General features: G+C 34.0%; 97 protein-coding genes, 3 tRNA genes, 1 pseudogene and 1 riboswitch. Of the genes and pseudogenes, 55 read left to right on the forward strand and 46 right to left on the reverse strand.

Annotation, left to right across the window (positions count from 1 at the left end; translation table 11 throughout):
* Nucleotides 1-2: 2 nt before the first annotated feature.
* The 7 genes from AC1Q7L_RS15040 (at nucleotide 3) to AC1Q7L_RS15070 (ending at nucleotide 8885) form a co-directional block, all read left to right on the forward strand.
* Nucleotides 3-75, forward strand: a tRNA-Gly gene (locus tag AC1Q7L_RS15040).
* 43 nt (nucleotides 76-118) lie between these two features.
* Nucleotides 119-190 (forward strand) — tRNA-Thr (locus AC1Q7L_RS15045).
* 603 nt (nucleotides 191-793) lie between these two features.
* Nucleotides 794-1474, forward strand: a complete 681-nt coding sequence (locus AC1Q7L_RS15050) for a response regulator transcription factor (protein ID WP_410693166.1) — start codon at nucleotides 794-796, stop codon at nucleotides 1472-1474.
* Nucleotides 1475-2839, forward strand: a complete 1365-nt coding sequence (locus tag AC1Q7L_RS15055; protein ID WP_492306901.1) for an ATP-binding protein — start codon at nucleotides 1475-1477, stop codon at nucleotides 2837-2839.
* Nucleotides 2840-3114: 275 nt separating this feature from the next.
* The gene (locus AC1Q7L_RS15060) at nucleotides 3115-4356 is read left to right on the forward strand and encodes a TolC family protein (protein ID WP_492306900.1); all 1242 of its coding nucleotides are present in this window, start codon (nucleotides 3115-3117) and stop codon (nucleotides 4354-4356) included.
* Between the two features lies 1 nt (nucleotide 4357).
* Nucleotides 4358-5443, forward strand: a complete 1086-nt coding sequence (locus AC1Q7L_RS15065; RefSeq protein WP_492306899.1) for an efflux RND transporter periplasmic adaptor subunit — start codon at nucleotides 4358-4360, stop codon at nucleotides 5441-5443.
* A 343-nt stretch (nucleotides 5444-5786) separates the two neighbouring features.
* The gene (locus AC1Q7L_RS15070) at nucleotides 5787-8885 is read left to right on the forward strand and encodes an efflux RND transporter permease subunit (protein WP_492306898.1); all 3099 of its coding nucleotides are present in this window, start codon (nucleotides 5787-5789) and stop codon (nucleotides 8883-8885) included.
* 84 nt (nucleotides 8886-8969) lie between these two features.
* On the opposite strand, the gene AC1Q7L_RS15075 is transcribed toward AC1Q7L_RS15070, so the two are convergent.
* Complete coding sequence (locus AC1Q7L_RS15075) at nucleotides 8970-10472, reverse strand: DUF4394 domain-containing protein (RefSeq protein ID WP_492306897.1); 1503 nt, start codon at nucleotides 10470-10472, stop codon at nucleotides 8970-8972.
* A 330-nt stretch (nucleotides 10473-10802) separates the two neighbouring features.
* On the opposite strand from AC1Q7L_RS15075, the gene tuf reads away from it, so the two are divergent.
* The 29 genes and pseudogenes from tuf (at nucleotide 10803) to AC1Q7L_RS15220 (ending at nucleotide 45499) form a co-directional block, all read left to right on the forward strand.
* Nucleotides 10803-12014 carry an elongation factor Tu gene (gene tuf / locus AC1Q7L_RS15080; RefSeq protein ID WP_410693158.1) on the forward strand — a complete coding sequence of 404 codons (1212 nt, stop codon included), beginning with the start codon at nucleotides 10803-10805 and terminating at the stop codon, nucleotides 12012-12014.
* A 54-nt stretch (nucleotides 12015-12068) separates the two neighbouring features.
* Nucleotides 12069-12139, forward strand: a tRNA-Trp gene (locus AC1Q7L_RS15085).
* Nucleotides 12140-12151: 12 nt separating this feature from the next.
* Nucleotides 12152-12358 (forward strand): preprotein translocase subunit SecE, encoded by a 207-nt coding sequence (secE, locus tag AC1Q7L_RS15090; RefSeq protein ID WP_072412212.1) that lies wholly within the window; start codon nucleotides 12152-12154, stop codon nucleotides 12356-12358.
* A gap of 17 nt (nucleotides 12359-12375) precedes the next feature.
* Entirely contained in the window at nucleotides 12376-12918 is a 543-nt protein-coding gene (gene nusG, locus AC1Q7L_RS15095) for a transcription termination/antitermination protein NusG (protein WP_066754960.1), read from the forward strand.
* A gap of 208 nt (nucleotides 12919-13126) precedes the next feature.
* Nucleotides 13127-14689 (forward strand): BspA family leucine-rich repeat surface protein, encoded by a 1563-nt coding sequence (locus AC1Q7L_RS15100; RefSeq protein ID WP_492306896.1) that lies wholly within the window; start codon nucleotides 13127-13129, stop codon nucleotides 14687-14689.
* Between the two features lie 58 nt (nucleotides 14690-14747).
* On the forward strand, nucleotides 14748-15590 hold the full coding sequence (locus AC1Q7L_RS15105) for a T9SS type A sorting domain-containing protein (RefSeq protein WP_492306895.1): 843 nt from the start codon (nucleotides 14748-14750) through the stop codon (nucleotides 15588-15590).
* Nucleotides 15591-15772: 182 nt separating this feature from the next.
* Entirely contained in the window at nucleotides 15773-17491 is a 1719-nt protein-coding gene (locus AC1Q7L_RS15110; RefSeq protein ID WP_492306894.1) for a BspA family leucine-rich repeat surface protein, read from the forward strand.
* Nucleotides 17492-17548: 57 nt separating this feature from the next.
* Nucleotides 17549-17706, forward strand: a pseudogene (gene nusG / locus AC1Q7L_RS15115) (transcription termination/antitermination protein NusG); the annotation flags it as partial.
* 388 nt (nucleotides 17707-18094) lie between these two features.
* On the forward strand, nucleotides 18095-18967 hold the full coding sequence (locus tag AC1Q7L_RS15120) for a hypothetical protein (protein WP_492306893.1): 873 nt from the start codon (nucleotides 18095-18097) through the stop codon (nucleotides 18965-18967).
* 279 nt (nucleotides 18968-19246) lie between these two features.
* Entirely contained in the window at nucleotides 19247-19690 is a 444-nt protein-coding gene (gene rplK, locus AC1Q7L_RS15125; protein ID WP_034760648.1) for a 50S ribosomal protein L11, read from the forward strand.
* An 11-nt stretch (nucleotides 19691-19701) separates the two neighbouring features.
* Nucleotides 19702-20394, forward strand: a complete 693-nt coding sequence (gene rplA / locus AC1Q7L_RS15130; protein WP_073291433.1) for a 50S ribosomal protein L1 — start codon at nucleotides 19702-19704, stop codon at nucleotides 20392-20394.
* A gap of 17 nt (nucleotides 20395-20411) precedes the next feature.
* Nucleotides 20412-21008 (forward strand): 50S ribosomal protein L10, encoded by a 597-nt coding sequence (rplJ, locus tag AC1Q7L_RS15135; protein ID WP_410693154.1) that lies wholly within the window; start codon nucleotides 20412-20414, stop codon nucleotides 21006-21008.
* Nucleotides 21009-21055: 47 nt separating this feature from the next.
* Entirely contained in the window at nucleotides 21056-21421 is a 366-nt protein-coding gene (gene rplL / locus AC1Q7L_RS15140) for a 50S ribosomal protein L7/L12 (protein WP_066754968.1), read from the forward strand.
* A gap of 279 nt (nucleotides 21422-21700) precedes the next feature.
* Complete coding sequence (locus AC1Q7L_RS15145) at nucleotides 21701-22258, forward strand: hypothetical protein (RefSeq protein WP_492306892.1); 558 nt, start codon at nucleotides 21701-21703, stop codon at nucleotides 22256-22258.
* A 113-nt stretch (nucleotides 22259-22371) separates the two neighbouring features.
* Nucleotides 22372-23895: a beta strand repeat-containing protein gene (locus AC1Q7L_RS15150; RefSeq protein WP_492306891.1), complete on the forward strand. Its 1524-nt coding sequence runs from the start codon at nucleotides 22372-22374 to the stop codon at nucleotides 23893-23895.
* Between the two features lie 38 nt (nucleotides 23896-23933).
* Complete coding sequence (locus AC1Q7L_RS15155; RefSeq protein ID WP_492306890.1) at nucleotides 23934-26528, forward strand: T9SS type A sorting domain-containing protein; 2595 nt, start codon at nucleotides 23934-23936, stop codon at nucleotides 26526-26528.
* Between the two features lie 162 nt (nucleotides 26529-26690).
* Nucleotides 26691-29324, forward strand: coding sequence for a T9SS type A sorting domain-containing protein (locus AC1Q7L_RS15160; RefSeq protein WP_492306889.1), 2634 nt, complete (start codon nucleotides 26691-26693; stop codon nucleotides 29322-29324).
* Nucleotides 29325-29789: 465 nt separating this feature from the next.
* Nucleotides 29790-33611, forward strand: coding sequence for a DNA-directed RNA polymerase subunit beta (gene rpoB / locus AC1Q7L_RS15165; RefSeq protein ID WP_410693145.1), 3822 nt, complete (start codon nucleotides 29790-29792; stop codon nucleotides 33609-33611).
* An 82-nt stretch (nucleotides 33612-33693) separates the two neighbouring features.
* On the forward strand, nucleotides 33694-37959 hold the full coding sequence (gene rpoC, locus AC1Q7L_RS15170) for a DNA-directed RNA polymerase subunit beta' (protein WP_123980849.1): 4266 nt from the start codon (nucleotides 33694-33696) through the stop codon (nucleotides 37957-37959).
* An 86-nt stretch (nucleotides 37960-38045) separates the two neighbouring features.
* Nucleotides 38046-38354: a DUF3467 domain-containing protein gene (locus AC1Q7L_RS15175; protein WP_054511586.1), complete on the forward strand. Its 309-nt coding sequence runs from the start codon at nucleotides 38046-38048 to the stop codon at nucleotides 38352-38354.
* A gap of 199 nt (nucleotides 38355-38553) precedes the next feature.
* Nucleotides 38554-39210 (forward strand): Crp/Fnr family transcriptional regulator, encoded by a 657-nt coding sequence (locus AC1Q7L_RS15180; RefSeq protein WP_492306888.1) that lies wholly within the window; start codon nucleotides 38554-38556, stop codon nucleotides 39208-39210.
* 121 nt (nucleotides 39211-39331) lie between these two features.
* Nucleotides 39332-40174 carry a DUF5777 family beta-barrel protein gene (locus tag AC1Q7L_RS15185; RefSeq protein ID WP_410693141.1) on the forward strand — a complete coding sequence of 281 codons (843 nt, stop codon included), beginning with the start codon at nucleotides 39332-39334 and terminating at the stop codon, nucleotides 40172-40174.
* 1 nt (nucleotide 40175) lies between these two features.
* Nucleotides 40176-40526 carry a c-type cytochrome gene (locus tag AC1Q7L_RS15190; protein ID WP_492306887.1) on the forward strand — a complete coding sequence of 117 codons (351 nt, stop codon included), beginning with the start codon at nucleotides 40176-40178 and terminating at the stop codon, nucleotides 40524-40526.
* Nucleotides 40527-40538: 12 nt separating this feature from the next.
* A complete protein-coding gene (locus AC1Q7L_RS15195; RefSeq protein WP_492306886.1) occupies nucleotides 40539-41084 on the forward strand; it encodes a YceI family protein in 546 nt (181 codons plus the stop codon).
* The gene (locus AC1Q7L_RS15200) at nucleotides 41081-41608 is read left to right on the forward strand and encodes an ankyrin repeat domain-containing protein (RefSeq protein ID WP_492306885.1); all 528 of its coding nucleotides are present in this window, start codon (nucleotides 41081-41083) and stop codon (nucleotides 41606-41608) included. The genes AC1Q7L_RS15195 and AC1Q7L_RS15200 overlap by 4 nt, the downstream gene beginning before the upstream one ends.
* 3 nt (nucleotides 41609-41611) lie before the next feature.
* Nucleotides 41612-42370 carry a DOMON domain-containing protein gene (locus AC1Q7L_RS15205; protein ID WP_492306884.1) on the forward strand — a complete coding sequence of 253 codons (759 nt, stop codon included), beginning with the start codon at nucleotides 41612-41614 and terminating at the stop codon, nucleotides 42368-42370.
* 269 nt (nucleotides 42371-42639) lie between these two features.
* Nucleotides 42640-43494: a helix-turn-helix domain-containing protein gene (locus AC1Q7L_RS15210; RefSeq protein ID WP_410693133.1), complete on the forward strand. Its 855-nt coding sequence runs from the start codon at nucleotides 42640-42642 to the stop codon at nucleotides 43492-43494.
* Between the two features lie 103 nt (nucleotides 43495-43597).
* Nucleotides 43598-44104, forward strand: coding sequence for a hypothetical protein (locus AC1Q7L_RS15215; protein WP_410693132.1), 507 nt, complete (start codon nucleotides 43598-43600; stop codon nucleotides 44102-44104).
* A 111-nt stretch (nucleotides 44105-44215) separates the two neighbouring features.
* On the forward strand, nucleotides 44216-45499 hold the full coding sequence (locus tag AC1Q7L_RS15220) for an alkaline phosphatase family protein (RefSeq protein WP_492306883.1): 1284 nt from the start codon (nucleotides 44216-44218) through the stop codon (nucleotides 45497-45499).
* Nucleotides 45500-45791: 292 nt separating this feature from the next.
* Here the strand turns inward: AC1Q7L_RS15220 and AC1Q7L_RS15225 are convergent, their stop codons facing one another.
* The gene (locus tag AC1Q7L_RS15225; protein WP_492306882.1) at nucleotides 45792-46670 is read right to left on the reverse strand and encodes an NmrA family NAD(P)-binding protein; all 879 of its coding nucleotides are present in this window, start codon (nucleotides 46668-46670) and stop codon (nucleotides 45792-45794) included.
* A gap of 81 nt (nucleotides 46671-46751) precedes the next feature.
* Here AC1Q7L_RS15225 and AC1Q7L_RS15230 point away from each other — a divergent pair, with 81 nt between their 5' ends.
* Nucleotides 46752-47120 (forward strand): winged helix-turn-helix transcriptional regulator, encoded by a 369-nt coding sequence (locus tag AC1Q7L_RS15230; RefSeq protein WP_492306881.1) that lies wholly within the window; start codon nucleotides 46752-46754, stop codon nucleotides 47118-47120.
* A 149-nt stretch (nucleotides 47121-47269) separates the two neighbouring features.
* On the opposite strand, the gene AC1Q7L_RS15235 is transcribed toward AC1Q7L_RS15230, so the two are convergent.
* The gene (locus AC1Q7L_RS15235; RefSeq protein WP_492306880.1) at nucleotides 47270-48322 is read right to left on the reverse strand and encodes an NAD(P)-dependent alcohol dehydrogenase; all 1053 of its coding nucleotides are present in this window, start codon (nucleotides 48320-48322) and stop codon (nucleotides 47270-47272) included.
* Nucleotides 48323-48346: 24 nt separating this feature from the next.
* Nucleotides 48347-48751 carry a cupin domain-containing protein gene (locus tag AC1Q7L_RS15240; protein ID WP_492306879.1) on the reverse strand — a complete coding sequence of 135 codons (405 nt, stop codon included), beginning with the start codon at nucleotides 48749-48751 and terminating at the stop codon, nucleotides 48347-48349.
* A 131-nt stretch (nucleotides 48752-48882) separates the two neighbouring features.
* On the opposite strand from AC1Q7L_RS15240, the gene AC1Q7L_RS15245 reads away from it, so the two are divergent.
* Both AC1Q7L_RS15245 and AC1Q7L_RS15250 read left to right on the forward strand, forming a co-directional pair.
* Entirely contained in the window at nucleotides 48883-49785 is a 903-nt protein-coding gene (locus AC1Q7L_RS15245; RefSeq protein WP_410693123.1) for a helix-turn-helix domain-containing protein, read from the forward strand.
* Between the two features lie 182 nt (nucleotides 49786-49967).
* The gene (locus AC1Q7L_RS15250) at nucleotides 49968-51308 is read left to right on the forward strand and encodes a carboxylesterase family protein (protein ID WP_492306878.1); all 1341 of its coding nucleotides are present in this window, start codon (nucleotides 49968-49970) and stop codon (nucleotides 51306-51308) included.
* Between the two features lie 105 nt (nucleotides 51309-51413).
* Here AC1Q7L_RS15250 and AC1Q7L_RS15255 read toward each other — a convergent pair whose 3' ends face one another.
* The 6 genes from AC1Q7L_RS15255 to lpxK form a co-directional block, all read right to left on the reverse strand.
* A complete protein-coding gene (locus AC1Q7L_RS15255; RefSeq protein ID WP_492306877.1) occupies nucleotides 51414-52886 on the reverse strand; it encodes an alpha-amylase in 1473 nt (490 codons plus the stop codon).
* A 42-nt stretch (nucleotides 52887-52928) separates the two neighbouring features.
* Nucleotides 52929-54026: a DNA polymerase IV gene (gene dinB / locus AC1Q7L_RS15260; RefSeq protein ID WP_492307019.1), complete on the reverse strand. Its 1098-nt coding sequence runs from the start codon at nucleotides 54024-54026 to the stop codon at nucleotides 52929-52931.
* 42 nt (nucleotides 54027-54068) lie between these two features.
* Complete coding sequence (locus AC1Q7L_RS15265) at nucleotides 54069-54524, reverse strand: GNAT family N-acetyltransferase (RefSeq protein WP_492306876.1); 456 nt, start codon at nucleotides 54522-54524, stop codon at nucleotides 54069-54071.
* 3 nt (nucleotides 54525-54527) lie between these two features.
* Nucleotides 54528-55046, reverse strand: a complete 519-nt coding sequence (locus AC1Q7L_RS15270) for a TlpA family protein disulfide reductase (RefSeq protein WP_492306875.1) — start codon at nucleotides 55044-55046, stop codon at nucleotides 54528-54530.
* Between the two features lie 94 nt (nucleotides 55047-55140).
* Entirely contained in the window at nucleotides 55141-55956 is an 816-nt protein-coding gene (locus tag AC1Q7L_RS15275) for a purine-nucleoside phosphorylase (RefSeq protein ID WP_492306874.1), read from the reverse strand.
* Nucleotides 55943-56965 carry a tetraacyldisaccharide 4'-kinase gene (gene lpxK / locus AC1Q7L_RS15280; RefSeq protein WP_492306873.1) on the reverse strand — a complete coding sequence of 341 codons (1023 nt, stop codon included), beginning with the start codon at nucleotides 56963-56965 and terminating at the stop codon, nucleotides 55943-55945. The genes AC1Q7L_RS15275 and lpxK overlap by 14 nt, the downstream gene beginning before the upstream one ends.
* A 131-nt stretch (nucleotides 56966-57096) precedes the next feature.
* On the opposite strand from lpxK, the gene truA reads away from it, so the two are divergent.
* The 5 genes from truA to AC1Q7L_RS15305 all read left to right on the forward strand — a co-directional run bounded on the left by truA (nucleotide 57097) and on the right by AC1Q7L_RS15305 (nucleotide 62062).
* Nucleotides 57097-57831, forward strand: a complete 735-nt coding sequence (gene truA, locus AC1Q7L_RS15285) for a tRNA pseudouridine(38-40) synthase TruA (protein ID WP_492306872.1) — start codon at nucleotides 57097-57099, stop codon at nucleotides 57829-57831.
* Nucleotides 57832-57859: 28 nt separating this feature from the next.
* Nucleotides 57860-58198, forward strand: coding sequence for a hypothetical protein (locus AC1Q7L_RS15290; RefSeq protein ID WP_410693114.1), 339 nt, complete (start codon nucleotides 57860-57862; stop codon nucleotides 58196-58198).
* A 55-nt stretch (nucleotides 58199-58253) separates the two neighbouring features.
* Nucleotides 58254-58841, forward strand: a complete 588-nt coding sequence (locus AC1Q7L_RS15295; RefSeq protein WP_123980799.1) for a Crp/Fnr family transcriptional regulator — start codon at nucleotides 58254-58256, stop codon at nucleotides 58839-58841.
* A gap of 85 nt (nucleotides 58842-58926) precedes the next feature.
* On the forward strand, nucleotides 58927-59697 hold the full coding sequence (locus tag AC1Q7L_RS15300) for an alpha/beta hydrolase (protein ID WP_492306871.1): 771 nt from the start codon (nucleotides 58927-58929) through the stop codon (nucleotides 59695-59697).
* A gap of 604 nt (nucleotides 59698-60301) precedes the next feature.
* Nucleotides 60302-62062: an ABC transporter ATP-binding protein gene (locus AC1Q7L_RS15305; RefSeq protein ID WP_492306870.1), complete on the forward strand. Its 1761-nt coding sequence runs from the start codon at nucleotides 60302-60304 to the stop codon at nucleotides 62060-62062.
* Between the two features lie 88 nt (nucleotides 62063-62150).
* On the opposite strand, the gene AC1Q7L_RS15310 is transcribed toward AC1Q7L_RS15305, so the two are convergent.
* Nucleotides 62151-62489, reverse strand: coding sequence for an FEKKY domain-containing protein (locus AC1Q7L_RS15310; protein WP_492306869.1), 339 nt, complete (start codon nucleotides 62487-62489; stop codon nucleotides 62151-62153).
* 374 nt (nucleotides 62490-62863) lie between these two features.
* Here AC1Q7L_RS15310 and AC1Q7L_RS15315 point away from each other — a divergent pair, with 374 nt between their 5' ends.
* Complete coding sequence (locus AC1Q7L_RS15315; protein ID WP_066755020.1) at nucleotides 62864-63076, forward strand: hypothetical protein; 213 nt, start codon at nucleotides 62864-62866, stop codon at nucleotides 63074-63076.
* A gap of 61 nt (nucleotides 63077-63137) precedes the next feature.
* On the opposite strand, the gene AC1Q7L_RS15320 is transcribed toward AC1Q7L_RS15315, so the two are convergent.
* The 24 genes from AC1Q7L_RS15320 to AC1Q7L_RS15435 all read right to left on the reverse strand — a co-directional run bounded on the left by AC1Q7L_RS15320 (nucleotide 63138) and on the right by AC1Q7L_RS15435 (nucleotide 86664).
* Nucleotides 63138-64436: an MFS transporter gene (locus tag AC1Q7L_RS15320; protein ID WP_492306868.1), complete on the reverse strand. Its 1299-nt coding sequence runs from the start codon at nucleotides 64434-64436 to the stop codon at nucleotides 63138-63140.
* Nucleotides 64437-64457: 21 nt separating this feature from the next.
* Complete coding sequence (locus tag AC1Q7L_RS15325; RefSeq protein ID WP_492306867.1) at nucleotides 64458-65873, reverse strand: porin; 1416 nt, start codon at nucleotides 65871-65873, stop codon at nucleotides 64458-64460.
* Nucleotides 65874-65975: 102 nt separating this feature from the next.
* Nucleotides 65976-67244 carry a sensor histidine kinase gene (locus AC1Q7L_RS15330; protein WP_492306866.1) on the reverse strand — a complete coding sequence of 423 codons (1269 nt, stop codon included), beginning with the start codon at nucleotides 67242-67244 and terminating at the stop codon, nucleotides 65976-65978.
* A gap of 111 nt (nucleotides 67245-67355) precedes the next feature.
* The gene (locus AC1Q7L_RS15335; protein ID WP_492306865.1) at nucleotides 67356-68033 is read right to left on the reverse strand and encodes a response regulator transcription factor; all 678 of its coding nucleotides are present in this window, start codon (nucleotides 68031-68033) and stop codon (nucleotides 67356-67358) included.
* Between the two features lie 317 nt (nucleotides 68034-68350).
* Nucleotides 68351-69103 carry a DUF3575 domain-containing protein gene (locus tag AC1Q7L_RS15340; protein WP_492306864.1) on the reverse strand — a complete coding sequence of 251 codons (753 nt, stop codon included), beginning with the start codon at nucleotides 69101-69103 and terminating at the stop codon, nucleotides 68351-68353.
* Between the two features lie 277 nt (nucleotides 69104-69380).
* Complete coding sequence (locus tag AC1Q7L_RS15345; protein ID WP_492306863.1) at nucleotides 69381-69614, reverse strand: hypothetical protein; 234 nt, start codon at nucleotides 69612-69614, stop codon at nucleotides 69381-69383.
* Between the two features lie 2 nt (nucleotides 69615-69616).
* Entirely contained in the window at nucleotides 69617-71170 is a 1554-nt protein-coding gene (locus AC1Q7L_RS15350) for an anti-phage dCTP deaminase (protein ID WP_492306862.1), read from the reverse strand.
* 112 nt (nucleotides 71171-71282) lie between these two features.
* Nucleotides 71283-72281: a T9SS type A sorting domain-containing protein gene (locus AC1Q7L_RS15355; RefSeq protein ID WP_492306861.1), complete on the reverse strand. Its 999-nt coding sequence runs from the start codon at nucleotides 72279-72281 to the stop codon at nucleotides 71283-71285.
* A gap of 145 nt (nucleotides 72282-72426) precedes the next feature.
* Nucleotides 72427-73077: a 3,4-dihydroxy-2-butanone-4-phosphate synthase gene (gene ribB / locus AC1Q7L_RS15360; protein ID WP_492306860.1), complete on the reverse strand. Its 651-nt coding sequence runs from the start codon at nucleotides 73075-73077 to the stop codon at nucleotides 72427-72429.
* Nucleotides 73078-73166: 89 nt separating this feature from the next.
* A riboswitch (FMN riboswitch) is annotated at nucleotides 73167-73292 on the reverse strand.
* Nucleotides 73293-73430: 138 nt separating this feature from the next.
* Entirely contained in the window at nucleotides 73431-73871 is a 441-nt protein-coding gene (locus AC1Q7L_RS15365; protein ID WP_492306859.1) for a DUF1801 domain-containing protein, read from the reverse strand.
* Between the two features lie 2 nt (nucleotides 73872-73873).
* Nucleotides 73874-74629 carry an SMI1/KNR4 family protein gene (locus AC1Q7L_RS15370; protein ID WP_492306858.1) on the reverse strand — a complete coding sequence of 252 codons (756 nt, stop codon included), beginning with the start codon at nucleotides 74627-74629 and terminating at the stop codon, nucleotides 73874-73876.
* A 13-nt stretch (nucleotides 74630-74642) separates the two neighbouring features.
* A complete protein-coding gene (locus AC1Q7L_RS15375) occupies nucleotides 74643-75311 on the reverse strand; it encodes a DUF4272 domain-containing protein (RefSeq protein WP_492306857.1) in 669 nt (222 codons plus the stop codon).
* A gap of 132 nt (nucleotides 75312-75443) precedes the next feature.
* Entirely contained in the window at nucleotides 75444-75974 is a 531-nt protein-coding gene (locus AC1Q7L_RS15380) for a GNAT family N-acetyltransferase (protein ID WP_492306856.1), read from the reverse strand.
* A 34-nt stretch (nucleotides 75975-76008) separates the two neighbouring features.
* Entirely contained in the window at nucleotides 76009-76413 is a 405-nt protein-coding gene (arr, locus tag AC1Q7L_RS15385) for an NAD(+)--rifampin ADP-ribosyltransferase (protein WP_492306855.1), read from the reverse strand.
* A gap of 8 nt (nucleotides 76414-76421) precedes the next feature.
* Nucleotides 76422-77006: a hypothetical protein gene (locus AC1Q7L_RS15390; protein ID WP_492306854.1), complete on the reverse strand. Its 585-nt coding sequence runs from the start codon at nucleotides 77004-77006 to the stop codon at nucleotides 76422-76424.
* A gap of 174 nt (nucleotides 77007-77180) precedes the next feature.
* A complete protein-coding gene (locus tag AC1Q7L_RS15395; protein WP_492306853.1) occupies nucleotides 77181-78338 on the reverse strand; it encodes a Kelch repeat-containing protein in 1158 nt (385 codons plus the stop codon).
* Nucleotides 78339-78597: 259 nt separating this feature from the next.
* On the reverse strand, nucleotides 78598-79452 hold the full coding sequence (locus AC1Q7L_RS15400) for a Kelch repeat-containing protein (protein ID WP_492306852.1): 855 nt from the start codon (nucleotides 79450-79452) through the stop codon (nucleotides 78598-78600).
* A gap of 379 nt (nucleotides 79453-79831) precedes the next feature.
* Nucleotides 79832-80452: a hypothetical protein gene (locus AC1Q7L_RS15405; protein WP_492306851.1), complete on the reverse strand. Its 621-nt coding sequence runs from the start codon at nucleotides 80450-80452 to the stop codon at nucleotides 79832-79834.
* A 108-nt stretch (nucleotides 80453-80560) separates the two neighbouring features.
* Complete coding sequence (locus tag AC1Q7L_RS15410) at nucleotides 80561-80968, reverse strand: hypothetical protein (protein WP_492306850.1); 408 nt, start codon at nucleotides 80966-80968, stop codon at nucleotides 80561-80563.
* A gap of 165 nt (nucleotides 80969-81133) precedes the next feature.
* Nucleotides 81134-82759: a chaperonin GroEL gene (groL, locus tag AC1Q7L_RS15415; RefSeq protein ID WP_072410754.1), complete on the reverse strand. Its 1626-nt coding sequence runs from the start codon at nucleotides 82757-82759 to the stop codon at nucleotides 81134-81136.
* Between the two features lie 98 nt (nucleotides 82760-82857).
* Nucleotides 82858-83196 (reverse strand): hypothetical protein, encoded by a 339-nt coding sequence (locus AC1Q7L_RS15420; protein WP_492306849.1) that lies wholly within the window; start codon nucleotides 83194-83196, stop codon nucleotides 82858-82860.
* A gap of 11 nt (nucleotides 83197-83207) precedes the next feature.
* On the reverse strand, nucleotides 83208-83486 hold the full coding sequence (locus tag AC1Q7L_RS15425; RefSeq protein WP_066755045.1) for a co-chaperone GroES: 279 nt from the start codon (nucleotides 83484-83486) through the stop codon (nucleotides 83208-83210).
* Nucleotides 83487-83639: 153 nt separating this feature from the next.
* A complete protein-coding gene (locus tag AC1Q7L_RS15430) occupies nucleotides 83640-86018 on the reverse strand; it encodes a M1 family metallopeptidase (RefSeq protein ID WP_492306848.1) in 2379 nt (792 codons plus the stop codon).
* 67 nt (nucleotides 86019-86085) lie between these two features.
* Nucleotides 86086-86664, reverse strand: a complete 579-nt coding sequence (locus AC1Q7L_RS15435; protein ID WP_492306847.1) for a HupE/UreJ family protein — start codon at nucleotides 86662-86664, stop codon at nucleotides 86086-86088.
* A gap of 119 nt (nucleotides 86665-86783) precedes the next feature.
* On the opposite strand from AC1Q7L_RS15435, the gene AC1Q7L_RS15440 reads away from it, so the two are divergent.
* Complete coding sequence (locus AC1Q7L_RS15440) at nucleotides 86784-90011, forward strand: S8/S53 family peptidase (RefSeq protein WP_492306846.1); 3228 nt, start codon at nucleotides 86784-86786, stop codon at nucleotides 90009-90011.
* A 148-nt stretch (nucleotides 90012-90159) separates the two neighbouring features.
* A complete protein-coding gene (locus AC1Q7L_RS15445) occupies nucleotides 90160-90618 on the forward strand; it encodes a DUF6702 family protein (RefSeq protein WP_492306845.1) in 459 nt (152 codons plus the stop codon).
* A gap of 589 nt (nucleotides 90619-91207) precedes the next feature.
* Here the strand turns inward: AC1Q7L_RS15445 and AC1Q7L_RS15450 are convergent.
* The 3 genes from AC1Q7L_RS15450 to radA all read right to left on the reverse strand — a co-directional run bounded on the left by AC1Q7L_RS15450 (nucleotide 91208) and on the right by radA (nucleotide 94875).
* A complete protein-coding gene (locus AC1Q7L_RS15450) occupies nucleotides 91208-91807 on the reverse strand; it encodes an acyl carrier protein phosphodiesterase (protein WP_492306844.1) in 600 nt (199 codons plus the stop codon).
* Nucleotides 91808-91891: 84 nt separating this feature from the next.
* Complete coding sequence (locus AC1Q7L_RS15455; protein WP_492306843.1) at nucleotides 91892-93439, reverse strand: zinc-dependent metalloprotease; 1548 nt, start codon at nucleotides 93437-93439, stop codon at nucleotides 91892-91894.
* A gap of 86 nt (nucleotides 93440-93525) precedes the next feature.
* Nucleotides 93526-94875 carry a DNA repair protein RadA gene (radA, locus tag AC1Q7L_RS15460; protein ID WP_066755071.1) on the reverse strand — a complete coding sequence of 450 codons (1350 nt, stop codon included), beginning with the start codon at nucleotides 94873-94875 and terminating at the stop codon, nucleotides 93526-93528.
* Nucleotides 94876-94936: 61 nt separating this feature from the next.
* On the opposite strand from radA, the gene AC1Q7L_RS15465 reads away from it, so the two are divergent.
* Nucleotides 94937-95344: a hypothetical protein gene (locus AC1Q7L_RS15465; RefSeq protein ID WP_492306842.1), complete on the forward strand. Its 408-nt coding sequence runs from the start codon at nucleotides 94937-94939 to the stop codon at nucleotides 95342-95344.
* Between the two features lie 68 nt (nucleotides 95345-95412).
* The gene (locus AC1Q7L_RS15470; RefSeq protein WP_410693063.1) at nucleotides 95413-95985 is read left to right on the forward strand and encodes a YceI family protein; all 573 of its coding nucleotides are present in this window, start codon (nucleotides 95413-95415) and stop codon (nucleotides 95983-95985) included.
* Between the two features lie 139 nt (nucleotides 95986-96124).
* On the opposite strand, the gene AC1Q7L_RS15475 is transcribed toward AC1Q7L_RS15470, so the two are convergent.
* From AC1Q7L_RS15475 to AC1Q7L_RS15500, 6 genes are all read right to left on the reverse strand, one after another.
* Nucleotides 96125-97819 (reverse strand): bifunctional alpha/beta hydrolase/class I SAM-dependent methyltransferase, encoded by a 1695-nt coding sequence (locus AC1Q7L_RS15475; protein ID WP_492306841.1) that lies wholly within the window; start codon nucleotides 97817-97819, stop codon nucleotides 96125-96127.
* Nucleotides 97820-97821: 2 nt separating this feature from the next.
* Nucleotides 97822-99123, reverse strand: coding sequence for a phosphatase PAP2 family protein (locus AC1Q7L_RS15480; protein WP_492329388.1), 1302 nt, complete (start codon nucleotides 99121-99123; stop codon nucleotides 97822-97824).
* A complete protein-coding gene (locus tag AC1Q7L_RS15485; protein WP_492306839.1) occupies nucleotides 99099-99857 on the reverse strand; it encodes an SDR family NAD(P)-dependent oxidoreductase in 759 nt (252 codons plus the stop codon). The genes AC1Q7L_RS15480 and AC1Q7L_RS15485 overlap by 25 nt, the downstream gene beginning before the upstream one ends.
* Nucleotides 99858-99934: 77 nt before the next feature.
* Complete coding sequence (locus AC1Q7L_RS15490; RefSeq protein WP_492306838.1) at nucleotides 99935-100972, reverse strand: patatin-like phospholipase family protein; 1038 nt, start codon at nucleotides 100970-100972, stop codon at nucleotides 99935-99937.
* A gap of 3 nt (nucleotides 100973-100975) precedes the next feature.
* On the reverse strand, nucleotides 100976-101779 hold the full coding sequence (locus AC1Q7L_RS15495) for a phosphatidate cytidylyltransferase (RefSeq protein WP_492306837.1): 804 nt from the start codon (nucleotides 101777-101779) through the stop codon (nucleotides 100976-100978).
* Nucleotides 101769-102371, reverse strand: coding sequence for a CDP-alcohol phosphatidyltransferase family protein (locus tag AC1Q7L_RS15500; protein ID WP_492306836.1), 603 nt, complete (start codon nucleotides 102369-102371; stop codon nucleotides 101769-101771). Before AC1Q7L_RS15500 ends, AC1Q7L_RS15495 begins: the two co-directional genes overlap by 11 nt.
* 152 nt (nucleotides 102372-102523) lie before the next feature.
* Here AC1Q7L_RS15500 and pyrG point away from each other — a divergent pair, with 152 nt between their 5' ends.
* Nucleotides 102524-104131, forward strand: a complete 1608-nt coding sequence (gene pyrG / locus AC1Q7L_RS15505) for a CTP synthase (protein WP_410693055.1) — start codon at nucleotides 102524-102526, stop codon at nucleotides 104129-104131.
* Between the two features lie 233 nt (nucleotides 104132-104364).
* On the forward strand, nucleotides 104365-106161 hold the full coding sequence (gene yidC / locus AC1Q7L_RS15510; RefSeq protein ID WP_492306835.1) for a membrane protein insertase YidC: 1797 nt from the start codon (nucleotides 104365-104367) through the stop codon (nucleotides 106159-106161).
* A gap of 116 nt (nucleotides 106162-106277) precedes the next feature.
* Here yidC and rnhB read toward each other — a convergent pair whose 3' ends face one another.
* The gene (gene rnhB, locus AC1Q7L_RS15515; RefSeq protein WP_492306834.1) at nucleotides 106278-106862 is read right to left on the reverse strand and encodes a ribonuclease HII; all 585 of its coding nucleotides are present in this window, start codon (nucleotides 106860-106862) and stop codon (nucleotides 106278-106280) included.
* Nucleotides 106863-106997: 135 nt separating this feature from the next.
* Between rnhB and AC1Q7L_RS15520 the strand changes: the two genes are divergently transcribed.
* From AC1Q7L_RS15520 to argS, 4 genes are all read left to right on the forward strand, one after another.
* Nucleotides 106998-109922, forward strand: coding sequence for a SusC/RagA family TonB-linked outer membrane protein (locus AC1Q7L_RS15520; RefSeq protein WP_492306833.1), 2925 nt, complete (start codon nucleotides 106998-107000; stop codon nucleotides 109920-109922).
* 5 nt (nucleotides 109923-109927) lie between these two features.
* Entirely contained in the window at nucleotides 109928-111490 is a 1563-nt protein-coding gene (locus tag AC1Q7L_RS15525) for a SusD/RagB family nutrient-binding outer membrane lipoprotein (RefSeq protein ID WP_492306832.1), read from the forward strand.
* Between the two features lie 137 nt (nucleotides 111491-111627).
* A complete protein-coding gene (locus AC1Q7L_RS15530; RefSeq protein ID WP_492306831.1) occupies nucleotides 111628-111762 on the forward strand; it encodes a hypothetical protein in 135 nt (44 codons plus the stop codon).
* Between the two features lie 114 nt (nucleotides 111763-111876).
* A complete protein-coding gene (argS, locus tag AC1Q7L_RS15535; RefSeq protein WP_492306830.1) occupies nucleotides 111877-113637 on the forward strand; it encodes an arginine--tRNA ligase in 1761 nt (586 codons plus the stop codon).
* Between the two features lie 65 nt (nucleotides 113638-113702).
* Here the strand turns inward: argS and AC1Q7L_RS15540 are convergent, their stop codons facing one another.
* Nucleotides 113703-115277 (reverse strand): discoidin domain-containing protein, encoded by a 1575-nt coding sequence (locus AC1Q7L_RS15540; protein WP_492306829.1) that lies wholly within the window; start codon nucleotides 115275-115277, stop codon nucleotides 113703-113705.
* Between the last annotated feature and the right edge of the window lie 66 nt (nucleotides 115278-115343).

The following is a 115343-nucleotide window of genomic DNA, read 5'->3' on the forward strand; positions in this document are numbered from 1 at the left end:
TTGCGAAAGTAGCTCAGTTGGTAGAGCGTCAGCCTTCCAAGCTGAATGTCGCGAGTTCGACCCTCGTCTTTCGCTCAAAAAAAATCACTCTATCTTTAGCGTGATTTTTTTGTTTAAGGCCGACTTAGCTCAGCGGTAGAGTGCTTCCTTGGTAAGGAAGAGGTCACGGGTTCAAGTCCCGTAGTTGGCTCTCGTTACATCCCGAATTCGCTTCGGGATTTTTTTTGCTTAAAACTTTTCTATAACTCATATAATTTAAATGAAGTAATATTATTATTATTGAAGAAAATTATGATAAAGCATTCTATTTTTTTACCATTAAGATTTAATTAAGTTATTAAGAATATTAAGTTTTGCTTCGCTTAAGTCTTCAAATATTTTGCTTAAAAAAAATCAAACTGATTTTAATCTTAATTAAACTTAACTCCTTCAATATTCTTAATGGTTCAAATCAAATTATAATAAAGCTATTTACACATGAAGTTCTATCAATAGGAATGGGCTTTAGCCCGTTTAACAAATTAAAATCTTCCAATTTGGTTTTAACCAAAACTTATTACATTATTTTCACATTAAAATATATCCATTTTACCTTCATTGAGTGAAACGCCCTTGCGAACGAAAAATCAACAATATTTAAATTCAAAAAAACTTAGCGAACCTTGCGTCAAAAAAATATTGAAGCTTTCAATCCAAATGCCCAACCTTAAAATTTAATTAAAGTATTTCCCAATCTCTGCTGCCACTTCAATATCATAAAAATTTTCGTTAAATTCGTGTAAAATATATATTGATGAATATTCTTTTATTGGAAGACGACCTTATTCTCTCTGCAGAACTTTGTAAGTTTTTAGAATCAAACAATTTTACGTGTGATAAAATTTATGATGGCGAAACTTTTCTCCGTCAGATCAAAAACAATACATATGATCTGTATCTGTTGGATATCAATGTTCCGAAGATAAACGGACTGGATGTTTGTCAGACGATTCGTTCTTTCGATAAAAATACCCCGATTATCATCATTTCTGCTTACGGAGATCTTTCCGATAAAAAAGATGCGTTTACGAGGCTTGCAGATGATTATTTAGTAAAACCTTTTCAGTTTGAGGAATTGCTTCTTCGTATGAATTCTTTATTGAGAAGAAAAACACCTTCAGATAATATAGATCAGGATATTATTAGAATAGATGATTTAATTATCAATAAAACCGAACAGAAAGTTTTCCGCGCCGGAAATGAAATTGCACTTACCTTAAAAGAATTTCAATTATTAGCTTATCTGGCAGAAGCGCAGGGAAGAACGGTTTCCAAGCAACAGATCACAGAAAATGTTTGGGAACATAATTTCAATACAAATACAAACACGGTAGAGGTTTATATTAATTTTTTAAGAAAGAAAATTGATAAAGATTTTAAAGTTAAATTAATTCATACACGTTCCGGATTCGGATATTATCTAAGTTCACTGTAAATGTCTTTAAAAAGAAAGATCGCCCTCAATCTCAGCATTGCTTTTTCATTACTTTTTGGTATTGTGATGGTGGTGATTTATATGTCTTTTAATGATTTCAGGAGAGATGAATTCAAGGAAAGATTCAGGCAGAGATTAGAGTTTACTTCGCATTTTATTTCAAAGTCTAAAGATTTTGAAGAAGAAGCGCCTGTCTTTTTTAATGAAAACTCGGATAATATTCTTTTAAATGAAACAATTCTGATCTTTAACGGCCAAAAAGAGTTGATCTACAGCACGATAAAAGATAGAAATGTCACTTGGGACAATGCCTTACTGAAAGAATTAGATCAGAGAAAAACTATTTACACCGAAAAAACGCAGCCTGAAATATATGCAGCGTTGAAAAGTATTAATGGTGAAAATTATTATATTCTTACAAGTGCTTTCGATACCAACGGAAAATCAAAACTGGAATATCTGAAATACCTTTTGATCGCGGCTTATGTGATGAGTACTTTGCTCATCGGCTTTTTTAGTTATTATTTTATGGGGCAGTTTCTTCGTCCGTTGGAAGACCTTAATAAAGAGATTTCGGAGGTTACGGCACATAAATTAACGACACAGATTCCCGTTCAGCCATCAAATGACGAAATAAGCATTCTCGCAAAGTCATTTAATACGATGATTGCAAGGTTGGATGATGTTTTTCAGTCTCAGAGAGATTTTACTGCAAGTGCTTCGCATGAAATCAGAACGCCGATTACCAGAATGGCTTTTCAGCTGGAAAATTTAATTAAACTACAACAGCATTCTCCCGAAACGCTGTCTTCTTTAAAACAGATCCAAAAAGATGTTTACCAGCTGTCGGATCTTACAAATTCATTGTTGATTTTAACTAAATTCGATAAAGAAAATATTCAGACTTTGTATGAAGAAGTAAGGATTGATGAAGTTATATTTGAATCCTATGAAGCGGTAGAAAAAAGCTATCCCAACCTTAAAATGGATTTTTTAATTTCTGAAAATACTTCCGAAAATGCACTTCTTACCATTCCCGGAATTCAATCTTTATTAGATATTGTATTTATCAATTTGTTTAAAAATGCAGCGGTCTATTCCGACAATATGGAAGTGGATGTTTTAATTACTGAAACCAATTCTGATCTTACGGTTGATGTAGTTTCGAGTGGAAATATTATCGAGGAACAGGATCGCGCAAAGCTATTCGAAGCTTTTATGAGAGGAAATAATTCTCAAAATATTTCCGGTTCCGGCCTCGGACTTCGTATCGTAAAAAGAATTGTTGAATACCACGGCGCCGAAATTCTTTATTCTGCACCTTCTGAAAAGACAAATCAATTCAGTGTAATTTTCAAAAAATAGTTTTTATTTAAACACTAAAAAAATGTTAGTATTAGCGATGTCATCCTGAGCCAGTCGAAGGATCTTACTTTGACATTTACTAATAACTACGTTTTTAATTTAGATGAAATAATTTTTAGTCTAAATCTTTCAAAAACAAAGAATATTTTCCATCAATTCTTTCATAATTCATTGTGAAAAGTCATCCCTTAAAACCAAATTTAATTTTTTTTTAAGGCTCCTTTAAGGTCGTTTTAATCGAGCAAGGGCATTTTTGTGGCATGAAAACTGAGAGAATGAACAAAATTGCAGGGCTGTTTGTGGTCATTTCTTCCCTAATGACGGCACAACAGCAAATGTCTCTTCTGGATTGTGAAAATGCTTTTCAGACGAATAATCTTCAGCTGCTCGCCGAACAATACAGCATCAACATGGCCGACGCAGATATTTTGCAGGCCAAAATCTGGGAACTTCCACAACTAAGCGGATACATCAATGCTTACAATCCTGAAGATAAAAGAGCCTTTAATGTTAGTAAGGCAAAAGGCGCAGAAGTAACCCAGTTGATCTACATGGGCGGTAAAAAGAAAAACGAAATTGCTTTTGCAAAATCTAATAAAGAGCTTGCCCAACTTCAGTTTTCTCAATTGTTGGTCGAGTTGAAAACGCAACTTCACACAACCTACTACAATCTCTACTATGAACAATTAAAACTAGAGAATACCAATAAGCAATTAGGATATATGAATGATTTGCTGAGTGCTTATAAAGTACAGTCGGCAAAAGGAAATGTATCATTAAAAGATGAGGTGAGATTGCAGAGCATCGTTATTCAATTAAATAATGATAAGATCGGGATCAATAAAAATATTCTTGAATTTGAACAAAATCTAAAAGTCTTAACCGGAGTCACGGAAGATATCGAACCACAACTTTCGGAATCGGAAGCTAAAGAAGCTTTAGCTGCCCAACCTTTCGGGGATGAAGCTGAACTAAAGCGAAAAGCGGTAGAAAATAATGCAGATTATCTATATAATTTAAAACTGATCGACAATAGCAAACTCTATTCTCAATGGCAAAAATCCTTAAATGTACCTGATTTAAATGTCGGAGCGCAGTGGGATCAAAACAGCGGAACTTTTAGAAATGAAGTTAATCTGATGGTCGGAATTCCTTTGCCTTTGTGGAAAAGCAATCAGGGAAATATAGAGAAAGCAAATTATGCAATTAAGCAAAATCAGAAAAATGCAGAATATCAGAAATTAAATCTTGAAACTAAAGTTCAGTCTGCTTATAAAACCTGGAAAGGTCAATATGACCAATTGGCAGAAATCAAAACAACGGACCTCAATAATCTCGAGCTTGTCTACAACGGAATGCTAAAAAACTTTAGAAACGGAAATGTAAGTCTCATAGAATTCACAGATTTCATGGAAAGCTACAGACAGACCGCGCTTCAGATCTACGATATGAAAAACGAGATCATACAATCCGCAGAACAATTGAATCAATTAGTACAAACGAAAATCTTCTATTAAAATGAAAAAATATATAATTGCTGTATTTGTGGCTTTTTCACTGTTATCTTGTTCTAAAAAAGAGGAAGAAAAAACACCACAGGCCAAAAAAGGATTTGAACTGAGCAACACCATGCTGAAATCTATTTCTTTAGCAAAAGTTGAGAAAAAATACATAGAAGATAACTACAGTTTTTACGGAAAAATATCTGCAGACAAGAATAGTTACATCGACGTTTATCCTTTAGTTGGAGGAAATGTTATGAGCGTAAATGTTGAATTGGGAGATTATGTGAGAAAAGGACAGGTACTGGCAACCATCAGAAGTACAGAATTGGCGGATGTTCAGAAAGATGTCAGCGATGCAAAGACTGATTTAGTTGTTGCTCAAAATAACCTTCGCGTTGCAAAAGAAATGTATGAAGGAAAGCTGACGACCGAAAGAGAAGTTCTGGAAGCAAAAAGTCAGCTTCAAAAAGCACAGGATCAAATGCAGAGATCAAATGCCGTAAGTACAGTTTATAATGTTAAAAAAGGAAATCTTTACAGTGTAACTGCGCCAATTAGCGGATATATTGTTCAAAAAAATATCAATAAAGATATGCAGTTGAGAAGCGACAGAAGCGAAAATATTTTCGATGTTGCCAATACAACCAATGTTTGGGCAATCATGAATGTTAATGAATCTGATATTGATAAAATCAACCTTGGTATGCCGGCTCAGGTCTCTACATTATCTTATCCCGATAAAATTTTTGACGGAAAAATCGATAAAATATTCAAAATTATAGATCCTCAGACCAATACAATGCAGGCAAGAGTTGTTTTGGATAACGCCAACGGATTACTGATTCCTGAAAGTAAAGCAACCATAAAAATTTCAAGTTCAGAAAACAGTATGGCGCTTACAGTTCCTTCCAAAGCGGTAATTTTTGATGATAACAGAAGTTTTGTGGTGATCTATAAATCCAGAACGGATTTAAAAGTGAAAGAAGTAAAAGTTTTAAAACAGGTTGGCGACGTTACCTATATTTCCGAGGGCTTGTCTGAGGGTGAAGAAGTAATTACCAATAACCAATTATTGATTTACCGCTCTTTGAATAATTAAAATTTATTTTGAGTTTTAATTTGAAACATTAAGAATTATAATTATGTAGAGTTAAGAGGTTAAGTTTAATTAAGAAAAATATCTAAAGATATTTTTAAACATTGAATCTTATCCAATTCGCTTGCGAATTACTTAATAACTCTTAACTCCTTAAATAACAACCCTTAATGGTTAAAAAAATAGATCTTAAAAATAAGATAATACATCTTTGCTGAGTGAAACGCCCTTGCGAACGAAAATATACAGAACAATTGTTGAAAAAACTTTGCGAACCTTGCGTTAAAAATAAAAAGAAAAACCAAAATTTCTTTCAACGACTTTTTTAGGTCACAATAAATCTATCATGAATAAATTCATAAAAAATATAATTGCTTTTTCATTAAAAAATAAAGCATTTACCTTTATTTGGGTTGCTATTTTAGCGATTTCGGGATTTATAAGTTTCAAAAATATGCCGATTGAAGCTTTCCCAGACGTTACAAATACCCAAATTGTAATCATCACCCAATGGAATGGTCGAAGTGCAGAAGAGGTAGAACGCTTCGTCACAACGCCTATCGAGTTGGCGATGAGCCCGGTTCAGAAGAAGACAAGTGTGAGGAGTACAACGATGTTTGGGCTTTCCATTGTTAAAATTCTGTTTGATGATGGGGTGGATGATACTTTTGCCAGAAATCAGGTCAATAACCAATTAAGAACAATCAGCCTTCCTGATGAGGTAGATCCAGAAGTTCAGCCACCCTACGGGCCAACCGGAGAGATTTTCCGATATACATTGGAGAGTAAAACGAAAGATTCAAGAGAATTATTAACCTTACAAAACTGGGTGATCGACCGTGCGTTGAGAGGCGTTCCCGGAGTTGCGGATATCAATGTTTTTGGAGGTCAGGATAAAGTCTTTGAACTAAGTATTGATCCGAGAGCGTTGGATAAATACAATCTGACACCGTCTCAGGTCTATGATGCAGTTACCCGAAGCAATTTAAATGTCGGAGGTGATGTTATCGAAAAAAACGGACAAGCCTATGTTGTAAGAGGAATCGGATTGGTAAAATCTGTTGCCGATATCGGAAATATTACCATCCAAAATGACAGCGGAAACCCTGTTTTAGTTAAAAATGTAGCTGAAGTTCATGAAAGTTCAATGCCTAGAGTAGGACAGGCCGGATTAAATAATCACGAAGACACCGTTGAAGGAATTGTCGTGATGAGAAAAGGCGAGAATCCGCGCGAAGTTTTGGTTGGAGTTAAAGCTAAAATTAAAGAATTAAACGAAAAAATTCTTCCAAAAGATGTAAAAATGGTCACTTTCTACGACCGTGATAATTTGATGGATTTTACCACTGAGACCGTAATGCACAACTTATTGGAAGGGATTGTACTGGTAACAGTAATCGTTTTAATTTTCATGGCAGATTGGAGAACTACTTTAATTGTTTCCATCATCATTCCTTTATCCTTATTGTTTGCATTTTTATGTTTAAAACTGGCGGGAATGAGTGCCAACTTACTTTCGCTGGGAGCCGTTGACTTTGGAATCATCATTGACGGAGCCGTAGTCATGGTGGAAGGAATCTTTGTAATGCTCGACCATAAAGCAAAAAAATACGGTCCTGAAAAGTTCAATAAAATGGCAAAAGCAGGCTGGATCAAACAAACCGGGACAGGCTTAGGAAAAGCAATTTTCTTTTCAAAATTAATTATCATTACTTCATTAATTCCCATCTTCTCATTCCAGAAAGTGGAAGGTAAAATGTTCTCACCGCTAGCCTTTACATTAGGTTTTGCATTAATTGGAGCTTTGATTTTTACCCTGACTTTAGTTCCTGTACTTTCACATATTCTATTAAATAAAAATGTTAGAGAAAAGAATAATCCTTTCGTTAATTTCTGGGATAGAATTGTTTTAAAAGGTTTCAGTTTTACATTTAAACATAAAAAAATGAGTTTAATTGTTGCCATTTCATTTTTGGCGGTGACTCTATTCTCAGGAAAATTTTTAGGAACAGAATTTTTGCCTCAGTTAAATGAAGGTTCATTGTGGATCACTGCAGAAATGCCGATGAGTTCATCATTAAAAGAGTCATTGAAAACAGCCGATCTTTTAAAGAAAGACATTATGAGCTTCCCGGAAGTGACGGATGTTCTGGCGCAGACGGGTAGAAGTAACGACGGAACAGACCCCAACGGATTTGGTTTTGTACAATTTGCTGTCAACTTAAAACCTAAAGAAGAATGGAAACGAAACATCAGTTATGAAGAATTAATTGAAGGAATCGACAAAAAATTGAGAAATTATCAGGGAATCACTTTTAATTATTCTCAACCCATTTCTGATAACGTTGCAGAAGCAGTTGCCGGTTTTAAAGCCGAAAATGGAATTAAAATTTACGGAGATAATTTACAGACATTGGATCGATTGGCTGATGAGGTTTTAAAACAAATCAAAGATGTTGACGGCGTAAAAGATCCCGGAATTATTAAAAATATCGGTCAGCCCGAAGTAAGTGTTGTACTTGATAGAGATAAAATGGCCGCTTACGGAGTAATGCCAGCCGACGCACAAGCTGTCCTGGAAATGGCTTTTGGAGGAAAAACGGCATCAGAAATGTTTGATGGCGAAAGAAAATTCCCGATAAGACTTCGTTATTCTCAGGAATACAGAAAAGATGAAAATGACATCGCTGCATTGATGGTTCCTACGCAGGATGGAGCAAAAATTCCTTTAAAAGAGATCAGTAATATTGTTAAAGATAATGGAGCCGCATTTATTTACAGAGATGATATTAAACGTTATATCGGAGTAAAATTCTCGATTCGTGATCGAGATTTAGGAAGTACGATTGCAGATGCTCAGAAAAAAGTAGCCAATATTGAACTTCCAGACGGATATTCTGTAGGTTGGACTGGTCAGTTTGAAAATCAACAAAGAGCTTCACACAGACTCGCACAGGTTGTTCCTGTAAGTATTGTGATGATTTTCTTCCTTTTATTTATCCTTTTTGGAAACATGAAAGATTCTCTTCTGGTATTGGCGAATGTTCCTTTTGCATTGATTGGCGGAATTATCGCGCTTCACGTTACAAGAATGAATTTCGGAATTTCAGCCGGAGTTGGGATGATTGCTCTTTTGGGAATCTGTATTCAAAACGGGGTTATTTTGATTTCGGAATTTCATCAGAACGTCAAGAACGGATTAAATTTAGATACAGCCATATTTAGTGGAGTAAAATCCAGAACAAGACCTGTAATTATGACTGCGTTAATGGCATCGATCGGACTTTTACCTGCTGCATTGTCTACAGGAATTGGTTCAGAATCTCAAAAACCTTTAGCCATCGTAATTATTGGAGGATTAATAACCGCAACAGTACTTACATTATTGATATTCCCGATTATTTTCTGGATTTTCAACAGAACAAAAAAATCGGAACAGATTTAATTCTTCTATCATTATATATATTAATTGAAGCGCGGAAAACTTTGTTTTCCGCGCTTCTTAGTATCAAAATAATTTGTTATGAATTTAAAATCCTAGCCCAACTGCAAAAGCTTTTACAGCATTTGGGTAATCAGAAACTGAAGTTGCAGCTCCTGTTGTTGTATTCACCGAATAGATTTTTGTTGATGAACCTACTGAAGCCATTAAATAAGCTTTCTGACTCATACTTCCGATATCAAAACCGTTAGCACTCGTAATATTAATTCCTAAAGCACCTGTTTCAACTAAAGTTCCGTTGTTTGGAGGGTTTTGTTGATATAATTTATCCGTATTATGATCAATAACAAATAGGGTAGTAGCGGTTGCTCCTGCAAAATTATTAGTGTAAGCAGCTGCACTTATCATTGCTCCAACAGGATTAATTGCTGTATCTACTGCTGTAATTCCTCCGGTAACCGGATCTAAACGAAGATTTTGTCCTGTGTTGCTTACTACTCGTATCTTATCTACTAATGGATTAAAATCAAATCCAAAATCAGTTCCTGCAAGTAAAGTGGCAAAAGGAGAACTTCCAACTGCTGTTGCAGCGCCTGTTCCTAAATTAATAGTGTAAATTCTGCTTGAGCTTCCTAATGCATATAATTGTCCGTTCAGAGGACGGAAATCAATTCCTAAAATATTTTCTCCACTTTGTAATCCTGCAACCGCTTTTGAAACCGGCATCGGACTGTTAGGATTAAATATTTGAAGATTATTAGTATTGTCAATAGCATAGGCCACTGCTTCTGTTGGGATCGCAAGATCAATGATAGGTTGTTGCAATACTCCTATATTGGTGGTTTTCCCGTTGTTTAAGTCTAATAAATGAAGGTTGTTATTTAAAGCTAATAAAGCAACGCTGTTATCATATTTAATATCGAAAGCAGCCTGTCCTGTAAACGTAGTTCCCAAACTTCCCACTTCTACCAATGTTCCGTTGTTGGGAGGATCTTGTTTAAATAATTTCCCTGACGTAACATCAATATCATATAAAACGGTAGAAGAAGCGCCGGCTTTACTGTTGGTATAAGCAACTCCCGTAATTGATGGAGAGCCAGATCCGCTGATATTGGTATCTGAAGCAGCAAGTGCTCCTGTTTCCGGATGCAGACGCAGATTTTGTCCTGTACTGCTCACCAAACGGATACGGTCAACGGTCGGGTTAAAATCAATCGAAGCAATAGGCCCTGAAATTGCAGGACTAAATGCTGTTGAGCTCACCACTCTTGCTGATGCATTAGAAGTATTAATAATGTATAATTTGCTTGCATTTGATAATGCATATAATTCGCCTGTTGCAGGTCTGAAATCTATACTTAATAATTTTTCTCCAGCAACAATTCCCGCCACAGCTGTTTTGGAAGTGAACATTTTAGGATTGTTAGAATTAAAAGCAACAAGTTCATTTGTACCTGTTAATCCGTAAACCATGACATCCGGTCCTTTTACATTTTCTTCGGCCATCATCATATTATCATCAGAATCGTCACATGAAAATATTGTCGTGACAGTAAATAGAGCCAGACAAAGGTGTATTAGTTTTTTCATAATATTAATTTTTATGGGTTTATATTATCTACGAGAAAAGATTTAATATGGTTTTTTTACGATAAAATTTTAACGTTATGATTTTTTAACTTCTCATAAATTATTCAGAATTAGCCAGATACTTCAGATTTCTTAGAAATCGGTTGTTAGGATTTTTTCAATCGAGAAATTTGTGTAAATTTGCAGTCTCAATACATAGAAATATAGGGTTTGTAATTCTTTGAATTTGAATGTTTAAATTTTTTTAAATAAAAAGGTTTTGATATTTAAAAATTCATTATATTTGCACACCGAAAATTTGAATAAACAATAAATAAATAATTTTACATCATGGCAAAGGAAACGTTTAATCGTAACAAACCACACTTGAACATTGGTACTATTGGTCACGTTGACCATGGTAAAACTACACTTACTGCAGCAATTTCTGCTGTATTAGCGAGCAAAGGTCTTGCTGAGAAAAAAGATTTCTCTGCTATTGACTCTGCTCCAGAAGAAAAAGAAAGAGGTATTACTATCAATACGGCTCACATCGAGTACGAAACTGAAAATAGACATTACGCTCACGTTGACTGTCCAGGTCACGCGGATTATGTAAAGAACATGGTAACTGGTGCTGCTCAGATGGACGGTGCAATCGTAGTATGTGCTGCAACTGACGGACCAATGCCTCAAACTAGAGAGCACATCTTGCTTTGTCGTCAGGTAAATGTACCTAGAATCGTTGTTTTCATGAACAAAGTTGACATGGTAGATGATCCAGAATTGTTAGAGCTTGTTGAAATGGAACTTAGAGACTTATTGTCTACTTACGATTTCGACGGAGATAACTCTCCAGTAATTCAAGGTTCTGCACTAGGAGCACTTACTGCAGCTACTGCTACTCCTGTTAACACAGAAGACAAGTGGTTTAAAAGTGTTGAAGAATTAATGAATGCTGTTGATACTTGGATCGAGCAACCACCAAGAGATACTGATAAGCCATTCTTGATGCCAATCGAAGACGTATTCTCTATTACAGGTAGAGGTACTGTTGCAACTGGTAGAATCGAAGCTGGTATTATCAATACAGGTGATCCTGTTGATATCATCGGTATGGGTGAAGAAAAATTAACTTCTACTATTACAGGAGTTGAAATGTTCAGAAAAATCCTAGACAGAGGTGAAGCTGGAGATAACGTAGGTCTATTGTTGAGAGGTATTGAAAAAACTGACATCAAGAGAGGTATGGTAATCGCTAAGAAAGATTCTGTTAAACCACACAAAAAATTCAAAGCTTCTGTTTATATCCTTTCTAAGGAAGAAGGTGGACGTCACACTCCATTCCACAACAAGTACCGTCCTCAGTTCTACGTAAGAACTACTGACGTTACAGGTGAGATCTTCTTACCAGAAGGAGTAGAAATGGTAATGCCTGGTGATAACTTAGAGATCACTGTAGAATTGTTACAGCCAATCGCTCTTAACGTAGGTCTTAGATTTGCGATCAGAGAAGGAGGTAGAACAGTTGGTTCAGGTCAGGTTACTGAAATCTTAGACTAATCATCTTAAAATAAATAAAGCTTCCGAAAGGAAACTCTCGGAAGCTTTTTATCTACGGGCATCGTCCAATGGTAGGATACCGGTCTCCAAAACCGTTGATCAGGGTTCGAATCCTTGTGCCCGTGCAAATATAAATTATGAGTTCATTTATCGATTTTTTAAAAGGTTCTTATATCGAATTCAGACATAAAGTTGAATGGCCAAAATGGTCTGACTTGCAGTCGTCTACAATTGTCGTAACTATTGCAACAGTAATCTTGGCATTATTTACCTTTGGGGTTGACGAATTGTTTTCTAAATCAATTAGCAACATAATAGGAATGCTAATTAACGTGTTCAACTAAAAAAGTATTTTCCCATAATGAGCGAATTGAAATGGTATGTGCTGAAAGCAATCAGCGGACAGGAAAATAAAGTGAAAAACTATATTGAGACAGAAATCAAACGTTTAGGGTTTGAGCAGTACGTTACTCAAGTGGTTATTCCTATGGAAAAGGTTATTCAAATTAGAAACGGAAAAAAAGTTCCTAAAGAGAAACCTTATTATCCTGGGTACTTGATGGTTGAAGCTGATCTAATGGGTGAAATTCCTCACGCTATTAAGAACATTCCCGGAGTTATTTCTTTCTTAAGTTTAACGAAAGGAGGAGATCCTGTTCCAATGAGAAAATCTGAGGTTAACAGAATGTTAGGCAGAATGGATGAGCTTTCAGAATTTGCAAGCGATGTTGAAATTCCTTATATTGTAGGTGAAAACGTTAAAGTAATTGACGGACCTTTCAACGGATTCAATGGAACAGTTGAGAAAATTCTTGAAGATAAAAAGAAAATCGAAGTTTCTGTATTGATCTTCGGAAGAAAAACTCCAATGGAGTTAAGTTTTATGCAAGTAGAAAAAGTGTAATAATTGCTTTTATAATAAAATTTAAAGACTGCTGAAAAGCGGTCTTTTTTTATTTTAAACTGAAAAAAATCAATTAATATGCTAAGATTACTCTAATTAAATATAATTAAAATTGCTATAAACCAATTATTTAAAAGATTTTTAATATAAATGTTTACATAATTTGTTATAATTTAAGGATATCTTTGTAACCTTAGAACTTTAATAGATGAATCCGAAATTTTTACTTTTTGCTTTTATGATATTTTTTTCATTAGTAAAAGCACAAAACGAATTTATTACAATATGGAAACCAAGTAATCCTACAATTGGTAATCTAAATACAACTTCTACACAGATTAAATTTCCGGGAATAGGAACCAATTATACTATTTACTGGGAAGAAGTAGGGTATTTGTCACATAATGGAACATTAAGTAATATTACTTCAACAGCAGGGAATCCTGTATTGATTAATTTTGGAACTCCGCAAAATCCTACTGCTTCTAATGCAACATACCGAGTTAAAGTTAGCAATGGAAGTGGAATTTTTTCACAAATTAAATTTTATAATAATGCTTTTGTTGGTGATACTAATAAAATAATCAATTTAGTACAATGGGGAAATATAACGTGGACAAGCATGGCAAATGCTTTTTACACATGTGGTAATTTAGATGTTACTGCTACAGATATTCCAAATTTATCTGGTGTTTCTGACTTTTCACAAATGTTTAGAGGTTGTGATAGCCTTATTGGAAATATAAGTTTTAATCAATGGGATATGAGTTCTGCAACTAATCTGAGTTATATGTTTCTTTTTGCAAAATTTAATCAGCCCATAGGAAACTGGAATACCAGTAATGTTACGAATATGGAAGGAATCTTCAATTTTGGATTAAAATTTAATCAGCCTATAGGAAATTGGAATACGGGAAATGTTACTAATATGAGCTATATGTTTAAAGGTGCCGCTGCATTTAATCAACCTATAGGAAACTGGAATACAAGCAAAGTTACCAATATGTATTATATGTTTGGAGGTGCTACAGTTTTTAATCAACCTATAGGAAATTGGAATACAGGGAATGTTACAAATATGAGTTATATGTTTTCTGATGCTACAGTCTTTAATCAGCCTATTGGAAGTTGGAACACAGAGAATGTTACTAATACGGATTCCATGTTTAATTATGCTAGTTCTTTTGATCAAAATCTTGATACTTGGAATACAGGGAATATGACTAATATGGGTGCAATGTTTTATAAAACCAGCTCTTTTAATAAACCGATGGGTAGTTGGAATTTAATACACTTAACTTCTGCTTCTAGTATGCTTTATTTAACGGCTCTTTCTTGTATTAATTATGATAAAACTCTAATGGGATGGGCAAATAATCCAAATACTCCAAGTAATATCAATTTAGGAAATGCTGCTTCGTTAAAGTATTCTGCTAATTCAGTGACAGCCCGAAATATCTTAGTCAATTCCAAAGGATGGACTATCACTGGTGATGTTTATGATGCAACTTGTGCTCCTCCGTTAGCAACTTCCGAGACAACTGCAAAAGAAGACTTTATACTTTATCCGAATCCTGTGAAAAATGTACTTTATTTAAAGTCAGAAAAGAAAATGTATGATATCAAGATCTATACAATGGATGGCAGAATGGTAAAAGATATTAAACATGCTAATACATCCATTGATGTAGGTGATCTGGCTAAAGGAAATTATATCATTAAAATGATGATAGAAAAAGAAATAAGAACTGAAAAGTTTATTAAAGAATAACAGATAAGCTATTTATTTTATTTTTTTCCTATATATTTGGTCTACTGAATATTCTATTATGAAAAAGACACTTTATTTTTTTTCTTTCTATACACTGTTGCTCTTTGGTACCCTGAAAGCTCAAACTATTGCAGTAAGTACAAGCTGCGGACCACAAAATATTAATTTTAGTGGAATTCAAAATTCAAAAAATGCATACAGTGGATCTACCCCTGGAAATGGTTTCAATCTACAAATTTTTTGGGATGCCACTACTTCAAGATGGGTTACGCAAGGTTGGCAAGGTGCTTATGACATAAATTATACCAGTTCATTGAATACAAGTCCAAATCCCCCATCATTTTCAACTGGAAATTGGATTTCGTATGGATTTAGCGGTTTTTGTCCATTGACTGGATTAAGCGGTAATGGTACTACCTCAATAAATGCAGCAATTGTAGTAACAAATGCCACATGTGGTAATTGTAATGATGGTATAGCATCAGTAACACCAAGTGGTAGCGTAGCACCATACATATTCTCATGGTCACCAAGTGGTGGTAATGCAGCAACAGCAAATAATCTTTCACAAGGTAATTATGTAGTTACAATAACAGGAGCTGACAATAACTCAATTCAAAAAAATATTACTATTGGTAATGCACTTGCTACTAGTGAATCTCAGCTACAAAACAAAGTTGATGTTTTCCCAACATTAGCAAAGGATTTTATTATAATAAATTCTGATCTTAATTCACTATCTAAAGCTGAATTGTATGATTTTGCAGGAAAAAAAGTAATGGATATCTTATTAAAAGACTCTACTACTAAAGTAGATGTTTCAGGACTTTCTGCTAGTGTATATTTTTTAAGGTTACAAACAAAAGAAGGAATAAAGATTCAGAAAATAATTAAACAGTAGGTTTAATTATGATTAATTTGTATTTACTTCTACCAGAAAATTATTAAAGAATAGACAGAAGCTGCTTAATTTTTGCTCATGAAAGTAGTCTTTAGGATAAAATAGAAAGTTTATTTTATTCGATATATTCTCATAATCAGTGATTTCCATTTTTTTATGTACCTTAGTTGTATATATTTCTAATGGAAGCAAGATTTTTACTTTTTGCTTTTTTGATGTTTTTTTCATCATTAAAAGCTCAGAATGAATTTGTTACTGTCTGGAAACCTGCTAATCCTACAATGGGTAGCCTGAATACAACTTCCACTCAGATTAAATTTCCAGGAAAGGGAACCGATTATACTATTTACTGGGAAGAAGTTGGATATCCAGTGCACTCTGGAAACTTGAACCACATTACTTCAACAATTGGAAATCCTGTACTGATCGATTTTGGAGCACCTAATAATCCCGTTCTTGCTGATGCAACATATATTGTAAAAATAAGCAATGGTAACGGCAGCTTTTCTCAAATTAAATTTTTTGATAATGGCTATGTAGGTGACATTAAAAAAATTATTCAGGTATCTCAATGGGGTAATATCGCCTGGACAAGTATGGCCAGTGCATTTTTCTATTGTTCGGAATTAGACGTCACTGCTACGGATATTCCCAATCTCACCAATGTTTCAGATTGTTCTCAAATATTTCGAGATTGTAGTAGTCTTGTTGGAAATGCAAGTTTTAATGCATGGGATACGAGCTCAATAACAAATATGAACCATATGTTTTGTTTTGATCCTCTTTTTAATCAACCTGTAGGAAATTGGGATACAAGCAATGTTACTACTATGAATAGTATGTTTACTGGCGCTGCTGCTTTTAATCAGCCCATAGGAAACTGGGATACAAGCAATGTTACCAATATGACTGGAATGTTTTATAATGCAATATCATTTAATCAGCCCATAGGAAACTGGAATGTAGGCAATGTTTTGTATATGAACGGATTATTTTTAAATGCCATTTCCTTTAATCAGCCCTTAGGAAACTGGAATATAGGAAATGTCTATTTATTGAACGATATGTTTTCTAATGCCGTGTCATTTAACCAGCCCATAGGAAACTGGAATACAAGCCACGTTACTATTATGAATCACATGTTTGCTAATGCTACATCTTTTAATCAGCCCTTAGGAAACTGGAATACAGTAAATGTTACGGTTATGAGCAGTATGTTTAACAATGCCACTTCTTTTAATCAACCGATAGGAAACTGGAATACGGCGAATGTGTCAAATATGAACAGTATGTTTAACAACGCTACTTCTTTTAATCAGTATATAGGAAACTGGGATACAGCAAATGTCTTAAATATGGGATATATGTTTTCTAATGCTACCGTTTTTAATCAATCTTTAGAAAATTGGAATTTATCAAAACTAAACGCATTTAATGCAGCTAATGATATATTTTCTTTATCAGGGCTTTCATGTGTTAATTATGACAATACATTAATAGGCTGGGCAAATAATCCCAATACGCCTATTAACATCAATTTAGGTAATGCTGCTCCATTAAAATATTCTTCTAATTCAATCGCATCGAGAAATATTTTAATAAATTCAAAAGGCTGGAATATTGTTGGGGATATATATATTCCCAATTGTAATTCATTGGGGACTTCTGACGCAAAAACTGAAGATGATTTTATAATTTATCCCAATCCTGTAAAAACAATATTGTATTTAAATTTGGGAAAAAAAGTTTTTGATATTAAAATATATACCTCGGAAGGTAGAATGATAAAAAGTATTAAGCATATTAATACAGCTATTGACGTAAGTGACCTTCCAAAAGGAAATTATATTATAAAAGTGATGGGAGAAGAAATGAGAATTGAAAAGTTTATTAAAGAATAAATATGACTGTTCATTTTTTTATTTAAGAAACATATAGATGGCATTGATGTTTAAACTCCTTACAGTATAGGTGAAAAGTTAAAGTAATTGATGAACCTTTCAATGGAACAGTTGAGAAAATTCTTGAAGATAAAAAGAAAATTGAAGTTTCTGTATTGATCTTCGGAAGAAAAACTCCAATGGAGTTAAGTTTTATGCAAGTAGAAAAAGTATAATTAAATAGTACTTTTTATATTATAAATTAAATACCACCAAGAGGTGGTATTTTTTTGTTTTATGCAATCTTAAATCAATTTCTACTTAATAATTAAATAATTATACTTAAGAAAATTATAAATCTCTATCCTTAATTTAAGAATTATTATTAACTTTTTAATTATCTCCTTATTTTTTATAATTTTCTATTATTTTTCTATTATTTATATGCTTTTCACTAAGATGAGAATTTAATTGTGTTTTAATTTCATTTTAAGGTGATTTATGTTATTAAATTTACTACTCATTTTTTTTGTTTGTTAGCCTTTAAATAGATTTTAGCAGTGTTTACTTTGATTCAATGTTTAGCATTTATACTTTTGATTCTTTAAAATAAATCATAAGACGATGAAAAAAAAATTATCAATTATTTTGTTATGCATAAGTAGTTTTTATTATGCTCAGGTAGGTATTAATACTACAAATTCTCAAGGTATTTTTCATATTGACGGAAGCAAGGATAACCCAATAACTGGTGCTCCCAGTGTTGTTCAACAATCAAACGACTTTTCAGTTCTTGCATCGTCAGGTTTAGGTACAGGTACAATAACTGTGGGAATTGGTACTACAAATCCTACACAGAGTCTGGATATTGCCAATGGTAATTTAAGAATTAGAAATATAAATAATTCTGTAGGAATTTCCAGTGACAGATTATTAGTAGCAGACCCAAATGGCTTAATAAAAGTAGCAGGAGGAGATTCTTTTTCAGCATCAGACAGTGGAAATAGAATGTTAAACGCTGTAGGAGGAACCGACATAAATGCTGCAAATGATTGGAATGACAATGAATTTACAACATTGAAATTAGATGAATTATATGATCCTCAAAGTGCATACGATTCTACAACCGGCGTATATACTGTTCCAAAAGATGGACTCTACTTTTTATACGGTGTTTGCGGATTTACTACACCTGGAACCGGATCTGGGACTTTTGACGGAACTTCGGGCGATGCTTTTACGGCTTTGTATGTAGATACAGGACGAGTGGCAACAACAAGTACGGTAATTCATAGAGGTAATAAAAATCCTTCTATAACCATGCCTCCAAATAGTAATTTATATTTTTTAACAAGTAACGCCACGATTTGGTTAAAGGTTGGGCAAAAAGTTTCACTACAGTTTTTAACGTATGGAACTAATAATATGGTGGGAAATCTTGGTGATCTAAAAATTAGTAAGGGAAGTTCCCGATTAATCATTAATAAACTTCTTTAATATATAATCAAGTTTTTCTATTTTGTGTTCCCTTCTATACTACTATATCAGTTAGGAGGGTTTTTGGTTTATTGGATGGTGTTTTATTTGACTTAATTATTAGCAAGTGTAATTTTTTTTAAATAATCTTACTAAAAATCAAGTCATTCCGTTTGCTATTTCAAAAATATTTCATAATTTTGCAGTCCGAAAAGTAGGTTTACTTTATGTGAGTGCGGTAACCTACTGAATAATAAATGCTTCCAAACTCATTAATTATTCAAATTAAAAATAAGAAAAATGGCTAAAAAAGTCTTTAAAATGGTAAAACTTCAGGTGAAAGGTGGCGCTGCCAACCCTTCTCCACCGGTAGGTCCAGCATTGGGTTCTGCAGGTGTGAACATCATGGAGTTTTGTAAGCAGTTTAACGGAAGAACTCAAGATAAGCCAGGACAAGTTTTACCTGTAGTAATTACAGTATACGAAGACAAATCTTTTGAATTCGTAATCAAAACTCCTCCTGCAGCAATCCAGTTAATGGATGCGGCTAAGATCAAGGGTGGTTCTGGAGAACCAAACAGAAACAAAGTAGGTGCTGTATCTTGGGCTCAGGTTCAAAAAATTGCTGAAGATAAAATGGCAGATCTTAACTGCTTTACAATGGATTCAGCTCTTTCTATGGTTGCAGGTACTGCTAGATCTATGGGATTAAGAGTAACAGGAACTAAACCAACTAACGCTTAAAACTTAAAGAAATGGCAAAATTAACGAAGAAGCAAAAGGAAGCTTTAAGCAAAGTAGAAAAAGGAAGAATCTATAACCTTGAAGAAGGTTCAGCTCTTGTAAAAGAAGTGAACACTGCAAAGTTTGATGCTTCTGTAGATATCGCTGTAAGATTGGGTGTAGATCCAAGAAAAGCAAACCAAATGGTAAGAGGTGTTGTATCTCTTCCTCACGGAACTGGTAAAGATGTTAAAGTATTAGCTCTTGTTACTCCGGATAAAGAAGCTGAAGCTAAAGCGGCTGGTGCTGATTATGTGGGTCTTGACGAGTACTTACAAAAAATAAAAGATGGTTGGACGGATGTTGACGTTATCGTTACTATGCCAGCTGTTATGGGTAAATTAGGACCTTTAGGTAGAGTATTAGGACCAAGAGGTTTGATGCCTAACCCTAAATCAGGTACTGTAACTATGGAAATTGGTAAAGCAGTAACTGAAGTGAAAGCTGGTAAAATTGATTTCAAAGTAGATAAGTATGGTATTATCCACGCTGGTATTGGTAAAGTATCTTTTGATGCTGACAAGATCAGAGAAAATGCTCAGGAATTAATTTCTACATTGATCAAAATGAAACCAACTGCTGCTAAAGGTGTATATGTAAAAAGCATTTATTTGTCTTCTACAATGAGCCCAGGTATTGCAATTGATACTAAATCTGTTAACTAATATAAATCCTTAAGACAATGACAAAAGACCAAAAAGTTGTAGCAATACAAGAGATCAAAGACTTGCTTCAGGATGCAAAAGTAGTATACGTAGCAGATCTAGACGGATTGAACGCTGCTAAGTCTTCAGAATTCAGAAGACAGGCTTTCAAACAAAATATCAAAGTAAAAGTTGTAAAAAATACACTTTTACAAAAAGCAATGGAGCAGATTGAAGGAGTAGATTACTCTGAAATGTTCCAGACTTTTAAAGGAAACTCTGCATTAATGGTTTCTGAGACTGCAAACGGTCCAGCGAAATTAATCCAAGGGTTCAGAAAGAAAGAAGAGAAGCCAGCTTTAAAATCTGCTTTTGTTCAGGAAACTTTCTACGTTGGAGACGAAAACTTAAATGCACTTGCTAACATCAAGTCTAGAGAAGAAATGATCGGTGAAATCATCGGATTACTTCAATCTCCAATTCAAAGAGTTGTTTCTGCTCTTCAAAACAAACCTGAAACTGTAGAAGCTAAAGCTGAAGAAGCTGCTGCACCTGCTGTGGAAGAAACTCCTGCTGAGGCGGCTCCAGAAGCTCCTGCTGCAGAAAGCACGGAAGAAACTCCAAGTGCTGAATAATTAGACTCAAAAAATTAAATAAAATAATCAACAAAAACATTACAACAATGTCAGATTTAAAAAATTTAGCTGAAACGCTAGTAAACTTAACAGTAAAAGACGTAAATGAATTAGCTACTATCCTTAAGGATGAGTACGGAATTGAACCAGCTGCTGCTGCTGTAGTAGTTGCTGCAGGTGGTGGAGAAGCTGCTGAAGAAAAAACTGAATTCGACGTAATTCTTAAAGCTGCTGGTGCTTCTAAATTGGCTATCGTTAAATTGGTAAAAGATTTAACTGGTGCTGGTCTTAAAGAAGCTAAAGATATCGTAGATGGAGCGCCTGCTGCAATCAAAACTGGTATCTCTAAAGACGAAGCTGAAGCTCTTAAGAAGCAATTAGAAGAAGCTGGTGCTGAAGTAGAATTGAAATAATTCAATTTACACTTAAAATAATAAGCCTGGGCAATTTGCTCAGGCATTTTTTTGTGCATTTTATTCTTTTAAAAATTATGTGGCATGTATATAAGTAATCAAATATTGTTATTTGATGAATATTTATAATTAATTATAATTATTTATTTAATAAAAATTTAAGCTATGTATTGAATAATATAAGTTAAATTGATTGTTTTTGTAATTATTTTACTAATAAAACATTGTTTAAGTTGAAAAAATACTATATTTGCATACGAAAAAAACACACGCACTAATTTGAAAAGAAACTACTTTCTTTTCCAAAGTTATTTCACTATTCTCCTTAATTGTGGGATTATTGTACTAACTGTTGGGAATCTTAAAGCTGGATCACTGTTAACGGTAATCAAACCGTGTAACGAGATCTCCGGCATCCCTCAGCAAGAATCTTTTGCTCGTGATATTTCTGTTAATAAAAATGTTGTAAATGGAAATATACTCTTTAATCACTTTAATAATAGTGTTGAGAAGATAAATGCTTCTATTGTTTATCAAGAAAAAAATAAACTTTCTGATAATTTTTTTGAAAAAATATTCACTCCTTATCATTGTAAGGACTCAAATAAAGACCTGCTGAAAATATCTTATTCTGAATGTGATAATAATGACGTTTTAGAATATGTATTTTCATCTCAAAATCAACTGAAAGAAAGAATAAATTTAACTTATAATGTAGACTTTAAAATTTTTAAGATATCCAAAAATGGGATTGGATATACTTTACTACTAAAGATTCCGGATAAAATATTTTCTGAAAGTTCTTCTACAAGACTTTCTTCTGGAATCTCCGTTTAATCAGACTTTTAACGATATAAAATTATTGATTTTTCTCTTTTAAATAAGGGGAAAGGTTATCGGTCTGCTATTTTTTAAAGAAAACACACAAAAAACAACAAATATCATTACAAATGAAAAACAGATTATTCGTTATTTCGATGTTATCCTTTACAGGATTTCTGGCGACTGCGCAAGTTGGCATTAATACTAATCAGGCTCAGGCAACACTAGATGTTGTGGGATCTCCTGCCAATTCAAAATTTTTAGATGGAATTATTGCTCCAAGATTAACTGGGAATCAATTAAGGGCAAAAAACTATACCACTCTTCAAAGCGGGGCAATGGTATACGTAACCGCTGCGGATAGTGGTCCTACCGGCCAAACCATTAATGTAACCGCTGCTGGATATTACTATTTCGACGGAACAAAATGGGTAAGAACGTCAGAAGGAACCAATGTGGGTACTTTAACAGGTTTTTCATCCGGAAATTTGTCTCCATTGTTTACTACAACTGTATCAAACCCTTCTACGAATCCTTCATTGGCATTTAATCTTACCAATGCTCCTGCAAATTCTATTTTTGGAAATAATACAGGTTCAGCGGCAGCTCCGGCTTATTTTTCTGCTTCATCTTTAGCTTTGGCGGGAGATGTTACGGGAACTTTAGGTGCTACAACAGTCGTAAAAATCAACGGATCCCCGCTGGGGACTACATCAACAGCTACTACAGGACAGGTTTTAACTTTCAATGGTACAAATTGGGTTCCTGCTACTCAAACACAGTCTAATGACTGGAAGGTTTTAGGAAATGCAGGTACAACAGCTACTTCAGCTGCTTTAGGAGCTACCATTGCATCGGGTAATTTCTTAGGAACAACTGATGCTCAGAATTTAGTTTTTGCTACAGGTAATAATGTGAAAGGTATTTTGGATACTAACGGAACATTAAATGGGGGAAATGCAAATACTTCTGCTCCTTATGCTTCTTTCTCTTGGGGATCAAATAATACATTTTCTAATACCTCTTCATCAAACATAGCTTTAGGTAGAGGAAATACGGTTGCCGCTCAGGCTGCTAATTTTCCTGGAGTAGCGATCGGTGCTTCAAACTCTGCTTTAAATGGTGCGAAAGTAATAGGAAATTCCAATTTTGCTACAGATTCAAATACCGTTGTTTTAGGAAATAATAATGGAACATCAAGTGCTAATGTAAGCGGAATTAACGTAGGAAATTCTAACGTAAACTCCGGTGGTTTTGCCTTCGGTACAGGAAATAGCGTAACATCAAATAACTATACTTTCGGTAATGCCAATACGGCAAGTGGTGCAGCAGGAGCTATTGGATTTGGATTTGGAGCGAATGCTGTTATTCCAAATCAGACAGTTTATGCAAATACAACTCATACTTTTTCTGGTTCAGGAGTAATAGGTACGGCAATTACTGATGTGGGAGTTAACATGACGCCGAGTGCTACTAATATTGCTGATTTGGAAGTAAGTAAAGGTGTTTTATTAAAAGGAATAACTCCGCCAGTGGTTGCTGATTGCAACGCAAGTAACGAAGGTACAATTGTATATGGGAAATCAGGAACTACCGGAAACTTTTATGGTTGCAAGCAGACTGGGGGTGTTTTTGCTTGGCAGACATTATAAAAACAAACACAATAATTAACAAAAACAAACAAGAAAAAATGACAAAAAAATTATTCGGGAGAATTACGGCGTTCTTAATGACGCTTGTAGTATCTGTAATGGCTTTTGGTCAGGGTTACACGCCTATACGAGGTATGGGTGTAGAAGCAAAACCTGTGAACGGAAGCGGAATTTGTTTAGCATGCTACAATGGAAGCATGAATCCTGTTATCGATTCTAATCTTGATAACAGTGTAAGTATGGGTAGCTTTGCTACTTTGGTAAGTGGAAACGGTATTTCGGTAAAAAACACAAACACAACATATCCGGCAGGTTATATTACCGGTTTTAATGTAGATTTAGGAACGAGCGTTATCACGGCAAGCTTTCTAAGCGGAATTAGAATCAGTACATACAAAGCTGGAGTTCTTCAGGAAACGTCAACAAACACAACATTGCTTTCTGTTCCTGCATTTGGAGGAAGTAAAACAAGAATTTTCTTACATTTTAAAACTTCAAAAGAGTTTGACGAAGTAAGATTATATCAAGTAAACGTACTTTCTGTGTTCAGTGCATTGAATGTGTACTATGCTTTTGCTTTTGATCCGGCTAAAGTTCCGACTGATAATAATGGAATTTGTGATGATATCATTGCTGGAAGCGGTGTAGACGGAAATGTATCTGGAAGCAGCAGTTTCTTGGCTCCACTTTCTTATGTGAACAACAGAGAGAAAATTGGTGACGGAGACAAAAATTCTTACGGATCAATTGTTTTACCTGCAGGATTATTGGGATCTTATTCTGTTGGAGTTTTAGATAAAAATCAGGTATATCCGGCTGGTAACAAAGCAGGATTCGTAATCGAGCCTGATGATCAGGGAAAACTGTTAAGTGCAGAATTCTTAAAAAACATAACTGTTGAAACTTATTTATTCGGGCAACTGCAAGATTCTAAAAACCTTAGTGATGGAGGGGGACTTATTAACATTAAAGTATTGAGATTTGGTTCCAATAAACAAAAAATATCTCTTACTGCTACAAAACCTTTTAACGAGGTTAGACTTAAAATAACACAAACTGTCGGAGTAAACTTTGGTGCTTTAAAAGTATATTATGCTTTTGAAGAGCCTCAGGGATGCGACTGTAACGAAAATATTCAGACTTCCGGAACGTCAAGACTAGGAGATATTGTTCCCGGTGCTTCTTGGACGGGCGCTTCCGGAACTATTTTCGGATTAACAAATATTACAAACACAGGAAATGTTGTAGATACAAATACTTCAAATTTTGCGACTGTAAATTTCTCACCAATCAATCTTTTGATTCCAACGGTAAGACTTACTGTAAAAAGTAACACAGGAGATTATCCTGCAGGAACTTTTGGAGGTTTTACGTTAACGAAAAGTGCTAATTTATTTACAATTAATGCTTTAGATTATATTACAATTACTTTTTATAAAGGAACAACTGTTACAGAATCCAGAACTTCTGGAGGATTGTTCAGCGGACAGTTTTTTACTTCTGCAACCAATCAGTTTTATGTAGGATTTACTGCTACAAAAGCATTCGACAGAATGAAAATAGAGATCAATCCCGGAATCGGAGTTACTCTAGCTCAACAATATTATATTCACAATGCATTTGTTCAGTTGGATGATGATCAGGACGGAGTTCCAAACTGTAACGACAAATGTCCGAACGGTGATGACAGTATTGACAACAACGGAAACGGTATACCTGACTGTGCGGAAGGATGTTCTGTATTAAATGACAAATCTCCGGTTCTGGATTCTGATGGCGACGGTATTCCTGATGCTTGTGATGGTGATGCTGATAACGACGGTATTCCAGATGCTTTGGAAGATCTTAACCACAATGGGAAATTTGAAGACGATGATGTAGATGGTGATAAATTGGTGATTGCGAACTTAGGTGACGGAATTTCAAGTTATTTAGACTTAGATTCTGATAATGATGGAATTTTAGACTTATTCGAATCAGGTATTCCAACTTCTGTAATCAATCAAATCGATGCAGATCATAATGGAGTTATTGATGCTGGTGTTGCAGCAGGAAGTAACGGTATTGCAGATCTTTTAGAAACTTCACCGGATTCAGGAGTAATGAAATATCCTCTAATGAATACAGACGGAGATGACAAACCTGATTTTGTTGATTTAAAATCAAACAATGCAGACTACGATCTTTATGTTATCGGAAAAGATAATTTGGATGATCTTGGAGCTGGATTTATTTCTAAAATAAATGATGCAGACTTAGATGGTATTCAGGCAGTTGTGGATAATGATTTAATTAAAAAAGGATCTCCAAATTCTCCACTTTCTCCTTACGCATCTTTTGCAAAAACCGGAGCTAAAATGTCAGCAAAAGCTACAACAGATATTTCTGCTGTCGTGAATGATATTAAAGTATATCCAAACCCTGTAAGATCTGGTGAAAATGTTTACATCAAATCTTCAGGTGCTAAAGAAGACGGAACATACACAATGTTCTCGGCTCAAGGACAATTAATCAAATCGGGCAAATTCTCTGGAGATGCCGAAATCAATACATCTTCACTACCTACGGGTATGTATATCATTAAAGTAGAGACTAAATCAGTTGTGAAATCTTACAAGGTTATTGTGAAATAATTTTTAAAAAGTTTCTACAGAAAGGCCACCCGAAAGGGTGGTTTTTTCAAATAACACCCCTTAATTTCAAATTAAAACATAAATAGATATTATTCAAAATAACCGTATCAGAACTCCTTATAATAACGATTAGTATAAAATTTAACACAAAAAACTAAAAAAATGAAGAAAATTATCTCACTTATGGCAATGTTGCTGTTTGTCTGCAATGCATTTGCTCAGAACTACAAACCTATCCGAGGAATGGGGATTAGAGCTTATCTTGCACAAAACGGACAGTGTGTTGCGGCATCTAATCCAACCAATATTTATTCTGTAATAGATTCAGATACGGATAATGGGGCAAGCTTAGGTACATTATTAAATAACACATCGAGTAATGGTATTTCCATTATTAATAACAATACTACGTATCCGGCAGGATCGGTTACGGGTTTTAATGTAGATATGGCAAACAGTGCTATTACTTCTACAGTATTGAATGCTCTTAGTATTGCAACTTACAAAAATGGTGTTCTTCAGGAAACATCTGCGGCAGGTTCTCTGTTGTCAGTTCCTGCATATGGCGGAAGAAAAGCCAGATCATTCTTACATTTTAAAACAACTAAAGCTTTTAATGAAGTAAGATTATTAAGATCAGGAAGCAGTACTTCTTGCAATGCATTGAATGTGTATTATGCATTTACATGTGACTCAAATAATATCAAACTGGAAAACAATGGTGTTTGCGATGATATTATTGGTGGCGGATCTTTTGTAGATTCTGATACCAATATCTCATGCAGCAGCAATATGACTTCTCCTTTATCTGTTGTAACGGATAGAGACAAGATCAGCGACGGAAGTAAAAGTTCTTTCGGAACAATTACTTTGCCTTCTGGTTTTATGGGGAATTTCAGTATTGGAGTTTTTGATAAAAGCCAATATTATCCTGCAGGAAATAAAGCAGGTTTTGTTATTGCTCCGGCGAACGCAAATTCAGTTTTAACAGAAAGAATGCTTGATAATCTTGTGATAGAAACGTATATGTTTGGTCAGTTACAGAATTCTCAATCTTACAATGACGGTGTTGGAGGTATGACTGTTTCTTCATTAAGTCTTAGCGGAAATAAGCAAAAACTTTCAATCACTACAACGAAACCTTTTAATGAAGTAAGATTAAAGATTTCTCAAAACTCAGGTTGCTCTTCTATGGGAGCTTTAAAAGTGTATTATGCTTTTGAAGAGCCTCAAAGTTGTGACTGTACTCAATATCTTCAGTGTAACAGAACGGCTCCGTATAAAGGAAATCTACTTTGTGGAAACCTTCCAAATGGTGGATTATATTGTGGAAAACGTGAGCCCTGGACAGGAACTTGGAGTACTTCAACTTCTTATTTAGGAGTTTACAATCCTGAAAATATAGTAGATTCTAATGCTTCAAATTATGCTACTTTCTCAGTTCCTTCCAATAAAAATAATATCACGGGAAATTTTGCAGTAGAATCTGTTGGAACAACATATCCGGCAGGAACATTTGCAGGGTTTACGATTGCTAAGAATATTTCTACGGATTGGAGTTCTCTTGGGGTGATTTCTGTTCAGCTGTACAACGGAAATACTTTGGTTGAACAAAAAAGTACAGTGAATAATGATTTAAAATTAATTACTGTTTCAGGAGGAAAAACGATTGTAGGATTTAAATCTACAAAAGCATTCAACAGAATAAGACTTTCAATTAAACATACGGCAAAAATCTGTCAGTGTATTAATTACTACATCTATAATGTATTTGTTGAATTGGATTCTGACGGAGATGGAGTTCCTGATTGTAGAGATATTTGCCCTGGTGGAGATGACAACATCGATACAGATGGAGATGGTATTCCAGATGCTTGTGATACAAAAAGCTGTGTTGCTGATAACGATAAAAGTTCTACAATAGATACAGATGGCGACGGTATTCAAGATGCTTGTGATGGCGATTCTGATAACGATGGTATTCCTGATGCTTGGGAAGATCTTAATGCTAACGGAAGATTCGAAGATGATGATGTAGACGGAGATGTTATCGTGATTCCTGTATTGGGCGACGGTATTTCAAGTTATTTGGATCTTGATTCTGATAATGATGGAATTTTAGACTTATTCGAATCGGGTATTCCAACTTCTGTAATCAATCAGATTGATGTTGATCATAATGGAGTTATTGATGCTGGTGTTATGGTTGGAACTAATGGTATTGCCGACATTTTAGAAACTTCCCCAGACTCAGGAGTGATGAAATATCCTCTAATGAATACAGACGGAGACGATAAACCGGATTTTGTTGATCTAAAATCTAACGGAATTGAATATGACCTTTACGCGATCAGCAAAAGTGTTTTTGATGACCTTGGAGCAGGATTTATTTCAAAAATAAGTGATGCTGATACAGATGGTATTCAGGCTGTTGTAGATACAGATCTTGTAAGAAGAGGTGCACCGAATTCTCCACTTTCACCTTACGCTGTATTGGCTAAGACTGCAAAAATGGGTATGGAAGCGAAAAAAGCTGCAATTGTAACGAATGAAACTGTTGCAGTTGCAAATGACATCAAAATACATCCTAATCCTGTAAAAGCAGGTGAGAATCTTAACGTAAAATCTTCTGAGGAGGGAGTTTTCACCATATTCTCAGCTCAGGGACAATTAGTAAAAACCGGTACTTTTAAAGGAAATGCAGAGATTTCTACCTCTTCATTACCTTCAGGAATGTACATGATCAAAATAGAGACTAAATCTACAGTAAAATCTTATAAAGTTATTGTAAAATAATTTCTTGAGATAGTTTTAGTAATAAGGTGAGGTCGTCCAATTTGGGCGGCCTTTTTTATTTGTGTGAATTTTTTAACTGCTTTAAAATGAAAGAGTTTTATTTGTGAATATAGATAAGTTTTTGTATCTTTGCCAACTCTTTTGGCGCTAATAATTGTTTGTGAATCTATAATATATTAAATATCAACTCTTTCGTAATTATGAAAGGGATTTTAATTTTGTAGATATTGCGGTAATTTCTGCCTCAAAAAGTAAAATTTAAAAATATTTTGCATTACGCTGTGAAAAGATATACCAGCGTTGCAGTTAGAATTAGAGTATAGGAATAAAGAATTAAGATTAAAGACCACTTCTGATAGCGCCAAACATCAAATGTCTTTTATCTTGCCTCTTTTATCTGACAGTCTTTTTCTGATATTTTTTGTATAAATCAAAATATTTTTTAACCCTTTCTTTAAAAGTTTTATGAGTAAAACAACATCAACAACTAGGGGGAATCAGAGAATTAATTTCTCTTCAGCGAAAGGAAAAATTATTACTCCAGACTTCTTGGATATCCAATTAGAGTCGTTTAAAGAGTTTTTCCAGCTTGATACGCTTCCTGAAGACAGAAAAAAAGAAGGTCTGCACAAGACTTTCCAAGAAAATTTCCCGATTACCGATTCTAGAAACCAATTCGTTTTGGAATTCTTAGATTATTTGGTAGATTCTCCACGTTATTCAATTAATGAGTGTGTAGAAAGAGGATTGACGTATTCAGTTCCTCTTAAAGCAAGACTTAAACTGTATTGTACAGACCCTGAGCACGAAGATTTCCAAACTGTGGTTCAGGATGTATATTTAGGCCCGGTTCCTTACATGACGGATAGTGGTTCTTTCATCATCAATGGTGCTGAAAGAGTTATTGTTACGCAGTTGCACCGTTCACCTGGTGTATTCTTCGGACAGACTTATCACGCTAACGGAACGAAGCTTTACTATTCAAGAATTATCCCTTTCAAAGGATCTTGGATGGAATTTACTACGGATATCAACAGCGTAATGTATGCGTATATTGACCGTAAGAAAAAATTACCATTAACTACTTTATTAAGAGCTATCGGATTTGAATCTGATAAAGACATTCTTCAGATCTTCGACCTTGCGGAAGAAGTGAAGGTTTCTAAAGCTGCTCTTAAAAAAGTTGAAGGAAGAACATTGGCTGCGAGAGTATTGAACACTTGGTTCGAAGATTTCGTAGACGAAGATACGGGAGAGGTTGTTTCTATCGAAAGAAACGAAATCATCCTAGACAGAGAAACTATTCTTGAAAAAGAACACTTAGATCTTATTCTTGATGCAGGTGTGAAATCTATCTTGATTCACAAAGAAAATGCAAATGAATTCTCTATCATCCAGAATACATTACAGAAAGACCCTACGAACTCTGAAAAAGAAGCAGTAGAGTATATTTACCGTCAGTTAAGAAATGCAGATCCACCCGATGAGGAAACTGCAAGAGGAATTATTGAAAAATTATTCTTCTCTGAGCAAAGATATTCACTTGGTGAAGTAGGACGTTACAGACTAAACAAAAAGTTAGGTCTTAATATCCCGACTACAACTGAGGTTCTTACAAAAGAAGATATCATTGCGATTGTAAGACACTTAATCGAATTGGTAAACTCTAAAGCTGAGGTTGATGATATTGACCACCTTTCTAACAGAAGAATTAAAACTGTTGGAGAGCAATTAGCAGGACAATTCGGTGTAGGTCTTTCAAGAATCGCTAGAACGATTAAGGAAAGAATGAACGTTAGAGATAACGAGATATTTACACCTTTAGATCTAGTAAATGCTAAGACATTAACATCAGTTATTAACTCATTCTTTGGTACCAACCAGCTTTCTCAGTTCATGGACCAAACCAACCCACTATCAGAGATCACGCACAAGCGTAGACTTTCTGCACTAGGGCCTGGTGGTTTATCAAGAGAAAGAGCAGGTTTCGAGGTGCGTGACGTTCACCATACTCACTACGGAAGAATTTGTCCTATTGAAACTCCGGAAGGGCCAAACATTGGTTTGATCTCTTCTTTAGGTATCTATGCGAAAATTAATAACTTAGGTTTCATCGAAACTCCATATAGAAAAGTAGAAGGCAGTACAGTAGATCTTAATGCTGATCCTATTTATCTTAATGCAGAAGACGAAGAAGATAAAGTAATTGCTCAGGCAAACGTTGAGTTGAATGATCAGGGAGAATTCCAAACTGATAGAATTATTGCAAGACTAGATGGTGATTACCCTGTAGTTGAGCCTTCTCAAGTTAACCTTATCGACGTTGCACCAAACCAGATTTCTGGTATTTCAGCTTCATTGATTCCTTTCTTGGAACATGATGATGCGAACCGTGCGTTGATGGGATCAAACATGATGCGTCAGGCAGTTCCATTATTGAAGCCACAGGCACCGATCGTAGGTACTGGTCTTGAGCAGCAAGTTGCGAAAGATTCAAGAATCTTGATTAATGCTGAAGGTAACGGTACTGTTGAGTATGTAGATGCAGACAAGATTACTATTAAATATGAAAGAAGCGATGACGAAGATCTAGTATCTTTCGAATCTGCTACTAAAACATATAACTTAACTAAGTTTAGAAAAACTAACCAGAGTACAACAATTACACTAAGACCAAACGTAAGAATTGGTGAAACAGTGCAAAAAGGACAGGTACTTTGCGACGGTTATGCTACTGAAAAAGGAGAATTAGCTCTTGGTAGAAACTTAGTAGTTGCGTTCATGCCTTGGAAGGGTTACAACTTTGAGGATGCGATCGTAATTAACGAAAAAGTTGTACGTGAAGACTGGTTTACTTCAATCCACGTGGATGAGTATTCTCTTGAAGTTCGTGATACTAAATTAGGTATGGAAGAACTTACAGCAGATATTCCTAACGTTTCTGAAGAAGCTACAAAAGATCTTGATGAGAACGGTATGATCAGAATTGGAGCTGAGGTGAAACCTGGTGACATTATGATCGGTAAGATTACTCCAAAAGGAGAATCAGACCCAACTCCTGAAGAGAAACTTCTTAGAGCAATCTTTGGTGACAAAGCTGGTGATGTTAAGGATGCTTCATTGAAAGCAGACTCTTCATTAAGAGGTGTTGTTATCAACAAAAAATTGTTCTCTAGAAATATTAAAGACAAAAAGAAAAGAACTGAAGAAAAACTTAAACTTGAAGAAATTGAAAACACTTACAAGGCTAAGTTTGATGAGTTAAGAAATACTTTAATTGAAAAATTAAATACACTTGTAAGCGGGAAAACTTCTCAAGGGGTTCAAAATGACCTTGATGAAGAGATCATCGGTAAAGGTGTGAAATTTACTCACAGATTATTAACTTCAGTTGAAGATTACGTAAACGTAAGCGGTGCAGATTGGACAGTAGATAACGATAAGAATGAATTAATCAAACAATTAATTCACAATTATAAAATCAAGTTCAACGATATCCAAGGGGTTAAAAACCGTGAGAAATTCGCAATTTCTATCGGAGATGAGCTTCCAGCAGGTATCATGAAGTTGGCTAAAGTTTATATCGCTAAGAAACGTAAATTGAATGTAGGGGATAAAATGGCAGGACGTCACGGTAACAAAGGTATCGTTTCAAGAATCGTTCGTGAAGAAGATATGCCATTCCTTGAAGACGGAACACCAGTAGATATCGTATTGAATCCACTTGGGGTACCTTCTCGTATGAACATCGGACAGATCTATGAAACAGTTCTTGGATGGGCTGGTCAGAAATTAGGGATGACGTTCGCTACACCAATCTTTGATGGAGCTACATTAGATCAAATTACTGAGTACACAGAAAAAGCAGGTCTTCCTAAATTTGGTAACACTCACCTTTATGATGGTGGTACCGGAGAAAGATTTACACAGCCGGCTACAGTAGGTATTATTTACATGCTGAAACTGGGTCACATGGTAGATGATAAGATGCACGCACGTTCTATCGGACCATACTCATTGATTACTCAACAGCCGTTAGGAGGTAAAGCTCAGTTCGGAGGTCAGAGATTCGGAGAGATGGAGGTTTGGGCTCTTGAAGCATTTGGAGCATCAAACATCTTGAGAGAAATCTTGACTGTGAAGTCGGATGACGTGATTGGTAGAGCAAAAACTTATGAAGCTATCGCGAAAGGAGAAGCAATGCCTGAACCAGGTATTCCAGAATCTTTCAACGTATTACTTCACGAGTTACAAGGACTTGGACTTGATGTAAGACTTGAGGAATAATTTTAAATTTTGACGAATGAATTTTGAATCAGTTCAGAATTTATAACCCAAAATTTATAATCCAAAATCTAAAATCTAAAAAATGTCAAATAAAAATAAATCAAGTAGATTTAATAAAATAACCATCGGTTTAGCTTCTCCGGAATCCATTTTACAGGATTCTAGAGGGGAGGTTTTAAAACCGGAAACTATTAATTACAGAACGCATAAGCCTGAAAGAGACGGTTTGTTCTGTGAAAAAATCTTCGGTCCTGTAAAGGATTACGAATGTGCTTGTGGTAAATACAAGAGAATTCGTTACAAAGGGATCGTTTGTGACCGTTGTGGAGTAGAAGTTACGGAGAAGAAAGTTAGAAGAGAGAGAATCGGACACATCAACTTGGTGGTTCCTATCGCTCACATCTGGTATTTCCGTTCTTTACCGAACAAAATCGGTTACCTTTTAGGTATTCCATCTAAGAAATTAGATATGATCATCTATTACGAGAGATATGTTGTTATTCAGCAAGGTATCGCTAAGAAATTAGATGGTTCTGATTTTGATGATAAAGAATTCCTTACAGAAGAAGAATACCTTGATATCATGGAAACTCTTCCTGTAGAAAATCAATATCTTGATGACTCTGATCCGAATAAATTCATCGCCAAAATGGGTGCTGAAGCGGTTGAAGAATTGTTAAAAAGAATTGATCTTGATGCTTTGTCTTTCGACTTGAGACACAAAGCTCACAACGAAGGTTCTAAACAAAGAAGAACAGAAGCTCTTAAAAGATTGAACGTTGTAGAAGCATTGAGAGGTGCTAACACTAGAATGATCAACAGACCGGAGTGGATGATCATGCGTGTACTTCCTGTTATTCCACCAGAATTAAGACCATTAGTTCCATTGGATGGAGGACGTTTCGCTACTTCTGACTTAAATGACCTTTATAGAAGAGTTATTATCAGAAACAATCGTTTGAAGAGATTATTGGAGATCAAAGCTCCGGAAGTAATCTTGAGAAACGAGAAGCGTATGCTTCAGGAATCAGTAGATTCATTATTCGATAATACAAGAAAATCTTCTGCAGTAAAATCTGAATCAAACAGACCATTGAAATCACTTTCAGATTCATTGAAAGGTAAGCAAGGTCGTTTCCGTCAGAACTTACTAGGGAAAAGGGTAGATTACTCTGCTCGTTCGGTAATTGTTGTAGGGCCAAACTTACAGCTTCACGAATGTGGTATTCCTAAAGATATGGCTGCGGAACTTTACAAACCATTTATCATTAGAAAACTAATTGAAAGAGGGATTGTAAAAACAGTAAAATCTGCAAAGAGAATTATTGACAGAAAAGAACCAGTAGTATATGATATCTTAGAAGGTGTAATGAAAGGTCACCCTGTTTTACTAAACAGAGCACCTACTTTGCACAGACTAGGTATCCAGGCTTTCCAACCTAAGATGATCGAAGGTAAGGCAATCCAGCTACACCCGTTAGTAACAACGGCCTTCAATGCCGATTTCGATGGTGACCAGATGGCGGTACATTTACCGTTAGGACCTGAAGCGATCCTTGAAGCTCAGTTATTAATGTTAGGTTCTCAAAATATCTTGAACCCTGCAAACGGTTCTCCAATTACGGTACCTTCTCAGGACATGGTTCTTGGTCTATATTTCATGACTAAAGAATTGAGCTCTACAGAAGATATGAAAGTAAAAGGTGAAGGTCTTGCATTCTATTCTCCTGAAGAAGCGGAAATCGCTTATGCAGAAGGAAAAGTTTCTCTAAACGCTAAGGTTAGATGTAGACTACCTGTTAAAGAAAACGGAGAGATTTCAACTAAATTAATTGAAACTTCTGTTGGTAGAATTTTATTCAACCAAATCGTTCCTAAACAGTCAGGATATATTAATGAACTTCTTACGAAGAAATCATTAAGAAACGTTATCGGTAGAGTTCTTGATGATACAGATTTCCCTACAACTGTGAAGTTCTTGGATGCAATGAAAGACTTAGGGTATTCAAATGCATTTAAAGGAGGTCTTTCATTCTCACTAGGTGACATCGTAGTTCCTGTTGAGAAGAAAGCAATGGTTGCTACAGCAATTTCTACTGTAGATGAGATTAGAGCCAACTATAACATGGGTCTAATTACAGATACAGAACGTTATAACCAGGTAATTGACGTTTGGACAAACACAAACGCAGGATTAACTGAAATGATTATGAGCAGAATGAAAACCGACCAAGGTGGGTTCAACTCTGTATATATGATGCTTGATTCTGGGGCGAGGGGTTCTAAGGAACAGATCCGTCAGTTATCAGGGATGAGAGGTTTGATGGCAAAACCGCAGAAAGCCGGTTCTACTGGTGCGGAGATCATTGAAAACCCGATTCTTGCAAACTTTAAGGAAGGTCTTTCGATCCTAGAATACTTTATCTCTACTCACGGTGCTCGTAAGGGTCTTGCGGATACCGCACTTAAGACTGCCGATGCGGGTTACTTAACGAGAAGATTGGTAGACGTTGCTCAGGATGTTATCATTACTGAAACAGACTGTGGTACTTTAAGAGGTACTGAAGTTACTGCTTTGAAGAAAAATGATGAGATCGTTGAAAGAATTTCTGAAAGAATCTTAGGTAGAGTTTCTCTACATAATATCTATGACCCTGAAAGTGATGAGCTTATTGCTTCAGCAGATCAGGTGATCAATGAGCCATTAGCTAAGAGAATTGAAGAAGCTGGATTAGAAGCTGTTGAAGTTCGTTCACCATTAACTTGTGAAACTAAGAAAGGTATCTGTGCGAAATGTTACGGAAGAAACTTAGCAACAGGTAAAGTAATCCATATGGGTGAAGCAGTAGGTGTAATTGGTGCACAATCTATTGGGGAACCGGGAACTCAGTTAACATTGAGAACCTTCCACCAAGGGGGTACTGCAGGTAACGTATCAGAAAACCCATCAATCGTAGCTAGAAGAGACGGTATCGTTGAAATGGATGATGTAAGAACAATTACATCTGAAGACGAAAGCGGTAACACTGCTGAGGTAGTGGTTTCTCGTTCTACGGAATTTAGATTGGTTGCTGATAACGAAACTAAAACTCCATTGATGATCGCTAACGTACCTTATGGATCTATATTAGCTGTAAAACCAGGTGATAAAGTGAAGAAAGGTGATACTATCTGTAGATGGGATCCGTATAACGCGGTAATTATTGCAGAAACTGCCGGTAAGGTAGAGTATGAAGATATCATCCAGGGTATTTCATTCCAATTGGAAATTGACGAACAGACAGGATTTGAAGAGAAAGTAATCTCTGAATCTAGAAATAAGAAAGCCGTACCTACTCTTAAGGTGGTAGATTCTAAAGGTGTTGAGCAGAAAGCATACAACTTACCGGTAGGAGCCCACTTAATGGTAAACGATGGTGAAAAAATTAAGGCTGGTAAAGTTTTAATCAAGATCCCAAGAAAATCTGCAAAAGCAGGGGATATCACCGGAGGTCTTCCGAGAGTTACCGAATTATTCGAAGCAAGAAACCCTTCAAACCCAGCGGTTGTTACTGAAATCGATGGTGTAGTTTCTTACGGAAAAATCAAGAGAGGTAACCGTGAACTTATCGTTGAAGCAAAAACTGGTGAAAGAAAAATTTATTTAGTTAAATTATCTAACCAGATCTTGGTTCAGGAGAATGACTTCGTAAGAGCTGGTTCACCACTTTCTGACGGTTCAATTACTCCGGACGATATCTTAAGAATCAAAGGTCCAACGGCGGTTCAGGAATATCTGGTAAATGAAATTCAGGAAGTTTACCGTCTACAAGGGGTGAAAATTGATGATAAGCACTTCGAAATTATCGTAAGACAGATGATGACGAAAGTATCTATTGTTGATGGAGGTGATACTCAATTCCTTGAAGGAGCTTTAGAGCACAAATTTGATTTCTTGGAAGAAAACAACAGAGTATTCGGTCTTAAAGTAGTAACTGAAGCTGGTGATTCTAAAGAATTCAAGCCAGGTCAGATGATTACTGCAAGAGAATTAAGAGACGAAAACTCTAAATTGAAGCGTGAAGATCAGGCTTTAGTTGAAGTAAGAGAAGCTTTACCAGCTACAGCAACGCCTGTATTGCAAGGTATTACAAGAGCGGCTCTTCAGACTAAGTCATTCATGTCTGCAGCATCATTCCAGGAAACAACTAAGGTTCTTAACGAAGCAGCAGTTGCTGGTAAGGTAGATTACTTAACAGGTCTTAAAGAGAACGTAATTGTAGGACACAGAATTCCTGCAGGTACGGGTCTTAAAGAGTATCAGAATGTTATCGTAGGTTCTAAAAAAGAATTCGAAGATATTAACTAAAAAGTAAAGAAAAGTTTCAGGATTCGAGTTTAAATTTTAAATTAGAGGCCTGAAACTTTTTAAACAAAAAAATATTTAAAGAAAACATGGACAATCAAAATCAAAATCAAGATCCAAACAACATCAACATCCAACTTAACGAAATGGTAGCTTCAGGGGTATATTGTAACCTTGCTCTAGTAAACCATTCTCCATCTGAGTTTGTTGTAGATTTTATCCAATTAATGCCAGGTGTTCAACAAGCGAACGTGCGTTCAAGAGTTATTCTTGCTCCACTTCACGCTAAGAGAGTATTAGCTGCTCTTCAACAAAACATCACTAACTACGAGCAACAATTCGGAGAGATCAAAGAAGTTGAGCCTTTCGTATTAGGTGGAAACAACGTACAAGCGTAAGATTTTTTCTTAACATACATAAGATGCCCCAATTTATTGGGGCATTTTTTTATTGTAAATTTTTAATATTTCATAATAAAAACGAGTTATTAAATTTAAATACCTTAAAATATCCTAGATTTAGGATTTATTTTAAAACTTTAATCTTAAACATAATATCAATACTACAATTTTATATATTTGTTTTAAATTTGATATAATGGATATGATAGATAATCAGTTTATTCTTAATAAATTTGGGTTTTTGGGTGCTGATTTTTCAACCGAACTACAAAAGCACGGGATTATTACGAATGTCAAGGCAAAGACAGAAATTGTTCGGGACGGACAGAAGAATAAATATGTTCCTTTCGTAATAAAAGGGTCTGTAAAAGTTTTTTCTTTAAACGACGGTCGAGAATTAATTTACTATTACATAAGGCCAAACGACAGTTGTTTGATGACCTTTTCCTCTATTTTTACCGATTACATAAGCCGGGTTTATGCTGTTGCGGAAGAAGAATCTGAAATTCTTTTGGTTCCGGTTTCTGTTGTACACGAATGGTTGATAAGGTTTCCGGAGATCAACAGAATTTTTTATCACGAATATGACAAACGCTTTTCCGACGTAATGAATATGGTGAACGAAGCCGTTTTTCATAGACTCGACAGAAGAGTGTTAAGTTATATTAAACAACAGATTTCTTTAACAGGAAATAATCCGGTAAAGTTAACGCACCGCGAAATCGCCAATAATCTTGGGACTTCCAGAGAAGTTGTAAGCCGAGTTTTGAAAAAAATTGAAAATGAAGGCGAAATTACCCAAACGAAAGAGGGTATCAAAATACCTGTAAATGAAAATGTTAGTCAGTTCTAATAAATAATGTTTAATTGTTTTAATATTACGATTGATAAAAACTATTTACTCGGTGACTTTTATCACACACTTTTGAATTCATAACTCTATAAGTTTGTCTGATTAATTCTAAAAAATTTATATGACAAAAACTTTATTATTTTTGTCGATGCTTTCATCAAGTCTTGCCTTTTCGCAGGAAGATTTGTTGAAAGATATTGACACCATCAAAACAAACACAGACACTTCACAGCCGGCTTTCAAAGGATTACAGGTTGTTACAGCACAATCTACCAAACTTACAGCAAAAAATGAATGGTATATTGTAGTTGCACACCGTTTTGGAGACATCAGTACAGGTTTCAAAAACTTCTTTGGCCTTGATGATGCTTCTACCAAGTTAGGTGCAATTTATGGCGTTACAGACAATATTTCATTAAGTCTTTCAAGAGAAACAAACGGGAAAACCTTTGAGTTAGCCGCCAAATATGGTCTTGTGAAACAAAGTGACAAATTTCCTGTAGATATTGTAGGGTATAATGTTTTGGCGCTTAACACAGATCTTGATAAAGATAATTATCCGCATTTACAGTTCAGTGACAGGCTTTCTTATCTTACGCAGGCTCTGATTTCAAGAAGATTTAATGAGAATTTATCTTTGCAGTTAACACCTTCCTATGTGCACAAGAATCTTTATGAACCAAATATTGAAGATAAAAACCAATTTTTAACAGGATTGGGAGGTAGATACAAAATTTCTAAAAGGATCTCTATCAACGCAGAATATTTTGTGAATTTTGACAATCACAGTGTCTATAAAAATCCTTTATCAGTAGGAATGGATATAGAAACCGGGGGACATGTTTTCCAGCTTGTATTCAGTAATTCTCAGCTTAATTCCGATATCGGATATCTTACGAATGCAGCCGGAAAATGGGAAAAAGGACAGATTTTCTTTGGGTTTAATCTTTATAGAGTTTTTTAATATGAAAAAGATACTATACATACTATCATCAGCAGTTTTATTAATTGCTTGTGAAAGCAGAACCTATGAAGAAATCTCTGATAATACTCCGATCACAGAAACCGTAAGATATACACAAGATGTAAAACCTATTGTTGAAGCCAATTGTATTGGTTGTCATTCTGCTACAGGTTCTGCGTCTTACAAGCCTTTTACTAACTATGATCAGGTGAAGACCAATATTGATGGTATTTTAAATAGAATACAAAGACAAAACGGGGATTCCCAAAAAATGCCTCAGGGCGGATCTTTATCACAGTCACAAATCAATATTTTCATTAAATGGAAAGCCGATGGACTTATTGAAAATTAAAAAAATAGAAAAATGAAAAATCTAGTATTAATTATTGTATCGTTACTGTCTGGTAACCTTGCATTGGCTCAAAAATACAGCTCAAAAACAGGACAGGTAAGTTTTGAAGCTTCTGTTCCGTTATTTGAAGATGTAAGCGCAAAAGATAATAACAACATCGTTATTCTAAATGCCGATACCGGAGAAATTGCTTCTGTTTCTGCTGTGAAGAATTATAAATTCACAGTAAAATTAATGGAAGAGCATTTCAATGAAAATTATGCCGAATCAGCAAAATATCCGAAAGCAACTTTTACAGGGAAGCTTGTCAATTTTGATAAAACTAAACTTTCTGCATCACCACAAAAATATACCGTACAGGGAAAACTTAATTTCCATGGCGTAGATAAAGCGGTTAGTTCATCAGCAACAGTTTATGCTAAAGACGGGAAAATTTATATGCAGGGAGGTTTTGTAGCAAGACCTGCAGATCACAATGTAACAATTCCTAAAATGGTTTCTAAAAAAGTTGCCGAAAATGTGAATGTTAAGTATGATTATGTATTATCAAAACAATGAAAAATTTAATAGTAATTGTAAGTATTTTTCTGAGTTTTTCATTCGTATCTGCTCAGGAAAAAGCAAAATCAATTTTTGATATTGCAAGGAGTGGTAGTGTCGCTGAAGTTAAAGATTTGATGAAAAAAAATCCTAATGTCATCAATGAAACCAATGAATCTGGCTTTTCTCCACTCATTTTAGCATGCTACAGAGGCAACACGGAAGTGGCTAAGTTTTTGATGGATAACGTAAAAGATATCAATTATAAAAGTCAGGAAGGAACTGCTTTGGCAGGGCTTTCTGTAAAGTATAATAAAGATTTGGTGGAGTATTTATTAAATAAAAATGCTGATCCAAATATTGCGGATGCCACAGGATCTACACCTCTTTTCTGGGCTGTGAAATTCGGAAACAAAGAACTCATAGAATTATTGCTGAAACATAAAGCAGATAAATCTAAAAAAGATTCAATGGGAATGACTCCTTTTGAATATGCACTACAAACAAACAACAAAGAAATTATCAACCTCTTAAAGAATTAACATATGAAAAAAGTTTTACTCACATTAAGTTTAGCTCTTGCAAGCGCTGTAGGAGCACAGTTTAGCTCTGGGACGGTAAGTCTCGGATCTACAGGAATGACTGTAAAGTTGGATACTTCACCAACTTTAGTTACAATTACACTTACGGGTGCAGATACATCTTATTTGGGAATTGGTTTTGGAAACGTTGGTGAGGGTATGCAAAGTGGAAAAGATGGATTTATTTATAATTCCACTGCGAACAGAGATTATACTTTTGCAAATGTTGGTGTAACACCTAATGCAGATGCCGCACAAGATTGGACACAAACATCTAACACAACCGCCGCTGGAATCAGAACAGTTGTTGCTACGAGATCATTAACCGGTGGATCTGGTGATACAGCGATTCCTAATACTGCTGGAACAGTCAATATTTTCTTTGCAAAAGGTCCTACGACAACTCTAGCGTCTAACTATCATGGAGGTGGAAATAGAGGATATGCAGCTTTAAATATGACTGCAACTCTAGGAACCAACGATTTGGCTCTGGAAAGCAAAAAAGTAGTTCTTTATCCAAATCCTGCAAAGGAAACTGTGAATTTCAAAAATGCTGATAAAATCAAATCTATTGATATTTACGAGTCAACAGGAAGAAAAGTGAAATCTGTGAAAATAGACGGAGAAAATATCAATGTAGCTGATTTAAAAACAGGAAGTTATTATTTCGAAATTAAATTGAAAGACGGCACTTTATCTTACGAGAAATTAATTAAAGAATAAATTTATAGTCAATATTATAAATTATAAATATCCTGGAAATCATACGGTTTTCAGGATTTTTAATTTATAAATGGAAAAAGGTTCAAAAAAAATATGACTTTGACTAAAGATTGATAAATTATTATATCAAAAATTAAGTACTTTTTAACTTCTGAAAATCATCCAGAAGTTTTTATTTTTAAAAGTATTTAAATAAATTTACTCATATTTTGCAATGCTAAAACTATTGATTTTCATGAAGTTTATAAGATGCAAATTAAAATAGGAATATGATAATTGACCATAAAAAATATGATTTATTCGGAAAACCTTTATTGCACAAATTGGTTTTAAAATCGCCTTTTACATTTGATTTTCCTATTACAGATAATGCCTGTTTTTTATACATGCTGGAAGGTGAAATGCAGTACAAACTAGATGACGAAAAAATAAATCTTCCCGGGAAACATTCATTATTCCAAAACTGTATAAACTCCGATAAACAAATAAGCAATGAAAATTTGGAAAATAATAATGAGATTCTGATTATTAATTTCCATCCGGATATACTCAAGAAAATTTATGATAAAGAATTGCCTTTATTGCTCAAATCACAAAAAAATATAGTTTCAAATAAGTCAATTGAAAAGATAAACAATGATTTTTTAATTCAAAAATACATTGAAGGATTATTATTTTATTTCGAAAATCCGTCGTTGGTAAATGAAGATATTTTAGTCCTGAAATTAAAGGAAATTATTCTTTTACTATCGCAAACAAGCAATGTAGAAGCTATACAAATTATATTATCACAACTTTTTTCGCCCACCACGTATACCTTCAAACAAATAATTGAAGCTCATTTATTTTCACAGTTGACGATTGAGGAACTGGCGCAACATCATAATTTAAGTGTTTCTTCTTTTAAGCGGGAATTCACGAAGTTATACAATGATACACCCGCCAATTATATTAAAACCAAAAAGCTTGAAAAAGCTGCCGAGCTACTTTCTATTTCTGATGAACGTATTTCTGAAATTGCCTTTGAATGTGGATTCAATGATCTTGCAAATTTCACCAGAAGTTTTAGTGAAAAATATAATATTTCGCCTACAAAATACCGTTTGAACCAAAATGATAAATAATTGAACTGATTCGCAAAGTTCTTTTTTTGAATTTGTTACAATTTTGCTGAGTCAATAATGACATTCAGTTTTAAAATAATACAAATTCAAAAAAAATACTAAAATGGGATTATCAAACTTGGGAATTTTTCATACAATAATTGGCGTTGTTGCCATTGTGTCAGCATTAATATCATTTATCAGATTCGGTAAAATTAATTTGGAACATATTACAGGCAAAATATACTTTTATTTTACCATTATCACTTCGCTTACAGCATTAGGGATTTCAAAACACGGCGGTTTTAATGCCGGACATGCATTATCATTAATAATTTTGGTTCTTGTAACAGTTGCATTTTATCTTCATAGCAAAAGAGGGGGAAATAATAAAGCTCGTTATTTCGAAAACTTTCTTATGGCTTTCAGTTTTCTTCTTTCGATGCTTCCTACAGTCAATGAAACACTTACAAGAATTCCGATTGGGCATCCTTTAGCCAAAGATATAAATGATCCTCTGATTGGAAAAACTTTGCTTGTTATTTTTGTGCTTTTCATCACAGGTTCTGTTTATCAGATTATTAAGCAGAGGAAAATTAATAGATCAAAAACTGATTCATTTGAGTTCTAGGAAGAATACATACTATTTTGTGTCTCTTTAAGCAATAAATTTAAATTTTTTTTAATCCATAAAACTTTTCTGTAAAACTTACAGGCTTTAACTTTGCCGAAAATTTTTATAATGAAGCGAGGATTACAATTTTTCATGCTTTTGATGTCATTATCAATATTTGCTCAAAAAGCACCTGTTGATACTGCTCAAATAGTTATTCCGAATCGATATAATACGGTTGAGGCGCAAACAAAACCTTATGTTATCATGATTTCTACAGACGGTTTTCGATATGATTATGCTAAAAAATATAACGCTGAAAATCTTTTAAAATATTCAAACGAAGGTGTTCAGGCAAAGGCAATGATTCCGAGTTATCCGAGTATTACTTTTCCGAATCACTGGAGTTTAATCACCGGATTATATCCTTCTCATCATGGTTTGATTGATAATTTTTTCTATGATTATAAAAGAAAAGAATCATACGCAATGAGTGATAGAAAAAATGCAGAAGACGGAAGTTGGTATGGTGGAACGCCACTTTGGGGATTAGCCGAAAAACAAGGAATGATTTCAGCTTCTTTAATGTGGGTAGGTTCAGCAAGTGATGCAGGCGGAAAAAGACCAACCTATTATTATCCGTATCACGAAAAATTTACGCCTTCTGAAAAAGTGGAAAAAGTGGTTAATTGGTTAAAATTACCGATGGATAGAAGACCACATTTTATTTCATTATATTTTCCTGAAGTCGACGGAAGCGGACATCATTTTGGTCCAGAAGCAAAAGAAACGGAAGACGCTGTTCATTTAATTGATAAGGCAATTGGAGATTTGGTTCAAAAAGTAAATGAATTAGGATTGAAAAATGTCAACTTCATCTTTGTTTCAGATCATGGAATGATAAAAGTTGATGGTGGAGCTCCTCTTGAAATTCCGGCATTGCTTTTCGATAAAAATAGATTTGACTTCTATAATTCTCAGACCTTATTGAGAGTGGTAGTGAAAAATCCGTCTGAAGTTAAAGCTGTTTATAAAGAATTGAAAGCTAATAAAACGGATGAATATGAAGTTTATTTAGATAAAAAGTTACCTAAGTATCTTCATTTTGGAACTAAAGATGATCAATATAACAGAATCGGACAAATTCTCCTGATTCCAAAAGCTCCGAAGATATTTTTAGAGAAAGGTAAGAAAACATCGGTTGGAAAACATGGTTATAATCCAAGACTCGTTCCTGAAATGAAAGCTACTTTCTTTGCCTGGGGATCAGAATTTAAAAGTAACGTTGTGATTGATGAGTTTTCAAACGTGAATGTTTATCCTTTAGTTGCTGAAATTTTAGGGTTAAAAATTACCCAACCCATTGATGGGAAATTTAAAGTATTGAAAGAGACTTTGAAAGATAAAAAATAATTTCTGATTTGGATTAATATCAAAATTAGAATAAAGATAAAGTTTCGGCGAGCCAAAGGCTCGCCGAAACTTGTTTATAAAACGACATAGGAAAATGGAGCGTTAAGAAAATTAAAAATTAATCCGTTAAAAAATTCCCACTGTTTGAATCGCGAGACAAATTTAGAATCGAAGAGCAAATATTGAATTCGCGCAAGTTTTGGGAATTTTAGGATTAGTTTTTAATTTTTAGCGGAAGTTTCCAAGTCTTGAATTTTTGTTTCTTTTGTTTCAAGACAAAAGAAAATAATTACTAAAATTTGGAAGCAAACTCTTTAGCAAACTCCTCCAATTTAATTCCTCCATCAACAGGCGAACCATGCTCAATAAAATCCTTTTGAACAACCCCCGTTCTTACACCTCTTCCCATTTCAGTATAGAGTTCAGCCATTTCTTGAGGAAGACCTGCCTGAAGCATTCCGTTTAGAGAATCTTCATCTTTAAATTCAACCCAAGGTAATTCTGGTTTTCCGATGGCGGTTCCAAAAACTTTAGCAAAATCAGAGGCTTGACGAACATCACTTACAATATATCTTATATTTTTACCCTCAGAATTTTTTACTAATTCCTCTGCCGCAGCTTTAGCAATATCAACGGGATGAACTAATGGAACACTTGCATTTTCAGGATAATTGGCACCAATAATTCCTGCATTTTGAACTAATGGAATATCATTGAAAAAGTTAATGTAAAAATATCCTGCTCTCAGGAAAGTTACATTCGTATTTTCCAATTCATTATAGAATTTTTCAATAAAATGAAGACTTTTGATCGGCCCGTTTTCTACAGGAGATTCAACACCGATGCTGCTCAACATAACAACTTTTTTAACGCCTGTTTTTGAAATTGCTTCAGCATAATTCTTTCCTGCATTAATGGTGTTTTCAACAATATTCGCTCCGCCCATATTTGGAGGAGTCATTAAAAATGCTGCATCTGCATTTTCGAAAGATGTAATTAAAAAATCTAAGTCTGTAATAGAACCAATGGCAGCTTTTGCTCCAAGAGATTCAATTTCACTTTTTTTAGACTCGTTACTGCTGATTACGGTGATATCATGACCTTCTGTAATTAATTGTTGTGCTAATGGTTTTGCTACATTTCCTAATGAACCTGTGATTATAATTTTCATGTGTAAATATTTTTTTATTTCCTGGAACAAAGGTATATTTGTACTTACTTTTATACAAGTACTTACCCTAAAGTATGTAATATGACAGCCATTAAAGAAAGCTCAACCATTCAACAGAATAAAAAATATGCACTCGATCTTTGTCCGGTAACCTATGTTATGGAAAAAATCGGTGGATTTTGGAAACCTATTATTTTATATCATCTTTCAAATGGAGATAAAAGGTATAGCGAACTGAAACGCTGTATTCCAGCAGTGACCGAGAAGATGTTGATTCAACATTTAAAACAATTGGAAACAGACGGATTGGTGATCAGAAAGGCTAAACCAGTCATTCCACCTCATGTAACTTATGAATTGAGTGAGTCCGGAAAAGGATTAATCCCTGTCATCCATCAAATGGCAGAATGGGCTTTTAAAGATATGGACGGGAAATATAAATGTGAATAATTATAGTTCAGCAGACCTTGAAGTATCAATAGGAATGGGCTTTAGCCCATTTTTAGAATTAAATAAATCAAATCTGGCTTCAGCCAAAACTTAAAATAAAAAAAGACTCCCAAAAATGAGAGTCTTAATTAAAATTATATAAGAAGATCTTATAAAGATTTCATATCAATCACGAAACGGTATCTCACGTCGCTTTTCAACATTCTTTCGTATGCTTCGTTGATCTCCTGCATTTTGATTAATTCTATTTCTGAAACAATATTGTGTTCTCCACAGAAATCAAGCATTTCCTGAGTTTCAGCAATACCTCCGATCACAGAACCAGCAACAGATTTTCTTCCCATGATCATAGGAACTGTATTTAAGAAAGGCTCTAAACCTCCTAAATATCCAACAATAACCAAAGTTCCATTAATATTTAATGTAGAAACATAAGGATTTATATCGTGTACATACGGAACCGTATCGATAATTACATCAAATTTTCCTTTTACAGAATCCATTTGAGAATCATCTGTAGAAATTACAACATGATCAGCTCCTAATTGTTTTGCATCATCCGTTTTCCCAGGAGTTCTTGAGAATAAAGTAACTTCAGCACCCAAACCTTTTGCCAATTTAATAGCCATATGACCTAATCCTCCAAGACCTACAACGGCAACTTTAGAATTTGGACCAACGTTCCAGTGTTTCAAAGGTGACCAAGTAGTGATTCCTGCACAAAGAAGAGGTGCAACTGCTGCAAGATCTAAGTTTTCAGGTACTTTTAAAACGTGATCAGCGTCTACAACAACTTTTTGAGAATATCCTCCGAAAGTATGACCTCCCAAATGCTTGTCTTTTCCGTTGTAAGTTCCTGTAAATCCGTTTAAACAATATTGTTCAAGATCTTGTTTACAGCTGTCACAATGTCCACAAGAATCTACGATACATCCTACACCTGCCAGATCTCCAACTTTAAATTTAGAAACATCGCTTCCTACTTTTGTAATTCTTCCTACAATTTCGTGTCCCGGAACTGCCGGATACATCGTTCCGCCCCAGTCGTTTCTTGCCGTATGAAGATCAGAGTGACAAACGCCGCAATATAGAATATCAATTTCTACATCATTGGGTGTTGTATCTCTTCTTTCAATATTCATTTCCTTTAAATCTGCCGTCGTAGACTCTGCTGCGAAAGCTTTTACTGTGAATGTGCTCATTTGATTTTTTATTTAAGTTTTAGTTTATAAATTGTTGTATTCTTCGTCAGTTACAGGCTCCATCCATTCTACAATACCGTTTTGAGTATTGGGATTGATGGCAATATGAGTGAATTCACTATCAGAAGCTGCACCATGCCAATGAACTATATTCGGAGGTATATTCACAACATCTCCTGCTTTTAAAACCTGAGCAGGCTTTCCTTTTTCCTGATAAAAACCTGTTCCTGAAGTTACAATTAAAATCTGTCCGCCTCCATGAGTATGCCAGTTATTTCTGCAGCGTGGCTCGAAAATTACATTCCCAATCTGGCAGTTAAGTTCGTCTGCATTTGGTTTTAAAATCTGTACCCATGCAATTCCGCCTGAAAAATATTCAGAAGGTGCTTTTTCTCCTTTAGGAAAAATATTAGTATTAAATGTTTCCATAACAATGCAAAAGTCGATACTTTTAGATGAACTACACTTATATAATTTACTGAAATACTTACCATTTTTACGGACAAGATAAAAGGTACGAAAGAAAGTGGTAATTTTGAATAAGATTAAAAATGGAATTCATGGAAGATCAAGAGGTTGAAATCTACAACAGTGTTTCGGAATATAATAAAATGGCTAATCAGGAAACTTTGCATCCATTAGTAAGTGTGATTGATTTTTCAAAATCTGATCCTATTAGTCAGCACAAAAGGACTTTTGGTTTTTATACCGTTTTTTTGAAAGATGTGATGTGTGGCGATATGTTTTACGGCAAAAATAGTTACGATTATCAGGAAGGAACGTTGGTTTTCATTGCTCCCGGCCAAACATATGGAATTTACAACAAAGGAAAGCAGATTCAGCCCGCAGGTTTTGCCTTGATATTTCATCCGGATCTGATTAAAGGAACCAATTTAGGAAAGAATATAAAGGAGTATTCATTTTTTTCCTACGATGTTCATGAAGCTCTTCATTTATCTGAAAAGGAGCGTGAAATCATTTTAGAATGTTTTAAAAATATCAAACTCGAATTAGAACAATCAATTGATAAACACAGTAAATCATTAATTGTCAATAATATTGAATTGTTTTTGAATTACTGTATGCGTTTTTATGATCGCCAGTTTATTACGAGAGATCATGTCAATCAGGGAGTTATCGGGAAGTTTGAAAATCTTTTGGACGAATATTTAAAATCTGATAAACCTAAAAACTTCGGTTTTCCGATGGTTAATTATTTTGCGGAACAGCTTAATCTTTCAGCAAATTACTTTGGAGATATTATTAAAAAAGAATTAGGAATTTCAGCGCAGGAATTTATCCACAATAAATTGATTGATGTTGCAAAAGAACAGATTTTCAATCCCGAAAAATCCATCAGCGAGATTTCATATGATCTTGGATTCAAGTATCCACAGCATTTCACGCGACTATTCAAAACTAAAGTCGGCGTTTCTCCAAGTGAATATAAGATGTTGAACTAAGTTTTTTTTAACACTAATTTCACTAATATTTTTCACAAATAACACTAATTCTATTAGTGAAAATTCGTGCTTAAAAATTTGTGATATTTGTGTTTAAAAATATTAAACAAAAAAACAAAATTTGTAAATTGTAGTTGAAAAACAGCTTAAAGTCTATTGCTTACTGCTTAAAGCCCAATCAAATGACAACACAACAAAATATTGGAACCCACACCTTTCATTCCTCTTTCGGGAAAATTTTAGCGATAAAAGAAAATGGAATTTTAAAAGCCAAAAGTATTCGTTATGCACATTCTGAAAGATTTCAAAAACCTGTTCCTGAAAAACCATCAGATTTGGAAATTATTTTTCCTGAAAGAACTCCTGTTTGTCCGCAAAATATCAGTCCGTTGTTAGAAAAGATGATTGGGAAAATAGATCTTGATCTTTTTGATGTTGAAGAATCAACACAATATCTATCCATTTATCGTCCTGAAAATATTGATCAGAATGAAAAATTACCCGTTGTTGTTTGGATTCATGGAGGTTCTTATGAAATTGGTTGTGGTGACTTGTCAACGGCCGATCCTACAGATTGGGTAAAAGAACAAAACATTATTGTTGTCACGGTTTCTTACCGATTAGGATTTTTCGGTTTCTTGGGCGGAAATGAAAAAATACCTGCTAATTTGGGATTGTTTGATATCATTGAAGCATTAAAATGGATCAAAACTTACATCAATGATTTCGGTGGGAATCCTGAAAATATTACCCTTTTGGGGCAATCTTCTGGTGGAGATGCGATTGCTCATTTGATGATTTCTGATGATGTGGAGAATTTATTTCAAAGAGTAATTATTCAAAGTGCACCGTTGGGACTTAGAAATAATCGTCAAAAAATGCTCACCGAATTTTTAGAAAAAACAGAAAGATTTACGGCCGAAACAGATCTTTTAGAGATTGTTGAAAACTACAAAAACTTTGTGCCTTCTTTCTTTAAATATGGATTAAAAGCAGCCATGCCTTTCGGATCTCAATATGGTTTTCCGCCTTTGTGCAGGGAAGAAGAGTCTATGGAAAAATGGAAAGAAAGTGCTAAAAAATATGATGTTTTGATTGGTTTAAATGATGATGAAACTTCATTTTATATTAAAGCTTCCGACTCTATGAATAAATATCTTAATCAAGGTTTTGGAAAAAAGATTCTCAATAAAGCAATTCGGGCAACGACAGAAATTATTTATGGAAAACCCGCTCAGACTTTTGCTGAAAATTATGCGGAAGCTGGGGGAAATATCTATCTATTCAGAATTCATTCAAAATTGATTAATAATTTTTTCGGAGCTGCTCATGCATTTGATCTTCCCTTGTTATTTGGAAATGAAAATGCATGGAAATCTTCAGGATTATTAAAAGATGTTTCCTGGAAATATATTCACGAAAACGGACAGAAATTAAGGTCACTTTGGGCAGAATTTGCCCGAAACGGAACTCTATCAGAATCATCCGAAAAGCCTTCTATGCTGGAACTCCGAAAAGTTTAGTTTTATTTTTAAACACGAATAACACAAATTATTTTCACAAATGACACAGATTTTATTTATGAATATTAGTGCTTAAAATAGTAGTGTTATTCGTGTTTAATAATTTTATTCAGGAATCCAGACACTCACATTTCCCGCTGGAACAGGAAAATTTCCGAATCCTTTTTCATCGATGGTTACTTTCTCTTCAGATCTTCCCAGAAAATCGTAAAAGATTTGTCCAATATATTTTTCACCCATTTCCATCGGTTTATTGTAAGCTTCCTTATTACTCAAAACTACTGCGCAGCCTTGATGTTCATCATCACCTTCACGAATCCAGCCCAAGCAATTGGCATCTTCAAAATAATCTCTTTGAACGCCGTAAGCATGATCTTTTCTGGCTTTTAATAATTCTTCAATACCGTCAATTTTATTCAAAAATATTTCCTGATCATTTCCTTCCTTATCTTTATCGATGTAATGAGCGCCAAATAAATCGGGGTAAAAAATGCATGGATAACCGTTTTCCCTTAATAAAATCAAAGCATAGGCGAGAGGTTTGAACCATTCATCAACAGGAGCTTCCAAATCCTGTAAAGGTTGCGTGTCGTGATTATCAACAAGACTAACAGAATGCAGCGGATCAGCCTGAGTAAGGGTTTCATCAAAGATTCTTCTCAAGTCATAATCTCCTCCCTCTTTGGATGCGGTGTGGAAATTATTTTGTAACGAGCTATCAAATAAACTCATGGCACCTTCCGTAACTTCAATATATTTTTGAAGCAACGCCAAATATCCCGGAGCCCAATATTCGCCCACAGCAAAGATATTTTTTCCGGAATTGGAGCGGAGTAGGGTGAGCCATTCTTTATAAAAATCAAAAGAGATATGTTTTAAGGCGTCTAGTCGCACGCCATCGAAATCGGTCTGATCAAAATACCATTTTGCCCAATTATTGAGTTCTTCGCGGACGTGTGGATTGCGATGTTCAACATCATTATACATGAGATAATCGTAATTTCCTTTTTCATCATCAATCATTTCTTCCCAATCGTTTCCGTATTCAGACTGGATTTTGAAAATATGGGATTCCATCCCTTCGGCATAATCAACACCGCTGAAACAGGTGAAATTCCACTCAAAGTCAGAATATTTTTTTCCTCTTCCCGGAAATGTAAATTTGGTATACGATTCTATTTCAATGATATCAGAAATTACTTTTTCTCGATTATTTTCGTCAACTTTTACGGCTTTGAATTTTTCTAGTTCATCACCACCGGCTTTATGGCCCAGTACAATATCGACAATAATCTGGATATTTTGTTTCTTTAAAGCTTTAATGGCTTTTGTGTAATCGTCTTTGGTTCCGTATTTTGTTTGGGTTGTTCCTTTTTGATCGAACTCTCCTAAATCGAAAAGATCATAAGCATCATATCCAATAGAATAGCCTCCATTCGTTCCCTTATAAGCGGGAGGGAGCCAAACTGATGTAATTCCTAATTCTGATAAATAGTTGGCCTGTTTTTCGGCTTCTTTCCATAATTTTCCGTCTCCTTCCGAGTACCAATGGAAAAACTGAATCATCGTTTGGTTCATGTATTGTAGATTTGGTCAATACAAGTTAGTGAAAATTATTAACTATTGATTTTCAAATTCCTGAAACGGGATTTTTAGTTGAACGGAAACCTGTTTTTTTTCTTCTGTATTAAGATGAGAAAGAGATAATCCTAACAGTCGCACAGCTTTATCAAACGGGCGAAGTTCCCAAAGTTTTTTTGATGTTTTAAAATATTCTTCGGGTGAAGTAAAATATTCTTCTTTCGTAAAACTTCTTGTGAACAATGAGAAATCTTTATATTTAATTTTTAAAGTTAAAGATCTTCCGAGAATATTATTTTTCTGTAGTCTCTGATGAAGTTCTGCACTTAAACTTTCTAGCTTTTCATTGATCTGTTGTTCATCAAAAAGATCTTCAAAAAAGGTTCTTTCCACCGCAACACTTTTCTGAATACGATGAGGTTTTACTTCGGAAGTATGAATTCCACGAACAACATTATAGTAATATCCGCCAGATTTACCGAACATTCTTGTAAGATCTTCGACAGATCTTTTCTTTAAATCTTTTCCTTTATAAATACCTAAACTAAACATTTTGTTAGCTGTAACTTTCCCTACGCCGTAAAATTTTTCGACAGGCAATTCCTCAAGGAAAGCTTCAATTTTATCGGGATGAATGGTTTTTTGTCCGTTTGGTTTATTAATGTCTGAAGCAACTTTTGCTAAAAATTTATTGATGGAAATTCCGGCAGAAGCAGTGAGCCCTGTTTCTTCAAATATTTTCTGACGAATTTCTTTTGCGATCTGATTGGCAGATTCTATTCCTTTTTTATTTTCGGTAACGTCAAGATAGGCTTCATCTAAAGATAAAGGTTCTACCAAATCGGTATATTCATGAAAAATTTCCCGAATTTTTTTTGAAACTTCTTTATAACGCGCAAAATGAGGCGGAACAAAAATTAAATGCGGGCATTTTTCTTTTGCTATTTTACTAGACATCGCAGAACGCACCCCGAATTTCCTTGCTTCATAGCTGGCCGCAGAAACGACACCACGATGTTCGCCCCCTACAGCAATGGCTTTTCCTCTCAATGCAGGATTATCATACTGCTCCACGGAAGCATAGAATGCATCCATATCAACATGAATAATTTTGCGAAGGGGAAAAGGAAAATCCATATCACAAAGATATGGATTCATTTATTTTTAATGATCGAATTATTATGATTTCAATCTCATTGTAAGGAGTAGAGGTTCAAAACCTGCTTTTTCATAGGCTTTTACAGCAGATTCATTTTGATCATAAACATCCAGTCTTATTTCTGAAACTCCTTTATCTTTTACCCAAGTAACAAGTGCGTCTACAATTAATTGATTGACCCCTTTTCCTCTATGTTCAGGTTTTACATACATAAAACCGAGATAACCATATTCTTTGAAGTTATTATAATTTTTTTCAGACTTTTTAATCAAAGCATATCCAGATGCAATGATCTCGTTATTTTCTTCAACAACCACTAAATTGGCGTCTGGAGAAAGAATAAGAGCATGTAAATCGTAGTAGTGAATTTCACCTTCCTTTAAAGTTTCATTAAAAGGTCTTTCCGAAGAAACAACACCTTGTTCAAACTCTAAAAGTATTTCTAAATCCTGTTCTGTAGCTTTTCTTACAATCATAATTTATTTTAAAAGCTTATCTATGGTTGTCTGAATTTCAGGATCTTCGGGAGAAATAGCATAATATTTTGCAATCGCAGATTTTTGATCGATTACCATATATCTTGGAATCCAGTTAAGATCAACATAATTATTGAAATCATTTTTCCAGCCGGAAGAGAACCAATAATTTTCTTTGTCTTTCATTTCAAATCTTTCAAGGCTTTTATTAAAACCTTCTTTTGATCGGTCTAAGGAAAGGAACACGAAATCAATATTATCTTTGTTTTTTTCTTCTAATTCTTTAGCTTTTGGAAGTGCATTTAAACAATCTCTGCACCATCCTGCCCAGAAATCAATTACTAAAACTTTTCCTTTATGCTGATCTAGAATTTGTTGAATGGTAACGCTTTTGCCTTCTTCATTTTCCAGTTTTTGACTTAAAGCTTCTTTAGAAAATTTCGTTTTAAGAACTGTTGGTATCTTTTGAGAACAGCCTAATCCAAAAATACCCATCATCAATAGTAATAATAACTTTTTCATTTTTTCAATTACATTTAATGCAAATCTAAACAATGAAACGCAATTCGAGATTGGTTTCGTATTATTTAGCAAAAATTTAAGAGATTGAGAATTTCTATGAATAGTTATTTACCAGACCTTTTACCAATGTAATAACATTCGGCATTGCTTTATTGGCAGCATTTAATACTTCTTCGTGAGAAACGGCAAAAGCAATGTCCGGTCCGCCAAGATCTGTAATGATGGAAACACAGAAAACATCCATTCCCATATGTTTGGCAACGATGACTTCGGGAACGGTACTCATACCGACCATATCGCCACCGATGGCTTTGATCATTCCGTATTCTGCAGGAGTTTCAAAAGTTGGACCTTGTAAGGCAACGTAAACTCCCTGTTGAAATTTAATATTATTTTCTGAGGCAACCTGTTCTGCAACAGCAATCATTTTTTTATTGTAAGGCTCACTCATATCAACGAAACGAGGACCAAAAGAATCTATATTTTTGCCACGAAGCGGATGTTCGGGCATCATGTTGATGTGATCTTTTACAATCACAACATCTGCAACGCTGAAATTTGGATTTACTCCGCCGCAAGCATTAGAAAGGATCAAATTTTTAATTCCTAATAAATGAAAAATTCTGATAGGAAAAGTAACTGTTTCAATAGAATGACCTTCATAATAATGAAAACGGCCGCTCATCATTAATACTTTTTTGCCTTCCAGAATTCCATAAATTAATTTTCCTCCATGGCCCACAACTGTGGTTTGAGGAAAATTAGGAATGTCTTTGTATTCTAAAACATGAATAGCTTCTACCTCGTCTTGAAGTTTCCCCAATCCAGATCCTAAAACAATCGCAAAATCAGGAATATCCTGAATAATATTTTTAATGAAATCGGCAGTCTGCTTACTATTTTCTAACATAATCTAAGATGATTTGGTTGAATTCCTCTTTTTTATCGATCACTACATTAATAGGCCAGTAGTAAACGATGTCTCTAAGATAATCAAAGGATTTCAAACGAACATAATCTTTCTCAGTTGTTAAGATCAATTTGTATTCACCTAATTTTTTATAATCAGCAATGATTTTTTTAATATCATCTTCTGTAAAATTATGGTGATCTCTGAATTTTAAATGTTTTACTCGTTGTGAGAATTTTGCAAGGTGTGCCAACAAGGGCTTCGGATTGGCGATTCCTGTAATTAACAGAATATCATAATAATTAAGGTTGTTGTCGGGAAGCATTTTTTCTTTTCCGTACACATTTTCGTCATACCCGATGGATGAAAAGAATACTTTTTGGGTACGATCCGGTCTGATTCTGGAAATATAATATTGCTTGGTTTCTTCCGTCAGTTCGTCAGGGCATTTGCTGACCATAATGATGTCTGCTCTTTTATATCCTGTTCTGGATTCTCTCAAATCTCCGGCAGGAAGCAAATGATCTTTAAAGAAAGGATCATTAAAATCGGTCATCAAAATATTAAATCCGGCCTTGATTGCTCTGTGTTGAAATGCATCATCCAAAACTAAAACATCAAGATCCATATCTTCAATGACTTTTTTTGCTCCGGGAACTCTTTCTTCGGAAACTGCAATCACAAAACGGTTTTTGAAACGTTCAAATAACTGCATAGCTTCATCACCTACAGTTTTATAATTACTCTCGTAATTCGTTACGTCATAGCCTTTTGTCATTCTTCCGTAACCGCGCGAAAGTACACCTGTTCTGTAATGTTTAGAAAGGTATTGGGCAAGATACATCACCATTGGCGATTTTCCGCTTCCGCCCACGGAGAGGTTACCGACATTAATTATCGGAGTCTTGAATTTCGTAGATTTAAAAATTCCCACATCATACATTGTGTTTCGGATACCCGTTACCATATGATAACCGAGGGAAAAAGGATATAGGTACCATCTTTTCATACGTTTGCAAAAATAGGAATTTTCGGAGGGATTTTAGACAATATGGTATGTACTTTTTCAATATTTATTTTAAAAAATCGATTATTGATTATCATTAAATTACAGTATTTTTGTAGAGTTATTTTATTACATTGAGGTATTTTATAGAGTTTTCCTATAACGGTAAAAATTATTTCGGTTATCAGATTCAGCCGAATGCTATTTCCGTGCAGGAAGAATTGGAAAAAGCACTTTCCACAATTTTAAGAGAAAAAATTAAAACTACAGGCGCCGGACGCACAGATACAGGCGTTCACGCGAAGAAAATATTTGCACATTTTGATACCGATCAGGTGTTGAATGATCAGTTTTCTCATCGATTAAACAGTTTTCTTCCGGTTGATATTTCCATCAAAAGAATTTTTGAGGTGAAAGATGATTTTCATGCACGTTTTGATGCAACTTTCAGGACGTATGAATATTATATTTCAATGGAAAAAAATCCGTTCACGCAGGATTCTGCCTGGCAACATTGGAGAAGACCTTTAGATATAAATAAAATGAATGAAGCCTGTAAGATCTTATTTGAATATGAGGATTTTACAAGTTTTGCCAAGCTTCATACCGACAATAAAACCAATCTTTGTAAAATGTACAAAGCAGAATGGGAACAAAACGGGACAGAATTGAAATTCACTGTTTCTGCAAACCGTTTTCTGAGAAATATGGTGAGAGCAATAGTCGGAACTATGGTAGAAATTGGCTCAGGAAAAATAAAACCTGAAGAACTACGAAATGTCATTGAAAATAAGAACCGAAACTCCGCCGGAACATCTGCTCCCGCACAAGGTTTATTTTTAGTGGATGTTGGATATGAATTTGATTAAAACTTAAAACTTAAAAAACATAAAACATATGATGTCAATAATTATTCTTGCAGCTGCTTACCGATATTACGCTGGACTTGCCGAAAAGTTTGGAAAAACAAAGTGGCATTTCGGTATTCTGGCTATTCTTATTTATTTGGGAGCTCAGTTTGGGTTTGGGCTTTGTTTCGGAATGTTCAAAGAAATTACAAATCCGGGTTCTTTGGATGAAACAAGCGACAATACTTTTACTTTCGTTAATCTTATTGGCTGGCTTGTAGCTATCGCAGTCGTTTTTGGAGTGTATAAACTTCTTGAACGCAGATTTCAAAAAGAGAGTTTTGAGAAACCTTCGCTGGAAATTGAAGAAATTGGTAATAAAGAATGATAATAAATGATGGTGGCTTGATATTTTCAAAGTCACCATTTTAATTTTAAAAACCATGGACGAAATCGAAAAACTAGCCTTTGCTCTGAATCATTTCGCAGGTCTTACGGAAGAAGAATTTAAACTTTCCGAAGAATTTTGGTTACCAAAAACATATCAAAAAGGAGATTTCTATAATCTTCGCGGAACGGTTTGCACCTATTTCGGGTTTATTGTTGATGGTGTTTTCCGTTCTTATACGATTGATGAAAAAACGGGAGAGGAGAAAAATGTTTTTCTGTATTCTGCTAATGGTTTTGTGGTTTCCTTTAAAAGTTTTATCAACCAAATTCCGTGTGATTACCATACTCAGGCGTTGACGGATGCTACGATTATTTATATCCGATATACAGATTTACTTTCACTTTATCAGCAATCGCATCGATGGGAAAAATTCGGAAGACTTCTTGCGCAGGAAGCTTTTAATGTAACGATGAGCAGAATTGAAGGATTTATTTTAAAATCTCCTGAGGAGCGCTATTTAGATTTAATTAAGCAACATCCTGATATTTTTAATAATGTTCCGTTGTATCATATTTCCTCGTATTTGGGAATTCAGGGGCCGTCTTTGAGTAGGATAAGAAAAAGAATTTCAGGGAAGTAGTACGATTTTAACTAAGGTTAAAATTATCCTCATTTTATTCGCGGAACTTTGTCTCATAATTTAAAACCAATTAAAAATAAAAGTTATGAAAACAAAAACTATCGTATTAATTCATGGATTATTTGTGAACAATACAAGCTGGAAAGAATGGAAAACTTATTTCGAAGCACAAGGTTACACCGTGCACACTCCTGCAAATCCGGGACACAACGGAGATCCTAAAAATTTAAAAATAAACATTCCGTCAGAATTAAAAAATGTAGGTTTTGATGATGTTGTAACTCACATATCAAGATTTATCGACACACTTCCTGAAAAACCAATCGTGATCGGGCATTCATTCGGAGGATTAATGGTTCAGAAATTAATCGACATGGGAAAAGCCGTTGCCGGAGTGAGCATCGATGGCGCACCTCCAAAAAATGTGATGGCTCCTTTTTCTACTGTGAAAGTTGTTTGGCCTGTTGTAAATTTCTTCAAAGGAAACTCTGCATTTCTTGGATCTAAAGAATGGTATCACAAAGCATTTTTTAATAATTATTCTAAAGCAGAAAGCGATAAATTATACGAAACTGTTGCCGCTCCTGAAAGCAGAAAACTGGCAAGAGATCCGTTATTCAAATCATCAGCAAAATTAGATTTAAACAAACCTCACGAACCGTTATTATTCATCGCAGGTTCTAATGATAATATTTTCCCTGCAGCATTTTCAAGAAAAATTGCTGATGCTTATAAAGATAAAAACAGTATTGTTGATTTTAAAGAATTTGAAGGTAGAAGTCATTTCATCGCTGGCGAAAGAGGTTGGGAAGAAGTTGCGGGCTATGTTTTGGACTGGTTGAAAAAGGTCAATTAATATTCTTTTGCTTAAAAATTGAAAAGAGACGGCTTCGGGAGCAGGTCTCTTTCTTTATTTGATATATCTGATGACGTTCCTCAGTCCTTCATTGAGGTTCCGAATATATCCGTTGATGTTATACAACCTAAAATTTGGGGTTCCGAACGTCAAATTTTAGGTCTGGGATGCCAAAGTTGACGATATCGAACCTCGTTATTGGAGTAAATAACGTCGTTGCATATGTTTACAACCTCAAAATAGGTGTTCCGAACGTATCCTATGGATTTCCAGACGTTAAATTTCCATTTAATTTGTCATGCTGATCGCTGGAGAAAAAGGTTGGGAAGAAGTTGCGGGTTATGTTTTGGACTGGTTGAATAAAGTTAATTAAAAAAGAAAGTCAGCTTTATTATCCTTGTCAAGGTTTTAAACCTTGACAAGGATGATTTTTTGCATAAAAAGAGATGCAAGAAATATTCAGCGTGTTAGAAAATCATCTATATCATAAATAACAGCAATCTGAATTTTTCATCAGGAATTAGCGAAGTTGTAAAGGCAGACAAATTTTAAAGTCTTATTTTTGCAAAAGAATTTTATTTAATTCCTTTCTTCAATTCGTACAATGAAAAAACAAGATACCGGGGCAATTATCAAAAGATTATTCTTCATCGGGATGAAATTCCGTTCGTGGTTTATCATAACTTTGGTAATTTCTATATTTCTTTCCATCGTTTCTACTTACAGGCCGTACCTTACCATGCAGGTGGTAGATAACGATATTACCAAACTTCACGATAAAGCTTTGATGATGAAGCATATTTATCTTTTGGTAGGTTTGGTTTTTGCCGAAACAGTTTTAAACTTTTTCTTAGTGTATTTCTCCAATTATATTTCTCAGAACGTAATCAGAGATATCAGGGAGAGATTATATGCTAAACTGATTTATTTCAGAACATCATTTTTTGATAAAACACCGATTGGACAGCTTGTAACACGCGCTGTAGGAGATGTAGAAACCATTGCAACTGTTTATACAGATGGCTTCCTGATGGTTTTTGGGGATATTTTGAGAATCGTTTTTGTGTTGATAATGATGTTCAGCACGAATGTTCATTTGAGTTATATCACGTTGGCGATTTTACCTTTAATGGTTTTAATTACAAGATTCTTTCAAAAAAGGCTTAAAAAAGCGTTTGGAGATGAAAGAAATTGGACTTCAAATCAAAACTCTTTTGTTCAGGAAAGATTGGCGGGAATGCCGATTATTCAGGTGTTCAACAGACAAAAGGCTGAATTTAAAAAGTTTGACGATATTAATATTACCTTAAAAGGAGCGTTATTGAGAACAGTTTTCATTTTCTCATTGTTCTTTCCTGTGGTTGAACTTATTTCTTCACTTTTTATAGGATTTATCTTATTTTATGGAGGATATATCACCATTAGTGCTGGGGTTGTTATTGCTTTTATCCAATATATTTCGATGTTGATTCGTCCTTTGAGACAGATCGCAGACCGTTTCAACAATATTCAACGCGGAATTGTTGGTGCTGAAAGAGTTCTTGGTTTGATGGATGAAGATTACGCAATGCCAAACAACGGAAAAGTAGAAAAGGATCATTTTGACGGTAAAATTGAATTCAAAGAAGTTCGTTTTGCATACGATGAAAAGCAGGAAGTTCTTAAAGGAATTGATTTTAAAGTAAATCCGGGAGAAACCGTAGCCATTGTTGGAGCAACCGGAGCCGGAAAATCTACGATTATCAGCTTGATTACAAGATTATATGATATTAATTCAGGTGAAATATTTATTGATGACATTGAGCTTAAAGATTACGAGTTATATAATTTAAGAAGTCATATTGGAGTCGTATTGCAGGATGTTTTCCTTTTCCATGGAAGTATTTTTGAAAATCTTGCTTTTGGAGACGATACGATTACGTTAGAAAAAATAAAAGCAGGTGCCAAAGAAATTGAGGTTGATGATTTTATTGAAAGTCTTCCTGGAGGATATGAATATGTAGTGAGTGAAAGAGGTTCGTCGATCTCTTTAGGTCAAAGACAATTATTATCTTTCTTAAGAGCGTATTTATCTGATCCAAAAATTTTAATTCTGGATGAAGCGACATCTTCTATCGACCACGAAAGTGAAAAATTGATTCAGAGAGCGACGGAGAAAATTACTAAAAACAGAACATCAATTATTATCGCCCACAGACTTTCGACCATTGAAAAAGCAGATAAAATTATCGTGATGGAACATGGGAAGATCGTAGAAGAAGGCAAGCACCTTGAATTGTTAGATCAAAACGGATATTATTCTACTCTTTACAAAGCTCAGCTGAGACATGAAGTAGAGGAGAGTGAGACTGTTGAAAATAATTAAGCTAAAATTATTTTTAGTTTAAAATCAAAAAGATACTTTATATAAAGTATCTTTTTTTATGCTTGAATGTTTGATGAAAGCGAAGAATTTATAAACCGTATGGAATAATTCCAAGATCCTTTTTCCAGGCTTCACCATATTTGTCAGTTAGATTTTTTGCTAAGGCTAAATTATTTTTCTCTGCTTGTTTTGAAATGGCTGGACTTATCACACAGTTTTCATACACAACATTAACCTGATATTTTTTTCTGAAACCTTCATGGTTTTTCGACATAATCCCAAATTGAATAAAATGAGGTAAGATTTCTACGTCTCTTTTTCCATTTTTATCTTTAATAGTTACTTTAACGTCCTTATTTTTCTGCGCAAAGCTTACACCTGAAAAGGATAGTGTAATCAGTAAAAGAAATAATTTTGAGGTTTTCATATATAGTTTTTATGTCTTATAGATTAAAAATTGAGGTTGAGGTTAAAAATAAATCTTAATCCTGAGTTTTAAAATTTGGCTTTTGAGTGGTTAAAATATCAATTAAGTTTAGAATCATTAAAAATAAAAATCCTTTTATTACTAAGTGTTATGATAATTTTTGTTAAAGTTTTAGGAATTTCAAATCTGTGGATTATATAGGTGTTTTATTAAAAATGTTTAATATTTTCAAATTAATTGATAAAATGTTAATGAAATATTATGTTTATATCGAAATATTTATTAATTTTAATGTGAAATTGAACACCTACCCTGAATATTGGTAGGGTGTTTGATATAATTGAATGATTTTTTAATTAAACCCCAAAATATAAATGAATAATATACAAGATGAATTTCAGGTCTTCAGAGACGAGTTAAGAAAATTGAATATCGAAGTACAGAAAGTAGTAAAGGTAGGTAACGGTAGCATGGACTTTCACGAGGTTTTCTACAAATCCCCAAGATATGAGGATGTAAAGACCGTCTATGTTCAACGTCACTACCTGGATGAACTTATTGTAAAATTCAGACAAGCTTATAGCTAAAAAATAAAATACGCGGCTCAGGAAACCTGAGCCGCGTATTATTTATGATGTTTGAATAAATTTAATCCTTATCCAACGTTGAATTTTCTTTGGTGTCCTTCATTCGCACATACACGAGCAATGAAAACAAAATACATGCAGTAATATACCAGTAGAAATAATGTTCGGCTCCAAATTTCTTTAGCCATAAAGCAATATATTCTGCACTTCCTCCAAATATCGCCACAGTTAAGGCGTAGGGTAGGCCTACTCCCAACGCACGTACTTCAGACGGGAAAAGTTCAGCTTTTACGATAGCGTTGATAGAAGTGTATCCGCTTACGATAATTAATGCAGCCATGATCAGGAAAAATGCTGCCCACATAGAAGTTGTATGACTTAATGCCGTCAGTAACGGAACTGTACAGAGCGTTCCTAAGATCCCGAAACCTAATAATAAAGGTCGTCTTCCGATTTTATCCGAAAGTCCTCCGAAAACAGGTTGTAAACATGCAAATATAAATAGGGAAACAAATGAAATTAAAGTAGATTGTTCTTTAGTAAGGTGAACGGTATTTACTAAAAACTTCTGCATATAGGTGGTGTATGTATAGAAAGCCAATGTTCCTCCCAACGTCAATCCAATTACAGTAAGTAGAGCTTGTGGATGTTTTAAAAGTTCTTTAATTGTTCCTTTTTTCTTATCATTTACATCTTTTTTATTTTCAAAAGCTTCAGTTTCATGAAGATTTGATCTTAAATATAAAGCGATTACAGACAAAATTGCTCCAATCACAAAAGGAATTCTCCAGCCCCAATTTTCCAATTGAGTTTCTGTCAGGATTAATTTTTGTAAAACCAACTGAATTCCCAGCGCAATTAATTGCCCGCCAATCAACGTCACATATTGAAAGCTCGAATAAAAACCTCGTCTGTCTTCTGTCGCCATTTCGCTGAGGTAGGTTGCTGAAACGCCGTATTCTCCGCCCACACTTAATCCCTGTAACAATCGTGCAATAAGAAGTAGGGCAGGAGCTAGGATTCCTATCGTGTCATACGTTGGCGTCAGTGCAATTAATAAAGATCCGAAAGACATTAACAAAACAGAAAGCGTCATTGCTTTTTTTCGTCCTATTCTATCGGCAATACTTCCGAACATCCATCCTCCGATGGGACGCATCAAAAATCCGACAAAAAATATTCCGGCAGTATTCATCAACTGGGCGTTAAGATCTGATTCCGGGAAAAATGAATTGGAAAAATAGATGGCAAAGGCAGCATAAGCATACCAGTCATACCATTCTACCAAGTTTCCTATAGAACCGCCCACAATGGCTTTTATCCTTTGGGCAGTTGTAATTTGAGTAGTATTAGCGTTCATATGGGTAAGATATTAAATTTTTTAAAGTACAATTTGAAAAGACAGTAAAAATTCTCCTTTTCTGTCAAAAATTCTTTTTGAAGCGGTATCATACAACGGTCTGCTGCTGTATTGAGCAACAATTCTTGCATTTTGACCATATAAAAATAGATTGGCGCCGATGTCGTAGTAGCTTCCGCTTTGGTTTAATGCTTTCATATCTTTAAGAGCATAATTAAAAAACGGCTGAACTTTCACGATCTTGCTGAACTTAGGAAGTACAAAACCTACCTGAGAAAACCAGATATTTCCTGTTCCCATCAAAACTCGGTTGTTTCCGGCTCCTTCCAAAGCTTTTTCACCTGTAAATGTTGCATCAATAGTTCCGGGATTCATGATTCCGCTTACTCTCAGATAATTTGGGCCGTAGTTGTAATTATAGAAAACGGAATAGAGCGTAAGTCCCATTTCTTTACTTTTATCACCTAATGGAAGTTCAGAATAAACATCTGCTCCGAAAATATTGGTATCATGAGATTCAAAAACATTTTCTGTAGGCTGAGATTGCGTTGCATCTTTGTTGGTGTAAAAACCTGCTCCAATATTCAGTACTTTTTTTGCGGCTAAATTATTTTCAGCTAAAAAAGATGTAGAAGTAACTTCTTTATTAAAAAACTGATAATAAGCATATCCGGCGTAGGACAATTTTCCGCTTTGATTATTATCAACAGCAACTCCGCCAACAGCAGGCTTTAAATTTGTTGCAAAAGGTTTGTTGACGCTGAAGCGATAATTCAATCTGTCAAATTCTCCATGCACGAAAACCCCGAACTGTCTTGAAAACTGATCCGCAATTTCAATCGTAGGAAAATTAAAAACAGGAATATCTCCCGCTAGCATTTTGGTTGTACTTGCATTCGTCATTCGGCTCACACCGTTCCATGAATGGAGTCCGGCACCTAAATAAAGATTATTTTTATTAGGTTTTCCTGTTTGAAAATCATTTCTCGGAATAATAGCGAGTTCATTATAAGCATCATGAAAAAAGAAAGGTGCTTTTTTTCCTGCGCCGTTATTTCCTGTTCCCGTTCCTCCGCCTGAAATAAAATTTTGATTATTAATTCCCATCTGTAAAAAGACAGAATAGAAAGGTGTCAACTGACTTTGAATAATCAATCTCATTCTTCTGATTCCTGCATCATAGGTCTGATCTTGCGGAACTCCATTGACGGCTGTTCCCGGATTATTATCGATACTTCGAAGCCAAATTTGACTCGAAATTCCAAATTTCAACCATTTATCACCTTTTTGATTAAGGTTGATTTTAAGTTCTCCAATATCCAACCGATTTTTTTCAACAGTGGAGATTTCTTCCATCTTTTTTTCTGACTTAATTGTGTCTTGGCTGTAAGCGAATTGCACTGCAGTTAAACCGAAAAGTAAGAGTAATTTTTTCATAGGCGTTTTTACTTGTGCCTAAACAAGAAATAAATTCTGAAGAAATTTTGAAGTTTTCACAGAATTTGAATTTTCATTGTTATGTTTTTGAATTCCAGTTAATTATTTTATGAAATTAATTCTAATAGTGTGTAAGTCATGTTCAAAATGATAAGAAATTTCAGTATCATAAATCTCCAAAATCTTCTTCACAAGTGCCAAACCAATCCCGATAGAATTTTGATTGGGATTTCCGCGCTTAAATCTTTTGAATAATTCTTCCGTAGAAATTGTGGGCGGATTTCCTGTATTTGAGATCTGAAAATAAGTTTCCGTAAGCTTCACGAAAATTTTCCCATTCTCAATATTATGCCTTTTTGAATTGTTGATAAGATTGTTAATAACTATAGATGCTAAGTTTTCATCAAAATTAAGATAAACATTATCCTGAATTTCGTTAACTAAAGTAAGGTTCTGAATTTCAAATAAATCCTCAAAATAATGAAGTCTGTCTTTTAATAATTCTGAAAAATTAATCAGTTGTGAATCATTTTTTTCAAAATGTTCAAGTTTAGCAAGAAGAATCAGCGATTGGTTGATGGATGAAAGTCTGTCCAGCTCATCGTTCATCGAAGAAAGCGTGATCAACTGATTTTCTGAAAGTTCGCTATCCATTAATAACTCTATTTTCCCTTTAATAGAAGCTAGTGGAGTCTGTAATTCGTGGGAAGTATTTTCTGAAAGTTCTTCCAAAACGTTGTAATCTTTCTTGGAGCTTTCGGACATTTTTAAGAGAAATTTATTTAATGATTTAAATTCTTCAGTCTCCGTTTCCATCAAATTCATCGGGCTGTTATCTCTCAATCTAAATTTTTTAATTTCATCCATCGCATGATAAAAAGGATCGAGAATTTTCTTTGAAACTAAAACACTTACAATAATCGTAAGAATGACAAGGAAAACCATGATCCATGCTACAACCATGATAATACTCATCATAAAACGGTTTTCGATAATCGTGATATATCTTACACTCGTAATGGAATATTTTTTTTGATGAATAACAGGGTAGGTGGTAACAGAAATTCGGTTAATATAGGACTGTATGCTTTTGTTCCAGAGATATTTTTCCTCAATGATTTTTTCTTTGGCGATTTTTGTATCAGGTGGAAGAATTTTAACCTGAGTTTGACGATGATGAGATTTTAAATAATCATAAGCCGAATCTTTCTCTAATTTATGAGTGACGTATTCATTTAAATCTTCCAATTTCAGAATGGCAGAACGCATTGTTGCTCTTTCAAAAGCAAAATACAAAATAGCAAAGCCCGTGACGAGGACAAAAAATACCAAAAAGGTAAATGCTCTGGCAAATCGGAAGCTTAAATTCATGTAATGAGAAGTTAGAATTTAGAGGTTAGAAATTAGTTTTATAATGATGGTGTTATTTTTTTTAAATTTCGAGGCTTGAAATTGAATCTAACTTCTAATTTCTAATATCTTTTATTTATCAATCCACTTGTAACCTAATCCGTAAACAGTTTGCAGATAATCTTTTCCACCTGAATCCAGAATTTTCTTTCTTAAATTTTTCAAATGCTGATAAACAAAATCTACATTATCAATACTATACGTGTAATCTCCCCAAAGATGACTTGCAATTGCCTGTTTGGATAACATTCTGTTCTGATTATTAATGAAATAGATCAATAAATTCAATTCTTTTTTTGTGAGATTAAGCAATTGTGCATTGATTTTACATTCTTTAGATTCCAGATCAATTGTAATTTCGTTAAAACTCAAAATACGGTTAGTTTCCGGAGTTTTTCTTCTGAGAACTGCTTTTATTCTTGAATGAAGTTCGGGCAGTGAAAATGGTTTTGTTACGTAATCATCTGCTCCGTCGTCTAATCCTGTCAATTTTGTATCCAGAGAATTTTTTGCAGAAACAATAATCACACTCGCTGATGGAGAATAATTTTTGATATGTTTGAGGATTTCCAAACCATTTCCGTCAGGAAGCATAAGGTCTAAAAGAATGCAGTCGTATTCAAAAAGTTCAATTTTTTCTAACGCTTCTTTTGCACTGGAAGCCACTTCACAGACGTAATCTTCTTTTTTAAGATAATCTGTAATATTGGTTGCAAGTTCCTTATGGTCTTCTATGATGAGGATTTTCATATAAAATTATTAAACTGAAATATCGTATTCTTCGGTTTAAAGATATAAAAAAACCGTTCAGGAAAGTTGAACGGAATTTGTATGTTGAAATTTAATAAAAAATTTAGGCACAAAGGTTTTAACACTTAAGTTTATTTAAGTTAATAGAATTCTGCATAGAAGAACACTTAAGTTCTTTTGAAAATCAAAGATTTTCATCTTATGTGAACTTTTGTATTTTCAAAGTAATAAAATTTTAAAACTTAAGTGCTCTAAAGTGTTTAATATAAGCTTTTGTTTCTTTTGTGGTTAAATATAAATCTAAACAAGTCCAATATTTAAAATCTATATCCCAAAGAAAGTCCGCTTCTGAAACCTGCCCACGGACCGTCGATTTTTATTCGGGCTCCTTTTTCATTGGTTTCAACGGTGTAATCTACAAAAGGAATGTCCAGATCTTCAATTTCTTTTTTTAATTGAGCCTGCATTTCGGGAGTCAGAACGTAGTCGCTTGTCATCGTAAAGTCACCTTTTCCGCTTCCGTAATGTCCGCCCGCGATCCAGAAATCAAGAACGAGATTTTGACTTCTGGTTAAAAGAAACTGAACGCCGACCATTACCCCGCCACTGTTTCCGTTAGCGCTTCCTGTACCTTTTAATGGAATTTGATAGGTGTTTCCATCGATTGCGTTGTAGTCATAATAGAAATCGAAAGTGTTGGAAGTTACTTTTGAATATCTGTAATAAGGTGCGATGTAAAAGCCCTTTCCGTAGCCTTTTCCAAGATAAAAGCGAGGTTCTACCGTGAAATTTGTTGCTTTTATTTTAAGATTTTGAAATCTTTTTTCATCCTCGTCGCTTAAGAATGAGTTGATGAAAGGAACTTTACCTTCCGGCATCGTTCCGAAGCTTACATTCATTGAAAACCATTGATTTATAGATCTTTCATAAGACAAATTAATGTTTCTGAATACATATCCTGTAACATTGGTTTTAATAATGTTCATTTTCTCCAGAGGTTCGCTACTGGTTTCCTGTGCGTTGAATTCTGAAAACAACAAGGGAAGAATTATAATAAAATATTTTTTCATGATTTTAAATTTTCATTAAACATTAAGTGATTGGTATTGATACGAAAGCAAAAAACGGGCAGGAAATCAATAAAATGTGAATTTAATTCTCAATTATGATTGAAAATAGCAAGCAAATGTTGATTATGGAAGTAAAATTTACCTTTTGAGTATTTTCTTTTTAAATATAATTCTAAAATCATCAATGATAAATTAAAACAAAAAAATCCGCTCATCAAAATGAATGAACGGATTAGAAAAATATTTTATTTAAATATAGTCGATATAGAAATTTTATTTAAAATCTTTTAGAATGTGATAAAATGTAATTTACAATTTCCCTTTCCTTTGATTTTTCTATTTCTTTGATTTTTTCATGAAGATTAATTATTTTAGAAAAAGAAATTGATGAATATTTAAAAGAAATTGTATCATCAACCTTATCTAAGGTCGTGATTGTTTTTTCTACAGAATTAAAATTCAGTTCAAGCTGAATATAAATATTTTCATGTATTTCCTTTTCTTTTTTCATAACTATTCTTCCAATGTTATTACAGCTTGTTCTTCTAATGTCGATAATGCTTGTAATGATTTACTAGTTTTAGGTTTAGCTATTTTTAAATCTTTTTTAGATAGTTTACCATCTTTTTTTCTCTCGGCAAAATTAGTGAAAAAAGATAAATATTTTTTAGGAGAAATACCATCAAAAATTAAAATTTTAACTTTATCTTTTGAATCTTCACTTTCGGTCATGGAATCTGAGTGTAATGTTAAACATAGACTTTTTACATATGGTTCTATATAATACACTTCTTTGATTCCAGCTGCGACAATGTGTCTGGCACAATTGTGACAAGGATATGTTGTACAGAATAATCTACCATTAATAATCTTGTCTCCAGTTGTTAGAGCCCCTTGTATTATAGCATGCATTTCAGCATGCACAGATCTTGAAAATTCAATTAGATCCTTAACTTTAGTATTGTTTCTGATATTTTCTTTTAATAACTCATCTACGGCTGGTATTGATTTTAAAATTGAAAATGTCTTATCTTTAAGAATTGAATCTACTATATTTTCTACCACATTGTTTTTTTGGAAATCATTACTACAAATTTCATGATTAAAACATCTATGATCAGTTTCTGAATTAGAAGTATATAGATTTCCTCCAAATTTAGGAACATCATTCCATCCGATTGATAGGACAGTATTATTATTATCAATTATTGAAGCGCCTACTTGTCGTGACAAACAGGCAGAATTTCCTGCAGCTGCTTTTGCATTATACATGGCCATTTCTTCAATTGTAGGAGTTATAATTGATGTTTCAAAGATTAAATGTAAAAATCGAGTGATTTTTGATTCAATATTAGTCACGTTATCACGTGATACTCTTATGAATAAATCACCTTCAACAAAAGCGTCTCTTACATTTTGTCCAAATTTATCTTTTTGTTTATCATCAATTTCTATTATGGTTTCAATTTCAGGATTTTCAAATTTTTTCGTTTTTAGATTTGTCTTTCTATCTTCTAAAGGAGAAAATATACTAACTGAGTAAAAATTATCTGAATAAATTTTTTTTAATAGTAATAGCTCTTCTTTAGTTTTAATTGAATCTAAAATATAGCAAATTCGTCTTGATTCATAATCAGTAGATTTTGGATTTTCAGTAAGTTTTTTTTGTTCTTTAGTTATAGTTACTCTGTCAACATGGATTTTTTTTACAGCATATTCAGCTAGCCTTTCGTTTCTATTAAATTTTCGAATAATATTTCCTTTATTTATTTTTTCAAAATATTGCATAAAAACCTTACTTCCTTTTGGCGTTTCTGGGAGTTCAGATTTTTCTTCTTCTGAAAAATTATATTCATCAATAAAATCACTCAGCTTTATTTTTTTTACCTCGTATAAATAATCCGTTTCAATTTTTTGAATTAGTTTTTCAATAACTTTTTCTTTTAGCGAGCCAATAGGAGAGCAAATGCCTAAAATTAATTCTTCTGTTAATGTTTTTTCAAATTTCTCTAGTGTAGAGTTTTGTTTTACCTTATTAAATAGAGGCTCAAGTTTTGGTTCACCCATGTTTTTTTAATTAGTTTTTTAATATTCTAATATACATATTTCCTTAATATGTATTAAAAAAAATCCGCTCATCAAGATGAATGAACGGATTTTATTTTATTGAGTGTTAATTCTATTTCTTAATAAATTTCGCAGTCTCAGCTTTAGAATCTTTTCCTGAAACTTCAATGAAGTAAGCAGCAGGCGGTAATTCTGAAATCTGAACTTTTCCAGCTTTAAGATCTGCTGTTTTTACTAATTTTCCATCTAAGCTGTATACTTTAGCTGTTGAGAAATTTCCTGCTCCTTTTAATTCAATAGCATCTTGAGCCGGGTTAGGATAAATTTTTAAACTTTCTTTTTTAGCAACGAAATCTCCTGTTGATAATGTTGGTAAATTCAGAGCCTGAGCAGCGTTTGATGTTTGGTTATTAATTCCAGCTACAGGAACATTAACAATGGTTTCAATTGTCGTTAACAAAGGAAATTTGTGAGTGCTGTCGTAATACGAATAAGAAGTATTGGTAATAGATCCTATCGGAAATATAAACGATGTATCATTCGGTAAGTGAAGATTGAAAGTCTGAACAGATTTGGTTCTCAATACATTATTAAATGTAGCCGGTCCCAAAAGCAATGTTCCCGATCCGTCAGCTGAAATATTAATTGTTCCTTTGCAAAGTCCACTTGCAGAAGGCGACGTAAATGTTCCCTGTGCCTGATCTGTTTCAGAATATCCAAATGCAGCAGGGTAAGAAATAAATGTCCCGTTATTAGTTCCTAGATTCAAAGTAGCATCTGTAGTTACTAATCCTGTGATTTCAAGTTTTGAAGCCGTTTGTTTGTAGTAAACTGTAGTTCCGCTTCCTACCATTTTCAAAGTAGAACCTGGAAAAGTAGTGACTTCACCAGCAGAAGGAGTTGAATAAACCGTCGAAGATGCTACGCCAGCCGTAAGTTGACTATTAGTAAAAGTTGTATTTACTCCTGTTGCAGAATTATTTGGTGTTCCGGTTACAGATAAATAACTTACAGATTCACCAGTTAAAGGATCGTTAAAAGCTTTGGTAATGGTAGTTTGTGCTGTGTAAAGCCCTGAAGCCATCAGCAAAAAAAGTACAGATTTTCTCATAGTTAAATTTTTCCTTAAAGATAATTAAAAACTGTGTTTCAAAATGTATTTTATTTAATCATAACGGATTTTTAATGAGAGTCTTAAAAATAAAAACCGTCCAATAAAAACTGGACGGCCATCTCTGTGCGTTAAATACGATTTTTTAATTCTGACTGATAATCATTTTTCGATACATATAAATATCTTCGATGGTTACGACGGTCATGTCTTTTCTTATGGCAAAGTCTACAATTTCTGGAAGCCTTGCCATTGTTCCGTCTTCGTTGGTGAGTTCACAAAGTACGGCATCATCACCAAGATTGGCGAGTTTTACAAGATCTACGCTTCCTTCTGTGTGTCCGCGTCTTTCGAAAACACCGTCTTTTTTAGCAATTAAAGGAAAAACGTGTCCCGGACTTGCAATGTGATCAGCTTCTGCATATTCTGCAACGGCCGTTCTTATCGTTGTTACGCGATCTTTCGCCGAAACTCCCGATTCTACACCTTCTTTGGCTTCAATGGAGATCGTAAATGCGGTTTGATTTTTTGAATTGTTGCTTTCAACCATCGGACGGAGGTTGAGATGTTTACTTTTCTCCTCAGAAATGCATAAACAGACAATTCCGCTACATTCGCGGATCAGAAGTGCCATGTCTTTTTCTGTAATGGTGGAGGCGGGAAAGATGATGTCACCCTCGTTTTCACGATTTTCATCATCAACTAAAAGGATGCCTTTTCCCTGTTGTAATTTTAGAAGTGCATTTTTTACACGTTCTTGTGGAGTTGCTCCGAATTTTTCTAATAATTTTTCCATGTTATTTTAATTTTAAGTTAAAATACACTTCGGTACATGGAAATGAAATACAACACAATGAGTCTATAAAATAGCCTCACTGATTGCTCCATTTTCTTCTCCCATCCAGACTGTAACTGTCGGTTTTGGAATTTCACCAAATCAGTCCTTTCGTTAAAAAGGAGTCGCGGACTGTAACCGCCGGTAGGGAATTGCACCCTGCCCCGAAGAAAACTTATACTAAGTTTTACTGTATGTTTGTTGTAATTGTTCTTTAATTCATTAATTTTTTATTTAACGCACAGATTACAAATTTCGGGAAGTTTTTTGGAATAGGGAAGAGTTTATAAATTTATTGTGAATGGTGTTTGAACTTATTTTTCTCTACAAGCGCATTCGTGATTTTTATTTAAATATTCGATGCTTTCTTTGCACATTTTTTCTAACATATCAATATTGATGTCAGACAGTTTTTTGACATAAATGCAGGCTTTACCCATTTTAAATTTTCCAAAATCATCTAATAAATGCTTACTTTCTTCAGCCGGCGAATAAACATACAGTGAGAATTCTGCTTTACGAGGGGAAAAACCTATGAGTGGCATATCGCCTTCGTGCCCACTTGCGTATTTATAATGATAACTGCCAAATCCGATAATGGTTGGCCCCCACATTTTAGGCTCAAATCCTGACCATTTACTCATAAGCTCAATTAACTTAAAGCTATCTGCTTTCTTTTCGTCTTTTTCTACAAATGAGTTGATAAAATCTACTACGTTGATGTTGGTTTCGTTGGTTTTGTTTGCTTTGGCCATGGTTATTCGTATTCTTTTAAATAAGTTACCATTTTTTTCTCAATAAAATCAGTGAATGAATTTGCAATTTTTATAGCTTTAGGAGGTTGGTTTTCGTGGGCAAAAATATAAATGCTGTGATTCTCTAAATTGTACAGCAACTGATCTCCATCGCCATACAACCAAAATTCACCTAAGGTTAAATATTGTTTTTTCTGAATCGTTTCGATGGTTAATTCTTTAAAATCGATATCTATCCCTTCAAGTTGTAAAGTTGATACATTTTGATACCATGTTACCAGATCTTCGGGGAGTTGTATAGAAAGTTCTTTTTCTGTATTTTGAATAGCTTCCTGTTTTTCGCCTGCTTCAATAACATCGGAATTACTGTAAGATTTAGTTAATTGTCTGAAAAATTTTGGATAAATATTCTTTAGATATCCGAATTTATTTTCGACTTCCTTTTGAAGCTGTTTTTCTTTTTGTTTTTCTGCTTTACAGAAATCATCAAATTCTTTTTCCCATCCTTTTTTATAAAGGTCGGATAAAGTAACAGTTATTTCTTTTGATGTTAACCAATCAAAAGCTGCTAATTGTCCGATGTATAAATTTCGGATATCACTGAAACTTTCTTTAGGCTTTACCTTAAGAAAAGTCGTTCTCCCGCATATTTTTTCGATACTATCTTTATGCTCTGTAAACCAGCCTATCCATTCCTCGACAACGAGTTTTCCTTCTGAAAGGCTTGTGAATTTTTCAATAATTTCTTGTTGTGTCATATTTTGAAACAGATTAAGTATCACAAGAAACATCATCCCATTCCTGTCCCATATAACTAATAAGCCAATTGAGTGCATAATGTCTTTCGTAGACAATTCCCGAATCTACGGTTGTCATCTCGAGATTGTTTAATCGGGCATCAACACAAGCCCAATGATATCTGTAATAAAGATCATTAGCATCTAAAATTTCAGCTTTTGAACGGAGTTGATCGTTGGAATTGATGAAATCATTAGGATCATTTTCCCCGCCGATTGGATATTTTTCAAGAGGAATATCATTTAAATCACATAATTCATTTGGAAAAGGTAGTGTGTCCACAAGTTGTAATGCCCAAAGCAAAACCCAAATACATTCACACTTCCATGTTTCCTGAAATTTTTTATCTTCTGTAGGATTTTGTAAAAAATCTTTTTCATCAGATGTTGTGGATTCCCAAAGATTACACTCTTTAAGATAGCTGATGGCTTCTTCCGAATCTATACTGTCAAACGCAACTAAGTTGGTGATGGCAAGAATACTAACTCTTGTGGCGACCTCCTTAGAAGTTCGAAAGGTTGTTTCTTCTTCCGATTCAATATAGGGGAGATTAAAATTAATTTTTATTCCTTCTTTTTTAAGAATTTCCTGACTCTTTTCTTTTCTGGAAAGCTCTTCTTTATTCTTCAAAATATCTGTCATATAATGGATTTAAAGTGGAAGGCTAACTTACGAAAAGTATAAATTATTTGAATAATATTATATCTTAAAACTTTCTAAAATGATGGTGGAGTTCTGTTAATAAAAGAGTGAAATAGCTTAGTTGCAAATTTTTCATATTGACCTTTGTAATGACCAATAAATCATTTCGTGATCTTGCCTTGTTTCTGTGAAATTGAGTTTGTGTAATAAATTAATAGAACTTAAATTATTCAACAAACAACTTGCTGTTATTTCTGTTACAATTTTTGTTGAAAATGCCCATTTGATAAGCTCTGTTACAGCTTCCTCGGCATAACCTTTTCTCCTTTCTTCTTTAATAATTCCGTATCCGATGTCGATGTTTTGATGATTAATATTGAATCCTTTGAATCCTGCGTCTCCAATTATTTCGAGGGTATCTTTTTTAATGATCATCCAAGATTCAAATCCTGTTGGAGATCCGATTGGCAATAGATTATTGATGATTTTAGGTAAGGTTTCCAAGACATCATGATCAGGCCAGCTTTTCCCTTTTTTTAAGCCTAAAGTTGATAAATCGCTGAAATCATTATTCAACAAATTTTCACAAATCTGTATTGTGAATGGAATGAGGATTAATCTTTCTGTACTGAGTTGATCTATTTGTAATGTCGGGACTTTCAAATTAATATTGTTTTTAATGTGATTTTAGGTTTAATTAATCTTCAATTGCTTCAATTCCTTGATCTTTTAATTTTTGAAGATGGTTTTTCATTGTTTTGAGTTGCTCTGGCGAATGTCCTTGCCATTTTTCAACTTCTCCAATCACTTTGAAAGGATGCTGAGAACGGTAAGATTTTGTATGATTTCCCGGAAATTTTTTGTCTGTCAGATTAGGATCGTCTTCAATAGAACCGGTTGGTTCTACGATGTAGATTCTTTCTTTTCCGTCTCCAAAAGCCAATTCTGCACCCCAAGTTGCCGCTTCCAACGTTGCGGAAAGATAGATGTATTTTGCTTTTCTCTGCGTTCCGTAGTTTGAAGTGAAGCCGACTTCGATGAGGTCGCCAATTTCTAAATTTGCTTTTGTGCCGTGGTAGTAGGTTGGGGAAGTTGTGCTCATTTTTAAATTTATTTTTTAATAGTGAAACCTTGAGATTGCAGATATTCATCAACGTCAACATCAAAAGGAACGTTGTAGCCATTATCCAGATCAAACAATCCGCCTCCAGCGTCGGAAGATTCCAAAAATCCGATCATTTTCGACTGTGTTTTTTCTTTTGCATTTCTCCAGCAGTTCATTAAGAAATCACTTTCCAAACCGAACTGATTCTCCCAATAATTAGCGTAATCCAATTGATTATCTTCATCGAGATAGGCGGAATAATCGATACTATTTTCATTCAAAACTTTTTTGCATAATTCCTGAACATCGATATAAGAATAATCTTCAAATGAATGCTCTTTCAAATGCAGTTCTGCGATCTGAATCGTTTTATCCGGAGAATAATATTCGTAATTCGGTAAAGCAAACAAAAAGCTTAAAGGACTTGAAGCATAATAATATAAGCTGATCACTTCAATTTTTTGATTGTCTTCTCTAAATTTATATTTTGAATTTAAAACATCAACCAAGAAATCTGTGACTACTTTTTCTCTAGGAAATAGAAAGGTGTTTTTAAATGCTTCGTCGATCTTTGTTTCTATTTTCTTCATGTTTTATTTTCTTTTGAGGTGTAAAAATAAAGAAAACCGTTCGGGAAATTGGAACGGTTTGGATATTAAATTTCAATTTGGGCTTATGAAATTATTTTTTTGATGTCGCAAGTCGGGAGAATTTGCTGGGCGGGCAGGCGCTTTTTTTCTGAGCATTCAAATTCATACTTGCAACTATTGCTTCACAATTTTAATCTGTTCCAAAAGTCCTTTCTCATTTTTAAAACTAAAAACATAAACTCCTTTTTCTAAAGATGATAAATCTATATTTTGATTGAAATTGGCTGAACCTTTAGAAATTTGCTTTCCATCCATTGAGAAAATAATATACTCAAATTGGTTGTCATTTTTATTCTTGATAACAAAATGATCTCTGAATGGATTGGGATATGCCTGTATTTTAAATACATTTTTTTCATTTACAGCAAGTATATTTTCACTGATATCCGCAACTTGAGCGCTTTTAATTGATGAACCTATTACAGCTGTTGTATTACCTCCCATAATGTACAACTTGTTGTTATACACTTCTGCTGCGGAATGTCTTCGGGCGATCATATTGGATGATAACTGATGCAGTTGATTGGTTATCGTATCAAAATAAGCCAGATAAGTTTGATTATCATAATCACCAACAATAAAAATCTTATTATTTGATACAGCCACCGAATGTCCGGAAACTCCGACAGGCATTGTATATTGATTCGTCCAGGCATTGGAATTAAGGTCATAAACATCGATCAGATTGGAGTTTGTTCCATTGAAACCGCCGATTACATACAATTTATTATTCACGATTTTACCTTTCGTTTCTTTGGCTGTCGGCATATCGGGTAATGAATTCCAGGTGTTGGAAGCGATATCGTAATACTGAAATTTATTAGAGTAAGGAGAAGTCCCATTTAATATGCTGCCGCCAAATGTATATATTTTTCCATTGTGAATTGCAGAACCTAGATTTCCGGTATAAAAAGGGTTGGTTGCTCCGTTGGTTACCGTGCTTGTCGCAAGGTCTACGATTTCCATATTGCTATTTCCCCAACCGTTAAAAACATAAATTTTATTATTGTATGTTTCTGAACTGGCAAATCTTTTAGGAGTTAGAGCCATATCGAGAACACTCCAAGTGTTATTGGTAATGCTGTATTTTTCAATGTAACCGGAATCTCCGTTTGCTGTGTAACCGTTGCTCACATAAATATTATCATTTACAATTACACTTGTGATTGCGCCTCTTCCGGTGGACATATCTGCAAGATTTTGAAAATTTAAGGTTTGTGCATTTGCTAAAAATGAAGCAAATAAAGGAATAAGTAAAAATTTGGTTTTCACTGGTTTTAAGATTATTAGTTTTTGGTTTATTTTCTTTTGAGGATTTTACTTCAATGGAAAATTGAGGAGCAAATATAGGGAAAAAGTTTTGAGGAGGTTTTTGCTGAATTTTAAATGTAAATTATCTTTCTACAAAGAAACCATCCTTTAAAAAAGAGATAGTTTTTATATTGTAAATTAATCTTAGTAAGCACAAGCGGGACGCTTGCGCCAACGTGGTGTTAAAAAATTAATGAAAAGTTTTTGATGAATATATATTTTAATTTGATTGGTCACGAGCGGAAAGTGCTCCTTCACTAATATCCGCAACTTGGATGTTTTTAATAGCTGATTTGGTTGAAGACGTTGTACTTCCACCAATGATGTATAATTTGTTGTTATAAACTTCCGCGGCAGCATGTCTTCGTGGGATCATGTTGGATGATAACTGATGCAATTTATTGGTTTCTGTATCAAAATAGGCTAAAAAAGTTTGATTATTATAACCGCCTGCAATAAAAATCTTATTACCGGATACTGCTAATGAATGACCTGATATCGCAGCAGGCATCGTATATTGCTCAATCCACTCATTTTTATTGAGATCAAACACGTTGACCAGGCGCGATGATGTACCGTTAAAACCACCAATAACATAAAGTTTATCATTCACAATTTTGCCTCTTGCTTCTCTGGCTATCGGCATGTTGGGTAAAGTATGCCATGTGTCTGAAGCAATATCGTAATATTGGAATCTATCTGAAAATACTGTGGTGGCGGCATTGTTTAGCCCACTGCCTCCGAACGTATATATTTTTCCGTTATGAATGGCAGAACCGGCATTTCCTGTATAGGCACGATTAACAGCTCCCTTCGTTTTTTTATGAGTTTCAAGGTCTATAATTTCAAGATGGCTGTTTCCCCACCCGTTAAAAATATAAATTTTATTACCGTAAGTCTCCGAATTGGCAAATCTTTTAGGAACCAGACTAGAGTTGATAATACTCCAACGGTTATCTTTAATGTTGTATTTCTCAATAAAATTTGCATAACCATCCGTATCTTTATAACCGTTGCTCACATAGATATTGTCATCTATAATGACACTGCTTATAGCTCCTCTGCCCATCGACATATCCGCAAGATGTTTAAAATTTAAGGTTTGTGCACTAGCTAAACATAAACCGAAAAGCGAAAGGAGTAATAATTTTGTTTTCAATGGTGGTGAGGTTTGGTTTAATTGATTTTCTGTGTAGAAAAATATGTTTTAAATATAGGGAAAAGTGGCGGATTGGAAATCTGCGACATCGGGTTTTCTTTGAAATTTTGACACGAGTGCCTGATACTTTTTTTTCTTGCTGTAATTATTTAAAAATGAAAACCGCTTTTTGGAAGCGGTTTTTTGTCTTGCTTATTGCTCAAAGTCTCCTGACTTTGAGCAGCTGAAAAACGTTTTTTTATTGATAGCGTTGAAAGTCACGGATTGCAAATCCGCGACATCGGGGAGGGACTACTTAAAACATTAGTTTATTTACCATTTCCATAATCATTTTCGTTTTGTCACTTTCAGTAATATCATATTTCTTTAAATGATCTGATTCAAGGAATTCTAGAAAAAAGTTTGATTGTTTATCACTTAGTTCTTGGTATTTTGCTCTTTCTCTTATTGTTATCTCTTTATCTAATTTAGTATTTATTACATTGTTAGTCAAATGATTAACAAAAATATCTACAATGTCTTTCGATAATTTATTGTAGCAAAATGCTAGTTGTTCTTCTTCTTCTGAATCATTTGTTTCTGGTTTATATAATTTTAAAAGAGCTTTTTTTGTACTATCTAACCTATTAAAACAATCAACAAATGTTTTTGTATTCCAATTATGTAAAAATTGATTTCTTATTTCTAGATAATAAAATAATTTAGTTTTAAATTCTTTAGATAATTTTTTTAAATCAATTAATAAGTGGATTTTCGATGCCAAGCTTAGAGAACTTGATTTATCACCTAAAGTATATGAATCTTGAAAATCAATTTCCAAAATATCTGCTAATGATTTAGTTATTAGAAATTCATGAAGAAGGCTATTTTCTAATATTGTAATTCTTAACTCGTTTATATATTCACTTTTATCCATTTTAACTAAGTTGTATTTATTAGTGATGAATCTGCGACATCTTTTTTGGACAATTTTTACTATAGCTTGTATAAACAGATTCTTATGGGTATGGGATAGTAATATTATTTAGATCAATAAAAATAGTTGATTTGCATCATTGTTATTTGCTTGACTTTCTGTTATATTAGCAGATGAAACTGTTTTTGGAATTCTATTATTTCGATATTGATTTATTCTATTGTTAGCTCTGACTTTTGCTGTTCCCGTACTAAGAGAACAAATAAAAAAATCACAACTTAAATTGTCATACTGTAAAATTGCTTGAGAAATCGCATTTGAGTTATCTCCCATAGTGAAAATCGCAATTTTTAAATTTTTATAGTTTATCACAATATCTGAAAAATCATTGGGATCCCCTCCAAGAGGCTGCTTATTTGTTGATATACCTCCACTATTTATTAGCATTCGATATAACAAGCCAATGGTTGTCGTTTTTCCTCTGTCAGGAAGACCTTCAAGGACAATTATTTTCATAATTTATATTTTTTATTTTTAAAACTAATTTTTTGTTAAATTTAAAATATTGTAATCATAGTTCTCTACGGAAAACCGTATTTTGAGTTCTTTCTGAAAAGAAAAACCGCTCTATAAAATAATAATAGAACGGTTAATATATTAAATTGTCTCAGCGACACGCTGTTACATCATTCCCGGCATTCCACCTCCCATTGGCATAGCAGGTTCAGCACTCTTAACTTCAGTGATTACACATTCAGTCGTTAACAACATTCCTGCAACAGAAGCTGCATTTTCAAGGGCAACTCTTGTTACTTTAGTTGGGTCGATGATACCTGCTTCAAGCATGTTTACATACTCGTCAGTTTTAGCATTGTATCCGAAGTCTCCGCTGCCTTCAGCAACTTTAGCTACGATTACAGAACCTTCACCTCCTGCGTTAGCAACGATTTGTCTTAATGGCTCTTCGATTGCTCTTTTTACGATTTTGATACCTGTAGTTTCATCAGAATTGATTCCTGTAAGATCAGCTAAAGCAGAGATTGCTCTTACAAAAGCAACACCACCACCTGCGACGATACCTTCTTCAACAGCTGCTCTCGTAGCGTTTAATGCATCGTCAACTCTGTCTTTTTTCTCTTTCATTTCAACTTCAGAAGCTGCACCTACGTAAAGTACGGCAACACCACCAGCTAATTTAGCCAATCTCTCCTGTAGTTTTTCTCTGTCGTAGTCAGAAGTAGTAGTTTCCATTTGAGCTTTGATCTGGCTTACTCTACCTTTGATCTTGCTTTCATCACCACCACCGTTTACAACCGTTGTATTGTCTTTATCGATAGATACTTTCTCAGCAGTTCCCAACATATCTAGAGATACGTTTTCCATTGTGAAACCTTGCTCTTCAGAAATAACCTGTCCACCAGTTAAGATAGCGATATCTTCCAACATTGCCTTTCTTCTGTCTCCGAATCCTGGAGCCTTTACAGCAGCAATTTTAAGAGAACCTCTTAATTTGTTTACTACTAAAGTAGCCAAAGCTTCACCTTCAACTTCTTCAGAAATAATTAATAGAGATTTTCCGCTTTGTGCGATTGGTTCAAGAACTGGAAGTAATTCTTTCATTGAAGAGATTTTTTTCTCAACTAAAAGAATATATGGATTTTCAAGTTCAACTAACATTTTTTCAGGATTAGTCACGAAATATGGCGACTGGTAACCTCTGTCAAACTGCATACCTTCTACAACGTCTACTGTTGTATCGATACCTTTAGCTTCTTCTACAGTGATAACTCCTTCTTTACCAACTTTTCCGAAAGCTTCAGCGATCAAAGATCCGATTGTTTCGTCATTGTTAGCAGAAACAGAAGCTACTTGCTTCACCATTTCTGTAGAATCACCAACTTGCTTAGACTGTTCTTTAAGGTTAGCAACAACAGCAGTTACTGCTTTGTCGATTCCTCTTTTTAAGTCCATTGGGTTTGCACCAGCAGCTACATTCTTAAGACCTTCTCTTACGATAGCCTGAGCCAAAACAGTAGCGGTAGTAGTACCATCTCCTGCGATATCATTAGTTTTGGAAGCAACTTCTTTTACCATTTGCGCTCCCATATTTTCTACTCTGTCTTCAAGTTCGATCTCTTTTGCAACAGACACACCGTCTTTAGTTACGTGAGGTGCACCGAAAGATTTCTCAATAACAACGTTTCTTCCTTTTGGTCCTAACGTTACTTTTACTGCATTAGCCAATGCATCAACCCCTCTTTTTAAAGCGTCTCTTGATTCAATATCGAATTTTATTTCTTTTGCCATGTTGTTTAGCTTTTGGCTTTAGGCTTTAAGCAATAAGCTTTTCCTAAAGCGGTTAAATTTTTATTTTGGTAAAGGCTTTTAAGCCTGAAAATATTTGATTAATCTTCTTTATCTTTCTCTTTCTCTTCCTGGTGTTGGTGATAACTACATAATGTTCCATCTAAGTATAGTACTTCGCAAAGAGGAATTTTGCTTTGACAGATTGAACATTCTTTAGTGTATCTATCTAAAACATTTTTAATATGATATAATTCTTTGTCTGAGCGAGGTTTTGTGCCAGATTCACTAACTCTTTTACAAATAATTAGCTCTATATCATTTGTAGTTAAATCTAATCTGATAACTTCATTGATAAAATGATGGAAGTCTGACAAATCATTAATTCCTTCTCTAGCCTCATACGCTAAATCATTATTGTCATAAATAGGTATTTCCATATTTGATTCTTCTATCCAATTACTCCCAATAAATCTCCTTCTTTTACAATTAAGTAATCTTTTCCGTCTAATTTTAATTCAGAACCTGAATATTTTCCATAAAGAACTTTGTCACCTACTTGAACAGTTGTAGGCTCATCTTTTTTCCCTGGACCTACTGCTACTACTGTACCTTCTTGTGGTTTTTCTTTTGCTGTGTCTGGAATAATAATACCTGAAGCTGTTTTAGTTTCTGCAGCGATCGGCTCGATCAAAACTCTGTCTGCTAATGGTTTAAAGTTTACTGACATAATATATTTAATTTTTAATTATTTCTGTATTGTAATTCTCTAAATACGTGCCAAGCATCTGAAACGAAATTTTTGGCAGACTTTTATTCCGCGATGTGAAATTTTGGCAGAAAAAAAAGTATCCAGAGTCTGAATACTTTTTGAAAATTATTGTTAGCTTTTCTTTCCGGCGGCCTGCATCGGATTTACCTTTCCGTTTGAGCCTCCTCTTACCGGGCCGTCTTGTTTTTGTTTAAATAATTGGAATTTTGAGTTTGTTGCAGAACTTCCGTCATTGCTCCATAAATTATTTGAAGTATCAATATCCGCCGTTTCTCTCATCGGATCAAGTTGAATTGATTTTAATTTTTTATCAAAATAGAATGTCTTTGAAACTTTCTTTTCATTCTGTCTCCAAATCTGAGCTGAAGATTTGTCGTACAATTTTGTACCGTCTTCAAACGTAAATTCAAGAATAACAGGCATTACCAATCCGCCTTTGTTGACGAAATCGATTTGATAGGCTGTGATATTTTTAAATTTATCCTTGTCTTTAGAATCTAAAGCTGCATTTTCATCTTTCTTTAAAGTATACGTTTTGCTGTTATCTACTTTTTCCTGACCTCTGTCATAACGGTAATAGAAATCCTGAAGGCTTTTATCTTTTTCTACATCAAAAGTGATGTTTTTATCGTCTTTGTTTCTGATTTTTGAAATATCCTGAAACTCGTTTTGTAAAGGTTTGTCAACCGTATAAGTTTCTTCTTTTGCCATTGGCATTGCATCTAAATCTGGAGTTGCAATGGTCACTTTATCAATAGCGATGTCTACAGGATCTGTTCCGTAAAACCAGCCTCTCCAGAACCAATCTAGGTCTTCACCGCTTGCATCTTCCATTGTTCTGAAAAAATCTGCAGGCTCAGGATGTTTGAAAGCCCATCTTTTAGCATACGTTTTATAAGCTTTGTCGAAAAGTTCTCTTCCCATAATGGTTTCACGAAGAATATTCAATCCGGTTGCGGGTTTTGAATAGGCGTTCGGGCCAAACTGAATAATATTTTCAGAATTACTCATAATAGGTTCCAATTGATCTTTCGGAAGTTTCATATAATCAACAATTGTCCAAGCCGGACCACGTTTTGAGGGGAATTTATTATCCCATTTTTCTTCCGTAAGATATTCAGTAAAAGTATTTAAACCTTCGTCCATCCAGCTCCATTGTCTTTCGTCTGAATTAATGATCATTGGAAAGAAGTTATGTCCAACTTCGTGAATTACTACTCCGATCATTCCATTTTTTGTACCTTCAGAATAGGTTCCGTCTTTTTCTGTTCTTCCGAAGTTGAAGCAGATCATTGGATATTCCATTCCGTTTGCTGCTTCCACAGATTGTGCAACAGGGTACGGGTAAGGAATTGTAAATTCTGAATAGGTTTTGATGGTATGTGCAACCGCTTTCGTTGAATATTTTCTGTACAAAGCATAAGCTTCTTTTGGATAGAAACTCATCGCCATTACTTTATTATTGTTTTCAGGAATTGTTACACGCATTCCATCCCAAACGAATTTTCTTGAGGTAGTCCAAGCGAAATCTCTTACATCGCTTGCTTCAAAATTCCATGTTTTTCTTTGTTTTGAATGATTTTTCTCTGCTTTTTTAGCTTCATCCAACGTAACAATTTCTATTGGCTCACTTGCACTTTCTGCTTTTCTATATCTCCCTAATTGATCTGATGTTAAAACCTGATCGTAGTTTTTACATTCTCCGGTTCCACCTACAATATGATCTGCAGGAACGTTCATTGAAACTTTAAAATTTCCGAAAACTAAAGCAAATTCACCTCTTCCCGTGAATTGGTGGTTTTGCCAACCGTGAAAATCACTGTAAACACACATTCTCGGATACCATTGAGTCATCGTGTAAAGATCATTTCCATCTTCTGCAAAGTTTTCATAACCGCCACGACCGCCCATTTTTATACGATTGGGAATATTGTAATTCCAGTCTACTTTAAAAATAAGCTGTTCTCCTTTTTTTAATGTTTTAGGTAAATCAATACGCATCATGGTTTGATTTACCGTATATTTTAAAGGATTTCCTGATGCATCGGTCACTTTTTCAAGGTTTACTCCGTATCCGTTATCTTTTACAGGAAGTTCAGAAACTTTTAACTGCTGATCATTGGTTGATTGCGGTAGAGTAGAAGAAAACTGAAAATCTGCTTTTTTCACAGTTGACTGCTGATTTTCATCTAGTTGTAGCCAAATGTAATCCAGATCGTCGGGAGAATTATTGTAATAAGTGATGGTTTCGGAACCTTTTAAATTCCTTTTATCTTCATCAAGATATGCTGTGATGTTGTAATCGGCTCTGTTTTGCCAATATCCGTGCCCCGGAGCTCCGGAAGCTGTTCTGTAGATATTAGGAGTTGGAAGAATTGTTCCTAATTGCTCAAACCTGTTTCCGTGATTGCTTCCCGGATTATTTTGAATATTTTGTGCAGTTAAACCTACATATGTGAATACAGAAAGTAGCGTTACTTTTAGTTTCATGACCGAATTTGTTTAAGAATTATCAAATATAATAATAAGTAGTTGAAAACTTGAAAATGTTTCAGGCTTAAAAAGGAATTCTTTCTAAAGCCATTTTTAAGGAGAGCGCAAATACTCCGGATGAAACAAATAATACCCAATCTTTTTTATTGATTTTGAATATTTTAAGTGAAATAAATAATATAATTAAGATAGCAAAAACAATCACGATCTGTCCTAATTCCAAACCGATATTAAAACCTAAAAGCGGAAAGAAAATACTTTGACTTTTTGCAATCATTACTCTTGCTGTATTCGCAAAGCCCATTCCGTGGATTAAACCGAAAATTAAAGCTAAATAATAATTCATCTTCATTAAGCCATTCTTTTTATTTTTCATTAAAATATTGCCTAATGAAGTAAGAACAATTGTTACGGGAATCAAAAATTCTACCCATTTTGAAGAAACTCTCACAATATCTAAAATACTTAAAGCTAAAGTTATAGAATGCCCGATGGTAAATGCTGTTACCAAAATCAGAATTTTCTTCCAATCAGTATAAGAATACATTGCTATTAAGGCTAAAACGAAAAGCTGATGGTCGAGAGCATCCAGAGAAATAATGTGTTCCCAGCCTAATTTTAAATAAAAGATAAAGTCCTGCATAAATTGAATAAATTAAATAATTATTTGGTATTTAAGGTGTTTTAGTTTTAATAATTACTGTTAATTAGCTATAAAATAAATAAAAATTGTATAATTGTAATGATAAAAAATTACGCAACATGGATTTAAAACTATTATTTACAAAAGTACATATTCCCTTTACAGGAAAGAATACTTTAAGAAATGTAGCTGCTGTTTTTCTTGGTCTTTCTTCTTACGGAATGTTTGGGCAGGTTCAAAAATTAGACTCTCGATTTGAAATTTTGTTGAAAAACAAAGATAAAGTATCAAAAGGAATTGAAATTAAAGATTTCGACCGTCCTGAAATGCAGCTTGACAAACACTTGGTTGTAACTTCGAAAGGAGCACAAACCATGTATTCTTGTATTATTTATACTAAAACACCTGAAAAATTAAAAGCTGATGGAATTTTAGTTCAAAGTGAACTTCCTAATTTCGTGACCGCACTGGTAGGAATAGAGGATATTGAAAAATTGACTCAACTTCCGTACGTGACGTCTGTGATGGCTCCGACTTTTGATATTCTTCATAATGATGTAAGCAGAGCACAGTCCGGAGCAAGTCTTTTGCAGGATGGAGCTTTTAATAATACTTCATATGTTGGAACAGGAGTTTTAGTTGGAGTGTATGACACGGGTATCGATTGGAAACATCCTGATTTCAGGGGAGCTACAGATCAGACGAAAAGTAGAATTTATTCAATTTGGGATCAAACCTTAACACCTCAGGGATCAGAAACTTCGCCTGCCGGTTTTTCTACAGGGGTAGAATATACAAGAGCTCAGATTGAAGATGAATTAGATGGCTCACCAACCAATTTTGTCCGTGAAAATGATACCAACGGTCACGGATCTCACGTTGCCGGAACAGCTGCCGGAAACGGATCTGGTTTTGCAGATAAAAGACATAAAGGTTTTGCTCCAGGAGCAGATATCGTTTTTGTAAAAGGTGGTAATGGATCTTTTCCAACGACGAATACTATTAATGCATTAACTTATTTTAAAAACGTAGCAACAGCTTTAAACAAGCCTATTGTTGTGAATATGAGTATCGGAGGGCAAGGTTCTGCTCATGACGGTACTGGAAGCCACGAAGTTGCAGTGAATGCTTTTACAGCTTCAGGCCCGGGTAGAGTAGTGGTGATCTCCGCAGGTAATGATTACGGTGGAAATATCCATAAAACCGTTAATATTGCACCGAATGCAACTCAAAACTATACTTTTACAGTAGCAAGTAATACTTCTGCAGCCTCTATATTTTCATTTTTGATGTATGCAAATGATGATTCTCCGGTTACAGCAAAGCTTACAGCACCGGATGGCCAGCAGTATACTTCTAATATTACGACAACAAACACTTTTAATATTTTAGGAGGTGGATTAACGGCTACAATGTATAATTATTGGAGTACGGATAATAACAAAAGATACGTACAGTTAATTGTCAGCAGACCAAGTGGAACTACAAATGCTCAGGGTACTTATACTTTAGAAATCACAAATAACGGAACTCAGCAGATAACAACACATGGCTGGTTGTATAGCCAAGGTGTAGCAACTACATTGACAGATGGGAATAATGAATATATTGTTGGTTCACCAGGAAATGCATCAAGCGCAATTACAGTAGCATCTTATATGGGAAGAGCGAGTTGGTATACTGCGGCTGGAGGTTATTATGTTCTTACTCCACAGGAGTCTATTTCTGCATTTAGTTCAGAAGGGCCTAGAGTTGACGGTTTCCAAAAACCGGAAATAACAGGTTCAGGACAACATGTGATCTCTGCAAGATCTAGTAATTCTGCACCGGCAGCAACAGATATTATTAATGGGACTACCTATTACGTAAAAAACCAGGGAACGAGTATGTCTTCACCGGGAGTTGCAGGAGCGGTAGCTTTGTTGCTTCAGGCAAATCCTACTTTAACGGCAGCTGCAGTAAAAAGCAGATTGACTCTTAATGCAAGACAAGACGGTGCAACGGGTACTGTACCAAATCCAAGATGGGGTTTTGGGAAACTTGATATTTATAAAGCAGTTACAGATGAGTTAAACTGTGTAAAATCAAATTTTGAAATAGTTACTTACGATGAACCATACATTTTAGCAAATGCTGAAAACAATAACTTTTTTGATAACACGGCTTTAGCTGTTCGTTATACACCAACATTAACGGGTAAATTGGGAGGTTTCTCATTCCTTACCGGAACTTCTGCAATTCCTGCTGATATGGCGGTTGATATTCAGGTAAGAAAAGTAGATGCCAACGGAAATCCGGGCGATATTATTGCAACTAAAACAGTTTCTTCTTGGGTAAATGATATTCAGAGATTTACTTGGAACTATGTTAATTTATCAGATTTAAATATTCAAACCGTTACAGGCAAAGATTTCTATATCGTTATTAATGGATTGAGTGGAAGAATTTCCATGAAAAACGAATCTGTTGTAGTAAATAACAGATCAAAAACATCTACAGACGGAACAACCTGGACGGCAAGAACATTCGATCTTAAAATGAGAGCAACAGTTTATGAAAATGTAGCTGAGGTTAAAGTTTTAGCAACGGCAAATCAAACAAAACTGGCTCCGGTTGCCACAGGATACAATTATTTCGTGAATAACTGTCAGTTAATTTCAAGAGTAGAAAAAGAGACGGCAAGCACCGTAACAGGAAATGTTACTTCTAAAGTTTGGGTTGATAACGCTCAGCCAAACTATGTTTCAAGAAGATTTGAAATGAATCCTGCAGCTAATGCAACAACGGCAACAGGAAAAGTGACATTATACTTCAAGCAGGCTGAATTTGATGCTTATAACCTTACAAATGCGGTTAAATTGCCAACTTCAAGCACAGATAATGCCAACAAAGCTAATCTTATTGTTGAAAAATATACAGGAACAAGTGCAAGTAATACAGGAACAATCGCTTCTTTCGGAAGTGCTGCAACTCCGGTTGCTGTAAATGTTGCTGATATCGTTTGGAATGAAACCTATCAATATTGGGAAGTAAGCTTCCAAACAACAGGATTTGGAGGTTATTTTGTAAAAACAAACTCTGTTACTTTAGGAGTGAATGATATCAAAGACAACGCTGAGATCAACGTATATCCTAATCCTGCGAAGAACTTTGTGAATGTAACTTTAGGTAAAGCTTCTAAAGCTGGGGTAACAATACACGATGCTTCAGGTAAGCTTGTGAGAAACGTAGATATTAGTTCTACATCAAATAAAATTAATGTTTCTGATCTTGTAAGCGGAACATACGTATTCACAATTACGTTAGACAACAATTCTAAAGTAGTGAAAAAGATTATCAAAGAATAATCTCACAATAATTTTTACAATTAAAGAGTGACAGCTAATAACTGTCACTTTTTTTTATATTTGTTTAAATAATTTCATATCAATGTTTTTGAAGCTTAATTTTTTGTTTGTAGCACTCTCTCTGTTGTTTTCCGTTAAATCCCATGATTTGAAGACTAAGGAAGAATTTCATCCTTATCATGTAGGTTCTGTAGAAATTAATTACAACTCAAAATCGAAAACCTTTGAAATCACAGGACGTTTTTTTCTTGATGATCTGGAAAATGGTTTATCTAAAAAATATGGAAAACCTCTTCATTTTAATGATGAAAAATACAAAGCTCAACTTAATGAAGCTTTAAAAAATTACAGTGCTGAATATTTTAGGTTAAAATCTGACAACAAATTCCTAAAAGTAAATTATGTCGGCTATGAAGAAGACAGCGAATCTGTTAATGTTTTCTTAGAATCCGAGACGCTTACTTCTCCTAAAAAAGTGGAAGCAGCCGTAAGTTTTCTCTATAATTTATTTGATGACCAGATCAATATTGTTCATATCATTGTCAATGGAAATCGTAAAAGCGAAAAGCTTGTTTATCCTAACAGATACCTGTTTCAACAGTTTTAAATGAATATTTACATTAAATAATTATTGTAAAAGGTTTTCATGATGTAAACGATAAGTTGGGGATTAAATTCTATAATTAATCGACTTGAAAAAGGAAATATTTTACTTTTTCTAAATTATTACACTAAATATATGTTGATTATGAGGTTCTTATTAATTATCATTAATACTTATTATTAATCCTTGTCTTTTAAATAAAAAATATTATATTTGTCTCAACATAAAACGATTAATTTTATATATAAATTGCTATTTTATGTTAAAATATAGTTTTAGTCTCATTGTGATTGTAGATTAATGAAGCTATTAAAAAATTGTATTTTATCAATTATAAAAAGAAACTTAAATAAACTTGTCATGAAACTTAAACAATTTTATCACGTACTCATACGGCTTCGGCAAAGTAGTATAACATTTGATCAACTAGGGATAAAAAATTCTTTTGTTAAACAATTTTCAAACATCATTTTTAATTATAAGAATAAACAACTATTTTTTCAGGCACAATAATTCTACTAACACAAAACAATATAAATGTTCCCAAACATTGAAAAACACTTACCGTAGTAAGTGTTTTTTATTTTTATCATTAAAATGGATTTTCTGTTTTTAGCTGTGCATTGATAGCTTGTGCATGAGCCAGCAGATCCGGGAAAAATGCATCATAACATTCTTGAAGAATCTTTTTGTTTTGAAGAAATAATTCGAAAACAGGAAGGTCTTTATCTAAATATTTTGCTTTATTAAGAACGTTTTGAATACTGAATTTAATTCCCTGATTTTCACGATAATTATAAAGCCAGTCATCATGTTCCATTTTCACGAGCATTCTTTTGAAATTTTCGGGAAGCCATTTTTCATTTTCGTTAAGAACTCGGTATACTCGTAAAGAATGCTCTTTCCAGCCTTGAAGCGAATTTAAGCTTAAATCATTTGCTAAAAAATAATCCATCGAAACATCTACAAACGCCCCGGAATACAATCTCACCAACGGACTGAAAACTTTTTTAGCCTCATGCAATGCAGGGTGAGCATCAGTAAAAGTATCAATAGCTCTGTGCAGGGTAATCCCGTCCTGAATATCTTTAGGAAAAGAAAAACGGTCTTTGTTTCGGATAAAATCTTCCAGAAACTGTCCGACGATTTGTCCGTCCGAAAAAGTGAGAAAAGAATGAGCCAGATAATTCATACTACAAGATAAGGCTTAAAATTGAAAATCCTCCGAATAAAATTAAAATATTCAGAGGATTTTGATTGGTTAATTCTATAAAAATTATTTAACGATAAATTTTTTACTTCCTACAAATGATCCTTTCTCATCATAAATATTTAAAAAATATCCTCCGGAATTGAATCCTTTTAGATTAATACTTCTTTCAGCAGTTGTTTGAATGAGCTGTCCTGCATTATTAAATATTTTAAATGAATATCTTTCATTATCACGTAACGAAATGGTAATTACATCTTTTGCCGGATTTGGATATAATGTAAATTCTTTTGCATTAGGAAGCGTTTCTGAGGTGGATAAAACATCTGCGGAAGCGGTCGGCATGAAGTTAGAAACCACACATGCAAAACGTGAAAATCCGTAAGCTTCGTTGGATGGATTTGTATTTCCAATGGCAATTCCTGTAGGTTCAGAATTATAATTGACGCTTGGATTGGCCCAGCGATTAACTCTTGTACAGTTAAATCCAGCCGCTGAGCATTCATCATTGTAAGCCATAATAGTTCTCCAACGCTGAGAAGAAGTACTCGAAGTCCCGGAATTAATTGCTGTTCTGTTTACATATCCATGATGATGACTGCATGGAGTCGTGCTTGTATTCACATACCAATCGTGCTGTAATCCCATATTGTGTCCCAATTCATGCGCCAAAGAATAATTGGAAACCGCACAATTATAAAGACTTACACAAAATCCGTTCGCACCGCTATAATTGGTCGCATTTGTATTTACATAACCCAGTCCGCAGGTATTGGTTGGCGTTCCGGTAACTAAAGCAACCAAATCGGCTCCATAAGTTGTTCTTAAGGTATGAACGGTGTCCATATACCCATCATTATTGGTTCTTAACCTCGAAAGATCTGTGCTGATATTTCCGGGTTCTGTATAAGCGATTTCTCCGGAATAGACCAGATTAATCGTCACATTAGAAACACCGGAATTCGTTAAAGAGGTATTAAAATTAGTAATGGCAGTCGCTATAAAAGAGTTACTCTGAGAAACTCCGCCCCATGCAGTTCTTGCCGCGGAAGTGTACACAACCATCACGTCAACACGTGAAGCTGCACAAACAGGAGTTGTTGAAAGGCAAACATTAGAATTTACTTTTCCGAATCCGGAAAGTGTAGAGTCTAAAATTTGGTCATCTTTAGAATCCTGATCCAGAATTTTTTGGTCACTTACCATTGATAAAGCGAAAATATCACCATTTGTTTGATGGAACATCACTTTTTCCCCAGTACTTGGAGCGTACATTCCGGTTACAATATTATCATATTTTGAAAATACTAAATCGGATTGTGGTTCGTTTTCAATTTTGTAGACGTAAGATTCACTTTTATTGCTGTAAGTTAAAACTCTATCAAATTTTGCAATGATTTGTTTATTATTGGGTAAATTAATTTTGAGATCAGAATCTAAATTAAAGGCAGACTGTTTATAATATTTTGTTGAAATATAACTCGAAGCAAGCTCTTTTGTAATCTTCTGGTTATCTGATAAACTCCCTTCATTAACAGGATTTTGAAAAACACCGATCTGTGCTGACAATAAATTAACGCAGCAAACAAGTAGAATAATAAAATTTGTTTTCATGTCTCTTTAAGTTTTATGATTATGGATACTTAAATATAAACATAATATTTCAACATAAAGTGAATTTATTTAATGATTAAATAATATTAAAACAACCTTTCATGAAAATCCTCAATTTTACTTACTTCTTCTATTTTGATACCGTGTTTTCTTTTGGCGATTTTATTAAGATTAGAAACAAAAATAACCTCGTATCCTAATTTTTCAGCTTCCGTAATTCTCTGTTCGACTTGTGCAACGGGGCGGATTTCACCACTTAATCCAATTTCTCCCGCAAAACAAAAATGTTCTGAGATCGCAATATCTTCATTCGAGGATAAAATAGAAGCAATAACGGCAAGATCCAAAGCGGGATCGTCAGTTTTTATTCCTCCGGTAATATTTAAGAAAACGTCTTTTGAGCCCAATTGGAAACCTGCTCGTTTTTCGAGAACGGCCAACAACATATTTAGTCTTTTAGCATCAAAACCTGTACAGCTTCTTTGTGGAGTTCCATAAACGGCGGTACTTACCAACGCCTGAATTTCAAGTAACATCGGGCGGTTTCCTTCTAAAGTTACGGCAACAGAATTTCCGGAAAGCTCCTCGAATTTTTTAGTTATTAAAATTTCGGATGGATTTTTAATTTCCTTTAAACCTTGGGAAACCATTTCATAAATCCCGATTTCAGCAGTAGATCCGAAACGGTTTTTATTAGCTCTTAATAATCTGAACAGGTGATTTCTGTCTCCATCAAAATTCAAGACAACATCAACCATATGTTCCAAGACTTTTGGACCTGCAATTTGACCGTCTTTCGTGATGTGACCGACCAAGAAAACAGGAACGTTATTTTCTTTAGCATATTTAATGATTTCGTTGGAACATTCTCTGATCTGAGAAACGGTTCCTGGCGAACTTTCAATTAATTGTGATTGTAATGTCTGAATTGAATCAATTATAACAAAATCAGGCTCTAGTTTTTTAGCTTCATGAAGGATTTTTTCCAGTGAAGTTTCTGTGTAAAGAAAACAGTTCGGATTTTGAACATCCGTTAATCTGTCGGCTCTCATTTTGATCTGAGAAGCGCTTTCTTCCCCCGAAACATAGAACACTTTTTTCTTCATTTTCAGGGCAAGCTGTAAGAGTAACGTCGATTTTCCAATTCCGGGTTCGCCGCCGATCAAAGTAACGGAACCTAAAACAATTCCGCCTCCCAAAACTCGGTTAAGTTCTTCGGAAGGTGTTTTTATACGAGGTTCTTCTATTGTTTCAACTTCAACAATATTAATGACGTGTTGCTTTGTTTTTGAAAACGGTGGCGTTTTAGATGAGGTTTTTTCTACGACTTCTTCCACCAAAGTATTCCATTCTCCACAGTTTTTGCATTGTCCCATCCACTGAGAATACTGTGTTCCGCAGCTCTGACAGAAATATGCTGTTTTTAATTTTGCCATACCGCGAAGTTCTTGATTTTTTTTTGAATTTTTCTTCCGAAATTTTAGTTAATTTTCAACCATGAAAAATATTCTGAAAAGTTTGGTAATATTTATTGTAATGAGCCTTTTAAATGCTCAGTGTACAGATTGGTCGGTGAGAAGTTTAGATTTGCCCGGTGGAAGTTTCGGAATGTATTCAATATTAATTCTAATTCTCACCTCAATAATTACAGGAATAGGATTGGTAACTGTCATTATTTTTAGAAAAAGTTATCATTCAATACTAAGAATTGCGATTTTATATGAAGTTATTTACTTGTTTATGCTGATCGTGTCGGGAAATAATCCGTTCTCTTATTTTTCAAATCCAACAAATGAAAATATGTTATCGATATTGATGTATGGGAATTCTTTAGCCATATTACTTTTGATGTATCTTATTGATTTACTCTATTCAAAAATAAATTCATCAAAAATCAAAAACTAACATAGATCAATGTCAGGTAGTTTTTTACTGCCTACATTTGCCATAAGATTAATCTAAAATAAAATATAATGAAAAAAGTATTCTTAACTTTTGTATTCGCTTTACTAAGCGTTGTAGGATTTGCACAAACAGCTTGGGCAGTAGATCCAATGCATTCTTCAGTGAATTTCAATATCAAACATATGGGAATCAGCTTTGTACAAGGTAGATTCGATAAATTTGACGGAAAAGTGGCTGCTAGTAAAGAGGGTGGTTTAGATAAAGCCGAGTTTAGCTTCTTTGTTAAAACATCTTCTGTAAACACGGGTGTAGAAATGAGAGATAAGCACTTGCAAAGCGCAGATTTCTTTGACGCTGAGAAGTTTCCTACAATGACTTTTGAAAGTACTTCTATCACAAAAGAAAAAAATAATACATACACTTTAAAAGGTAAACTGACTATTAAAGATGTTACTAAAGAAATCAGTGTTCCAGTAACTTACGGTGGAATTACTAAGAATCAACAGGGAAAAGAAGTGATGGGTTTCCAGACAAAATTCACGGTTAACCGTTTAGATTATAACATTAAATATGATCCAACGGGTGCTGGCGTAGCTAAAGACGTTGACGTTAACTTATATTTTGAGTTAGCTAAACAATAATTTTCATATAAATTTGGTTTAAGAAAAGGCTTCTCAATATTCTTGGGAAGCCTTTTTATTTTATTCCAGTTTAAAATTTTATCATTTATTTGTCATTCCGGAGGAATCTAAATTATGTTTTTAAAGTCTTATTTTTAAGTTAAAAATTAACCTTCCCAGAAGACACCGTAAAAATTCCAAAATCATCAATCAGCATATTTTCTTTCTGAATATTGTTGAAAGTCATCATTCTGTCAAGTTCTTTTTGCGAACGTCTTCTCATGATCCAGTCTTTATTTTGATGATTATTCAGAACATAAGCGATCATTTTCAACTGCGGATGCCAAGGCTGTCCGGTATAAACGATGAATGAATTTTGTTCTGAAATAGAATTAATTCCCTGAATCGCTTTACTTGCCATTTCATTATCTCCGAAAAGCTCTAAAATTCCCGAAACGATGGTGATATTTGGTTCAAAATCTAATTTTTTATACGTTTCAGGATCAAAACAATCAAAATTAGTAAATCTGATGTTTTGATATTTTTTGTCCTGGATTACTTTTTCTCCAATCTCAATATTTGCCTTTACAAATTCATTGACAACGATTTCAACTTCAGAATATTTTTCTTTAATATCAAATAAATAATTTCCCGTTCCGCCTGCAATATCAAGGATTTTTACTTTTCTGCCTTCTTTTTTCAGGATTTGAATTTTTTGTTCTAAAAGTTTGATCAAATGTTGCTTTCTGATTCTAATTCCCGTCCAGCCAATAGCTTCAAGATAATTTTTATCCATCATTTTTCCGAAACCTAATTTCCCTTGAGGCTGATTGTGATAAACATAATCTAAAGAAGCGCCAGAATCAAAACCATGTTTCAAACCTATCTCCATTCCTTTACTGATCTTTCCTATAGTATTAAGAGACCATTTTTGAAATTTAAAGTTCAGGTTATTGCCTACATTATTTTGAAGATCCTGATATTCTTTTACAGAAAATTTGTCAGGCGAAAGTGATGCTTTTTTCTGAGTTTGACCAAAACATTTTTCAGCAAAATCTTTAATTTTATCATAAACCAATTCTTTTCCTGTATCAAATAAAATTCCATGGAAAAAGTTGGGAAGAACTTCGTATTTTTTTAAATCTGTATCTAATTGATCATGAAAACTTTTCTGATCTTTATTAAAAACAACATGATCTTTTTCAGCAGATAATATAAGAGTAGGTGTGTCGATGGCTTCTGCATCTTCTACCAAACGTTTTCCTGCTTTTGCGAGATCGATCAGTAATTCGGCATCAATAGATCGAGTAATCAAAGGATCTGTATCGTAGGCTTTTTGTTGTTCAGGATCGTGAGTCAGCATTGTTGATTTTACATAACTTTTGATAATCAATCCTTTCTTTAATTTAGTTCCTAAAGTTATCATTTCATTTGCCAAAGGAACGATAAGATTGATTCTAAAAGCGGGTGCCAAAAGAGCCATTCCTGCAATATTAGGTGCGAAATCATGTGCCCAAGCGGAAGCGATAACACCTCCAATACTGTTGGCAAGTAAAAAAATATCAGAAATTTTCACATCATATTTTGACTGTAAAAATTTTGAAAAAGAGTCCAAGTCACGAACATAATCCATAAAAATAGAAGAGGTTGGCGTCTTTGTATGTCCATGTCCGCGAAGGTCGAATGCAAAAATATTATAGTTTGAAAATTGTTGCGATTGTGCGATATCGTTCAGTCTTTCGGAATGTTCGTGTCCGCGATGAATGATGATGATGCTTTTTTGTTGAGGTTGATAATTCCATTCACGATAAAAGATTTCGCTTTCATCAAAACTTTTAAAATTTCCGCTGTTCATATTTAAAATTTTTTCAGAAAATCGTAGATATAAAAATGGATGATTGCATTCTTATTCAGGACTTTCATATTGGTTATTGCTTGGTTTAGAGGTAAAGATAGAATATTTTTCATTACTAAAATGCCGATGGCAGAACTTCTGGTATAGCCCATCGTACAATGAATGAGTATTTTTCCGTCTTTCGGAAGTTGATGATAATTTTCTGTGATTTTTAGAACTAATTTTTTCGTTTGATCAATATCCAACATTCCAATATCTAAAAAAGGAACAGAATAATAGGTAGATTTTTCTTTTATTTCAGAATTTTCTTCTATTTCTGCTGAGAGATCGTAGATGGAAATATTTTTATTAATTTCAAAATCTTGCAAATCTTTTTTATCAGGTTTTGACGAAATATAAATGTTGGTTACAATTTCTAATGGTCTTTTATTCTTTCTTAAAAACTTCCAAAATGTCCAATAAATGAATAAATAAGGAAAGTAAAACAGTTTTTTGTAAAAAGGAATATTTCCGTTAGTGTCTTTTAAAAAGTGAATATTATTTTTTTGATATTGATAACCAACTATGATCATAACGAGAGCTGGCCACAACAAAATTAGCCAAGATTCATTTGAAAATTTATACAATAATAAAGAGACTAAAACAAAGATCCATCCAGCCAAAAAATAGAAATTAGCGACTTGAAAATTCCTATATAAAAAGTTGTTTTTCTGATAAGGAAATATGATGAAGCTAATATGAGCCAAAATAGTTCCTGTGAGAATATCAATCAAATGATGTTGGTAAGTTGTTAAAGTAGAAATTCCTATAGCAACGAGCCAAATCATTAAAAATATTCTCCATTTTTTTAAATTTCTAAAAATGCTCCAAAAAATAAAAGCATACACAATATGTAAGGAAGGAGCCTGATTGAAAGGCAAATCAAAAGTTGTTAAAAACTGAAATGAATATCCGAAAATAGAATTATTGACTTCCGGTCTCTGTAAAGAAAATTTTAATGGAAATAATAAAAAACAAATTCCAGCAACAACAGTTACAAACAACATTCTTTGGGTCAGGACTTTGAGCTGTTTTTTCGTACTACAAAAGAAAAAAACAGAACAGAAAAACAGTCCGCTGGTCATATAAGGAATAATTGTCCAAGGGAGAAATGGGATGTATTTCTCAAAATCAAAAACAAAAGACAAAACTTTTTCAAGCTTTGAAACATGCCACGCCGAATAATTGTAAACAATCATGAATACAACGGAACACAGCAACATTGCATAGATTTTCTGCTTTAATTTTGGTCGTTTTTCATCCATTTGGCTTTTCTGAACATGATAATATTTAATAATGAAGAGGGAAGGATGGATAATGACTTCATCATCCATTTCATTTTTGCAGGGAAAATGATTAATTTTTTTTGAGTTTCAATAGCATCCGAAATGATAGCTGTTGCCGTTTCAACATCAGTAAGAAAAGGCTTTTTGCTTAAATCATTATCGTTAAGTTCTCTCAATTTCAATGTGTCAACATACCCAGGAGCAATCGTCGTTACAGAGATTCCAAAGGGTTTCAAAGCTCGGCGATAAGCATCCGCAATTTGAATCACCGAACGTTTAGTCTTGGTATACAAACTTGAATTTTCATAGTCCATAATCCCGGAAACCGAAGCAATAACAGCAATGCTTCCTTTGTCTTGACCTTTCATCGCTTTTCTGGCTACTTCGAAACAATTTACGGTTCCTAAAATATTGGTTTGCAGCATTTCTTCGGCTTCTTCGTAAGATATATTTCCGGCAACATCTTCTGCGTAACTTCCGGCGCAATTGATGAAAATATCAAGATCTTTATTTTGTAGAAAGTCTTTTAATGCTGAAAAAACTGAATTTATATCACAAACGTCAGCTTGAAATATTTTTAAATTTTCTGAACTATTTTCAGGAATTTTGGTTAAATCTCTTCCGCAAATCCCCACGCGATATCCTTTTGAAAGATAATGCTGAGCAAGAGAATAGCCGATTCCCGAAGTTCCACCTGCGATAAAAACGTTCATGAGCGTGTTGTGATTTTCAATTTTAGGTAAAAATAAGTTTAATTTAATGATGAAAGATGTAAAAATCTTAACTGTCTTTATTTTTTAATACTCTTGATCGTCTGGTCAAAACCGTATTGCCACTGCATCTCCATATCTTTTACAAATTGTTGATGACTTTTTGGTAAAGAAAGTTTAATCTCAAATTTTCTCCAATTGATACTTTTTCTGATGTAGTGTCCTTCCAATTTTTGCTTAATATTATTCGTGTCAATTTGAAAATCTGGTGACTGTTTTTCAATTTCTTCTAACCTTTTATTTCCGCTGTATCCTAAAACAGCACGTACAAAAGTTTCTTCAACAGGAGTGTAGGATTGTTTTTTTTCAATAATAACTTCATCAGCAAGATGCTTTGCCAATTCAATTGGGATGAGATCAATCGCTCCACCTGCAAAATATTTCCCCTGAAGTGAAGCGGGAGCAACATAGAACATATCAGAAACGGAAATCCTCGTGCTTGCCAACAAAGAAATATCAGTTCTTATGTTGGGAATTTCTTCGATGGCACTGTGTTTTAAATTTTCAGAATTAATGATGATTTGTTCCGGAATTATTTTCTTTGCTGTTTCAGGATCGGTGAAAATTGTTTTTTGATATAATTTTCGATCAAATCGTTTTTGTCCAATTTCTGTTGGACTAAAATTGAGCTCTGAGCCAATAATTAAAGTCGGAATTTCTTGAGAAAATTGTGCATTTTTTAATGAAGGAAAATCTTCGGATAAATCCTGATTCATTTCAACCAGATATCGATTAAAGACATCTTCAATATAAGGAGCATTTCTTTTATCGAATATTTTTTTTAATGAGAAAAGTCCAATTTCAGAGAGCTTTTTATGTTTTGTTAATGCTGTTTGAGATACAAATTGAAAATATTCTTCGGATTGTAAATATTTTTTTCTTGAAAGGTTGTCGGGGAAAGCATTGATGATGATTGCAGCAAAAGCTCCACCACATGAAGCGATGAGAACATCGGGTTTCATTTCTAGTTCTTCCAGTGCTGCAAACATTCCGAGGTAGATCATTAATCTTGTTCCGCCTCCTGAAAAAATCAACGCTCTTTTAAATTTTTCGTTCATTTTTTACATCTTTAAAAGAAATGGAAGCAGCCAGAAAAAAATTGGAGCATTGAAGACAAGGCTGTCCATTCGGTCTAATAAACCGCCATGTCCGGGAAGTAAACTTCCGGTATCTTTTATATCGCTTTTTCTTTTTAAATAAGACATGAAAACATCTCCACAAAATCCTGAAATTCCCAAAATAAAACCTAAAATTGTATTGATGAGAATATTAGAATTCAATAAAAAGAATCCTAAAATGTTACTTAATATAATCGTCAAAAATACTCCTCCGATAAATCCCTCCAAGGTTTTATTAGGACTGATCTTCGGAACGATTTTATGTTTTCCGAAGAATTTTCCCATTAAATATTGAAAAACATCATTGAGTTCAGTGACAACAACGATAAAAATGATTGAATAAATTCCTGAAATATTTTCTCTGATAAAAGCTAAATGTGAAAAAGCAAAAAGACAAACTATTAAACTTATTACTATTCCTGATAATTGTTTTCCGGATGATTTTAAGATTGAAAAATATAAGATTATAATGATTGATAGAGCCAAACTGTAAAGAAAATAATTCTCAATATTCAAAAAATACAATAAAAAGAATTGTGAAATTCCAACGAAAATAGAAGGGATAATTTTATTGGTATTCACTTTAAACATTCTCAAAAATTCAAAAAAACATTGAAAACTGATCCATGAAACAAAGATCTTCATTGCTAAAGGATGAGAAATTCCGAGCGCGAAAACTAGGATAATGTAAACCCATGTTTTTACGCGTAAAGGAACATCTGCGAATTTATTTTCTTCAGGCTTCATGGAGTGATTTTTTTAGTCGGGTATAAGTGCTGATGAGAAGTAATAAAATAATCAGTCCAAATATATATTGAGAATAATTTAAAATATTGACTCCAAAAAATGCAATCAAACCATACAAACCTAGAATCAAAGCGCGGTCACTTTTCCCCATTGGTCCATCATAACGGCGTTCTTTTCCTACAACTTTTCCAATCAATCCTGCAAATTCATTAATGATGCTTACAATAATGAAAACGATAATTAAATATAAACTCTCCGGCTGAAATTTTAATAAAGGAAAAAATATAATCACATCTGAAATAATATCTCCAACTTCATTTAAAATTTCTCCCAACTTACTCGTTTGATTAAACTTTCTTGCCATCATTCCGTCCAACGCATTCAAAGCCATTCTTATCAATAATCCGACTGGTAAGCTTAGGAAAAACCACTTTGAAATATTAGAATTCCAAAATAATACTCCAATAATGACAGATAACAAAATGGAACTGATCGTAATTTGATTGGCAGTAATTTTCTTTTTATTTAAAAATAATAAAATAGGAGTGAGCAGCTGCTGGAATTTTGGTTTGAGTTTATATACCGAAATCATTATGGTTATGGCTTTTTGTGTTTGTTGAGATCAAATATAGATAAATTTTTTCATCAGGATTTATAAATGATAGAGGCATGTTTTACAATTTCATAAAGGTAAAAAATTGCTTTGTGTTTCTTTTTCCCCTAACTTTGCACAAACCTAATCTAATGAGTAAAAAGAATACAAAGTACATCTTTGTGACAGGAGGTGTAACTTCATCTTTGGGAAAGGGAATCGTTTCTGCTTCTCTGGGACTTCTACTAAAATCACGCGGCTTTAATGTAACGATCCAAAAACTAGATCCTTATATCAATATCGACCCAGGAACATTAAACCCTTATGAGCATGGAGAATGCTATGTAACCGAAGATGGTGCGGAGACGGATCTGGATTTAGGTCACTATGAGCGTTATTTGGACGCTCCAACTTCTCAAAATAACAACGTTACGACAGGAAAAATCTACCAAACTGTAATTGATAAAGAAAGAAAAGGAGATTTCCTTGGAAAAACAGTTCAGGTAATTCCTCATATCACAAACGAAATTAAGCGTAGAATTAAAATTTTATCTAAACAGAACTACGATATCATTATTACTGAGATCGGTGGAACTGTTGGAGATATTGAATCTTTACCATATATTGAAACTGTTCGTCAGTTGAAGTGGGAGTTGGGAGAGAAAAATTCTATGGTGATTCACTTGACTTTATTGCCTTATCTGGCTTCAAGTGGAGAATTAAAAACAAAACCATCTCAGCATTCTGTTCGTCAATTGATGGAAAGCGGAATTATGGCAGATGTTTTAGTGTGTAGAACAGAACACAATATTCCAAAAGATCAGAGAGCGAAATTGGCTCAATTCTGTAACGTTTCTTTAGATAATGTAATTGAATGTAAAGATTTGGAAACGATTTATGAAGTTCCAATGTACCTTCAGAAACAAAATTTTGATGATGTAGTTTTAAAAGAATTAGATCTGAAAAATGATAAAGAAGCTGATCTTAAAGACTGGAAAACTTTCCTTAAAAAATTCAAAAACCCTAAAAGAACGGTAGAAATTGCCTTAGTAGGTAAATATATTTCTCTACAGGATTCTTATATTTCTATTGCTGAAGCTTTCAAACATGCAGGTGCAAGTCTTGAAACTGAAGTAAAAGTAAGATGGGTTTACAGTGGAGATATTACTGCCGAAAATATCAAAGAAACTTTAAATGGTGTTGATGGAATCCTTGTTGCCCCAGGTTTTGGTGACAGAGGAATTGAAGGTAAAGTTCTTACAGCTCAATATGCAAGAGAAAATAAAGTTCCAATGTTGGGAATTTGCCTAGGAATGCAGATCATGACGATTGAATTCGCAAGAAATGTTCTTGGACATGCGAAAGCGAACTCAATGGAATTTGATACTTCTACACCGGATCCTGTAATTTCAATTATGGAAGAGCAGAAAAATGTTGTAGATAAAGGAGGTACAATGCGTCTTGGTGCTTGGAAATGTTCATTGAAAAATGCTTCTAAGTTATATGATATCTACGGAGCTAAAAATATTTCTGAAAGACACCGTCACCGTTATGAATTCAACAGTGATTATCTTCAGGAATTCGAAAAGAATGGTTTCTTAGCTACAGGTACAAACCCGGAAACAGGATTGGTGGAAGCATTAGAAATGCCGGATCACCCGTTCTATGTTGGAGTCCAGTATCACCCGGAATACAAAAGTACGGTTGCAACACCGCATCCTTTATTCAAAGCTTTTATTAAGGCTTGTGAGAAAAAATAAAAGGATTTTAGTAATACTGAAACCTTCAAGGTTTTAAAACCTTGAAGGTTTAGATAAAGTAATTATTAGATAACAAACGTCATAAATAAACTCAGACTGATTATTCTCAGCCTGAGTTTATTATATAGTAATATATTATAAGATAGAGTTTTGATAAAAAAACAGTATTTTTGTCGACTCGAAATGTAGCATGGCTACATATTTAAATAGGTAAAAAATTTAATTAAAATAAAATGCAACAGAACAACGGACTCGATAAAAGTCAAATGATTAGTTTTGCGGTTTTATGTTTGGTACTCTTCGGTTTTATGTTTTATTTCCAAAACAAACAATCGAAAGAGGAAGAGGTAAAAGCTCAGCAACAAAAGACTGAACAAGTTAAAAATGCTGTAAAACAAACTCAGGCAAGCAATATCAATCCAAATGTAACTCCTAATGCAATTCAGACTGCAAATTTGGCAAACAATGAATTGAAATTGGAATTTTCAAGTTTAGGAGGACAGGTTTCTAAAGTAGAACTTTTAAAATATAAAGCTTATGATCACAAGAGTGACAGAGCTGATCTTCCACTTTATCTGATCACAAAAAACAACTCAAACTACGGTTTTCAGTTTAAGGATAAAACAGGGAAAGTAATCAATACTAAAGATTTAGTTTTCTCTCCAACGGTTAACGGGAACGCTGTGACATTGACGGCTAACTATAATGGAGCTGTTATTCAGTTCATTTATACCTTGTTAGATAAATACACAGTAGATTTCAAAGTAAGATCTCAAGGTCTTGCTAAAGTTACTTCTGATACTAAAGCAGATTTTATTTGGGATTACAGTGTAAGAAATCTTGAAAAAGGTAGAGCTCAGGAGCAGTCTCACTCAGAATTCTCTTATGCTTTCAATAATTATAAAGACTATGATTATGACGGAAGAACAACAATGGAGGAGGAAAAAGAAACTCTTAACTGGATTGGTGTAAAACAACAGTTTTTCTCTTCTGTAATTGAAGCTAAAAACGGATTTACGCACAGTAAAGGAAATCAGGAAACAGTTGAAGAAGGTGAATATTTGAAAAAACTGAACTATGAAGGTTTTGTTCAAATGACGGGAAGTGAATTGAACCAAGATTTTACTTGGTACTTCTTACCTCTAGATTTACCATTATTAAAAACTTACGATAAAAACTTTGACGAAATTTTACCATTAGGATGGTCGTTTATAGGATGGCTAAACCGTGGATTCTTTATGCCGATGTATAATTTGATCGCATCTTGGGGAATTGCAGCAGGTTGGGTGATTTTTATATTGACAATTATTGTGAAGTTAATCTTGTCGCCAATTATGTACAAGCAGCATAAATTGAGCGCGATGATGAAAGTTATTCGTCCTGAAATTGATGAAGCTAACGCAAAATTCAAGGATGCTGATCCAATGAAAAAGCAACAGGCAACAATGGAAATCTATCGAAAGGCCGGAGTGAATCAGATGGCGGGATGTTTGCCTGCATTGGTACAGATTCCGATTTTCTATGCATTATTCCGTTTCTTCCCGAACTTTATTGATTTGAGAGGTCAAGGATTCTGGTTTGCAAAAGACTTAACTGCTTATGATGATTTAATTAAATTACCATTTAAAATTCCTTTCTTAGGAGATCATTTAAGTGTATTTGCATTGGCTTGTACGATTGTAATTTTAATCTATACAGTAATGACTTCAGGAAATATGCAGCAACCACAACAGGAAGGTATGCCGAACATGAAAGTGTTAATGTATATTTTCCCAATTACATTCTTATTTTTCTTGAATACATCAGCGTCTGGTCTTTCTTGGTATTATTTTGTATCGAATGCGATCAACATCTTAATTATCCTAGTCATAAAATATGTGATTCTGGATGAAAAGAAAATTCACGCACAGATTCAGGCCAATAAAGAAAAACCGAAATCTGAAGGTAAATTCCAGAAGAGAATGCGAGAGATGATGGAAAAAGCTCAGCAACAACAAAGTACAGTTGAGCAACAAAAGAAAAAGAAATAATATTTGTTAAAACATAGAAAAGGAGTAGATTTATCTACTCCTTTTTGTTTATTTAGATGTAATTTAAATTAAATTATGATTGGTTTGAAAATCCATAATTCATCTACTCAAAATTTCTAATCATATTTAAGTCTGAAAGATTGTCTGTGATATTTCGTGGGACCATGCTTTATCAGGGCTTCCTGATGCTTTTTTGTAGCATATCCGAAGTTGGTATTCCATCCGTATTCAGGATGCTCTTCATGAAGTTCAATCATCAATCTATCTCTATAATTTTTGGCTAAAATAGACGCCGCCGCAATCGATAATACCTTTGAATCACCTTTAATAATACATTGGTGTGGTATGTAATTGTAAGGATGAAATTTATTTCCGTCTACTAAAATAAGTTCAGGTCTTATTGTTAATTTATCCAACGCTTTATGCATTGCGTGAATGCTGGCATTCAATATATTATGCTGATCTATAAATTCTGGAGGAAGCTCTGCAATTGCATAACTTTTAACGTTCTCTTTAATATAGTCATCAAGCTCCATTCTGGTTTTAAAATTTAACTTTTTAGAGTCATTAACTAAATTTTGCTTAAAATTATCATCTAAAATGACAGCCGCTGCCACCACCGGACCACATAAACACCCTCTACCGACTTCATCACACCCCGCTTCGATGTAAAGATTTGTCCATTTTTTTAGTAATTCCACAAAAATTAACATTTTTAATGTTGTAAAAATACGAAATTTCTAAGAACTATGATAAAAATAACAATTTTTTAAGGTTTTGCTTTGTATTCTTAAGAAAGTTTTACAAATTTGTACGGTACAAAAAAATAATTTGATATGAAGAAACTAACAGCAGGTGTGCTTGTCTTAGTACTATCTTCGTCTTTGGCTGTTGCGAATGCTCAGCAAAAGAAGAATGATACGATTAAAACACAAGACATCGAAGGTGTAGTAGTAACTGCACTTGGTATTAAAAGGGAGAAAAAGGCTTTAGGTTATGCTGCCCAAGAAGTTAAGGGCGACATTATTTCTGATGCTGGACAGACAAATGCAGTAAGTGCATTATCTGGAAATGTAGCAGGAGTACAGGTTACTGCCCCAAGTACAATGGGAGGATCTACGAGAATTACAATGAGAGGAATTAGTTCTGTAACAGGAGAAAATAAACCTTTAATTGTTGTAGATGGTGTGCCTTTAGATAATTCTAATGTCAATGATGCTGATACAGAGAGAGGAGCTGGAGGAAGAGATTATGGTGACGCATCTTTCGACATTAATCCTGATGATATTGAAAGCGTAACAGTTCTAAAAGGTGGTCCTGCTGCTGCATTGTATGGCTCAAGAGCTGGAAACGGAGCAATTATATATACTACCAAATCTGCTAAAAAAGGTAAAACAGATGTACAGTTTAATACGGGGGTAACTTTTGAAAGTATTTATATCCGACCTAAATTACAAAATCAATATGGTGGTGGATATTCGGATACATTACCGACAGCTAACATCAACGGGCAAACATACAATATTCAAGAGTATGAAACAGATGCTTCTTGGGGACCTAAGTATGATCCAAATTTGATGTATCTTCCTTGGTATGCGTTTGATCCGGAATATTCAGCTGACTATTTAAAACCTGTTCCATGGGTAGCTCCTAAAAATGATGTTGATTCTTTTTTCAATACAGGAGTTACCTATACAAACAATTTCTCTGTAGCTAAATCTTTTGGAGATACGAATATAAGATTGTCTTATACTAATACCAATATTTCTGGTATTGTACCAACTTCTAAAATTAAAAAAGATAATTTTAGTATGAATCTTAATTCTAAGCTTTCTGAAAATTTGAAAGCAGAAGCTATTATGAATTATGTGCATACAGAAGGTTTTAATAGACCTGAAGTTGGATATGGAGATAATTCTGTTGCTCAAAAGTTTTACCAGTTTGGACAAAGAAACTTAGATTTTAGTAAATTAAAAGATTATAAGTTAGCAGATGGTAGCCAAAGAACTTGGAATAGATCTGCATACGATGATGCTACACCTTTATATTCAGATAATCCATATTGGACTATTAACGAAAATACGTCAGCAGATTCAAGAAATAGATTTTTTGGTAATGCTGGTTTAACTTATAGCTTTGATAAGCATTTCTTTATTGTAGGTAAAGTATACGGAGATGTTTATAGTCAAAATATCTCTTCGAGAGTAGCTGTAGGATCGCAAGCTGTTTCTAATTATACTTTAGAAAAAAGAAATGTTTCTGAATTTAACTATGAAGGTAGAGCGCATTATAATAATAATTTTGGAGATTTTAGTGTAAATTCTTTTGTAGGTTTTAATTATAGAGATAATAAGCTAAGTTGGTTGAAAGGAACAACCGTTGGTGGTCTTGTTATCCCAGGATTATATAATTTAAACAATGGAGTGGAAAACTCTCTTGCTACTAATAATGAAAGTCATTCTGCAGTAAAAAGTTTATTTGGATCAGTTTCTTTAGGCTATAAGGATATGTTATTTTTAGAAGCTACTGGAAGAAATGACTGGTATTCAATGCTAAATGATAGTGGATTTTATCCATCAGTAACAGGAAGTTTTGTGTTTTCCAATGTGTTAAAAACTAATTGGTTATCTTTTGGTAAAGTAAGAGCTGGATGGTCTAGTATTGCCCAAGGAACACTTCCATATGCTAGGGAAACGTATGTTTCTTTTGGTTCGCCATTCAATGGAGCTCCTCAATATTCAAATCCGAATACAGCAGCTAATCCAGATATCAAACCAGAATTAAAAGTTACAAAAGAAATTGGTATAGAAGCAAGATTCTTCAAAAATAGACTAGGTTTTGATGTTACATATTATCAAACTAAATCTACAGATCTTATTATTCCTGTTCCTATTGATCCTTCTACTGGTTATTTATTCAAAACGATTAATGCTGGAGAAATGACTAACAAAGGAATTGAAGCCATGGTTACGGTTACTCCGATAAGAAATGAAAACTTTTCTTGGGATTTAACTTGGAACTTTGCTCAAAATAGAAACAAACTTGTAAACTTATACCAGGATTTACAAAATTATATATTAACAAATGCTCCATTTAGAGCACAGTTAGTAGCTCAAGTTGGCCAAGCTTATGGATCAATCTATGGAACAGATTATGTATATGACGCTAATGGAAATAGAGTAGTTGATGCTAATGGATTCTATAAAGCTTCTGAAGTTAAATCTTTAGGTTCTATACTACCTCAGTATAATATGGGTTTCAGAAATACTGTAAAATATAAATCAGTAAGCTTATCATTCCTAATTGATATTCAGCAAGGTGGGAAATATTTTTCTACAACAAATATGTTTGGGATGAATTCAGGAATGCTTGAAGAATCTGCTTTAGGCGGAAACAGAGAAGCAGGAGTTATTCTTGCTGGTGTGAAAGAAGATGGAACGCCTAACGACATTCTTTTAGATGCACCAACATGGGGAGGAACTTACTACAATACTGTAGATGCTCAAAATGTTTTTGATGCTAGTTATATTAAGCTAAGAGATATTACTTTAGGATATGATTTACCAAAATCTATTATAGGTGATAAAATCCAAGGGATTAGAATTTCAGCATTTGCAAGAAATCTATTTGCTTGGAATTTAGCAAATAAAGGAATTGACCCTGAAAATACTTCTTATGGTTCAGGTAATGTCCAAGGTTTAGAAGGTGGATCTCTTCCTTCTACTAGAACTTATGGAGTAAATGTTAATTTTAAATTTTAATGAAAATGAAAAAAGTATTTTTAATACTATCTGTTTTAGCAGTAACTTTAGCTTCGAATAGCTGTTCAGATAAATTTGACGAAATAGATATTAATCCAAATTCAACTAGCAAGCCATTAACTTATGGTTTGTTTAATAGTGCGAATAAAGAATTAATGGATAATACCAGAGATCAATGGCAATCAGGAAGAATAACTTTACCATGGGTACAGTATTCTGCACAGAGAGCCTATACTGAGGAGGATAGATATCAATATAGATTATCAACAGGTGTATCTTTATGGAGCTTCTCTTACAGAGTGGCACAAGATTATAAAACTATAATTGATCTAAATACAGATCCTGCTACTAAAGTACAAATGAGAGCATATGGTCCTACTGAAAATCAAATTGCTGCAGCAAGAATTATGCTATCATATACATTTCTGACTTTAGTTGATTCATTCGGAGATATTCCTTATTATTCATATGGAAATACAGATAGTGACTTTCAGGCTTTAAATGTAAATGTTCAGTTGCAACCAAAATTCGCAAGTCAGCAAAAAGTATATGCAGATATTATGAAAGAGCTTAAAGAGGCTTCTGCAATGATTGATGAAAATGAAGTTGTTTTTACACAAGGAGATGTATTATTTGGTTCAGGAGAAAAACTTAAAAAGTTTGCTAATTCATTAAGATTAAGGGTTGCGACTAGAGTTAAGGGAGTTGTAGCAGGTGCCGAGGCTAATATTACGGATGCTATTGCTTCTGGGGTAATGCAGTCTAATGATGATAATGTAGGGGTTACTTATGAAAATAATTTAATCAATCCTTCTCCATTATTTAATGATTTTAGAACAAGATCTGATTTTGCTATTTCTAAGACATTTGTACAATTGTTGAAAGGAAATGTTGGGAGTTTTGGCTTAGATCCTCGTTTATTTAAGTATGCTACACCAAAAGGAACTAATAAAGCTTTGATTTTAGCTGGAACATCACCAGAATCAACAGATCCTAATGACTTTAATGGTATGCCTTATGGAGTTCCTAGCTCTGTAGCTCCAAGTCAGGCGGCAAGTTCAAACTTTTTCAGCAAAAATGTTTTGAAGCCAGATTATACTGAAATTTTAATGGAATATTCTGAAGTTCAATTTTTACTAAGTGAGGCTAATGGTTGGTCTCAAACCAATTATGTTAATGGAGTAAAAGCATCTATGGAAAAATGGGGTGTAAGCACTGCTAATATTAATTCTTACGTTACGTCTCTACCAGCAGCTTCTAAGGCTAATGTACTTACTCAGAAGTATATATCGCTATTTATGCAACCATATGAGGCTTGGGCAGAGTATAGAAGAACTGGATATCCAAATACATTATTATTACCAGGTCAGACAGGTACTTTAAACGTAGCGAATGGAGGTAATACAACGTACACATTTACTTCTTTGATAGCCGGATTAACAGATCTGCCAAATAGATTATTCTATCCTACTTCTGTGCAAACATTAAATACAGTAAATTATCAAGCCGCATCTAACGCAATTGGTGGTGATAAAATGAATACTAAGTTAATTTGGGATACAAATTAATCAGAGACAAATTTTAATATTTTAACATTCATATTAGAACCGCCTTCGGGCGGTTTTTTGTATATATATACCAATTGAATATTGCATTTGTGTTATGTTTTTGTTATATTTGGTTAACCAATAACAAAAAAATATTTATGAAAAATTTAAAAGCACTTTCTAAAAAAGATCTTAGAAAAATTCAGGGCGGGCAAGCTCCTTTATGCTGCTTAAGTTGGAATCCTATATTAAAAGAATGTAGAAGATGGGATTATAATTGCCTTAACCCTTAACAACTTTTAAAGACTTCGTTTACGAAGTCTTTTTTATTTCACTAAATTTGTACTTCAAAATTGTGAGATAAAATAAGGCTGATTCCATTTAGCCTTGAAAAAAAGAATAGATTCATGAATATTAAAGATATATTAGAAGAAAAACTTTCAGAGATTATTTTAAATGTATATCAGTTAAAAGAAATCAATCTGGAAGTTCAGGAAAATAAAACCGAATTTGAAGGTGACTTTACAATTGTGACTTTTCCTTTAGTAAAACAGTTGAAAAAAAATCCCGAAAGTATTGGGGTTGAATTAGGTGAAGCTTTGACGGAACAAACAGAATTACTTGAAAGTTTTAATGTGGTTAAAGGCTTCCTTAATGTTAAAGTTAAAAATCAATTCTTTGTAGATCAATTTAGATCGGTAGCAGAAGGTTTTTCAAAAATAGAAAAGAAAAATTCTGCGGTGATGGTAGAATATTCTTCTCCAAATACCAATAAACCTTTGCATTTAGGACACATCAGAAATAATTTATTAGGTTTTTCTGTTGCACAGATTCTTAAAGAAGCAGGATATGATGTGATTAAATCTCAAATCATTAATGACAGAGGGATTCATATCTGTAAATCAATGTTGGCTTGGGAGAAATTTGGAAATGGTGAAACTCCTGAATCAACAAATACAAAAGGAGATAAATTTGTAGGAAATTATTATGTAGAATTTGATAAAAACTACAAACAGGAAATTTCTGAATTGGTTGCTCAAGGTTCAACGGAAGATCAGGCTAAGAAAGATGCTCCATTGATTGTTGAAGCTCAAAAAATGTTGCTGGATTGGGAAAAAGGAGATGAAACAGTAAGAAATCTTTGGAAAGAAATGAACTCTTGGGTTTACAAAGGTTTTAGTGAAACTTACAAAAGATTAGGGGTTGATTTCGATCAGATTCAATATGAAAGTAATACTTATATTTTAGGGAAAGACCTTATTCAACAAGGTTTGGATAAAGGTGTATTGTACCAGAAAGAAGACGGTTCGGTTTGGTGTGATCTTACGGATGAAGGCTTAGATCAGAAATTATTGTTACGTTCAGATGGAACGTCTGTTTATATGACTCAAGATTTAGGAACAGCGGTTGAGCGTTTTAAAGAAAATAATATTCAGAAATTAATTTATACCGTTGGAAACGAGCAGGATTATCATTTCCAGGTTTTATTTAAGATCTTGAAAAAACTGGGATATTCTTGGGCTGATCAATTGTTCCATTTATCTTACGGAATGGTGGAGCTTCCTAATGGGAGAATGAAATCCCGTGAAGGAACTGTTGTAGATGCAGACGATTTGATGCAGGGAATGTATGAAGAAGCAAAATTGAAAGCAACCGAACAAGGAAGATTAGAAGGTCTTTCGGACGAAGAAAAAGAAGTTTCATACGAAATCATAGGTCAGGCTGCATTGAAATATTTTATGCTAAAAGTTGATCCTAAGAAAAAAATGCTGTTCAATCCAGAAGAAAGTATTGATTTTAATGGAAATACGGGACCTTTCATTTTATATACTTATGCTCGTATTCAATCTTTATTGTCTAAAGCGAATTATCAGCATAAAGAAGTTTCTGTAGTTGAGTTCGATCAACCAGAAAAGGAATTAATTATGCTTTTATCTAATTATAAAGGAATTGTTGAAAAAGCTGCAGAATCTCTGAGCCCGGCTTTAGTAGCCAATTATTTATATGACTTGGTGAAATCTTACAACTCATTCTATCAAAGTAATAAGATTTTAATATTGGAAGATGAAAATTTAAAGCAAGCTCGTTTGAATCTATCTGATCTTACAGCAAAAACAATACAAAAATCGTTACTGCTTCTGGGAATAGGAACGGTAAACAGAATGTAAAAATAATAAAGCCTCTTGAATCTCAGGAGGCTTTACTTTTTAATAATAGTTAAGTTTTTTTTAGCTTAATAAGCTCCAATTTCAGGAATAGCAACATAAGGCTGACCATCATAGCTGCTTTCAAATTTTATACGAACATATCTTGCATTGCCAACTTGTGGAAATGCAGTATATTGTTTGCTCGTAACATTAGTTAGCGTATAGCTGTTTTGGATTTTCCACGTGTCTGTAGTTGAGTTTCTTGTAGAAACCGTGATGTTTTTTGCCGTTCTTATAAGACCTTGATGCTGAACAAATGAAAGCCCCGATATACTTTTTATAGACCCCATATCAATGTCAAAATAGTAAGGGAAATTCTGTGATGCACCGGCTACTGGTGCTGTCTGTACCGTTCCTGCATCATAGTTGGTATGCCAATAGGTATTAATATTATCGTCAATAGCAAGAGTTGCAGGATAGTATGACTGTTGTGAGCTGCTACTTACAGTCCAATTGTCTTTATTCATATCCCATTTTATGTCGGGAATTCCGTTTTTCATAGTGAAATAGTAATATTTAGCATCAGCTTTAGTTCCATCTAAGTATAGCCCTTGTAGGACAAAAAGGTAGTTTTCGTTATCAATTATATGTAAATCACTAATATCAATAAATGTGTTAAATGTATTAGATGAATAATTTGCTAATCCTGTTACGGTATAGTAATAATTTGATTGGGGGATGAAATGTGATAGTATATTATTTATTGGAGCATTTGCTGTATAAGTTCCGGAAATATTTATACGACCGTTAGAATAACTTCCAGTAATATTTGTAATTTTAAACTCTTTACCGAGTGCATAGAATGCAGGTTTAGTAGTCGCAGAAAATACTTGAATATTATTTAAGATCGCGCAGTCTGATTTAGTAAGTACAGTAGAAGAATATCCATATGTATAATTACCTAAGGACATTAATGAACTTCCATATGGCGATGTTTTATGAAGAGCATTATGAGATAAGCTTAATGCATGGCCTAATTCATGTAGAAATCCTCCCATATATGCTTTAGCCTTACTTCCTTGAGGGGTATTTTGATTGAAATTCTGATAATCCCATTGCTCATTATCGCCAACAAAACAAATTTTCTCCAAACCATAATAAGGTATTTCTGTTTCGGGAGTAGGTACTGCTGTAAAAACAATAGTATGCTCACTTGTTCTGTCTGCGGGGTGAGTTGCAAACCATGTGTTAACCTCGGCCTGAATCTTATTTCCGGCTGAATAAGGATAGGAACTCAGCGGTAATGTACCGTGAACAACATTAATTTTAATTCTGTTGGTTGCCGGATTTTTTAAAAGTCCAAAAGTACGGCTTCCGTAACCCCAGTTATACATATTGGTACGGTAAAAGTCCTGAGCAGCTATCATGAATTCGCTTATTCTTCTTTCATACTCTGGTCGGGCGGTACCATCGGAAGGGATGAAATATACAACATTAACATTGTATGGCATTTCAGATTCGTAAGCTCCTAAAGAGACTTTGCTGGCTGTTTGGGATGATGTTACTGTAGGATTTTCTTGTTGAATTAAATCCTCTTCTCTACAGCTCCCTAAAAGTAAGATAAGGCAAACTGTAAGTGTGCTTAAAATTTTTTTTCTCATTGTGTGTTGTTTTAAAATATTAAAATTGTTAAATTTTAATATTGCAAAATTAATTAAATTTTAGGT

It is taken from the genome of Chryseobacterium sp. GW823-FHT05E08, from assembly GCF_058795655.1.

Coding starts and splice junctions, on each gene's coding strand:
- AC1Q7L_RS15050 (WP_410693166.1), top strand. CDS start 794: ATGAATATTCTTTTATTGGAAGACGACCTTATTCTCTCTGCAGAACTT.
- AC1Q7L_RS15055 (WP_492306901.1), top strand. CDS start 1,475: ATGTCTTTAAAAAGAAAGATCGCCCTCAATCTCAGCATTGCTTTTTCA.
- AC1Q7L_RS15060 (WP_492306900.1), top strand. CDS start 3,115: ATGAACAAAATTGCAGGGCTGTTTGTGGTCATTTCTTCCCTAATGACG.
- AC1Q7L_RS15065 (WP_492306899.1), top strand. CDS start 4,358: ATGAAAAAATATATAATTGCTGTATTTGTGGCTTTTTCACTGTTATCT.
- AC1Q7L_RS15070 (WP_492306898.1), top strand. CDS start 5,787: ATGAATAAATTCATAAAAAATATAATTGCTTTTTCATTAAAAAATAAA.
- AC1Q7L_RS15075 (WP_492306897.1), bottom strand. CDS start 10,472: ATGAAAAAACTAATACACCTTTGTCTGGCTCTATTTACTGTCACGACA.
- tuf (WP_410693158.1), top strand. CDS start 10,803: ATGGCAAAGGAAACGTTTAATCGTAACAAACCACACTTGAACATTGGT.
- secE (WP_072412212.1), top strand. CDS start 12,152: ATGAGTTCATTTATCGATTTTTTAAAAGGTTCTTATATCGAATTCAGA.
- nusG (WP_066754960.1), top strand. CDS start 12,376: ATGAGCGAATTGAAATGGTATGTGCTGAAAGCAATCAGCGGACAGGAA.
- AC1Q7L_RS15100 (WP_492306896.1), top strand. CDS start 13,127: ATGAATCCGAAATTTTTACTTTTTGCTTTTATGATATTTTTTTCATTA.
- AC1Q7L_RS15105 (WP_492306895.1), top strand. CDS start 14,748: ATGAAAAAGACACTTTATTTTTTTTCTTTCTATACACTGTTGCTCTTT.
- AC1Q7L_RS15110 (WP_492306894.1), top strand. CDS start 15,773: ATGGAAGCAAGATTTTTACTTTTTGCTTTTTTGATGTTTTTTTCATCA.
- AC1Q7L_RS15120 (WP_492306893.1), top strand. CDS start 18,095: ATGAAAAAAAAATTATCAATTATTTTGTTATGCATAAGTAGTTTTTAT.
- rplK (WP_034760648.1), top strand. CDS start 19,247: ATGGCTAAAAAAGTCTTTAAAATGGTAAAACTTCAGGTGAAAGGTGGC.
- rplA (WP_073291433.1), top strand. CDS start 19,702: ATGGCAAAATTAACGAAGAAGCAAAAGGAAGCTTTAAGCAAAGTAGAA.
- rplJ (WP_410693154.1), top strand. CDS start 20,412: ATGACAAAAGACCAAAAAGTTGTAGCAATACAAGAGATCAAAGACTTG.
- rplL (WP_066754968.1), top strand. CDS start 21,056: ATGTCAGATTTAAAAAATTTAGCTGAAACGCTAGTAAACTTAACAGTA.
- AC1Q7L_RS15150 (WP_492306891.1), top strand. CDS start 22,372: ATGAAAAACAGATTATTCGTTATTTCGATGTTATCCTTTACAGGATTT.
- AC1Q7L_RS15155 (WP_492306890.1), top strand. CDS start 23,934: ATGACAAAAAAATTATTCGGGAGAATTACGGCGTTCTTAATGACGCTT.
- AC1Q7L_RS15160 (WP_492306889.1), top strand. CDS start 26,691: ATGAAGAAAATTATCTCACTTATGGCAATGTTGCTGTTTGTCTGCAAT.
- rpoB (WP_410693145.1), top strand. CDS start 29,790: ATGAGTAAAACAACATCAACAACTAGGGGGAATCAGAGAATTAATTTC.
- rpoC (WP_123980849.1), top strand. CDS start 33,694: ATGTCAAATAAAAATAAATCAAGTAGATTTAATAAAATAACCATCGGT.
- AC1Q7L_RS15175 (WP_054511586.1), top strand. CDS start 38,046: ATGGACAATCAAAATCAAAATCAAGATCCAAACAACATCAACATCCAA.
- AC1Q7L_RS15180 (WP_492306888.1), top strand. CDS start 38,554: ATGGATATGATAGATAATCAGTTTATTCTTAATAAATTTGGGTTTTTG.
- AC1Q7L_RS15185 (WP_410693141.1), top strand. CDS start 39,332: ATGACAAAAACTTTATTATTTTTGTCGATGCTTTCATCAAGTCTTGCC.
- AC1Q7L_RS15190 (WP_492306887.1), top strand. CDS start 40,176: ATGAAAAAGATACTATACATACTATCATCAGCAGTTTTATTAATTGCT.
- AC1Q7L_RS15195 (WP_492306886.1), top strand. CDS start 40,539: ATGAAAAATCTAGTATTAATTATTGTATCGTTACTGTCTGGTAACCTT.
- AC1Q7L_RS15200 (WP_492306885.1), top strand. CDS start 41,081: ATGAAAAATTTAATAGTAATTGTAAGTATTTTTCTGAGTTTTTCATTC.
- AC1Q7L_RS15205 (WP_492306884.1), top strand. CDS start 41,612: ATGAAAAAAGTTTTACTCACATTAAGTTTAGCTCTTGCAAGCGCTGTA.
- AC1Q7L_RS15210 (WP_410693133.1), top strand. CDS start 42,640: ATGATAATTGACCATAAAAAATATGATTTATTCGGAAAACCTTTATTG.
- AC1Q7L_RS15215 (WP_410693132.1), top strand. CDS start 43,598: ATGGGATTATCAAACTTGGGAATTTTTCATACAATAATTGGCGTTGTT.
- AC1Q7L_RS15220 (WP_492306883.1), top strand. CDS start 44,216: ATGAAGCGAGGATTACAATTTTTCATGCTTTTGATGTCATTATCAATA.
- AC1Q7L_RS15225 (WP_492306882.1), bottom strand. CDS start 46,670: ATGAAAATTATAATCACAGGTTCATTAGGAAATGTAGCAAAACCATTA.
- AC1Q7L_RS15230 (WP_492306881.1), top strand. CDS start 46,752: ATGACAGCCATTAAAGAAAGCTCAACCATTCAACAGAATAAAAAATAT.
- AC1Q7L_RS15235 (WP_492306880.1), bottom strand. CDS start 48,322: ATGAGCACATTCACAGTAAAAGCTTTCGCAGCAGAGTCTACGACGGCA.
- AC1Q7L_RS15240 (WP_492306879.1), bottom strand. CDS start 48,751: ATGGAAACATTTAATACTAATATTTTTCCTAAAGGAGAAAAAGCACCT.
- AC1Q7L_RS15245 (WP_410693123.1), top strand. CDS start 48,883: ATGGAAGATCAAGAGGTTGAAATCTACAACAGTGTTTCGGAATATAAT.
- AC1Q7L_RS15250 (WP_492306878.1), top strand. CDS start 49,968: ATGACAACACAACAAAATATTGGAACCCACACCTTTCATTCCTCTTTC.
- AC1Q7L_RS15255 (WP_492306877.1), bottom strand. CDS start 52,886: ATGAACCAAACGATGATTCAGTTTTTCCATTGGTACTCGGAAGGAGAC.
- dinB (WP_492307019.1), bottom strand. CDS start 54,026: ATGGATTTTCCTTTTCCCCTTCGCAAAATTATTCATGTTGATATGGAT.
- AC1Q7L_RS15265 (WP_492306876.1), bottom strand. CDS start 54,524: ATGATTGTAAGAAAAGCTACAGAACAGGATTTAGAAATACTTTTAGAG.
- AC1Q7L_RS15270 (WP_492306875.1), bottom strand. CDS start 55,046: ATGAAAAAGTTATTATTACTATTGATGATGGGTATTTTTGGATTAGGC.
- AC1Q7L_RS15275 (WP_492306874.1), bottom strand. CDS start 55,956: ATGTTAGAAAATAGTAAGCAGACTGCCGATTTCATTAAAAATATTATT.
- lpxK (WP_492306873.1), bottom strand. CDS start 56,965: ATGAAAAGATGGTACCTATATCCTTTTTCCCTCGGTTATCATATGGTA.
- AC1Q7L_RS15290 (WP_410693114.1), top strand. CDS start 57,860: ATGATGTCAATAATTATTCTTGCAGCTGCTTACCGATATTACGCTGGA.
- AC1Q7L_RS15295 (WP_123980799.1), top strand. CDS start 58,254: ATGGACGAAATCGAAAAACTAGCCTTTGCTCTGAATCATTTCGCAGGT.
- AC1Q7L_RS15300 (WP_492306871.1), top strand. CDS start 58,927: ATGAAAACAAAAACTATCGTATTAATTCATGGATTATTTGTGAACAAT.
- AC1Q7L_RS15305 (WP_492306870.1), top strand. CDS start 60,302: ATGAAAAAACAAGATACCGGGGCAATTATCAAAAGATTATTCTTCATC.
- AC1Q7L_RS15310 (WP_492306869.1), bottom strand. CDS start 62,489: ATGAAAACCTCAAAATTATTTCTTTTACTGATTACACTATCCTTTTCA.
- AC1Q7L_RS15315 (WP_066755020.1), top strand. CDS start 62,864: ATGAATAATATACAAGATGAATTTCAGGTCTTCAGAGACGAGTTAAGA.
- AC1Q7L_RS15320 (WP_492306868.1), bottom strand. CDS start 64,436: ATGAACGCTAATACTACTCAAATTACAACTGCCCAAAGGATAAAAGCC.
- AC1Q7L_RS15325 (WP_492306867.1), bottom strand. CDS start 65,873: ATGAAAAAATTACTCTTACTTTTCGGTTTAACTGCAGTGCAATTCGCT.
- AC1Q7L_RS15330 (WP_492306866.1), bottom strand. CDS start 67,244: ATGAATTTAAGCTTCCGATTTGCCAGAGCATTTACCTTTTTGGTATTT.
- AC1Q7L_RS15335 (WP_492306865.1), bottom strand. CDS start 68,033: ATGAAAATCCTCATCATAGAAGACCATAAGGAACTTGCAACCAATATT.
- AC1Q7L_RS15340 (WP_492306864.1), bottom strand. CDS start 69,103: ATGAAAAAATATTTTATTATAATTCTTCCCTTGTTGTTTTCAGAATTC.
- AC1Q7L_RS15345 (WP_492306863.1), bottom strand. CDS start 69,614: ATGAAAAAAGAAAAGGAAATACATGAAAATATTTATATTCAGCTTGAA.
- AC1Q7L_RS15350 (WP_492306862.1), bottom strand. CDS start 71,170: ATGGGTGAACCAAAACTTGAGCCTCTATTTAATAAGGTAAAACAAAAC.
- AC1Q7L_RS15355 (WP_492306861.1), bottom strand. CDS start 72,281: ATGAGAAAATCTGTACTTTTTTTGCTGATGGCTTCAGGGCTTTACACA.
- ribB (WP_492306860.1), bottom strand. CDS start 73,077: ATGGAAAAATTATTAGAAAAATTCGGAGCAACTCCACAAGAACGTGTA.
- AC1Q7L_RS15365 (WP_492306859.1), bottom strand. CDS start 73,871: ATGGCCAAAGCAAACAAAACCAACGAAACCAACATCAACGTAGTAGAT.
- AC1Q7L_RS15370 (WP_492306858.1), bottom strand. CDS start 74,629: ATGACACAACAAGAAATTATTGAAAAATTCACAAGCCTTTCAGAAGGA.
- AC1Q7L_RS15375 (WP_492306857.1), bottom strand. CDS start 75,311: ATGACAGATATTTTGAAGAATAAAGAAGAGCTTTCCAGAAAAGAAAAG.
- arr (WP_492306855.1), bottom strand. CDS start 76,413: ATGAGCACAACTTCCCCAACCTACTACCACGGCACAAAAGCAAATTTA.
- AC1Q7L_RS15390 (WP_492306854.1), bottom strand. CDS start 77,006: ATGAAGAAAATAGAAACAAAGATCGACGAAGCATTTAAAAACACCTTT.
- AC1Q7L_RS15400 (WP_492306852.1), bottom strand. CDS start 79,452: ATGTCGATGGGCAGAGGAGCTATAAGCAGTGTCATTATAGATGACAAT.
- AC1Q7L_RS15405 (WP_492306851.1), bottom strand. CDS start 80,452: ATGGATAAAAGTGAATATATAAACGAGTTAAGAATTACAATATTAGAA.
- AC1Q7L_RS15410 (WP_492306850.1), bottom strand. CDS start 80,968: ATGAAAATAATTGTCCTTGAAGGTCTTCCTGACAGAGGAAAAACGACA.
- groL (WP_072410754.1), bottom strand. CDS start 82,759: ATGGCAAAAGAAATAAAATTCGATATTGAATCAAGAGACGCTTTAAAA.
- AC1Q7L_RS15420 (WP_492306849.1), bottom strand. CDS start 83,196: ATGGAAATACCTATTTATGACAATAATGATTTAGCGTATGAGGCTAGA.
- AC1Q7L_RS15425 (WP_066755045.1), bottom strand. CDS start 83,486: ATGTCAGTAAACTTTAAACCATTAGCAGACAGAGTTTTGATCGAGCCG.
- AC1Q7L_RS15430 (WP_492306848.1), bottom strand. CDS start 86,018: ATGAAACTAAAAGTAACGCTACTTTCTGTATTCACATATGTAGGTTTA.
- AC1Q7L_RS15435 (WP_492306847.1), bottom strand. CDS start 86,664: ATGCAGGACTTTATCTTTTATTTAAAATTAGGCTGGGAACACATTATT.
- AC1Q7L_RS15440 (WP_492306846.1), top strand. CDS start 86,784: ATGGATTTAAAACTATTATTTACAAAAGTACATATTCCCTTTACAGGA.
- AC1Q7L_RS15450 (WP_492306844.1), bottom strand. CDS start 91,807: ATGAATTATCTGGCTCATTCTTTTCTCACTTTTTCGGACGGACAAATC.
- AC1Q7L_RS15455 (WP_492306843.1), bottom strand. CDS start 93,439: ATGAAAACAAATTTTATTATTCTACTTGTTTGCTGCGTTAATTTATTG.
- radA (WP_066755071.1), bottom strand. CDS start 94,875: ATGGCAAAATTAAAAACAGCATATTTCTGTCAGAGCTGCGGAACACAG.
- AC1Q7L_RS15465 (WP_492306842.1), top strand. CDS start 94,937: ATGAAAAATATTCTGAAAAGTTTGGTAATATTTATTGTAATGAGCCTT.
- AC1Q7L_RS15470 (WP_410693063.1), top strand. CDS start 95,413: ATGAAAAAAGTATTCTTAACTTTTGTATTCGCTTTACTAAGCGTTGTA.
- AC1Q7L_RS15475 (WP_492306841.1), bottom strand. CDS start 97,819: ATGAACAGCGGAAATTTTAAAAGTTTTGATGAAAGCGAAATCTTTTAT.
- AC1Q7L_RS15480 (WP_492329388.1), bottom strand. CDS start 99,123: ATGGATGAAAAACGACCAAAATTAAAGCAGAAAATCTATGCAATGTTG.
- AC1Q7L_RS15485 (WP_492306839.1), bottom strand. CDS start 99,857: ATGAACGTTTTTATCGCAGGTGGAACTTCGGGAATCGGCTATTCTCTT.
- AC1Q7L_RS15490 (WP_492306838.1), bottom strand. CDS start 100,972: ATGAACGAAAAATTTAAAAGAGCGTTGATTTTTTCAGGAGGCGGAACA.
- AC1Q7L_RS15495 (WP_492306837.1), bottom strand. CDS start 101,779: ATGAAGCCTGAAGAAAATAAATTCGCAGATGTTCCTTTACGCGTAAAA.
- AC1Q7L_RS15500 (WP_492306836.1), bottom strand. CDS start 102,371: ATGATTTCGGTATATAAACTCAAACCAAAATTCCAGCAGCTGCTCACT.
- pyrG (WP_410693055.1), top strand. CDS start 102,524: ATGAGTAAAAAGAATACAAAGTACATCTTTGTGACAGGAGGTGTAACT.
- yidC (WP_492306835.1), top strand. CDS start 104,365: ATGCAACAGAACAACGGACTCGATAAAAGTCAAATGATTAGTTTTGCG.
- AC1Q7L_RS15520 (WP_492306833.1), top strand. CDS start 106,998: ATGAAGAAACTAACAGCAGGTGTGCTTGTCTTAGTACTATCTTCGTCT.
- AC1Q7L_RS15525 (WP_492306832.1), top strand. CDS start 109,928: ATGAAAAAAGTATTTTTAATACTATCTGTTTTAGCAGTAACTTTAGCT.
- AC1Q7L_RS15530 (WP_492306831.1), top strand. CDS start 111,628: ATGAAAAATTTAAAAGCACTTTCTAAAAAAGATCTTAGAAAAATTCAG.
- argS (WP_492306830.1), top strand. CDS start 111,877: ATGAATATTAAAGATATATTAGAAGAAAAACTTTCAGAGATTATTTTA.
- AC1Q7L_RS15540 (WP_492306829.1), bottom strand. CDS start 115,277: ATGAGAAAAAAAATTTTAAGCACACTTACAGTTTGCCTTATCTTACTT.